The organism is Paenibacillus pasadenensis, assembly GCF_023715725.1.
GTDB lineage: Bacteria > Bacillota > Bacilli > Paenibacillales > Paenibacillaceae > Paenibacillus_O > Paenibacillus_O pasadenensis_A.
The window spans coordinates 287,900-403,242 of record NZ_JAMBOT010000003.1 but is presented as its reverse complement, the minus strand read 5'-3'; the positions used below and the strand labels follow the sequence as shown (position 1 = coordinate 403,242).

Below are 115,343 nucleotides of genomic sequence, written 5' to 3'. Positions count from 1 at the left end.
GGCAAAGTATCGGCTCTGTAGCACAAAGGCGCTGGAACCCGAAAAGTAGGATTAAGAACAAAGGATGGGTGAAGATGCGGAATACAAAAAATGCCCGGACAATTAGCGCTTTAAGGGCGGATTCTTGGTCGTTTAATTATGACGGCGGAAATTTTGACGACAACTGGGTGGTTTCGTTTGGTCCTCCGGGTTACGTCCTAAGCACGGCTGGCAAAGACGGCGCCAACGTTTATACATGGACGCGGAGCGGAAAATACTACCGGATGGTATTCAAAAAAGGCGGAAGAATACTGATCGGCTCAAACAACATGGTGCTTTTGGGCAAACCGCACCGGATCATTCGTTTATTGTCACGCTAGAATCGATGGGGTGAATAGGAATGGGCAAAGGCTCAAGCCGGGGCCATAGGCAGGCTCAAACTTGGTCAACTGAGGTGGAGTGGGGGGATTTCGACAGCGGCTGGATTTCTCCTGGAGAATACTCAAGGTTTCTGCAATTTATCGCCACCCGCAATAACGCCTCCGCTGTAGTTAAGCTGAGCAACGGTCAAAGAAAAAAGGTGTTTTTTAACAAGGGAGGCACGGTGCTGCTAGGCGTGAAAGGCATTAGCGTGTACAGCAAGCCGCATCGGACGCTATCTCTTCGTTAATATGGAAAGACTATAACTAAATACTGAGAAAAGGTGGAACAAATGGCTAAAAAAACAGCGTCTGTCCGTCAAACATCCCCTTATCCGACTTTGGCTCAAACTTGGTCCAACCGGGTGGTGCGCGGGGAATTCGACAATAATTGGAAAACGGTAGCTGGCCCGGCTGGTTTTGTAAGCTATGTAGCTAAGCTCACCGGAGCTTCGGTTCATGTGGAACTGGGCAATGGGACAGAGAAAAGAATTTTCTTTAAAAAAGGCGGAGTCGTTACGGTAGGAACGGGCGGAGTCAGTCTGTACAGCAAGCCGCATATTACAAAAACTCTTGGCCAGGGCAACGTTCCGAACCTTTAAATCAAAACAAAAAGAACCGGTCCGACAAGGACCGGTTTGAGCTTTTAAAAGAGCCTGCTAATGCTCTCTATGAAGCCTGGAGGAGCTGCAATGGCGGCATGGCTTGGAGGATTTTCTTTGCAGCTTAAGGAGCACTCTTTTCAGATGAGCTGATACCTTCAGGAGCGCTCTCGCCTTGCGGGGAGATAAGAGACCTTCCCGAAGCAGATGGGCAATTTGCCGGTCCAGCTTGCAGAGCGCGAGCTCGGCGCTTTTGTAGCGGCAGCGCTTAATTTGGCGAATGAGCTTGTTCGCTGTGCTCAACAGCGGTTCGAGGCATGGATCGCATGCCAGCAGCTTTTTGAGCTCGGCAGCGAGCTTCAGCGCTTCAGGGCAAGGGACACAGCAGTTGCACGGCTTTATGATCTCGATGATTTTTATAATTTTTATAATTTTTCCATCTCGGCCCTGAGGGCCTTCCTCGCCTTCCTGCCCGCGCGGCCCGCGCGGGCCATTTGGTCCGTCAGGCCCGTTCGCGCCGCGCGGTCCGCGCGGTCCTGCCGCACCGCTGGCACCAGCGGCGCCTGTGGCTCCGTTCACGCCAGAGGGTCCTGATATGCCTGTTGTTCCAGTTACGCCCGTTGCGCCAGCAGCGCCAGCCGGTCCCGCTGCTCCAGCCGGTCCTGAAGGACCGGTAGCGCCCGTCGGTCCAACCGGCCCGATAGCGCCGGGAATTCCCGGAGGTCCGGCTGCGCCGGTTGTGCCGTCGGGTCCGGTTGGCCCCGTGGCGCCCGTTGGCCCCGTTGGTCCCGAAGGTCCGGTCGGACCGGTGTCGCCGGTGTCTCCCGTTGTCCCGGTCGGCCCATCCGGCCCGGTCGGTCCTGAAGGTCCGGTCGGCCCCGTTGGTCCTGTTGGTCCAAGCTGAATATCGTCCAGAATTTTAGCGACAAACGCATTGGGTAATCCGTTGGAATTCGCCTGATACGGATTAACGGTAGGAAAGTCCGCAGAGAAGGTTTGGCCTGCAATATAGGCGCTTCCAAAAGGATCGGCAGCGATTGACTGGCCTATATCACTTCCAGTAGTTCCCCCCAGGTAAGTGGAGTAAATAAACGATCCGGTCGGATTAAATTTAGTAATGAATACAAGAAATTCCGGAGGCACAATTGTGGATTGAATCGGATTAAACAACGGAAAGTTGGTTGACCCTGTTGTTCCGGTAACATACGCGTTTCCGAAAGGATCGGTCGAAATACTGTTTCCTAAATCGTTAGAGCTTCCGCCGAGATAGGTGGAGTAAATAAGGCTGCTGCCGTTGCCGTTAATTTTGGCGACAAAAACGTCCTCGCCGCCGCCAAGTGTCGGCTGAACGGCATTAAATACAGGAAAATTGATCGAACTGGTCGTACCGGTTATATAAGCGTTCTGGGCCAAATCAACGGCTATGCCGTTGCCGCTATCGATGTTGCTGCCCCCCAAGTAAGTGCTGTAAATAAGCGCGCTGCCGGCAGCATTAAACTTGGTGACAAAGGCATCAAAAATGCCCCCGAATACAGGGAAAAGGGCGTTCACAATCGGAATCCCCGCCGGGGCCGATCCGGTCAAGTATGCCTGCCCTACGTTATCTACAGCGACTCCGTGCGCCGTACAGCCGGTTGGCCCGCCGAAAAAGGTGGAATAAACAGCAGAGTTTCCGGCTGCGCTTAGCTGAGTCAAATAGGAGGAAGTTCCGGCAGGAATGGTTTCCTGAAAAGCCCCGGTGGTAGTTGGGAAATCCGCAGATAGCGTAAGTCCCGTAATAAAGGCGTTGCCTGCCGAGTTAACATCGATGCCCAAGCCTGAGTCCAGATTGCTTCCGCCGAGATAAGTGGAATACAAAAGCGCGCTGCCGGTTGAATTAAATTTGGTTACAAAGGCATTCTGATTAGCCGGGGCTGTGCCAATAAACGCATTAACCGTAGGGAAATCCGTCGAACTAGTAAAGCCGGTTACATAGGCGTTGCCTGAGAGGTCCACGGCAATGGAACGGCCCTCGTTGCTGCTTGTTCCACCCAAATAGGTGGAGTAAACAAGCGTGTTTCCGGCGGGGCTGAATTTGGTGACAAAAATGTCGGAGCCTCCGACTTTGCTGGTTTGAAAGGCCCCCGGCGTGGTAGGGAAATCCGTTGCCAGCGTAGTTCCGACCACATAGGCGCTTCCGCTTGAATCCACGGTTATGCCATAGGCAATAGTGCTCGCTGTGCCGCCCAGATAAGTGGAATAGGTCAGCGTCGGATCAATGACGAGAACGGCGGAAGAATCATAGGCTTCCTTCAGCTCAAACACGACATGGTTGCCGGGCAGGACGGTATATCCGCCCTCTATTTTCTTTTTCTCCCCATGAAGCTCCTGATAAATAAAGGGCAGCTTGAGCGTCATGGAGTGTTTGCCGGCTGTAACAAGAAGATGGCCCGCTGCATCGACCCGCACCTCGTCAGAGCCTTCAAATTGCAGCTGAATCAGCTGCGGATCAGCCTCTGGAGCTACGATGAAATCGAACTCCAGCTGCTGCTCATGTTCATAAAAGAGCATATCAATTCCGGGATATAAGCCGGTATATTTTACTTGGCCGAAAGTTGAAACGTTGGTATGCCATGCGGAAGGATCGGCGCCTTTAAAATAGTTCGTTTTCCCGGTTAGGGGGGCTAAACCTTCAATAGCCGGGTTCGGCTGAGCGCCTACAAAACTCATGCGAAGACTCCAGACATCGAGTTGCCTGCCGATTGTCTTTGTTGAAGGAGAAAGGTTATCCGCGCCGCTTTCCGTCAGATTGGCAAATAGCATGGCTACATGCGCAGGGGTGAAGTAGAAGGCGGAATTGGAGCCCCTAAGAAGGAAAGAGACTTGCGAATCCAACTGTCCTGCATTTTGCTCGAATACAGGATGAGTGCCGCTCAACTGCCGTATTCGGGCGGAGGGCTGCATGAATGGCTTGGTCATTGCTGTGCCTCCTAAAAATATAGACTTCTTACTATATATTCTCCGGGCCAAGGCTGGTAAGGGCATCTGTCAAGGAGGGAATAAATTAGGCTGGCCATCGCAAACAGCTTGAGACGGCCGGATGAAACGAGCGGTCAGGCCTGCAGCCGCATCAGCTCATTCAGCAGCCGATTCATCTGATTCAGGAAGCGTTTGGCTTTTTGGGCGGACACTTCGCCGTCCTGCGCGAGCTTTTTGAAGTAATCAATCAGCTTGCAAAGACTTATAATGGCATCTTTATATTCTCGATGCTTAATCAGCCGAGCCAGCTTGCGGACGGATGGAGCCAGGAAGCACAGATACGGATCGTCCGCCAGAGCGCATTCAAGCCTGCGCGCCAGTTGAAGCGCATCAAGCTTAGGGCGTTTACGGCACGGCTTAAAAATTTTGATCGTTTCCACGATTTCAATGATTTTGCCGTCGCGTCCAGGTGGCCCATCCGGTCCCTGAGGCCCTTGCGGCCCTCTTGGTCCAGGGGCTCCGGGCCGTCCCGCAGATCCGGCCGGACCTCGGGGTCCCGGTCGTCCCCGGGTACCGGCGGCTCCCGTCGCGCCTTGGGCCCCAGCCGCACCGGCAGCCCCGATGGCGCCAGCGGGCCCGGTTAAGCCTGCAACGCCGGCAGCGCCGACAGCGCCAGCCGGTCCGGGCAATCCGATTGCTCCTGCCAGACCCGTCGCCCCCGTTGCACCGGGGTTCCCTTGCGATCCTGTCTCGCCGGTAATACCGGCCGCACCTGTCGCCCCCGTCGCCCCGGTCGGCCCGGTGTCGCCCGTCGGTCCCTGGACCCCGTCCGGTCCGGGTTCGCCGGGAGTTCCCGGCGGTCCGGTGTCTCCTGTGGCGCCGGTTGGCCCCGTCGGGCCTGTCGGCCCGGTCGGCCCAGCTAGAGTTGTGTCCGCCAGCTGTGAGACAAATCCGCTCGCAGAGCCCTGCAGATCTGCTTGAAAAGGATTCACAACAGGGAAGTCGGCAGACGTTGTTGCTCCTGCCGCATAAGCGCTTCCCGAAGGGGAGGCTGCTATCGCTTGCGCTGCATCTCCCCCGCTGCCGCCAAGGAAAGTGGAATAGATCAGACCGCCTGCTGGATTAAATTTGATGATAACGGCGTCCGACTGCCCTGACAGAGTTGTCTGCAGCGGATTAGCGAGCGGGAAATCGGGCGAAGAGCTTCCGCCTGCGGCGTAGACGTTTCCGAAATTATCCGAAGCGATGCCAAAGCCGGTATCTGCCAGTGTCCCGCCAAGATAGGTAGAGAAAACGTAGCTGGTGCCAGCTGCATTAATTTTGGTGACAAATAGATCGGAGTCTCCGCCAAGCGCCGCCTGAACCGCATTAAACGTAGGGAAATTGGGGGACGATGTCTGTCCGATAACCGATACGTTGCCGGCGAGATCAACCGTTATGCCAAAGCCCAGGTCGTCATCGCTGCCGCCGAGATAGGTGGAGAAAATTAAATTTGCTCCTGCCGTATCGAACTTAGCAATAAAGGCGTCATCGTTACCGCCGCCATAGACGGGCTGTAAAGGATTTAGCAGCGGCAGACTGCCGGTCGTAAAGCCGGTAAGATGCGCCTGGCCTGAGGAATTCACCGCTACGCCGCTGCCTGAGGTCGCGGCGATTAGAGTACTTCCGCCAAAGTAGGTGGAGTAAACGAGTGTCATTCCATCAGGACTGAATTTGGTCAAAAATGCATTAGCAATGGCGATTGCCGTCTCCTGAAAGGCGCCTGTCGTGGTAGGGAAATCGGGCGAGGTGGTCAGTCCCGTTACATAAGCGCTGCCGGCCGTGTCAACTGCAATGCCAGATCCTTGATCCTGATTGGCCCCGCCCAAATAAGTGGAATAAATTAGAACTCCATTGGTGTCAAACTTGGCTGCAAACGCATTGGCGTTGCCGGGAGCTGTTCCCTGAAAGGCATTAAGCGTTGGAAAATCGGTGGATTGAGTAATTCCTGTGACATAAGCGCTGCCTGATAAATCCACGGCAATGGCGGTGGCTTTGTCGTCAGCGCTGCCGCCCAAATACGTGGAATAGACGAGCGAGCTGCCTGACGGATCGAATTTGGTGACAAAGGCGTCGTTGACTCCGGCGAATACAGCCTGAAAGGGAAGCTGGGTCGGAAAATCCGTGGTATTTGTATATCCTGCAACGTAGGCATTACCGCTTGCGTCAAGGCTAATTCCTAATACATCACTCGTTGCGTTGGCGTCTGCCGTTATGCTGCCGCCCAGATAGGTGGAATAGACGAGGACGGGATCGATAATAAGCGGGATCGAACGGTCATATTCCTCGGTAACATCGATTTCAATTCGTGTCCCGCTGCGCTGAACATAACCGCCGCTGATCTTTTTTCGCCCTTGCTCGTGATTCTGATAAATAAAAGGCGGTTCTAGACGCAAAGGCGATTCGTTCGTCAGGACAACAAGCCCGCCATCCTCTTCGACATTAATGGAGTCGGCTCCTTCGAACTCCAGCGCAATTTCCCGGTAATCCGCATTCTCGCCAACGATAAAATCAAATTCCAGATGCTCCCCGTTTTGATAGAACACCAGGTCGATGCCGCGATAAATGCCGGAATAGCTCACTTTGCCGAAGGTTGGTATGTTGGTGAGCCATTTGGAAGAATCATTTCCGCGATGATAATGAATTACTCCTTGCTGCGGGTCAGCGCCCTCCAGGACGGCGTCATTGCGGGCTCCGGCAACATGCATGCGTAAACCCCATGCCTCCCGTTTGTCCGGCGTCGAATGTGTAAACAGACTGTTATCCCGATTTTGCCCGGCGATACGTCTGCTGAACGTCATTGCCACGTAGGAGGGGGTAAAATAAAAGGCGGAGTCAGAGGTTTTGAGCAAATAAGCAACTTGGGGATTTGTCTGCCCGATATTCCGCTCGAACACTGGCCTTGTCGTGCGGATCAGCTGTAGTGAAGCGGAGGATTCCGAACTCGAACCGGTCATGATATTCACTCCTGTTCATCAAAATTTAGTCCCTGGGATGCTGCGTTCCCGCGCGCTTTATTTGCTCTGCTGCCTCATCAGTTCATTGAGCAGTCCGATTGCCGGGTTTAAAGTCCGTTTGGCTTTACGGGCGGAAATTTCGCCGTCCTTCACAAGTTGTTTCAAATAGTCGATCAGCCTGCAGAGGTCCATAATTGCGGATTTATAGTCCCGTTGTCTGACAAGCCGAACGAGCTTGCGGGCGGAGGGGACAAGGAAGCACAAGTGCGAATCGTCCGCCAGAGCGGATTCCAGCTTGCGGGCCAGCTTCAGCGCTTCAAGCTGCGTTCCGCAGCCGTGCTTGCGGCAAGGGCGGATAATTGTGATCGTCTCCACGACCTCAATGATTTTGCCGTCATGTCCGGGAGGTCCGTCGGGCCCTTGAGGGCCGCGGGAACCGGCGGGTCCTCTCCGACCGGCCGGTCCAACCGGTCCAATGGGTCCGCGAGACCCCGCCACGCCTGGCGGTCCGGCTGCTCCATCTGGTCCGGGCGCTCCAGCTGGACCAACTGCGCCCATCATTCCGTCGGGTCCTGTTAGCCCGGCCGCTCCAGCTGCGCCTATAGGGCCGGCAGGCCCGGGCGGTCCAGTATTACCCGTCGCTCCTGTAGGGCCCGCCGTAATACCAGCCGCCCCTTGAGGCCCGGTTATGCCGATGCCGGTCGCTCCTGTTACGCCGGTCGGCCCCGTTGGCCCTGTTGCTCCGGCGGGCCCTTCCGGCCCCAAAACGCCGGAGCCGGATGTTCCTGGCGGACCCGTCACCCCCGTTGGTCCCGTCGGACCTGGAGGTCCCGACGGTCCGGTCGGTCCGACCTGGACGACATCTTCGAATTTGGACACAAATGCGCTTTGTAAGCCCGGAGCGGGCTGCGTAATTTGAAACGGATTGACCAACGGGAAGCTGGTTGAGGAGGTCAGTCCTGTTACATACGCGCTCCCGAAGGCATCTAGCGTAATCGCCGTTCCTTGATTGTTGTTGTTTCCTCCTAAATAGGTGGAATAAATAAAAGCCGGGTTTGCATTAAGCTTAGCAACAAAGGCGGCTGCGCTCCCAAGCAGAGTGTCTTGAAACGGATTTGCCAGCGGAAAGTCGGTTGAGGCCGACCAGCCCGCCACATAGACGTTGCCCAAGCTGTCAGCTGAGATTCCGTTCCCCTGATCATTGCCGCTACCGCCTAAGTAAGTGGAATAGATCAGTGCTCCGGTTGGCCCCAGCTTGCTTACAAAAGCGTCGTTAAGACCGCCGTTAGCGGCCTGAATCGGATGGAGAACAGGAAAATTAAGGGAATTTGTATAACCGGTCACATAGGCGTTTCCGCTCATATCCGTCGCCACGCCAGTTCCGTAATCGGCCTGAGTGCCCCCGATATAAGTCGAATAGATCACGCTGGTCACGGAGCCGACCGTAGCAAACTTGACGATATAGGCGTCGCTTGTACCGCCGCCGAAGGCCGGCTGATGAGGATTTACGGTGGGGAAATTGGTATTCGTTGAGCCTGCCGCATAAAATTGCCCGTAACGGTCGACTGCGATTGCGGCTCCGTTGGTGAACACGGTCCCGCTTAGATAGGTAGAGTAAAGCAGGGCGTTCCCCGCTGCGTTAAGCTTTGTTACAAAGGCTGTATTAATTCCAAAAAAAGAGCTTTGAAACGGGTCTACCAGCGGATAATCGCTGGAAAGCGTTGTTCCCGTAATATAAGTAACGCCTGTTATGTCGACCGCGATGCCATTTCCGATATCAACATCGTTTCCGCCTAGATAGGTTGAAAATAATAGGCTGCCGCCGCTAGGATCAAGCTTGCTCACAAAGGCGTTCGTGGATGGGGATGGCGTCGTTTGAAAAGCGCCGGGAGTTGTAGGAAAGTCTATGGAATCCGTATATCCGGTTACATAAGCGTTGTTGAACGCATCAACCGCGATTGCGTTGCCGGAATCAAGGTCGCTGCCTCCAAGATAGGTGGAATATAGAAGCGCGCTTCCATCCGGAGAGAACTTGGTCACAATAACGTCGGAGCCGCCTGCCAGAGTCCCCTGAATCGGACCCAGAACGGGGTAGTTCGTTGAGAAGGTGAGTCCTGTTACATAAGAGCTTCCGGCGGCGTCTACCGCAATGCCAAGTCCGGTCGTTACGTCGCTGCCTCCGAGATAGGTCGAATAGGTCAGCACCGGATCAATAATAAGCGGAAGGGAGCCGTCATAGGTTGAGACGGGCTCGAATCCAATCCGGCATGAATCCTGAAGAACATATCCGCCCTCAATCTGAACCTGCTCTCCCTGCTCATTTAACTGGTAAATAAACGGTTTCCGCAGGCAGATGGAGTGCTCGTTTACTCCGGCATGAAAGTTGCCTTCCTCATCAATTCGGATAAAATCCGTTCCTTCGAGCTCCAAGGCAATTTGCCGCCAATCCGCCCCGGGAGCAACAATGAAGTCGAATTCCAGCTGACCTTCGTGCATGTAAAACAGCATGTCAATGCCGGGATAAAGGCCGGTATACTTTATTTTCTCAAACGTCCTTATGCCGGTATGCCATTCAGTTGCGTCCCGCCCGAGAAAATAGTTTTTGACTCCATCCAAAAGGCTGCAGCCTTCAATGAATGTTTCCGGACAAGCATGGATAAAGTTCAAGCGCAAGCCCCATGCTTCCCATTGCGTCCGCGCTAAAGCGGCCGCATCGTATGCCAGCTCGCTGGCCTGCAAAGGTTTGCCGAATATCAAATCGGCGTGCGAGGGGGTAAAGTAAAAGGTTGAATCCTGGCCTCTCAGCAGATAGGCAACTTGAGAATGCGATTGCCCCTCATTAATCTCAAATGCAGGAGGGTTGGCGCCGAGTGGCTTAATCCGCGCAGGCTCTTGCATGGACGATTTGCTCATGATTACGCCTCCTGACACAAAGGGTAGGTTTGATATTGTATCGATCCCGGTAAACGCGGGTACGGGCTTTTGCCATGCCAGGACATAATTAGGCCCTGTCACACCAATTCCGTCAGCTGAAATTCCTCGGTCATAGCGACATTATCAATCTGCTGGATGCACAGGACGCCGTTGGCGTTTCCGTTCAGCATTAAATTCATATCACTGTTGACGTTTTTGATTTTCAGAAAACTGACTCTGGAATAAAAAACGGCCCATTGCTGGCTTAAGCTTCCGTTAGCTGTGAAAATGACGGCATCTGCTCCGGCTGCAAGGGAGGAGCCTGTTATATCCATATATTTGCCGCTGGCGACATGCAAAATGTTAAAGTAAAACCCGTTCGGAATCAGCTTCCAGTGTTGAGATAAAACGGCGGGGTTGAATGTTTCCTGCTCAATGTTCGTATTGTCGCTAACTCCGTTCAAAACCGTTTGCAGCGCTTTGCCCGAACCGCGGTTAACGATGGCGTAGGTTTTGGCCGGATCAATCGGAGGGTTGGTTTTGCTTAAAAGCACAGCTCCGCCAGGCAAACCGGTTACATTGGTGGCGCTGGTCGACAGCACATCGGGGACGGAGCCGTGTGAACCCATATGCTGGGTGACATTTCCTGTTACTTCAATCGTGTCGGAGTTGTAGAGGAAAATGTCGGTGGATAGGTCAATGTTATACATTCCGCCGTTGGTGCCGTTGTCGTTGCAGTGCGAGTTCACAAACAGGTTGTTTCTGATCTGTACATCTCCGCAGTTGACGATCTGAACGTTCAGCCCTTCATTGCTGTCAAACGTATTATTTTCGATAACCATATGATTGAATGCTTTCTTCTCAACTACCGAATAGGAGGAAAAGGTTAGCGCGGCGGCCTGATCCGTTGTATAAGCCGAGATATAATAACCGGCACGGGAAATATAATTTCCGCTGATGTGCAGGTTTTGCGAGCAGCCGGCCTGGGAAGTGCCGTTCCCCTCGGGCGTAATAACAATGGGGCGTATAGAGCCTGTGATCCGATTGTTTTCAATGAGGCCGTTGATTCCTTTCAGCAGCAGCCTTCCTTTGCTGTACAGCGTATTGTTGCTGTAAACAAAGCCGGTCCCGCAATAGCGGGGGTTGAACACAAGATCGCCCGCGCCAAACGGAATCGCTGCCGTGAACTGAATGAGGTAGATTAAATCTTTATTTATATCAAAGGCAGTTCCGGGCGCGGCGTGATCAATGAGAAACTGGATAGCGGGATCAATGGGAAAGCTTCCATAGGCAACATGCGTTACGCTCACAATTATGGCCGGCTCGTCAAAAAATTCGCACAGAATATCTCCGGCTGGAAGGTGGGGCGGAGTAGAGGTGCGAGCGGCAATGTAGGCGGAGGTTTCTCCGGCATTAAGGACGGTCATAGAGGTCGGCGTCTGAATGCTGAAGGAATCGTCGCCGGCATTTTTAATCGTACAATTCCGGACGGTCGGCCCCTGCTCGATGTTATTGAATTGCATGGCGTCCCAAATGCTGGATAACAGCGGGGGATGAATTGCGCCAGCCGGCTTCCAGCCCGGCACAATACGGAAATGATCCAGCAGGCTGCCGCAAGGGCCGTCCTCGATATATCCAAAGCCGCTGGAGGTGTGCAGCGTAATATTGAGCCAGGTCGTATTGGTCGAGCTGTATACCTGGATGGAATGGGGGGTGATCTGTCCTCCCGCCAACGTCACAAGGTCGCCCACATCGATGCCCGGACTTATGCCCGAAACGATAACAGTATGGGGATCGGCCGGATCAAAGGCGGCGGATGTGCCGTTATTTGCTCCCGAATTTTCTTTTGGCTTTCTCGTATAGGGGCTGAATACGGCAACCCTGCTGTTGGCTTTTACCGGATATCCTTGATCAAGCTTGACGCTAATGGTGTTGGGAAACGTGACATAGTTGACATGCGTGACGACTCCCTGCGTAAAGGGCAAAGGGTCATAATTAATCGTCAGCCCCTGAAAGGTAAAGTTGGTGCAGTTGCCTACATTCATCACTCGAGTAACAACCGTCATAATAAAGATAACGTCATCGGCAATAATCGTTAGGCCGTGGGCGCCTATAATATTTAAAGTCGCGCTGATATAGTACGTACCGGGGTCAATGACGAGCACGGGCTGTCCCGAAGTAATAGCGTCATCAATCATGGATTGAATGGACATATTATTGCGCCTCCCCCTGGAATGAATCCCTTACGTATATCGTATCTTTCTAGATGATAGCGGGTAACGGCGATTATCCGGTTGCGGAATAATTGGACGATCGCGCAGGGAACCGCCGGATTCCAGCCGGAATACAATGGGAATAGGCGAATGCCGGGGATCAGACATCATGGAAAGGCGGGGAGCTCGTTGCCGACGATCAGCCTCTGTATGATTGTGAAAAACGAGGAGGAGCTGCTTGAACAGTGCTTGAATTCCTTGCGGGGAGTTGCTGACGAAATTATTATCGCCGACACGGGCTCGACGGACCGGACGAAGGAGATCGCCCGCAGCTATACGGAGCATGTGCTTGATTTTACGTGGGTGGACGATTTTTCGGCGGCGCGCAATTACGTTTTTAGTCAAGCAAGCCAAGAGTATATTTTCTGGCTGGATGCCGATGACGTGCTTCTGGACGAGGACCGGAACAAGCTGCTGGCTCTTAAAGAGGAGCTTGATCCTTCGATTGACGGCTGTTCCATGTTCTATCATTATTCCTTTGACGATTATGGCAAAGTTAATCTCAAGTTCAGACGCAACAGGCTTGTTAAACGATCGCGCGAGTTCAAGTGGCACGGAGCCGTACATGAATATTTGGATGTGTCGGGAAACGTAATTGATACCGATATTGCCGTTACGCATAAGCGGGTTCATGAGGCGAAGGGCCGGAATTTGACTATTTATGAAAATAAACTGCGCGGCGGAGCACAGCTTTCTCCCCGCGACCAATACTATTACGCCAACGAGCTGCGCGATAACGGTGACCATGCAAGAGCCGCGCAGCAGTATGAGAGATTTCTAGAAATGGAGCAGGGCTGGGTGGCGGATAAAGTGGCGGCTTGCGACAAGCTGTCGGATTGTTATTATCGTTTGGGCGAGCATGACAAGGAACGGCAGGCGGCGCTGAGGGCGCTTGAATACGATACGCCCAGAGCGGAAATTTGCTGCCGGCTGGGGTATCATTTTTTGCTGAGGGAGAAATATTCCATCGCCGTGTTCTGGTATAAGCTTGCGGCGAGCCTGGACCAGCCCGAGGAGGATTGGGGCTTCCGCAACGAGCAGTGCTGGACGTGGCTGCCCCATGTTCAGCTGAGCGTTTGTTATTACCGGCTCGGCAAGGAGCGGCTTGCTTGGGAGCATAATGAACAGGCGCTGCGCTACCGGCCGCAGGATCAGCGGCTGCTGGGCAATAAGCTTTTTTTCGAGGCGCGCTTCAAGGAAAGAGGAGAATTTGTTTAGATTGCGTTGCCTGCAGGCGAAGCGCGGTACTGCCGTGACAAGAAGCTCCGCCCGGGGAGGGACGGAGCTTCTTGTGATGAACGGCGCTATTCGGCAAGCCTCAGCCGTTCCTGGTCGATCTGCGCTTCAGCTTCAGAAGCAGATCATGAAGAGCTCCGCTGAGACGAAGTATTTTTTTGGCTTTGGCCGGTGAGATTTGCCCGTTTTCGGCTACCTCGACGAACTGCTCGTCGAATTTATACAGCGTCTGAATTGCGCTTTTGAACTTGCATTGTTTGATTTGAGCGATTAGGCGCTTGAGTGTTCCTTCCAGGAAATCAAGACATGGGTCGGAGCTCAGCAGCTTTTTAATATCCAGGGCCAGCTTTAACGCTTCGGCAGTTTCAGGGCCTTTGCACGGCTTGCATGGTAAAACCTTAACGATACGCACAACGCGCGTCACTTTGACCATGTCGCCGTCTTCACCTCGCGGTCCGGTTGGCCCGGTTATGCCACGCGGTCCGGGGCCTCCCCTTGTGCCGGGAAACCCGGCCGGTCCAGCCTGGCCGGCGCGTCCGGCGGAGCCCATTGGGCCAGCCGGTCCGGGAGCTCCGCTTGGTCCTGACGCTCCGGTCGCGCCGATCGGTCCAACGGCTCCTACCGCGCCCATCGGCCCCATTACGCCGGTAGCGCCAGCCGGTCCAATCGCGCCGATCGGTCCGGTTGCTCCGGTCGTTCCGGCGTCTCCATCCGGCCCTGTATCGCCGGTCGGGCCATCCGCCCCAGTCGGTCCTGTCGGTCCTGTCGGCCCCGGAATCTCGGGCCCGGTCGGTCCGGTCGGCCCCGGCGGTCCATCCGAACCTGTAGGTCCCGGACCGCCGGTCTCTCCGGTTTCTCCAGTCGGCCCCGTTGGTCCGGCTGGTCCGGGAGGGCCGGTAATTTGCTCATCCAGCTTTGTCACAAACGCGCTTGGAAAAAAGGATGCCGTCGGCTGAAACGCATTTTCTACCGGAAAGTCGGTTGAAAATGTGAAGCCGGTAAGATAGGCGTGGCCTGTCGAGTCAGCGGCTATGGACTGGCCGGAATCGGCAGCGCTGCCGCCCAAAAACGTGGAGTAAACAAATGAGCCGGCACCGTTGAATTTAGCGGCAAACGCATCCGCGCCGTCGGTAGTTGCCTGAAACGGATTCGCGAGCGGGAAATTGACGGAGCTGGTAGCACCCGTCACATAGGTGTTGCCGAACGGGTCCGTTGCCACGCCGTTGCCTGTATCGGACCCGATCCCGCCCAGGTAGGTAGAGAAAATAAAGATGCCCGTAGGATTAAATTTGCAGACGTAGGCGTCGCTGCTTCCTCCATTGGCCAGCTGAGCCGGATTCACAGTCGGAAAGTCTGTGGAAAAGGTTGTTCCGGCGGCATAAAAGAAGCCGTAGACGTCCACTGCGATGCCGTTGCCGAAGTCGTCTCCGCTTCCGCCCAAATAAGTGGAAAAGATTAGGGAGTCGCCGCCAATGTCGAACTGGGTTATAAAGGCGTCGGTTGCTCCGCCGCCATAACCAGGCTGAACCGGGTTAAGTGTAGGTAAATCCGTAGATGAGGTCGTTCCCGTTATATAAGGCTGAAATGCCGTATTCACGGAAATGCTTTGGCCGACGGTCGTATTGCTGCCGCCGAAATAAGTTGAGAAGAGCAAAAAGTTTCCAAAAAAGCTCCAAAATATTTTGGTGACAAAGGCGGCGCTTGTTCCGGGAAGAGCGCCTTGAAAGGGGCCTTCCGTAGGAAAGTCGACGGAATCGGTGCTTCCTGTAACATAAATATTTCGGTTTGCGTCCGTGGCGACGCCGTAGCCGATATCTTCGCCGCTACCGCCCAAATAAGTCGAGTAGTTGAGCAGCCCTGTACTATCGAGACTTGATACAAGCGCATTCGTTCCGGCAGGCGCTACGGGAAACAAAGTAATCGTCGTGAGCGGGTAGTCCGTCGAAGTTGTGCTTCCGGTTATATAACAATTGTCAAAGCGGTCAATGGCGATGGACCGCCCGATATCGGTCAGCGTACCGCCCAGATATGTGGAATAAATTAAGGTGGTGCCTGATGCGTCGAATTTGGTAATAAAAACGTCGCTGTCGCCTGCTAAAGCGGCCTGAATTGGACTAGCCGTCGGAAAATCGGTTGCCATCGTCGCTCCCGTGACATGCGCGTTTCCGGCGGCGTCCACGGCGATGCCGAAGCCCTGCGAGCTGCCGTCCGTGCCTCCGAGGTAAGTGGAGTAAGCCAGCACGGGATCGATAATGAGCGGCAGCGACCGGTCATAGGTCTCGTGCAGCTGGAATCCGACCGTATCGGCTCCAAGAATGATGTATCCCCCGGCGATCGGAACCTTTTCCCCTTGGACTTCTTGATAAATAAACGGTTTGCGCAATTTCAGCGGATTTTTATAGGCCTTAACGATTAAGTGCCCTCCCTCATCGAGCTCAACTCCATCGGTGCTTTCGAATTGCAGCCTGATCTGATGCGGATCTGCTTGGGGCGCGACAATAAAATCGAATTCCAGCTCGTTCTGATTGCGGTAGAAGACCATGTCGATGCCGGGGTAGAGCCCGTTATAGTTGACTTTATTGTAAGTTGGAATGTTTGTACGCCATTTGGCAGGATCCTGTCCCCGATAATAGTGCTTTACGGCGTCGAAACGTTCCATTCCGCAAATGACCGGATTTTTTTCGGCTCCCGCAAAGTACATCCGCAGTCCCCATGTCTCCCACTCCATCGGTGTTTGCTTGGCAGCGGCAGCGGGATCCGTATCCTGAACCAGTTCGCTGAACATCATTGCGATATGGGAAGGGGTAAAGTACAAGGTTGAATCGTGACTTGTCAAAAGGTAAGCGACCTGCGAATCCGATTGTCCCGCATTAAGCTCAAACACGGGAAGGCTGTTCGGTATTGGCCTTAATGAGGCAGCGACCTGCCTCGATGAATCGGTCATTGCTGCGCCTCCTGTTCCTTTAAGATCTGATAGTGTATTTTCTGTGGGTATAAGCTGGTCAGGGCAAATGCCAACGGTCATGAAAAATAGGCTGGGGTGCAAGGGGGCGAGGTCTGGCTGAGGGTTACCGCCTTGAGCGCGAGCGGTGTTTCTTCGGATGCTTTTTGCAGCATTTATGCTGATTGCGTTTACCGCAGCAGCAAATCCGAATGATTTTCACAATTTTGATCGTTTTACCGGCAGGCCCTCGGAAACCTCGCGGCCCGCGCTGGCCGTTCCGGCCCGCTGGCCCGGATGCTCCAGTCGGTCCTCCCGGACCAGGCGTCCCGCTGGCTCCCGTCGCTCCGGGAATTCCGGGCAGTCCCATCGCTCCCATGGCGCCGTCGCTCCCGGTTGCTCCGGCTGGGCCAACAGCGCCGGATGCCCCAGTCGGCCCAGCCGGACCGGTTGCACCAACGGGACCGTCAGCACCAGTTACGCCTGGAGAGCCGGTTGCTCCAGTCGGCCCGGCAGGCCCGGTCGGACCCGTTGGGCCGACTGCAATATCGTCGACGATTTTGGAAACAAATGCGGCCGGAATTGCCTCTAGAGTCGACTGGTAAGGATTTTCCAACGGAAAGTTGAACGAGGTTGTTGCGCCCGTCACATAGGCATTGCCGCTGAAATCGGCCGCGATTGACTGCCCCGCATCCGGATTGGAGCCGCCTAAATAAGTGGAGTAGATAAATGACCCCGTTGCGTTAAACTTGGAAATATAAACGTCGGCTCCGTCCGTCGTTGTCTGCAGCGGATGAGCCAGCGGGAAGTTGAATGAATCGGTAACTCCCGTCACGTAGGTATTGGCAAACGGATCGGTGGCAATGCCTGTGCCAATCTCGTCGGAGCTGCCGCCTAGAAAGGTCGAAAATATAAAAGCGCTGCCCGCCGGATTGATTTTGCATATAAAGGCGTCATCCCCGCCTCCGATTGCCGGCTGAACGGCATTTGCAGTCGGGAAGTCGGCGGATGGCGTGGAGCCTGTCACATAGGCGTTACCGTAACTGTCCACCGCAATTCCGCCGCCGGCATCGTCTCCGCTTCCCCCGAGGTAGGTGGAATAAAGAAGAGCAGCTCCGCTTGCGTCAATTTTGGCCGTATAAGCATCGCTGTCTCCGCCGCCGAATAACGGCTGAATGGGGTTGGCGAGCGGAAGGCCCGCGCCTGTTGTGCCGGTAATGTACATATTGGTGAAGCCGTCTACGGCAATGCCGCCGGCTGAGGTGGAATCGGCCCCTCCGAAATAGGTGGAGTACAAAATAGAGGCCCCCATTGAAGCTAGCTTAGTTACAAATACGCTGTTGGAAGCGGGCAGAGTCGACTGGAGCGCGTTTTGCAGCGGAAAATTGTCTGAAGCCGTATTGCCCGCGATATAAGCGTTGCCGGAGCTGTCCACCGCAATCCCAACGCCCCAATCGTCCCCGTCTCCGCCGAGATAGGTGGAATAATTCAGAGCGCTACCCGTTGGATCGAGGCTGGTTACAAAAGCATTAGCATTCGGAGGAGCGGAAGGCTGTACGGCGGAAGCAGTCGGAAAATCCGTAGAATACGTAATTCCGGTTACATAAACGTTACTGAAACGGTCAACGGCAATGGAGTTGCCCTCGTCAAAACCGCTGCCTCCCAAATAAGTGGAATAGATCAAGGTATTGCCGGCAGCACTGAACTTTGTAATAAATGCATCCGTAGAGCCGCCATAATCCGGCTGAATGTTGCCGTCATTGGGAAAGTTGGTCGCCATTGTTCTTCCCGTCACATAGGCGTTACCGCTTGCGTCCACGGCAATGCCGTTGCCCTGCGTAAACGCATCAGCACCAAGATAAGTGGAATATTCCAAAACAGGATCAATCACAAGAGGCAGCGCAGCTTCATACTTGCCTCTGAGCTCGAACCCGACCATACCTGGTTCTTCTATCCGATATCCACCGTCTATTCTGTTTCTGGCTCCGTCCCTCATCTGATAAATGAATGGCGTTCGCAGCCGAATCTGATGCCCGTAAACGCTGACCGCGAGGTTACCGTCTTCATTGACGCTAATTTCGTCCGCGCCTTCAAATTCCAGCAGAATAGACTGGGGATCTCCGCCCGGAGCGAGAATGAAGTCGAACTCCAGCTGCTCGCCGGACCAGTAAAACACCAGATCAATGCCGGGGTAGAGCCCGCTGTATTTGATTTTATCGAAGGTCGGAATATTGGAGCGCCACGTTGCAGCATCCTTGCCTGCAAAATAATTTTTTGTTGCTTTCAGCCGCTCGAGCCCTTGAATAAGCGGCTGCCTCTGAGCGCCAACAAAGCGCATTCGCAGCCCCCACGTTTCCCACTGCTTTTGTGCAGGAGCTTTGGCGGTTGCGGTAGGGGGCGGTTTCTCTTGCTGTGCCGGCCGGCCAAACATCATGGCAATATGTGAAGGGGTAAAATATAGAGTTGAATCCCAGCCCCGCAGAAGATAGGCGACCTGGGCATCCGTTTGGCCCGCGTTGAGTTCAAAAACAGGTCGGCTCGCAAACCCCTGCTTTTGCGCCGGTATTTCGGTCATAGCTGCGCCTCCTGATTGGATTTGATCTGATATAGTATACTTATTGGGTGAGGGCCGGTACGGGTGTTTGCCGGGGGAGAGCCAATTTGGGCATAATGCAGTATAAAATCACAAGCAATTACGTCGAAAAGTCCATGTACGCTCTTCCCGAGACTTGTAATAATAGAAGAGAATTCTCGTGACCATTCCTATTCAACTCTTAAGCGGAGGCTTCTATGTACAAGAGGATGATCGCGTACACGTTGAAATACCGACTGAGCTACCTCATGATTGTGACCAATATATGCATTGCCATCCTCCCGATTTGTTTGCTGGGGACTATCGGCTATATTGCCTACGTGCACACGCTGAAGCAGAATGCGCTGGACAATATGGAGCAGTTCGTTCTCCAGACGAACAGCCGCTTCGATGATTACTTTAATCGCATCGATCAGCTGTCCAAAGCGGTCTTCTATAATTCAAATATTCAGCGTACAGCGCTTTCCAATAGTCTATGGGAAGAATCCCAGACGCAGTTAAAAAATCTAAGCTCGTATATGTCAATTGATCCGACCATTAAAGCGATTGGACTTATTGACAGTAAAAGCTTAACGAATGAAATGAATGTCGAGAATGTAAATAACGCTACAACGGGCCAATTGCTTAAAGAAGAGCTGGATTATCTATATTTGGAAAATAAATCAAATTCAATTAGCGTCAAAATCCAAATTTCGCCGCCTATGGAAGGAACGGATAAAAAACAGGGTCTGCTTGCGTACAGGAAAGTGAAGTCGATTTCCAAAAGATATATGCAAGAGATTTATATCGGTGTTATCCTTCTCGACACGCAGTGGATTCAACGGATTTTGCAGACAGAGACGATGGGCAGCAAGGCCAATTTGTTTATTATTAACGGCAAGGGAGATTTGATCGGCTCATCGGCCAGCCGCTTGGATTTTAAACGTGTCCAGCCGCTCATTTTGCAGCAGCAGAATGAAAGCGTAACCGACATTCGTCTGGACGGCGTCAATTACCTCTATCAATCTCTTCCGATCAAAAGCCTGGATTGGAAGTTTATCGCTCTGATCGATAAGGACCAGCTGTTGGCAAAAGCAAGTGTGATTCAATTTTCAGTAATTGGCGTTATTGCCATCATTTTATTTGTGGTCGGATTGGCAGCCGTATCATTCAACATCCGCCTTACCCATCCCATAACCCGTCTTGTTGACGCTTTTGACAGCGCGGCCAACGGCGATCTGGACGTTAAGCTTAAGTTCACTTACAAAAATGAAATTTCTGTCATTCAGGATCATTTCAACAATATGCTCAAACAGATTAAAAAGCTAACCGACAATCTGCTTCAGTCCCAGCAGCAGTTGCACCAGACGGAGATGGACAAGCAGCTTTTCCAGCTGAACGGCCTGCAAAGCCAGATCAACGCCCACTTCTTGTATAACGTCCTGCATTCCATCCGCGGAATGTCCATGTCCAACGCCAAAAAGGAAGTTGCCGAAGCGATCGATAATCTGGTCCAGTACTTCCGGTACATTACCCGCAACGATGAGTACGTTTTGTTAATGAAAGAACTAGAGCATTTGGAGCGATATATCGCCATTCAAAAGATTCGCTACGGCGATCGTTTGCAGTTTAGGGCGGATATGGACTCAACGCTGAACAGCCGGTCCATCGTGAAGCTGATTTTACAGCCTCTGGTCGAAAATTCTCTGATGCACGGCTTGGAAGAAAAGGGGGGCCGCTGGAATATCCGCATCCGGGCGCATGTTGAAGGCGATTTGTGGAAAATCAAAGTGATGGACAATGGCAACGGCATGACGGAGGAGAAGCTGGAAAGCTTGCGCGAGGAGCTGGCAGGCAGGAGAGCGCCGGCTGAAAAAGAGAGCGGTGAGATCGGTCAGGGAATCGGCTTGGCTAACATCCACAAGCGGATTCAGATTTATTACGGGGAAGCGTATGGACTTACCATTAAAAGCTGGAAAAACAAGGGCACGATCGTGACCATTACGGTCCCTCTGAGAGAGAAGGAGGATGTCAGCAATGTATAATTTACTTCTAGTAGACGACGAACCTTGGATTTTAAAAGATATGGAACAAATTATCGACTGGGAAGAAGCCGGATTCAACATCGTCGCCAAAGCAAATGACGTCAGCATAGCGGAAAGCCTGCTGCGCCGCCAGCGGATCGACGTCATCATCAGCGATATCCGTATGCCGGGCAAAACCGGCCTGGACCTGCTTGCATTCGCAAACCGGGTGTCGCCGGGAACACTCGTTGTATTTATGAGCGCCTACAGCGACTTTACGTATGCCAAACAAGCGATTGAGAAGGGCTGTTTTAACTATTTGCTGAAGCCCGTCAATACGGACGAGCTGCTGCGGACGCTGGCAAGCTGTACGCAGCGTCTTCAGGAGCGGGAACGGGAGCGGCGTTTTCAACAGGCGTATGATCAATCCGTTATGTTGTTGGAATGGATTGAGAGCGATGTGACGATTCGCCAAATCGTTGACCGCATCGCATCCACGGGGGCAACGTTCAGGCCGGGAGAGCAGTATCTATTTATGACGGTAAAGAGCCAAGAGACACTGGCAGAAAAGGATTTGCAAGATATCGACCGCCTGCTGGAATCGTACCGGATCGATTGTTTTAAATGCCGGAACAGCCCCGTCAAATCGACCTATTTGCTCAGTCTGCCTCAGCTTTCCTATAAAGAGCTGCGCAAGTTGTATCGCGAATCGAGCCGCGAGGTAGCCGCACGCAGCTGGGAAGTCGGCATCAGCGGCATCGGTTCCGCCGATCATGGCGTACATCGCTTGTACCAGCAGTCGAACCGGATGGCGGATACGTCTAGCCTAAACGGAAAAAGCGGCATTTACCGCCACCGGCCGGATGTTAATGCGGCAGTTCCGGCGCTGAAAGCGCAGATTGGCAAAGCGACGAGAGTGGAGCATCTGGAGGCGGCGGTGTACGACATTCAGAAGGGCATTCAGCGCGGGCGTATTCATTTAAGCGGCTTGGCTGAACTGTACAATCTGTTTGTTATTTCCCTGGCTGGCCTCATATCGCCCGGCACTGCCGGAGACGAGGACTTCATTACGGCTCAGGATCTGGTCATTTATTACGGCAAGCCGCAGGACCTGCTGGAAGAGATGATGCTGAGGATCGAGGAGCAGAAGAAAAAACCGGGTGAGATTAATGCCGTTCCGATTGTCGAGGAGATTACCCGCGATCTGGATCGCATGTTTGCCCACCGGATCTCGCTAAAGGAGATGGCGCAGAAATATTATATTAGCCCGAACTATTTAAGCCATCTGTTCAAGCAGGAAAAGGGCAAAAGCTTTATTAATTACCTTATACACAAAAGGCTGGAAGCGGCCGTCTCCTTGCTGGAAAAGGATATTTCCCTCTATGAGGTGGGCAAGCTCGTCGGGTATGACGACTACGCTCAGTTCAGCAAGCTGTTTAAGAAACATCTTGGCGTGTCGCCGATGGAGTACAAGCAGCGGAAAAAGGCTTAACGAAGCTCCATAGGTTAATCCGGGTTATAAATGCTCTTTGTAGAAATAAATCTTAAGGGAATGCCCGTGGAGCTATAATTGGACACAGAGGAACTTCTGCCGGAATACCCATAGTGGCAAGATATTTCAAATGATAACTGCGCCTCCGCGGGAAAACTGGGAGGAATAGGAAATTGTCTTATATTAAAGAATAAAGTTGAAGTAACGGTGTACGTAAAACGGAGAGTTAACTCAATATGCGTCTGACCTCTTGTCCCTTGAACTTGGCGCGGGATGTTAAGCGGAGTTGGGAGTGTCGGTGTGTTCTGAGACAAAGCTTTTCTTTTTATGAATCTAGTGATATCTGACATCTTATGTCGTAGAGTGACTTGGGATTGGACTTTCTGAATGAAGCATAAAAAAAGGCGATTTATCAATAGTCTATAAATGTAAAACAGCCCCCTTCCAATCCTTTGGAGGGGGCTGTTTGATTTGGGCAGACTACGAGCGCCGGTAGAAATAACGCCATTTTTCATGTTCAATCCATCCGTGTGCACATGATCCATTCCTAATGCTGAAGTGAGCCGAGGGACTTTGCCCGCTCTGTTTGTTCTGTTGTCTAATTTCACTCTATCCGTCCAAACATCGTAAAAAACCACAACTAAGCTTCCAGTCTCAGTACATATAACCCTGCTCAGGCCTGTGGCACAATAGACCTACAACGGGGAGCGCCCCCACGGATCAGACTCGGTTCGGGTCCGCATGTTGCGCACATATCAAGAGAGCAGGTGAAGCAAACGATGGATGCCAGTGTGGCTAAGGCCAATCCAGATGCAGGCAAAATCAAATCAGCCGCCCGGAGCGAGCTGCGGAAGCGGATTATGGGCTATAGGATGCTCTACGTGATGCTGCTGCCGGCTATCGTGTTCCTTATTATTTTCAGTTACATTCCGATGTACGGGGCGTCGATCGCCTTCAAGGATTTCTGGATAACAAAGGGCATTCTAGGCAGCCCGTGGGTAGGGCTGGAGCATTTTGAGAAAATATTCCGAACGGAAAAGTTCTGGCAAGTATTCCGCAATACAATCGAGATCAACCTGCTGCGGCTCGTATTCGGGTTCCCGGCGCCAATTATTCTGGCTATTTTGCTTAATGAGGTTCGGCATAAGTTTTTCAAACGTTCCATTCAAACGATCATTTATCTGCCGCACTTTATTTCCTGGGTAACGATTGCCGGTATTATTTTCTCAATCCTCTCCACGGAGGGATTGGTCAACAATATTATCGTCGCTTTTGGCGGGACTCCCATTAACTTTTTGACGAACGACGGCATGTTCCGTCCGTTGCTGATTATTTCCGGAATTTGGAAGGAAATTGGCTGGGGCACCATCATCTATATGGCAGCGCTGGCTGGCATTAACCCCGATCTGTACGAAGCCGCTACCGTGGACGGAGCGAACCGCTTCAAACAGGTCATCTATATTACATTGCCAAGCCTGCTCCCAATCATCTCTATCTTGCTCATTCTGAACTTCGGCAGCATGATGAACGGCGGTTTTGACCAAGTCTTCAACTTGTACAACACGATGGTTTACGAGAGCGGCGACGTCATCGACACCTACGTGTACCGGATCGGTTTGACGCAAGGCGAATACAGCGTGGCGACCGCAATCGGGCTTCTACTCAACGTCATCAACTTCACGCTCCTCGTGCTTGTGAACTACACATCCAAAAAGCTGAGCGGTCAAGGCATTTATTAAAGGCGGTGAACCCTAACGATGAAAACAACCAGCCTGTCCGGCAAAATTTTCGACGCAGTGAATATCGTCTTCCTGCTGCTCCTGGCCATTGTTACCCTGTACCCATTCTGGCACGTCCTAATCGGCTCGGTTCTGCCCTACGAGGAAGCCATTAAATCGAGCTTTAACCTGTTCCCTACCAAATGGTCGTTTGAAGCATACGAATACGTATTTTCCAAAAATACGATTCCAAAGGCGCTGCTTGTTTCCTTGTTCGTAACCGTGCTGGGCACGTTTTACCAGCTGTTCATTACGGCTATTACGGCCTATCCGCTTATTAAGCAGGACTTGCCGGGGCGTTCAGCCATCTTTCTGTTCATGGTATTCACCATGTTCTTCTCCGGCGGTCTCATTCCGTACTACCTGCTGATCAAAAATCTCGGTATGGTCAATCATTTGTCCGTGATGATTATCCCTGCGGCGCTTAGCATGTACAATATGATTGTACTTAAAACGTTTTTCCAGAGCATACCGCTGGAGCTGGAAGAGTCGGCCAAAATGGACGGCGCCGGTTACATGACCATCTTCTTCCGGATTATTTTGCCGCTGTCGATTCCATCTCTCGCCACAATCGGGCTGTTCATCGCTGTCGGCCAATGGAACAACTGGTATCAGCCGATGCTGTTCCTGAACGATAAGGATCAGTGGCCGCTGGCCATGGTGCTGCGGGATATTCTCATCAATAACAATACGAACACAACGGCGAGCGTAAGCGCCGTGAACGAGCAGTTCATGCTTGCGGATACAATCAAAAACGCCATCGTCATGATTTCCGTTATCCCGATTATTATCGTGTATCCGTTCATCCAAAAGCATTTCGTGAAAGGGGTGATGATCGGCTCGATCAAGAGCTGACCTTATTTCGCGAAATGATAATTCGATAATCTTGTTAGTTCAATGATCATAAGGGGAGCTGAAAAGAAATGAATAGAACAAAAAAGAAATGGATCGCTTCCATGGCCGTTGTGCCGCTGCTCGCTGGCGTAATCGCCGGCTGCTCCGGCGGCAATAACGGAGAAGGAGCGGCTAATACGCCGGCGGCGAACAACAGCGGAGGGTCGGACAAACCGGCCGCTCCGGTCGAGCTGTCCATATTCAGATGGGATTTTGAAGGAGTAGATGCACCGGATTCCGCCATCTACAAACGGCTGCAGGAGAAACTGAACATTAAGCTGAAGCCGATCGTTGCTTCCTGGAACGACTGGGAGGAGAAGCTTAACGTTATGATCGCCTCCGGAGAGATGCCGGATGTGTTCGTCTCCAATGGAATCGGCAAGCCGATTCAGTACAAGCAGTGGGTCAAGGAAGGCCTCCTTCTGAATCTTTCCGATGAAGCATCGAAATACCCGAACATCGGCAAATCGCTGGCTAACTTCGAGGTGCTTGCAAAATCGACTGAGGGCAAACATTACGGGCTTCCGATCTTCAACGAATCGGGCAGCGGCAAAAACTCCATTAACGGCCATAACATCCTGATCCGCAAGGACTGGCTGGATAAGCTGGGTCTGAAGGTGCCGACGACGATTGACGAATTCTACGCAGTAGCGAAAGCGTTTACGGAGAACGATCCGGACGGCAACGGCAAAAAGGATACGTATGGCTACACGTCCAGCTCCGGCGGCGTATGGTGGCAATATCCGATTTTTAACGCATTCGACGCGAGCACGGGCCGTTTCCAAAAGACGGCTGACGGAAAATTCGAGCCGGAAGTTATCTCGCCGGGAATGGAGCAAAGCGTAGCGTTCCTGAACAAAATGTACGGTGAGAAGCTTCTCGATCCGGACTTCATGCTGAACACGGATGAGCAAAAGGTTGAAAAGTTCATTACCGGCAAAGTCGGCATGATTGTCAACAACCTGAATGCCACGTTCTATACGGACATCACCAATAAATTCCAAAAAGCTTACGCAGACAAAGATCCGAAGTCGATCTTCACTTGGGTCGGAACGCTGAAGGGCGCAAACGGCAAGCAGCGTATGGACGGCTCCAGCAACTTCTGGCTGCAAACTTCGATCAACGCGGGCATTTCCGACGAGAAGAAGCAAAAAGCGCTTGAGCTGCTTGACTACCTGCTGTCAGAGGAAGGCCAAGACCTGATGCTGAACGGCATCGAGGGCGTACATTATAAGCTGGAAGGCGACAAAAAAGTTCCGATTATGACGCCAGAAGAGAAAGACAAGGACTTTGCGTTTAAACTGAGAACGCTGGTCTCCTGGAACACGGACTTCCTGCCTGAAAGCACGCCTAACCGCGATCAGATTCTGACTGCTGCCAAATCCACAGGCGATTACGCAGTTCCAGATCCGCTGGAGTTCCTGAATATTAGCGAGGACGCACTGGATCCTGCTATGGTCGGCGAGCTGGGCGATTACGTGAATCAACAAATCGTCGATATGATCGTCAAATCCAAAGACGTACCGGCCGACTTCGCGAAGTTTAAAGAAGAATGGCTGAAAAAAGGCGGCACGAAGCTCGTCGAAGAAACAAACAAACAAGCGGCTGCAGAAGGCCGTTAACACAACTAAAAACGACCGGGCGCCTGCGGAAGCGGAGTGCCGGTCGTTTTTCCCTTATATTTAGAATGCCGTTATGAGGATAATAAAAAAGAAGCCGGGTAACCGGCTTCTCTTCTTGGTTTGTTTTAGTTCCAGTCAATCGTTTGAAACGTATTCGTCAACGCGGATTCCCGCGCTTTGAGACATTGCAGGGCGCTCATCAGGCCGCCCTCAATCGGGCTAATCGAAGCGCTTTTGTTTTGAATCATGTCGATGTAGTTGCGGGCAAGCACTTTGTCGCCGCCAAAATGGCTTTGGTCCGACTTAATTTGGTACGTTTCCACCCGGTCCGTATGATGCATAAACACCTTGATAGTCTCGGTGTAAAAATCGAATTCCACGGTGCCTTTATAACCCAGGAAGCGCGCGCCGCGGGCCTCTGCACCTCTGCGGGCGAAAAAGTTCTGCGAGTAGGAAACATGCATGCCTGTGTCGTAGTAGACAAGAGCGCTGCCGGAATCCTCGTTGCCGGTATCCGTGCCGAATACGCATTGCATTTTTTCATCGTGCGCGGCGCTGTCAGGACAACTATGCTTCTCGTCGCACTGATGGCAATGCAGACCGGCGGGCTTGTCGCCTTTATAGATCTGCTTGGATGTCATGGCGCAGACGCTGACAGGCTGATATTGAAGCACATGATTGATATAATCGAAGTCATGCGTGGCCTTTTGCAGGAACAGTCCTCCGGTTAGCGACTCGTCGCGGTACCAGTTATGGTAGTAGACGGAGCCGTAAGGAACGTTGTTCACGGCCTGCACATGCTCGATGGTTCCGATTTTGCCGGAATCGACGATTTCTTTGACTACCTGTACGATGTCACATACGCGAAGCGGGAAAGATACGGTGACGGGAGCGTTCCACTGCTCAGCGCCTGCTTTTAACCGGAGCAGATCTTCCATGGTCGTTGCGACCGGTTTTTCCAGAAAGAGCGGAATGCGCGTCGGGAGCACCTTCAGCGCCATCTCGGTGTGAAGATAACATCTCGTGCCGATCAGTACGCCGTCCAGCTCGGCGGAAGCAAGCATCGCCTCCGGCGTATCGTAAAAAGCGGTATGCTGCAGCAGCTGCGGTTGATGTTCCTGGTACATTCGGCTCTGAGGGTCGACGATGGCCGATACCGTGCAGGTCGGTTCCAGCTTGATTATTTCCTGGATGACGTGCTGAATCCGGGATCCGTATCCAATGACGCCTAACTTCATAACCAATGCCTCCTTTTGCGGTGATGGACTTGTTTCATTATACGAAACAACCGCAGAGACTGGCTTTGTACTCGCAGACGCATTATTTGTCATTTTGGGGAAGGGAGCTGCCAAGCTGATGAATCTGGAAAGGACGCATCTGAACCTGTTTTTCGACATCCGCAGCATCATTACGATGTTTTACTTTGAGTTCGGCAAAGATTATATATTCTCCGGGGAGAAGCATGACTTCTGGGAGCTGGTCTACGTGGATAAAGGGGAAATCGAGGTCATCGCCGACAGCCGGCGCTACAGCCTGCAGCAGGGCAGCCTCATTTTTCATAAGCCCAACGAGTTTCACAGCCTGACGGCGATACGCGGCAAAGCCCCTAACGTCATCGTCATCACCTTCGACTGCCACTCTCCGATGATGGAGCGGTTCGCGGACAAATTATTTCTGCTGAATCACGAGCAGCGCAACGCTATGGCCCGAATTATCAGCGAAGGCGCCAATGCGTTTGAGTTTCCGTTCCGCTATCCGCTGACCCGGAACCCGAACCAGCCGCTCGGCAGCGAGCAGCTGGTGAAGGTGTATCTGGAAACCTTCCTGATCCTGCTGCTGCGGGGCGATTCGTCCCTGGAGCATGGACGGGCTCCGCTGCTGCTGCCAAAGGAAAAGGACGAGGACCGGCTTGTGTCTGCGATCGTTACTTTAATGGAAGAGCGGTTATCCTCGCAGCTGAGCCTCATGGAGATCAGCCAAACGCTTCATATAGCCAATACAAAGCTCAAGGAGCTGTTCAAGCGCCATACGGGCAAGACGGTCATGGAATATTACGCTCATATGAAAATGGAAAAAGCCAAGCTGCTCATCCGCGAGGACGGGCATAACTTTACAGAAATCTCGCGCCAGCTCGGATTTAGCAGCGTGCATTATTTTTCCAAGGCGTTTAAACGCTCCAGCGGCATGAACCCTTCGGAATACGCCAAATCGGTCAAGGCAAGAAGCCGGATCGAGCAAAAGGCAAGCCAAAAAGGTTGAGCGCGTTTTACGGCTCAACCTATTTTTTACATACGTACGGGGCCGCTAGGGACCGGCGTCATCCGTTTCGCCTTGCGGCGGCAGATGGCGGTATTGATTGGGAGACAGCCCGGTCCAGCGGCGGAATTGGCGGGAAAAGTGATTGACGGAGCTGAATCCAAGCTGCTCCGCTATGGCGTAAACGGTGAGATTCGAGGTGACGAGCAGCTCTTTCGCTTTGGCCCACTTCCTGCGGCTAATATATTGGCGGGGCGAGACTCCGTACACCTTCGCGAAGATTTTGGACAGCTGGCTTCGGCTCATATTCAATTCCGCTGCAATATCCGTCACGGACGGATTAACCGAAAAATCGGCTGTCAGCCGCTCCTCGATAGCATGAGCCATATCCGCTTCATAAGCGGATACTAGATGACGGGACTGATCCTCCGCCGCCGAAGGATTTTCCAGCAGCACGAGAATTTCCTGCAAAATGAGCAGCACATAAGCCTGCATGGCCAGCCGCTGATGAAGCGGCAAACTCAGCTGCACGACCTCTGGCGAAGGCATGTCCATCGGCTTGTCGGACGCCAGCTCCTGCTGCATCAGCTTCTCCAATTCAGGGAGCAGCTGCGGAAGCTGCGTACGCTCCGCATCGGCGGCCTGGATCAGGCGGAAAGGGGCTGCTCCAAGCCGGCTGCGGACGTTCAGGTCGTCCAGATCGAAGTGGATGTTGAAGAAAGCGTAATGCGTAGTCGAATGGTTGGCAATCGTGTGGCTTACGCCGGATTTCAGCACAATCCAGTCGCCTTGTTTGAGATCGACCCGCTCCCCGTTAATCTCCTGCACTGCCCCGCCCTCCATACAGCAGATCAGCTCGTAGAAGGGGTGATGATGTTTATGATACGACCATTTGGCAGGTTTAACGCCGAAATGGCAGCCGGTTATTTGCAGCGTATTCGCGATATTTTGGAAGAGAAAAATCGTATCCATAATGCTTGCCCCCGCCCGCTAACGCGTATTGGCTTGATTATACCATAGGAGAGTGGCCCAGTCGGCACAAATGGTTAACTAAAGGAGGAGTTTGTGCATTCACCGCAGGGGCTGAGAGTTCTACTATTAGGATCATCATAGATCGATTTTGGGAGGTAACCTCACCGTGAGTCAACTGTCCATTCAAGGCAAACAGCTGCTGCTTGGCGATCAACCGTTTCGGATTTTGTCCGGCGCAATCCATTACTTCCGTATTGTTCCCGAATATTGGCGCGACCGCCTGCTCAAGCTTAAGGCTTGCGGCTTTAATACAGTAGAAACCTATGTGCCGTGGAATCTCCATGAGCCGAACGAAGGTCAATACGAGTTTGAAGGCTTGGCCGATATCGAGAAATTCATCGCTCTTGCGGGTGAGCTGGGACTGTACGTTATCGTCCGTCCAAGCCCTTACATTTGCGCGGAATGGGAGTTCGGCGGCTTGCCGGCGTGGCTGCTCAAAGATCCGGGCATGAAGCTGCGCTGCTTCCACAAGCCGTTCCTGGATAAAATCGACGCTTATTACGACAATCTGATTCCTCGCCTTACGCCGTTCCTTACGACCAAGGGCGGGCCGATTATCGCGATGCAGATCGAGAACGAGTACGGCAGCTACGGCAACGATAAAAAGTACCTGAACTTCCTGAAGGAAGCTATGGTCAATCGCGGCGTGGATGTGCTGCTGTTCACCTCCGACGGTCCGGAAGACCACATGCTGCAGGGCGGCATGGTTGAAGGCGTTTGGGAAACGGTCAACTTCGGCTCCCGTTCGGCGGAAGGGTTTGCCAAGCTGCTGGAATATCAGCCGGATCAACCGCTTATGTGCATGGAGTACTGGAACGGCTGGTTCGATCACTGGGGCGAAAAGCATCATACCCGCGATGCGGCTGATGTAGCGAAGGTGCTGGACGATATGCTGGCGGCCGACGCTTCGGTTAACTTCTATATGTTCCACGGCGGCACGAACTTCGGCTTCTTCAGCGGAGCGAACTTCCCGGACAAGCTGGCGCCGACGATTACGAGCTACGACTACGATTCGCCGCTTAGCGAGAGCGGTGACCTTACGGAGAAATATTATGCCGTACGCGAAGTCATCGGCAAATACACGGAGCTTGGTCCGCTGGAGCTTCCGGAGCCTATCGCCAAGAAGAGCTTCGGCACGATCCAAATGACAGGCCAAGCGCCGCTGCTGGCATCGCTGGACGCGCTGTCCGCGCCGATTCAAAGCGTTTGCCCGGAGCCGATGGAGCAATACGGACAGAACTCCGGCTTCATCCTGTACACGACGCATCTGTCCGGCCCGCGTCCGGAAAGCCGCCTCAACCTGCAAGAGGTTCACGACCGCGCACATATCTTTATCGACGGGCAGTTTAAAGGCATTATCGAGCGCTCCGACAAAGAGCATGATATTGTATTTGAAGTTCCGCCGGGCGGCGTAGAGCTGACGATTCTGGTCGAGAACATGGGCCGCATCAACTACGGTCCGCAAATGAAGGATGCCAAGGGCATTACGGAAGGCGTGCGCTTCGGCCTGCCGTTCCTGTTCGACTGGACGGTACATCCGTTGCCGCTGGATGATCTGTCCAAGCTGAGCTTCGGCGACGTGAGCGGCAGCCAGGACAATCAGCCTTCCTTCTACAAGGGCGAATTTGAAGTGGACGAGCCGGCCGACACCTTCCTGAGCATGAAGGGCTGGACGAAGGGCGTTGCTTATATTAACGGCTTCAACCTGGGCCGTTATTGGGAGCTTGCGCCTCAGGAAACGCTGTATATTCCGGGCCCGCTGCTTCGCAAAGGCAAAAACGAAATCGTCGTATTCGAGCTTCACGGAACGGAATCCGCAAGCGTCAGCCTGCTGGACCATCCGGTACTGGATAAATAATAAGAGATCAGCCTGCGAGCCCGTGAGGATTCGCGGGCTTTTTTTGTCGAAGATAGGAATTGGAAAGGGTTGTTAATTGTCGGAATAATCAAAAATCACATAAAAAATAAAGCGCTTACCACATATCCGATGTATTGTCATTATGATATGTTCGTAAGGGGCAGACGCCTTAATCCAATTTTGAATGGAGGAATATGAAGAATGAGGAGCGCATTACAGGTACGGGTTTTTAAAATCATGACAGCATTTTTGCTGCTCCTGGCAAGCGCAATTCCTGGTATTTCGGTATTAGACACACAGAAAGCTTTCGCGGCAAACACCACCTATTATGTCAGCAACAGTACGGGCAACGACAGCAATAACGGCACAAGCCAATCTACCCCATGGAAAACGATGGCCAAGGTGAGCGGCATAACGTTCCAGCCGGGCGACCGTATTTTGCTCAAATCCGGCGACACCTGGAATGAAAAGCTGACGCTGAAGGGCTCCGGCACAAAAGCAAGTCCGATTACGATTACCTCGTACGGAACGGGGAACAAACCGCTGATTAAATCCGGCGCTCCGAACAGCGGAGTTGTGTACGGCTCCAACATCAGCCATTGGCTCATCCAAGGGCTGGCCGTTGAAATTATCCCTTCCAGCAGACTTCTGTGGCCGGACAAAGCAACCGGCATCCTGATTGAGTACAACGCGGGAACAGTGTACGAGGGACTGCAAATTGACGGGAACAATGTTTACAGCTCGTCTGCGGATTCCAATACGTATGGAATCTCGGTACAAGCCTTTTTTAACGGCGGAACATACGGAAAAGTGGGCAAGGACTTCGTCATCTCAAACAACAGCGTGAGCAAGGTAGGCTGGTATGCCATTATCACGGGCGGCTATGACACAGCTGCTAACACGGGCGTCAGCTCGCAGGAAACCTATGAGAATATGTATGTTGTCGGTAATAACGTTTCGAACATTGGCAACCAAGGCATCGTCATCGGAAATGCCAACGGTTCCGCCATTGAGCGGAACGTCGTGCGGGCTGCCGGACAAGTGGCTCCTGCAAACGGAGAGCATTACGGTCCGGGCGGATTATGGTTCGTCGCTTCGCGGGACTCGTTTATCCGGTTTAACGAAGTATCGGACATGGGTAATTCCGGAGCTCCAGGAGACGGCGCCGGAATCAATATCGACTGGTATTGCACAAACATCACCGCTCAATATAACCTTTCGTACAACAACTCCGGGAACGGCTTCACAACCATGAGCAACAACGGAGGCAAATTCCTGAATAACAAAGTTTACGGCAACAGAGGCGAGCAGCATAACGGCGACGGTCAAATTGCGCTTGGCAACTTCACAGCGCGCCGCGACTTAATGACAGGAGCAAAGAACATGGTAGTGGCTTACAACACCATTATCGTGGACGTAGCGGGCACAACCGGTGTCAACAGCACATTTGCAGACGATGGCGTAACGCCGATCGCAGGTCTTTGGACAGGCAACAGCATTTACCGGAATAACATCGTGGTAAAATCCGCTACGAATACATCCGTCTTTGACATCGGCACCAACGCCACTATTGATCAAATTTGGGAGAACAAGATTTATAGCAGCGGTTCGACGTTCACCGCCAAAAAAAATGGCACGACCTATAGCGGCCTTTGGAACTGGCAGGGCGCTACAGGCTTCGACTCCGGCTCGTTTGTCTACGCACTTGACGCTACCGCACCGGGTTCCGTTTCCGGGCTAAGCTCAACGCTTAGCGGCGGATACGTGCAATTGAGCTGGTCTGCAGCTACGGATTCGGGAAGCGGTATTGCGCATTACAACATCTATCGCGGAACAACGGCTAGCTTCACGCCTGCTTACGCGAACATGGTAGGCGAGTCGACGGGCACGTCCTTCACGGATAACGCTCGTCCAAAATCGAACACGACCTATTACTACAAAGTACAGGCCGAAGATTATAACGGCAACAACGGCGCCGCATCGGCTGCCCACACGGCAACTACAGGACTTATTCCTTAAGCGCGAGGGTTATTGAATAACCCAGTTACTCCGGCCAGCTTAAAATGAATTAACGCGAAAAAACCTGCTTGTCCCTTAAAGGGACGGCGGGTTTTTCCTGTTTCACCCATACGGAGGAAGCGCTTCCAGCGCAAGTTCAGGATAATCAAAAACCACATGACAGGATAAGCGCTTACCACATGTCGCTATGTCGAATTTGGGTGATATATTGGGGTTGTAATCATGAAATCTATCTAAACCAAGTTGAATGGAGGAAAATGATGATGCGGAACGCAATCCATCATCGGGTCGTTATGGTCATGATGGCTCTTCTGCTGATGACCATGAGCGTTGCACAAGCTGTAACAATCGCATCGGCTGATCCCGCCGATCCGGTTCTGTTTCAGGACAATTTTGACGATGCTGGCTCTGATTCCTGGACTCCCGTAAGCGGAGCATGGAATAAAGAAAGCGGCAGCGCAGGAGTTTTATTTTCAGAAGATTTTGAAAGCGGAAACGCGGACCGGTGGACGAACAATTCCGGCAATTGGTCCAGCGTTACGGATGATACGTATAAAGTCTACAAACAAACGAAAGAAGACGGGGCTTCCGAGCTGCTCGCCGGCGAGCTGTCTTGGACGGACTATTCCCTGGAGTCCGACGTTAAGCTGACCAGCGGTGCAGGCGCCATGCTGAAGTTCCGCTATCAGGACGGACAGCACTTCTACTTCCTGTACATGTCGGACAGCTACATCCGCTTGGTTAAACAGGACGGCACCAACCAGCCTTGGCTCGGCTCGTACAACGGCCCTTCCTTGGATACATCGAGATACGTAAACATTAAGGTTGACGCACAGGGCAGCAACTTTAAGGTTTACCGCGACGGGGAGCTCGTGATTAACGCATCCGACAGCGGCGCTCCGTATACATCCGGCAAAATCGGCCTTGCTACATGGGCGACAGTTGTTGCGTTCGACAACATTAAAGTGTCGGGCAGCGACTCGAATCAAGTGTACAATCAATCCGATGCAGGCGGCGGTGAAACGCATGCCGGGCTGGACGCTTGGACGAATTACTCGCTGCAAACGCTGATTAAGCCAAGCGAGATTGCAGCGGACGGAACGGTAGGCGTAACGCTGCGCCGTCAAGCGAACGGCGACGGATACCGCATGCAGTATTCGGGAAGCGGCAAGCTGCAGATTGTGAAGGTCGAAGGCGGAGTCGAAACGACGCTTGAAGAGGCTTCGTTTGCGATGAGCAGCGGCTCGTCTTATCTGCTTAAAGGCGTTTCCGCAGGCAAATTCCTGGAGCTTTATGTAAACGGATCCAAGCTTGTAACCGCACAGGATACAGCGTTTACATCCGGCCATGTCGGACTGCGCGCCTCTAACGCTAAAGCGAGCTATGACAGCCTGATCGTTTCCAAGGAAACCCCGCCGGCTATCTCGGACGGTAACACTACGTATTACGTCAGCTCCAGCACAGGCGATGACGCCAATGACGGTCTGACCGAAGCGACAGCGTGGAAAACGGTCGGCAAGATCAGCGGCATGACGTTCCTGCCGGGCGACCGCATTTTGCTTAAATCTGGAGACACCTGGAACGAAAAGCTGACACTGAAGGGCTCCGGCACGAAGGAAGCTCCGATTACGGTCACTTCTTATGGAACGGGAGCCAAGCCGAAAATCTCCGCTCATGCTCCGGGCAGCGGCGTTGTGCTTGGTATCAACCTGAACCACTGGCTCATTCAAGGCCTGGCGGTTGAGGCCGTTGCTTCCTCGACACTCGCTTGGGGCAATGTAACAAACGGCATTAAGGTCGAGTACGACAACTCCCGCGTTCACGAGGGGCTGACGATCGACGGCAATGAAGTATTCAGTTCCTCGCCGAACACGAATACAAACGGTATCGTCGTAACGGCTCATGTGCCGGGTTCGGATTACAAGGAAATCGCGAACAACATCACAATTTCCAACAATAGCGTGCATGACCTCGGCTGGTACGGCATCACGACGTCCGGCTGGGATAACGTCAAACAAGAGGAGCTTCGCTCCCAGCTGTCTTACGGCAACCTGTATGTAGTCAGCAATGAAGTGGTCAACATGGGCAACCAGGGCATCGTTGTGCAAAATGCGCATGATTCCGCAATCGAGCGCAACATCGTGCGCGCCGGCGGCCAATCCAACTCCAACGGTTACGGGCCTGGCGGACTTTGGTACATCGCTTCCCGCGACTCGGTGATCCGTTTCAACGAAGTATCCGAGATGAAGGATTCCGAGTCCGGCTACGACGGAGCGGGCATCAACGTCGACTGGTACTGCGATAACATCACCGTTGAGTACAACTACACGCATGACAACAAAGGCAATGGCTTCACCACGATGAGCAACCGCGGCGCGAAGATCAACAACAACAAAGTGAAGGGCAACAAAGGCGAGCAAGGCAACGGACGCGGCCAAATCGCGCTCGGCAGCTTTACGGGCCGTCCTGATCTGTCTACCGGTCTTCATGACGTCGAGGTGGCTGGAAATACGATTATCGTAGACGTTGCGGGCACAAACGCCATCAACAGCGCGTCCAACCCGTACGGTTTCTACTCGGGCAACAGCATCCACAGCAACAACGTGGTGCTGAAGGAAGGCGTGCCGAATACATCCGTATTCAGCATTGGCAACGAAACGAAAATTGACGAAATCAACAACAACCGCGTATTCAGCGCAGACAGCTCGTTCCGCGCCCTCCAGTACGGTACGGCTTACGAAAGCCTTGCTTCCTGGCAAGCGGCTACCGGCTTCGATCTGAATACGCAAGTATCCGGTCCCGACAACGAGCTGCCAGGCGCGGTTCAAAATGTAGCGGCAACCGAAAACGGATATGTACAGCTGACCTGGGATGCAGCATCCGACACGGGCAGCGGCATTAATCACTACAACATTTACCGCAGCACAACTCCGGACTTTACGCCTTCCTACAAAAACATGGTAGGCGAGTCGAAAACGACGTCTTTTGTCGATCGTGAGCGTCCAGAGTCCAACCAAACCTACTACTACAAAGTAGAAGCGGAAGACTTCACCGGCAACAACGGCCCGGCATCGGCAGCTTTGTCCGCTGTAACGGGAGAAATCCCTGGTGCTCCGGCTCCGGCGAAAGTAGTGGACTTCACGATTCTGCGTGAAGACGATGTGGTTCGTACGGCTGAATTCACCGTGACTCCTTACTTGGCGAACTTCGGTGCCATCGCTAAGGTTGAGCTGTATGCAAACGGCAAGCGTCTGGCCGAGCTGACTCAGCATCCTTACACCTATACGGTTAAAGGACTGGGCAAAGGCGAGCATACGCTGCAATACCGCGTCCATGAGCAGTCCGGCGCGGTTACGGAATCCAAGGCAATCAACATCATTAAACAGCATGACGCTTTGCGCAGCCTTTCCGTCTCCCAAGCCCCTGCTATTGACGGCAATCTGGGCGAGTGGACCTCGGTCGGCTTTGAAATGAACAAGGCTTCCCAAGTGAAAGAAAGCGTAGCTGGCTTTAAAGAAAGCTGGACGCCTGAAAAGCTGTCCGGTAAAGGCTACACGGGCTGGGATAACAACAACCTGTACCTGGCAGTGGAAATCACCGAGGAAGAGCATAACCTGGCGATCACGAATGCAGCCGATCTGTGGAAGGGTTCCAGCGTTCAACTGGCAATCGACCCGCAAAGAGGCAACAAACCAGGAGCTAAAGGGTATTCCGAAATTGCATTTGGTCTGTCCAATACGGGCGAAATGCTGGCGTATCGCTTTAATGCAGTCGCTGGACGTCAAACAGGCGTATTCACGGCTGGCGAGTTCCATGTAAGCCGTAATGAAGAGACGAACAAAACCATTTATGAAATCTCAATTCCTTGGAACGAGCTGCTGCCTGCGGGCATAACGGCTCAAGAAGGCTCCGAGCTGGGCATTTCCTTCCTGGCCAACTACAGCGACGGCACCCGTTCCAATCCGGGCAGCGGCGACGTGCGTAATGGCTGGATCGAGTACAACAGCGGCATTGGCTCCATTAAAGCGCCGGATCAATTTGGATACCTGCTGCTGAAAAATGCACCGTTCGCCGTACCGACTCTGAACGGTTCGGTTGAAGATGCAAAAGCGAAGCTGACCTGGTCTGCTTCCGCTGATGCTACCGGCTACAGCATGCTGTACGGTACGGAAAGCGGCGTTTACCCGAATGTGTTGAACGCGGGCAGCGATATGGAACTTGAGACGGAAGCACTGGAAGCGGGAACGTACTATTTCGTCGTGAAAGCACACAACGCTTACGGCGAGAGCGTTAAAACGCAAGAAGTTGCGTTGACGGTTGAGGAAGCTACCAGTACTCCAACGCCAACACCGACTTCCACGGTATCGCCGACACCAACATCTACAGTAACACCGACGCCAACTTCAACAGCAACTCCAACACCGGCTCCGACGGTAGCTCCAACGCTCCCACCGGCTGCAACGCCAACTCCTGATCCGTCTGTACAGAGCAGTGTGAAGGTTGAGGATGGCAAAGCGGTTGCCGAGCTGGGCTCTCAGCATCAAAAGGCAGTTCTTTCTCTGAATGGCCTTGGCAATGCCGATCTTCAAGTTAAACGCGGAGATGCAGTCATTACAATTAGCGAGGCTGCCCTTAAAGCATTGAAAGAAAAAGCGGGGAGCGGAGCATCGATTGAGGTGCGTCTGAATCCGGTCCCAGATACGGTGAAACCTCCTGTATCTAGCATATTAAAAGCTGTTGGACAAGCTTATGAAGTGAGCATTGAACTGCTTGTTGACGGCAAACGCCAAGCGGCTGATGCTGCAAAAGGCTCTGTTACCGTAACGCTGCCTTTTGATACCAAGAAGGCGGATTCCAAGCTGAGCGGCGTTTATGTCTATGACGACAAAGCTAAACGCTTGAGTTATGTCGGCGGAGACGCGGACGAGGCCAGCAAGGAAATTACAGTTGAAGCTAATAAGCCTGGCATCTATGTTGTCATTGAACTCAAAAAGAAATTTAACGATGTGCCTTACGGACATTGGGCCGAGCGCACGCTGCAAATTCTTGCCGCCAAGCACGTTGTGCAAGGAACGAGCGAGGAGCAGTTCAGCCCGAACCGTCCTACGACTCGCGCTGAATTCGCAGCTCTGCTGGTGAATATTTTGCAATTGAAACCTGCCGGGGAAGCCTCTTCCTTTGGTGATGTGCCAGCGGATGCCTGGTATGCGGACGCAGTTGCAGCAGCCGTTAAAGCGGGTATCGTATCGGGACGCAGCGAGGATCAGTTCGCTCCAGGCGCAACCATTACCCGTGCCGAAATGGCCGTCATGGCCGTCCGAGCACTGGGACTGCAAGTTCAAGAGGGAACTGAAAGCTCCTTCTCCGATGCGAACAGCATCCCTGCATGGGCTCAAGCTTATGTTGCGGCTGCATCTCAAGCATCCATTATGAAAGGTATGGGCCAAAACCAATTTGCTCCACAGCGCGAAGCAACTCGTGCAGAAGCTGCGCAGATTGTATTAAATCTGCTGGAGAGCTTAAAGGCTGGTAAGTAGGTTTGAACCAATAATGTTTTAATACCTAATCGGGCTCTAGTGAAATACTAGGGCCCTGTTTAAAGTTCTGGTTATTGCACGGTTGGTTGAGGGAATCGTTTTACACGGGCGTACCGGTAAGTCGGCTCTTTCAACATCGCTCAGGCGAACGGATTGAGAGACGGCTACCTACACCGTCACGATCAACATGTGGTGGGGCACAAACGGCACGGAGTACCGTCTCTATGAGAACGGAGTTCTGATTGAGACAAAAGCACTAACGGCGAACTCGCCGAATGCTCAGCAAGCGGTTAAATCCATTACGGGCCGTGCAAAAGGCGAGTATGAATACCGTGTGGAGCTGGTGAATGCAGCCGGTACGACGTCCAGCAATGTGCTGAAGGTGATGGTAACAAAGTAATAGGATTAAAGTAGGAAAACACCCGTTCGTAAATCTGCGACGGGTGTTTTTTTGATACCTTCACCGCAACAGAAGACATAAAAAGAGGTAAATTTGGACCTTGAACTGATAATGATTATCATTTACAATAGATGCGTTGAGTCTGCATATTTTTTCCAACCCTCTTCACGCGAATGGAGCAAGTCATTTCATAATCATTTTCCTAAAGGAGGAACATTTAATTTATGAAAGGCAATGCGATATATCTCGAAAGTCAACAGAGGAGGGAGTCTAACGCAAGAACATATCCTCGTAAAATACCTATTGCGATTACGGAAGCTAGAGGCATTCAAGTAAAAGATGCGGACGGCCGAACTTATTTTGATTGTCTGGCGGGAGCGGGAACGCTTGCCTTGGGTCATAATCATCCGGTTGTGATCGAGGCGATGAAGGATGTGCTTGCGAGCGGCCTGCCTTTACATACGCTCGATTTGACGACACCGGTGAAAGAGCAGTTTGTGGATGAGCTTTTTGATCTGTTGCCGGCCGACTTTGCCAATAACGCCAAGATTCAGTTTTGCGGTCCAACCGGAGCGGACGCTGTGGAAGCGGCAGTGAAGCTGGTCAAGACGGCCACGGGAAGAAGCGGCATGATGTCTTTCCAGGGCGGATATCACGGGATGACGAGCGGAGCGCTTAGCTTGACGGGGAATTTGGGGCCAAAACGCCACGTTGGCGGACTGATGCCCGGGACGCAATTTCTCCCGTATCCGTACGAATACCGCTGTCCGTTTGGCGTCGGAGGAGAACTAGGTCATCAGATCGGGAGCCAATACATTGAGCGCCTGCTGGACGATCCGGAGAGCGGCGTACTGACGCCGGCTGGCATGATCATGGAGCTGGTGCAAGGAGAAGGCGGTGTGATTCCGGCGCCTAACGCCTGGGCGAGAGAAATTCGCCGCATTACGAAAGAACGCGGAATACCGCTGATGATTGACGAGGTGCAGACGGGAATCGGAAGAACGGGCCGAATGTTTGCTTTCGAGCATGCGGATATCAGCCCTGACGTAATCATTATCTCTAAAGCCATCGGAGGAGGACTTCCGTTGTCGGTCGTCGTTTATCGGGATGAGCTGGATACATGGGAGCCGGGAGCCCATGCCGGAACCTTCCGCGGAAATCAGCTGGCTATGGCTGCCGGAGCTGCATCATTGCGAGTCATTCGTGAAGACAGGCTGGTTGAACATGCTGCAGCGGTTGGCGATCGATTGTGCAAGTATTTGGAGCAAACGCGTTCCGCTGTGACTTGCATCGGTCAAGTACGGGGCAGAGGGCTGATGATCGGGGTTGAGATCGTTGATTCCGAGCAGAACGCAGACCGATTGGGAAGCTATCCGGCGTACCCGGAGCTGGCTCGTGAAATCCAGCAGCAATGCCTCAAACGCGGACTCATTCTGGAGCTTGGCGGTCGCCATGGCAGCGTTGTTCGTTTCCTGCCTCCGCTTATCGTCACGGAGCAACAAATCGATCAAATCGCTGAAATTTTCCATGAATCGGTCATCGCGGCGGAACGCCACTTGCCAAGCCTTCAGGGGGTGCTCGGGTGAACCGGGAATTCGCTGCTGCATTTTTGAACACGACACCGGAAAGCCAGGAGCTCTTCCGTAACCATATGCACGCTGCAGTCGAGGTGCTAATCCGTGACTTTGCAGCCGCGGATCAGCCTTACAGCGGAGCCGCGCCTCAGGAATTAGCGGCCGCTTTTCGCAGCCGGCCCGTGTGCCCCGAGCAGGGAACCGGCATGGAGGAGCTGTTGGCCTTTGTTGGCGAAGCCGTTGTGAAACATGCCGCAGTTGTGAATCATCCTGCGTGTGTAGCCCATCTTCATTGCCCGCCTCTTCAGGCCTCGCTGCTGGCGGAAACATTGCTTGCCACACTGAATCAGTCCATGGATTCATGGGATCAGAGCATGTCGGCTACGATGCTGGAGGAAGAAGTAATCGGTTGGCTTTGCGAGCTTTTCGGTTACGAGAAAAGCGGCAGCGACGGCGTGTTCACCAGCGGAGGCACGCAATCGAACTTTATGGGCGTATTGCTCGCCCGCGATCATTACGCATACTCACAGTGGAATTGGAATGTGCAGCAGCAAGGCTTGCCGCCACAGGCAGACCGCCTGCGGGTGTTATGTTCCGAGGCTGCGCATTTTACGGTCAAGCAGTCAGCGGCTCTTCTGGGCTTGGGACAACAAGCCGTTGTCACAGTGCCGGTAGATACGCTGGGGAGAATGCGCTGCGATTTGCTGGAAAGCACGATCGAACGGCTTCGACAGGAAGGGAATCTCCCCTTTGCGCTGGTGGCAACAGCGGGAACAACGGATTTCGGGAGCATCGATCCGCTGCCTGAACTGGCGGCATTAGCCCGCGAGCACGGCATGTGGTTCCATGTGGATGCCGCCTATGGAGGCGCGTTAGCGTTGAGCGGCAAACATGCTCATTTGCTGGAAGGAATATCCTTAGCAGATTCGATTACCGTTGATTTTCATAAATTGTTCTATCAACCGATCTCTTGCGGCGCTTTTCTGCTCCGAGATTCCGTGAACTATCGTTATTTGCGACTGAATGCCGACTACTTGAACCCGCAAGAGGACGATCAGAACGGCGTGCCTAACCTTGTGGGCAAGTCCATTCAGACCACTCGCCGGTTTGACGCCTTGAAGCTGTATATGTCCCTGCAGCATTTGGGCCGCGAGCGGTTCGCCGCGATGATCGATTATACGCTGGAGCTTGCGCTCAGCGCTGCGGAGCAGATTCGGTCGCACGATACCTTGGAGCTGTTGGCGGAGCCAACCTTGAATGCTGTTGTGTTTCGGTATGTGCCAGCCACGGAGAGCGAGACGGCCTGGGCCGATGAGCTGAACCACCGCATTCGGGACCGGCTGCTGGAAAGCGGCACTGCAGTTATTGCCCGCACAAAAGCAAATGGAAAGGCGTGCTTGAAATTTACGCTGCTGAATCCGTTAACGACGAAGCAGGATACCGCAGCTATTTTGCAGCATGTGGTACAAATCGGAGCGGAATTGGAACAACACTATGGAAGCGAGCAGCATGCTCGGGAGGGAGTTTATTCATGATCCGGGACGGACTGCTGGAACAGACACGAACTTTTGAGGGAGAGGGGACGGAGTCGCATACAACAGCGGCAAGAGCTACGCTGCAAAGCTTGCTGAACGGCTTTCTGAGAGAGACGGCGCTAGGCGTTTGGCAAGAGCTTGACGGCAGGTGGCAGCTGGAGGTTCCTTTGGCCAGTCAAGGCGGCAGCATTCTCGTTGAGCTGAAATACCGCTCGCTAACCGGCAGACATTTGTTTCAGTTTCCTCTCCAGTGGAAAGGGACTGGGGCTGAAGCAAGTGCTGAAGACGAGCTTGTGCTGGCGGAGCGTCTGGTTCTTGAATTGGGCCATCAGGTTAAGGTGGAGGATTCCGCGCGTACGGCTGAGCTGCTTCAAAAGATCAAGGAAAGCTGTGCGGCTATCCAGCACATCGTTGAGGCCCGCGACGGGGACCGTGATCAGTTGTATGGCTTTGAGGGCGATTTCATAACGGCGGAGCAATCGTTGCTGTTCGGACATTTGCTGCACCCGACGCCCAAAAGCCGGGACGGCGTGCCGGAAAGCTTAAACGGCGTCTTTTCCCCGGAATTAAAAGGGCAGTTTCAATTGCATTATTTCCGTGCGCATAAGAGCATTGTGCGGGAGGATTCAGCGCTGGCCGATACATCGGCTACCGAATGGATCAAGTCGGATCTGCGCCGGGCGGATGCCAGCCTTCCCTTTACCGAAACAGATGCGTATACGCTGATTCCTCTGCATCCTTTGCAGGCTGAAGAAGTATTGGCCAAGCCAGCCGTTCAGAAGCTGATTGAAGCGGGTTTGCTGGAGAACCTGGGTCCGTTAGGCCGTTATTACTCGGCGACATCTTCGTTCCGTACGATGTATCACCAGGAGTCTCCTTTTATGCCAAAAGGGTCGGTTCCTGTGAGAATTACAAACTCGGTGCGCATAAATCTGTTCAAAGAGCTTGAACGCGGCGTTGAGGTCTCCCGTCTGCTTCGGACCAAGGTCGGCGAAGTGTCGAAGGAGTACCCGGCTTTTGCCATTGTGAATGATCCGGCCTACGTGTCGATCGCTTTGGACGGGCAAGAGGAATCGGGCTTTGAGGTTGTCCTTCGCGCGAACCCGTTCCAAGGCGAACAAGCGAAGCAGGCCTCTCTTGTCGCTTCCCTAGTTCAAGATCCGCTGCCAGGTTCCGAATCGCGGTTGAGCACGATTATCCGTCAGCTGGCGAAGCAGGAAGGACGCTCAACAGGCGAGGTTAGCCTGGACTGGTTCCGCCAATATTTGGCCATATCGCTTGCACCAATGATCTGGTTGTATGAAACGCACGGCATCGCGCTTGAGGCGCATCAGCAAAACAGCGTTGTCCAGCTGCACGAGGGATACCCGCACAAATACTATTACCGGGATAATCAAGGCTACTATTTCTGCAACTCCATGAAGGAGCACTTGAGCAAGGAGCTTCCGGGCATCGGCGAGAAAAGCCAAACCTTCTGCGAGGATGCGGTGGCCGATGAGCGCTTCCGTTATTATGTTATTTTTAATCATTTATTCGGTCTGATTAACGGCTTCGGGACGGCAGGGCTTGCCGACGAAAGAGAGCTTCTGCGCGAACTGCGCGGTGTGCTGGAGCAATTCCTGCCCATGAACAGAGAGCCTTCGATCTTCCTGAAAAGCCTGCTGACGGAAGCAAAAATTCCGTGCAAAGCGAACCTGCTCACGCGCCTTTACGATATGGACGAGCTGGTCGGTTCGCTTGAAAACCAGTCGGTTTACGTGCTTGTGGATAATCCGCTGGTAACGGAGGTGTAAGCGCGTGTCAGGTTCCACTCCGCGTAATTTAAATCTGCTGTTTGAAGAGCCTGAACGGGCAATCTATCAGGATCAAGCCATAGGGAAAACAATCTCGTTTCGTCCTGTGGAGCTGGAGCGCGATTTGCAGATGCTTCACAGCTGGCATCAGCAGCCGCATGTCGTTCCGTTCTGGCAGCTGAATATTTCGCTGGATGCTTATCGCAGCCATCTGGAGCGCTTTTTGGCCGACACCCATCATACTCTTTGCATCGGTGAACTGGATGGGGAGCCGATGAGCTATTTTGAATCCTACTGGGCGGAATCGGATGTCATCGGCCCCTATTATGAAGCCGCTCCGTACGATCAGGGCGTGCATCTGCTCATCGGCCCGCCAAGCTTTCTCGGAAGAGGCTATGCGCTTCCGCTGCTGAAAGCTCTTGCGCGCATGCAGTTCCTGCAGCCGGAGACGAAACGCATTGTTGCTGAGCCGGATATCCGGAACGCAAAAATGCATCATATCTTTGAAAAATGCGGCTTCCGCTTCCAGCATGAGGTGCAATTGCCCGATAAAAAGGCTGCGCTGATGCTTTGCGAACGAGAAGTGTTTGAAGCGATAGATAGAGAAACGAGGGAGATTCCTATTGGTTAGGCAAGCAGTTCCGAGTTTTTCGGACGAATTGGATGTGCTGGGAGTCGGGATCGGTCCGTTTAATCTGGGTCTTGCCGCGCTGCTGGAGCGCGTTCCGGAGACAAAAGCTCTCTTTCTGGAACGCAAACCGCAGTTTGATTGGCATCCCGGGATGCTCATTGAGGGGACGACCTTGCAGGTTCCTTTTTTCGCCGATTTGGTCACGATGGCCGATCCGACGCACCCGCTAAGCTATTTAAATTATTTGCATGAGCATGGCCGGTTGTATCATTTTTACTTCCTGGAGAAATTCCAAATTCCGCGCAGGGAGTATAACCACTATTGCAAATGGGCGGCCGAGCGGCTGGCTACCTGCCGGTTTGGCTATGAAGTGAGCGACATTCAATTGGAGGAGGGGCAATCAGGCTCCCGTTTTGTTGTAGAAGCGGTAGAGCAGCATACCGAACAAACGGTTCGTTATGCGGCCCGTAATCTGGTTCTGGGAGTGGGGAGCCGCCCGCATATTCCAGCACGGTTTCAAACGCTGCGCGGACCGAACGTATTTCATTCCTCCGACTATTTGTCCAATCGGGAACGCTGCTTGAGGGCTCGTTCTATCACCGTTGTGGGCTCGGGACAAAGCGCCGCTGAAGTTGCGCTGGATTTGCTGAGAGCGCAAGGGGAGAACGGCTATCGTCTCGACTGGTTTACGCGTTCTTCCGGCTTTTTCCCTATGGAATATTCGAAGCTCGGGTTGGAGCACTTTTCCCCTGATTATACCCAGTATTTCTATGGGCTTGATCCCGAGCGCAAGGACAAAATCCGGGCAGGGCAAGGCTTGCTGTATAAAGGCATCAGCGCGAACACGATAGCGGATATTTACGATACGTTGTACGAAGCGGGCATTGGCGGGAAGGAAGGGCCGGGCGTCAGGCTGCTTTCCTTAACGGAGGTGGAGCAGATTATCCCTTCCTCGGATAGAGGGGGTTATCGCTTGCACTGCCGGCAGCTGCAGCAGGAGGTTTCTTTTGAACATAGCAGCGACATCGTTATTTTGGCGACGGGCTATGAGCATGCGGAGCCTGCTTGTCTGAGCGGGCTGGAGCCGCTTATTTGCCGGGATGCCAAAGGGCGCTTCGACATCGCCGAGCAGTATTCGCTTAAGCTTCGGAATGGCGGGGAGAACCGCATTTTTATCCAAAACGGCGAGCTGCATACGCATGGCGTAGGCGCTCCTGACCTTGGCTTGGGCGCGCATCGCAACAGCGTCATTATTAAGCAGCTGGCTGGACGTGAAGTTTATCCGCTGAGGGAACGCAATGTGTTCCAGCAGTTTGGAATTAGTGAATGATGCCCGGAACGGGGATGGCACAGGCTCCCAAGCTTAGTTCAAGAACAGGCATGCAGGCTGCGCTGCTTGGCTGCATGTTTCTGGGTCTGTTTACGGAGGTTCTGCTGTCGCCTTATTACCCTCAGTTTTTCCATCAGGTGTTTGGGATTGAGGATTACAGCTATACGGGCTTTTATTTGTTCGTTTGCAGACTGACGGTTGTGCTTTGCTCCCCTCTGTGGGGATGGCTGACGCGGAAGGTGGAAGCCAAACAATTGCTGCTTGTTGGACAAGCAGGAACAGCTCTATCGACGGCTCTGTTGGCGCAGGCGGACAACGCGAACGAATTTTTGATTTTGACGGTATGTTTGCTCGTGTTCAAAAGCAGTTATATGTTGATTTATCCAATCATCATGGAACTAAGCGATAAAGGGGCCCAAGCGGGCTCCGCGGCGAAATTTCATGCCGTTCACCATACGGCGGTGCTCATAGCGGCGCTTGCAGGCGCTCATATGCTGCAGATGGAAAATCCGCTGACGCTGTTTTACGGGGCCGCAGCGGCGGATGTCATTCAGTTAATCGTGTGCGTGGTCGTGCTCTGGGGATGGAAGAGCGCTTCCCAGCCAGCAGCCGGACGCGAGCTTGGCGGGTCAAAGGGGTTAATAAGCAAGCTGCTCCAAGACAGAGCGATTTTGATGCTGGGCTTGCTGTTTTTTACGTTGACCCTTGCGAATCAAGTCGTTCGTCCTTTTTTCACGCCGTATGCGGAAAAAGACTTTGGTTTAACGACGGACACGGCTGGTTTGATCTATCTGCTGCCCCATCTGTTTGCCCTGTTATTGCTGCCTTGGCTGCGCGCCATAAGCAAGCCGGATAGATTGCATATTTCGTATATGGTTGGCGTCGTGGCAATGGCGGTCGGCTTAGTGGTGCAAGCAACGGCAGAGGGGATTACCGGATTAATCGCCGGACGGATGCTGTACGGAATGTTTCTTGCCATTACGATGGCGGTGCTGGATGTGATTCTGTTTCAAAGAGAGCAGGGAGCTTCAGCAGCCGTGGCGTTTAGCGTCATGGTGTCGTTTCAAACCGGAGCGGAGCTGTTATCGCCGTTAATTGCTTCCTTCCTGTCAATTCAGACGGGCTTGGGGTCGCCGCTGCTCGCTGCCGCTTTGCTTTGTCTTGTTAACGGTCTGCTGTTTAAGTGGTCCAATATTTATAGATCGCCGAAGGAGGCCGCCCCATGGAATGCACATGGCAGCAAGACCTCATAGCTGTTCAAGCTTTACAATCCGAGAGCTGCGTACAAGTGCGTAGAAGAATTTTTCGGCAGCTGGTGGAATCGCTTATCTATGAAGGGATTGTTACCCCGCAAACGGAGCCTGCCGGAGATAACACGAGGTTTCTTCTGGAGGGCAAGGATGCTGAAGGACGGAAAGTCGTTTACGCATGTACCGGGCAGCGCAGGTTCACCTTTGGCCGCATCCGGCTGCTGGAATCCGCTCCGCTGCTGCGACTGTCCGTCGAAGCGGAGACGGAAGCTCTGTCGCTTCGTTTATTTGTTCAGGAAGTGCTGAATGTGCCGGGAACGGCGCAAAACAAGCTGGCCACGTTCACGGAGGAGCTTGAGCATACGCTTCTTAAGGATACGATCGCTCAGTATGTGCGCATGCAGGGGGTTACTTCCTTGCATCAGCTTCGTGGTGAACAATTCGAATCCGCCGTTATGGACGGTCACCGCTATCACCCGAGCTATAAGTCGCGAATCGGTTTCGACTACGGGGATCATCTTGCTTACGGGCCCGAGTTCGCTCGGGATGTGAAGCCTTTATGGCTGGCCGTGAGTAAAGAGGCTTGTCGCACAGCTGTTTTGCCGAGCCTTACGTTGGAAGGCATGCTATGTGAGGAGCTTGGCGCCGACATGCTCCAATCTTTTCAAGACACGCTTCACAAGGAGGGGCTAGAACCGGATCGATATGCGTTTGTACCGGTGCATCCTTGGCAGTGGCGCACCGTCGTTGCTCCTGTGTACGCGGATGAGCTGCGAAGGAAACGCATCGTAATGTTAGGCCCATCGATGGATGAATATCGCCCTCAGCAGTCAATTCGTACCTTGTTCAACCGGACGTCGCCGCATAAAAGCTATGTGAAGCTTTCCATGAATCTATTAAATACGTCCAGCTCACGCCAGCTTCTGCCCCACTACACGTTAACGGCTCCGGTTATATCCGATTGGCTGCAAACGTTAGTGGATTCAGACCCTTATTTGAAAAACGAGGCCCGGCTGATTCTGCTGCGGGAAATCGCCGCTTTCACGTTCGAGCCTCCGGATCAGCAAGAAGAAGCTCGTGATCCGTTGTATGCCGCTGTCGGCTGTATTTGGCGGGAAAGCTTGCACAGCTATTTGCAGGCCGGCGAGGACAGCGTGCCTTTTTACGCGTTATGCACTTTGGAACAAGACGGCACGCCTTTTATCGATCCATGGCTGCAGGCTTACGGCATCGAAGCTTGGCTGCACCGGTTTTTAGAACGATGCGTGCTGCCCGTGCTCCATTTGGCTGCCGTGCAAGGCGTGGCGACAGAGTCGCATGCGCAGAACATGGTGATGGTGCATCGCAACGGCTGGCCCGAGCGATTGGCGCTCAAAGATTTTCACGAAGATGTGGTGTACAGCCGCGCTTTCCTGAATCGTCCTGACTTATGCCCGGACTTGACTCAGGTGCATGAGCGCTATGCGCTCAAGGAGGAACGGGCCAACTTTGAAGTGGAGGATGTGGCTCCGCTGCGCTATTTGACGCTTGGCGCGTTGTTCTTCGTGAATGTGGGAGAGCTGGCCATGCTGCTCGCTGACCGGTACGGCTTTGAAGAGACAAAGTTCTGGGAAATGACCGCCGCTTGTTTGCACCGTCATATGGAGCGAGATTCGCGCTGGAAAGAGCGTTTTGAAACCGTGGATTTGTTTGCGCCGACAACCCGTGTGGAGCAATTAACCTACAAACGGCTCGCCATGCAAACGAAAGGGCTGTCGCATGAAGTGCCTAATCCGTTGGCTGCTTTTCTTCCGCTTTTGACCCGTACAAACAGAGAGGAGCTTCGTCTGTGACCAACAAGTTGTTTGCGGTAAATCAAACGTATTACAGCCAGAGCGATCTGGACGCTCGCTGGAGGGACTGGCAGCGAGTTCCTCACATTCGGGATACGTGGAAGCCGGGCCAAAGGCTTGCCGTTTGTATCAGCAATGCCGCTGAGCTGATCCCGTTTGTGCTGTTTGCCAAAGAGCTGGGGATCTCCGTTCTTCTGCTTCATGGAGAAACGCCGATGGATACGGCGCTGGCGCTGGCTAAAGAGGCCGGCTGCACGGGTCTTGTATTTCAGTCGGTCCAGGATGGATTCTTGCCGCTCGCTTCAGACGAGACAAGCAGCTCCGCGCAGGAGGCTTCCATTTGCATGTTCAGCTCAGGAACAACGGGCAAGCCTAAACTGATCAGCAGAACCTGGACGGCAGTTGAGGAAGAAATTGCAGCTTATAATGAAGCAATCGGTTTAGAAAATGCTGTGACGCCCGTTGTGATTTCTCCGGTCAGTCATTCGTACGGCTTGATCAGCGGGGTGCTCGCAGCTATGGCCCGTCAAGCGGTGCCTCACGTGGCTGCTTATACTAATCCCAAGCTTACGTTGGCGCTTCTGCGAGATACGCCGCAGCATATCGTTTACGGCGTTCCTTTGACGCTGCATGTATTAACTTCTTTCCCATCGGATGTTCGGTTCCATCAGCTGATGAGCTCCGGCGCGCCGATGCCGCAGGGGCTGATTGAGAAGCTGGCTCCGCTGGCCGGGGACCGCTTGCTGCAGCAGTACGGCTGTTCGGAGGCCGGCTGCATTAGTGTGAACCGCGATCTGCAATACAGTGCGGATATTGGCAAGCCTTTAAGCCATATTCGAATTGTTGAAGCAGGTTCTTCCCTGGATCAGCCGCAAGAACTGACGATTGCGATCGGGAACCAGACCATTGCAACCGGTGATTTGGCCTACGTCGAGCAAGGGGAGATTCGCCTCTTGGCGAGAGCGGACGATGTCATCAATGTATCCGGGCTAAAAGTGTATCCCTTGGAGGTCGAAAATGTCGTTTCTCAACTGGCCGGCATTCAGGAATGCGTCGTTTATCGGGGACGTCACCCTGTCATGGGCGAAATCGTCTGCTGTATGATCGTCGCCGAGCCTGAAGTGAAGCCCGAGACGGTTCGGGAATGGTGCATGCACAGACTGCCGCCGTACAAAGTGCCTTCCAAAGTAGCGTGCGTGACTACGCTGCCGCGGACCTCAACGGGGAAAATCAGCCGCAAATTGCTGGAGGAGGCCGAATTAAGCTTATGATCAGGGAACAACGGATGAATAAATTGGGCTCTATCATGGAGCAGAAGCTGCAAATGACGCAGCTGCCCCGTCTGGAGGAAGCTCACAGGCTGAATGAAGATCTGCGGATTGATTCCGTCATGATGATGCAGCTTTTGGTATGGATTGAAATGGAATTCGGGCTTTTGATCCCGGAAGATGAGGTAGATCCGCGAGTGTTTCAAACGGTGGGAACGCTGCTTGATTTCATGGAACAGCTAACTCCCGTCAGCAGCGCTGGAGGTTAAGGGACTGGAAAATAGCAAGACTGCGAGATTGTTAAGGGAGGAGGCTTCGTTATGTTCGGATGGAAGGACCAGCGCATTAAGGTCCACTGTGTGATGAGCTGTATGTGCGAAGTGGTCAAAAGGCATAGCGACGTTGATTATCGCCCGTTTTATTTCAACGTGTGGGAAGAACAGTTCGGTGTGTCGGAGGCGGGCTTATCCTATTATTCAAGCAGCTTTACGCCGGCTCGGCTCATGTACTGGTTCCAGCGTATGTTTGGCGTGCGTACGGTCCAATGGCATGATCCGCAACAAGACGCGGCGGCGAATGCAGCGAAGCTGGTTGAGCTTGTGGAGCAAGCGGGGCCGGAGCGGCATGTTGTCGTGCAAATCGATATGTCGCATATGCCGGAGCGGGAAAATAAATTTAATCTGAATCCTTTCCCTCATTATGTCATGGTATCGGCTACGGAACGGGCGGATGAATGGTTTATGCTTGACGCCGACATGAAATGGGAGGGTCTGGTAAGCCGGGATCAGGTGCTCCAGGCGTTTATACAAAACGCTTATCCGGACGGATTTTATATGGATGCGTCTGCGATCAGGAAGCCGTCGCCGGACGATGTGAGAGCTTATTTTTATGACGGCTTTCATTTAGAGAAAAATGATCTCGTATACGGGCTTAGAACCCTTGTTGGACAATGTGCGGAAGATCCGGACAAGCTGTCCGCGCTTGGCGATGCTCTCAAGCATCTCTACGTCATCGTCATACGCAAGTACGGGTATGATTATGCGCTGATGTTTTTCCATGACGAGCTGGGGCTGCCGCGTGAAAATTACGAGCACTGGGCGCAGCAAATCCGCGACTTGGTCCAAGCCTTTAATACGCTTCAATTTCTGGCTGTCAAAATGTCGTTGACTGGCGGAACGAAGCAGCTTGCTTCCATTTTGGATACCTTGACGAAGGCGGAGGCCATAGAGCAGGGAATTAAGTCTGAATTAGAGCGGGAGCTTCACTTGTGGACAGCGGCCCAGTGCGCCAATGTGGAAGGGGGGACGATGTAATGTCGACTAAAGCTGGATTAAAATGCTCGCTCTGCACCATTTCGTTCCGTCATACGTTGGTTTCATTTGAACAACTAGTTGAATTTGCACATAGTAACGGTTTTGACGGACTAGAACTATGGGGGGCTCACGCCAGCCACTTGTATAAGATGCGAAAAGGTTCCGAGAAAGCTCACCTGGATTCGGCGGGATTGACGGTTTCGATGATCAGCGACTATTTGGACGTGGGAGATGGCGTGAACTTCGCCAATACCATTGCCAAATGCAAGGACTTGCTTGTGGTCGCAGACTGGCTCGGCACGAACAAAATTCGAACCTTTGCAGGCACGCGCGGCAGCAAGGACGTGGGCGCAGTTGAGTTCGAGACGATGGTTCGTCAGCTTCGCATTCTTGGCGATCTGTGCATGGATCAGGGAATCGAGCTGCTCGTAGAGACGCATCCGGGCACGCTGGCCGACCATGCAAAGGCCGCTCAAAGGCTGATGCTTGAGGTCAACCATGAAGCGGTTAAGCTGAACATGGATTTCCTGCATATTTGGGAGGCCGGGGACGATCCGCTGGACAGCTATGAGCTGCTGCTGCCCTGGGTGGAATATTTCCATCTGAAAAATGTGATTTCTCTGGCGTATTGCAGCGTGTTCCAGCCTCATCAGGTGTATGCTGCAAACGGAAGCCGTGAGGGAATGGTCGCGTTGGACCAAGGGGCGGTTCCCTATCGCGCGATCATTGACCGGATCAGCCGGAGCGGCAAGTTCGCTTCATTGGAATGGTTCGGACCCGATCCAGCACGGGTGCTGAAAGAGGAAATCAACTGGCTGCATAAGCGAATGAATCAGCTGCATTATAATTGAGTAGATTGGAATGGAGTAAAGTTGGATGATGGTGGCATGAGCAGGGATGAAATTATAAGTATAAGTACCTTAATGATTTAGCGGATCATCATAAGTAGTTTGATTTAAATAAAATCCCTCACAGGCCGCCCAACTTATCGTTGGTGGGGCAGCTGTTGAGGGATTGTTTTGTTGGTAGGTTTAAAAGGGGGGAGGTTATTGCTTTAAATTAAACGAATATGGTTATTTTTGCTCATTCCTCTGAGCGGATGGCTTGCATAAGGAAAGCCACAGAGAATTGTTACACTTCCATTGGCTTCTGACTCAACTTAAGGGTCAACTATTTGCTATTTAATATCACCCTTACGTACTCAGAGCATTCCTTGACCATCGCATATAACTTATCCAGCTCTACACATTGTTTTTCTATTAATGGATTTTCCCAATCATAGTCTTTAATTACAACCACAGCAAAATCCCTTCTATACCAGCCTACGTCTATAATAATATTTATACCATCATTATATCTGACTTGAAAAATATCTTCTTGATCTAAAAATTCCGTTCCATTAAGCCGTGAGGAGATGACTTCTGAATTCATCAGGAGTCATGTTTTTTAATGTCCACTGGTACCGACCGGAGTTGTAGTACTCCATATATTCATCCACTCGTGCCCGTAATTCGTCCAAAGAGGCACACGATTTATAGTCAAGTTCATCTTTCATATGGCTGAAGAACGTCTCCATGGAGGCGTTATCCCAACAGTTCCCTTTGCGCGACATGGACTGCTGAAAGCCCGCTTCTCGAACCAGAAGTCGAATGTTGGGGTGAGTATAATGCATCCCTTGGTCGGAGTGAAACAAGGCCTCTGGATGGACGTTGCCGTCAAGCCGTACCATCAGCTTCTCCAACGTTCGCTCCACTAAAGGCAAGGCAAGGCAAGTGAAGAGGAAAGGTAGTGGGCCAAAATCTGTTTCGTTGCTCCGTCTTTTACACAGGACAGATAGGCGAACTGCCCGTGCCCGTAATACATATAGGTAATGTCGGTAAGCAGAACCTTTTCCGGTTCCCCCTCATCAAATTGACGCTCCAGCAGATTGAGACAGATCTGGTACTCTTGGTTCGCCTTTTCCATTTTTTTGGCAGGGATTAGCTTGGCGAATTGTGGCCACAAGCTTGTATTTCCGCATGAGACGACGAGTCTTTTTGTAGTTCATGACAACGCCGTTCTCGCGCTCCAGCCTTGCCCTGCAAGGTGTCAAAGTGGTCTCGAATGAGCGTCAAGTCGCGCTCGTCAGCGTCCTCTTGCATCTGGCGTTTCTCCTCGGCACCAAGCCAGCAGTAATAGCCGCTTGCACTGACTTCCGCCAATTGGCACAGGTACCGTGTCATTCGTTTCAAGTCATGCTGACGAATCGTAACGTTAATGATCTAATAGCGTTCGGAGGGGGTTAAGGTTTCCTCTGCATCTTCTATTTTTCGAGCGCATCGAGCTTGTTTAGAACGTCATTCTCCGCTTCCAATAGCTTAATACGAGCTTCAGCTCGCTTTAATTTTTCCTCGGTAGACATTTCGCCTGCTGGGGGGGCGGCCCGTGCTCCCCTTCTCACGCCGTTCTTTGAGAAGACCGTTTTCTCCATGAGTGGTAAGGGTATGTCTCCAACGTTTAAGGCACTGCGTCGGCATATTTGTCCCCACGACGTCGATGTCAAAGCCTGCTCGGAGAAAGATCTCCATGGGGTTTTGCCCTTCCTGATATGCTTTTACGGCTGCCAATTTTAAAGGCCGGTGCATACGTAATGCTTTTATTTGTTAAGTGCTAGACATTCGGATTTTGTTCCAATTGTTTCAATTCATGTTCGTTAAATATCTTTGAATTGGCCCTCGTTTTACCCATATCCATACCTCACTCTGTTCTCATTATCTTGATTAAAACACAAATAACCCGCAAGAAGGTCACTTTTTCAAAGTGTCCATCTTGCGGGTCACAGTTCAAAAACGGTGGCAGATGTCTTTCTTGGGTTAAACTTTGCCGTTAAAGATGAAAAATGTAGATTTTTAAGCAGCCTCGAATATAAAAGGAAGGTTAATTAGAAACCAATTCATAAATGTAATCTACGACTTTATTCACTTCACTATAAATATCATTCAAATCAGGAAGTCGTTTTTCGTATACAGGGTAATCCCAGTTATGTGATTTTATTAGACGAATTATAAAAACATCTTCTTTTTTGACGCTGTAGCATCCTAAGTCAATTATATACTCTTCATTAAAGTAAGAAACCGATAACAAATCTTCAGATATATATATCGTATAGTCTTCTGTACCAATAGAATGTACAATTCTATCAAGGTAATTAAAAGAAACCAGCCCATCTCTAAGCTCCAATTTATTCAAGAGTCCACCTACTTCAAATATTTTTTAAACCGATCTTCAGAAATTGGATGACCGTGGATTTCACCCATTGAATTCATTTCCACTCTCATATAGACAGTCTCTTTTCCGTCGCTTGCACCTATAACCTTGTCAAACTTTATTACTTTAAATAAGTCCCTGTTATTAGCTTGTGTTCCATACTCCCAAGCATATCTTTCAAGGGATTCAATATCGATCCCCGGCTTATATCTAGCATTTGCCCCATTAGCTGTAGATTTAATTATAGCATTCCAACTTAAATTTTTTTGAGGAATATGCTTGGTATAAAATTTCCATTTTACTGAAGAACTGACCTCGGCTCTTACTTTGTTTCCATTCTTCAGAACTTCAACAAATAGCTTTTCTCCAACTCTAGCAACTTTACCAATTGGTATTATACCTGCATAAGCCATTGTTCTATCTAATAAAGACGAATTGGGATTTTGAAGGGTTCGTATATCATCAATAATAAGGAAATTAGCTACTTCTTCAAGTCCTTTGTCTATATTTTTCAAATCATTCCACATTATTTTTCCGAATTGTACAAAACAATCCCCGGCATCCTCCCAGCTCTTAACACCGCACATACCTAAGGGATCAATATAAATTAAAGGATTATTAGTAACATAGGTGTAAAGATTAAGACTAAGTGGGTTATTTATATTCCCCTCATATGTGTCTTCATTTATAAACCTGCCAATAGCAGGATTATAATATCGAGTCCTCAAGTAAATTAATCCGGATTCTTCATCCGTTATTTCACCCGTATACTTAAACGGGTTTGACATTTGTTCTTCTTGTGAAAGTACATTGCCCCAAATGTCATACTGGTACCTATTTAGTTCCTGACCGACAGCATCCTTAATCGAAACAACATCACCATGGCTGTTATAGTAATAATAGCCTTTGTCGTTTCCGCTTTCACGATAAAGCAGCTCATTTCCCCAAACATTACGAGCTTTAACGGCCCCGTTCCTATCCAGTTCTTCAATGACTTTTCCATTGTAGTAGATATAACGCGTGTACTCTCCATCGACCGTTTTGCTGGCCCTTAAACCGGAGGCATAATAAGTGTAGTCTCCAATCACACCATCCGTAACCGACTGCTTCAGCTGATTTTTTCCGTCATACGTGTAGTCAACTGATTTCAACAGGTCTAAATTTAAAGTGCCGGACACTTCTTCTTTACGATTACCACTTGTATCATACTGATAAGAGCGGTCGGTATCCGAGGAATTGACTTTAGATTCGGATTCAATGCGATTTAGCAGATCATAGTTAAAAATCTGCTTGTTATTGTTCTCTGTTATTTCAAATTTGTTCCCAAAATCATCGGTTTTGACTTGCTCATTCCAGATAACTTGGTTAGTAGATTTGATCTTGTGTTCTACGTTCACGATATCGCCAAACGAATTCATTTTCTCCATTTGATTGTAGCCGTTTGGATAATTAATCGTGTAATTCTGATTACGACCGTTGTTTTGATGATCGTAGGTTACAGTCCCCATTCCCGGATAATTTACGTTTTGAATACGATCCAGTTCGTCGTATTCATACTTTACTTGAGAATTATCCGGGTAAGTTAAACTGGATAGACGGAAAAGATTGTCATAGTTCAGTTTGTACTCCCGGTTTATGCTTTTAAAGCTGTTCAGATCACCCCAAGTAGTATAGGTGAAGTCAATCTGTTCGTTATCGCTGCTTTTTTCCGAAAGCAGCTGAAGTGTGGCTGGATCATACGTATACTGCTCCGACCAGGTCTGCACTCCATTAACGTCTTTGATCTCATACGACAAAGGCTGATAATGCGCATTATAATTGTAACGATGCACTTGCTTTTTACGGTCCGTATAAGAATCCAGCATGCCTACGCTTGAATACGTATATAGCTCCGTTTCTTGCGTCCCCGTTTTTCTCTGGCTTAACAGCCAGCCAAGCTCGTTATACTCTTTAGTACTCCAGATTTTATCTTCGCTTTGAGATTTTATTAACTGTCCTGATGCATTGTGTACAAAACGATGGCGCTGGCCTGCAGCATCTAAAACGGACAATTGATTTCCGAATGCATCAAAGGAAAACGATGTCGTCTGGCTCGTTCCTTCTCCCTTAACATCGTTTTTAATCACCTTACCGAACGGAGAGTAACTGAAATGCGTTTCTCGAACCTCATTATTTTCTATATCTCGTTCTTTGGTTCGTGTCACGGCTCCAATGTTATTCGAGTATGTCGTTGTTTCCTTACCGTAAGGATCCAGTACACGCACCGTGTTTTGGAGGCTAGATACGTTAGTACTAAGAACCGTTTTTTTATTGGAATACAAATAGGTCGTGGCTTCTCCAATCGAATTTGTCTCGCTTAATAAACGATTAAGAGAATCGTAACGATAAGTAGTTGCGTACTTGGCATCCCCAAAAGGAATAGAGCGGCTGACATCAACTCCGTTATTGGACTCGTTTCGTTGAGTAATCCTTTCCACGTTATCTTTCTTCAGCTTATTTTCCATTTCAAGTCCAAATGGGCTAAATCGAGTAATCGTTGTTAACCCGTTGGCATCCGTTACGCTTACCGTCCGGTTTGCATCGTCATAACTATACGTAGTAGTTCGAGGACTTGCACCAACCGGAATGATTTTCTCGGTGAGCATTCGATCCAAAGTATCATAGGTATATTCAGCTTTACTATTATCGGGACTTGTAACGTTTAATAGCCGCCCTAAAGAATCATATTCATAACGCATTGTCAGCCATGATGGCGGATCATTCTTTTTTAGCGTTACGGAGGTAGACTCCGTTATGAGTCTTCCAAACGTATCGTATTCAAATTTTTTTGCACTCGTCGACGATCCTTGTGAGAACTGTTGGCCCGAGGAGGTTGAGGAGCTCTCGACTACTTGACGATTCGAATTATAGACGGAGAACTCAGTCACAATCAAATCCGAATGCGTTTCAGCAGGGTTATCCGGATTGGGATAAAATTGAGTCTGCGTCATTTTTTTCAACATATTGCGTCGGTTAACCACAGAGTCTGATGCCGAATAGTATTCGTAATCTTCAACCAATCTATAGGCGTTATCCGATGACAAAGTCGTTTTTTTACTAATATTGCGGAATGGACCATTATACTCATAGGTCGTTTTATTATTCCGCTCGTCCGTAATTAAGATCGGTAAGCCATAGCCATCGTATTGAGTTTGGGAGAAATAAACTCTTCCCAAATTCGGACTGCCTTTTAAGACTGAAGCTACTTTGGGTTTTTCGGACGAATAGGCGTAGTAGGTTGTTTCTTGCGACTCAAACCCGTATTGCTCTTGAGCAGCACTATCCGTTTCGTTTAAGAGATTTGTATTATCAGGCCAATTGCTCCAGTTTGCTATTGCATACATCTCACGATTGGCCTTCAGATTCCGCAGTTCAAATTGAGTAAAAGAACATTGATTAAGCCCTGCTTCAGCTCCGGTAGAGCAGGTTTCAATCGTTTGTCTACCATAGCGGGTTGCCCATTTGAGCCGTTTATTATCAGCATCATCAGCATGATCTCCGCGGCTCTTGATCATTTCGTTAATGGAATAGCCGTTCTTTTTATTGTTGACAGCCTTGTAACTATCCGTAACAATTTTTGATTGTCCGTTCTCTTTATAGAGGAAGTTAACGCTAGTTACAGGATGATACGAGATGTACTGAAGATTGTACTTATCCAAAAACAACCGGGTTGTCCCACGAAGTTGTTCGCGATACCCGATGTTGGCCGCTTCGCCTGTATATGGCATTTGGCTCCAGGCATTAACGTATTGGTCATAGGAGAATTTGATTTTCAGATCATTATACAAATTCACTTCATCCAACAGGACGTAGGCAATCTCCCCGTAGGTGTCTTGTCTTCTTTTTTCTATATCAATGGTTTCAAAGAAGTTTTGAACGACTCCGTTACCCTGAGACCATAGAATAATATTGTTGTTTTTCTGACTACAATTGTTGTTTACGCAAAAAGGATGCTGCACGTCTCCTTCCCGTGTCGAATAGTAGAAGTAACCTTGGGGACCGAAATTAAAATCCGCTGCAGAAAACATATCTACATTTTTATATGTGTAAGAAGCAAGGGTCTTGCTTTTTCCGTCAGAAGTGGTTGTGACGGAGTCGAGCGTCCAGTAATTGATTGTGCTGATTGCATTTTTAAGCTGAAGAATGGTGTTGGATCTTGGAGTTACATTGTACGTAACAGTTTTAAGTAAGGAGCTGCCGTTATACGCATTAATGCTCGTAATATTACGGTGGGTACCGTCACGAAGCAGAACGATATCACGGTTATAGGAGTCCTTGATAAAAATTCCGGACGAAGTATGGAGATAGGTAATACGATCTCCATATTCATTTCGTTTTTCTTTTATCTTTCCGTTCTCGTCAAATACATAAGTTATTTTTGAATCCAGAATGATGAAAAATTCAAGCGCTCCGCCTAAAGAAGTATTTCTTTGGCGATAAGCCTCTACGTTGTTATAAGGAATTGATGAAGTTTTTTCTAGATTATATTTTCCATAGTCATTATATGGAATTATTATTCCATTGTCTGAAAACTCGTAAGAGGTGCCGTCATCGAGAGTAAAGGACACTTTATTGACAGCTGTTGGCATAAATAAATACCAAATGCTCTCGCAGCTTCCTGCAGTGGTCCCACCAAGCCAGTTGGGATTGGGACAAGTAGCCGTATTAGGAATAGGTTGGATGCTTGCGCCGTTCCAAGTGCTACTTACCTCAGGGATGTTTAATGACCAGCCTGTTGCAATAAAGTTGCTGTCTTCCGCAATAGTAGAAGGCTCTACTGCTGCACTGAAATTTCTAGAAATTTGCAAATAAAGGTTCTCATTCTCAGTAACCATCTGGGGAGTCATGGCTTTGCTATCCATAGAGTTGTACTTGCGGATTATGGATAAATCCAGACCGGGCTTTCCGCTAAGAAACAAATCATTCGAGCGTTGATTAGCGGACCGATAAAGAGGATCAACCAGTTGTTCCGTATCAACTGAGTAGTTATACTCTGTATTCTTTTCTGAAATAATGTATGAGTTTGAGGATTGAGCAGTCCTTTTTGCCTTTGAAGCTGCTTTATTTGAATTCGCCTGAGCTTCGTTTAATTGTAGGCTTTTCTCTTCAATCTGTTCTCGCATTAATTCCATAACATTTTTTACATGTTCACGATAGACTAGTTCTTCGTCATACGTATTTTGAGTGACGGATTCTGATCTAATACGGCCTTTGTTTGAAGAGCTGTTGAGGTTTGTGGAGTAAGAGTAATACATGTATGCTTCTGGCGCATACTTTTCAAGCTGCGCAATTTCGGTATTGCTTAAGTCACTTTGGTAGGCTTCAAACGATGATTTGTCCCAATTTAATACCGTTTCTTTCTGCTTATCGTTCAGAAGCTCATACCATTTCACATCATGAAAAGCTGCAATTAAGAGAGCTCTCTCGGTCAATTTATCTTTGTTTTCTTCTCTTGACTTTTTGTCCTTTAAAGATTCATCCATTACGTTTTTCTGGATTTCTTGAAGCTGTTTCATTTCTTCTGTTTCGCTTGTATCTGGTTCTGCGTTTTCTTCTGAAGCAGTACTTATTTCTTCGTTTTGAGAACTTTTTGCTTGTTCTTCGGACTTTAACTCAGGGCTTGCCATGATGGATGGCGGAATAAAAGAGGTTGCCATAATGGATATAATCAGCACAATCGCTAATAGAACTTTGTGTTTCAAGAGTTCACCTACTGTTCGCAAAATTAAAATAAGGTTATTCAACTTGCATAAAAGTTAATAAAATCATCGGTTTTCATAAACCGGAATTGCTTGTTTCCCCACCCTCTAAAACAACATTTCTCCTCTATTCGAAACATTTTCCACATCTGCACCTAGACAATATATATTACGACAATGTACTATTCAATAGAAAATTGATAAAAAATAGGTTTAGAGGTAAAATAACAATCTTATTTATCGATTTATCATGAAAATCAACACTCACCCTTTATTAAGTTATTTTTTCCCATATCTGCACAATATGAAGGAAATTATGATTTGTAATAGGAGAACAGTTTGGAAGAATTTCGGTCGATTCTAAAGCCTAATGGGGAGTGGGATTTTTGTGCGGGGGAAAGTAGCAATTGCTTTTTTAATTATTCTCATATTTTGCATTAATGGAGTCTCAGCTTCTGCGTCCAGTAACTACATTTACAGCTATGACGCGAATAACCGCCTCAAATCAATTGAGAGAGATGGAGTAGTTATTCAAACGTTTGAATATGATACGAATGGAAACATGATTAAGAGCCGGTCGGTAAATTCAAAAGCAACGACTACAATTACCTACCCTTCTGGTACTGTCGATGCACCGACAGTAATGAATAGTCCTGGGAATATAGAGTGGGAGCAGAAATCGCCTATAAACGGTGACACATTTATAAGCTATGAAATTATTGTGAAATTTAATGGGAATCCGATCTTCTCCAGCGGTACAATTACTCAAAATACTAAGAATAATAACGTCAGCATACCACTGCCGGATCAGCTTGAGTTGTCAGCTCTCGAACCCAATAAAACGTATGAAGTAAGCATTCGGGTATCCAATGACAGCGGATGGGGAGATTGGTCAAGTCCAGTTTATTTTACAGTGCCTGAAGATAGTGAGCCGAGTGAGGACAACATTTTACAAAATCCGGGCTTTGAAAATATCACTTCCGGAAAGCCTGATGCCTGGGAAACAATTGTAGATGGTAATGGTTCGATTGTTCCCGTGGCTAACCCAGTTGTTCAAGGCTCAAGCGCTATAAAAATTGATGTTATGGGATTGAACCAATGGACCAGCGGTCACTTAAAACAATCTGTCCCTGTAACGGCTGGACTTGATTACACATTGAGCGGGTATGTTCACGCACAGGCTTTGAGCAGTACCTATGCTCAACTCAGGGTGCGTTTCTTTGACAATAACAACCAGTTTATAGAAGAACACTTTGTTGGAAGAGACAGCGTTACATCTGAGTTTACGTTGCTGTCGCTTTACAATAAGGTTCCGAGTGCTGCAGCTACAGCCGATGTGTATGTCTATGTCATGGCCAGTGCAGACGGAGGCAGCGGTACTGCATATTTTGATTCCTTGTCATTCCATTACAATGATACTCAACCTGTAGTTGACGATCAGTTGCTAAACGGTGGATTCGAGAACATAACTAATGAACTTCCTAATGCTTGGAGCGCTTTTATCGATAATAACGCCGGTACAATTGCTCCGATTACAGATCCTGTAATCCAAGGCTCAAAGGCGATGAAAATCGACGTTGCAGGATTAAATTTGTGGACTAGCGGCCATTTAAAACAGTCTTTTTCTGTAGCAGCCGACCGCGACTATACTTTGAGCGGTTACGTTCATGCGGTTGCTCTTACTAATACCTATACTCAATTAAGAGTTCGTTTCTTTGACAGTAATGATCAATTTGTTGATGAGCATTACGTGAATAGGGATACAGTTACTTCGGAGTACACGTTACTTTCGTTTACCAACAAGGTCCCGGCAGCTGCTGTTAAGGCAGAAGTATATGCATATGTAATTGCTAGTGCAGATGGGGGCAGCGGCACGGCTTATTTTGACTCCCTATCATTACAATATAAAGATAGCGCTCCTGAAGGAGAAGGACAGCTGATAAATGGCGGATTTGAGAGCGTTCGTGACGGAGTGCCTCACGCCTGGACGGCATTTATTGATAATAATTCAGGCACAGTAGCTTCCATCACGAGCCCCGTATTGGAAGGGGCCAGTGCGTTGAAAATTGAGGTTACGGGTTTGGGGCTATGGAGTAGCGGACATGTAAAACAATCTATTGCCGTAACAGCGGGCCGTGATTATGAGCTGAGCGGATATGTTCATGCTGTCACGCTGACAAACACCTATACTCAACTACGGGTTCGTTTCTTTGACAGTAATAATCAGTTTATTGACGAGCATTATGTCGGAAGAGATACCGTAACAGCTGATTACACGCAGCTGTCTTTTGACAACAAAGTACCAGCGAACGCGGTTAGGGCAGACGTATATGCCTACGTTATTTCTAGCGCTGATGGTGGAAACGGCATAGCCTATTTTGATTCTTTAAACTTCCAATATAAAATTGCCCCTCCGGTAATGGATGAGCAATTGCTTAATAATGGATTTGAGAATGTGGACAACGGCTTGCCTATGGACTGGATTGGAATTGTGGATAATAATGCCGGAACTGTATCTTTTATTACCTCGCCTGTAACAGAAGGGACTAGTGCGGTGAAAATTGAAGTTGCTGAATTAGGTATATGGAGTAGCGGACATGTAAAGCAAACTATTGCCGTGATTCCAGGGAGCGAGTATACGCTTAGCGGATATGTTCATGCTGCTGCACTTACAAACACGTATACGCAGCTCCGCGTTCGTTTCTATGACAGTAATAACCAGTTTGTTGATGAGCATTATGTAGGAAGAGATACCGTTACTCCTGACTATACACAGTTATCTTTTGACAACACGGTTCCAGTCAATGCAGTTAGAGGAGACGTGTATGCCTATGTCATTGCTAATGGAGAAAGCGGTAGCGGCACAGCCTACTTCGATTCTCTGTCATTCAAATATAGAAATTAAGCATAATCTGCGATAATTTGTTAAAGGCAAGTATTCCCGCTTATCGAAATCGGGGAATGCTTGCCTTTTCTTCTACTCTCACCCAACACATTCCCTATTCCCACCAACCGCCTCCTGCTTTAATATGAATCTAACTCAAACCGCCAAGCGGAGGAGGAAAGCTCATGCTGAAAGGGTTGTTCATCAAACGAAGCAGCGTCCAGCAGAAGATGCTGCTCTCCTTCCTGGCGCTGGTCGTGCTGCCGCTCGGATTGTTCAGCTACATATCGCTGACGATATCGCGCAATACGATTGAGGAGCAGGCCGGGGCGGCCAAGCTCAACTCGCTACGCCTGATTTCTCAGAAAATGGGCATCATGGCCTCAGATTTGAATGCGATTTCAAACCTTTATTTTTCCAATGAGGAGCTGCGCTCGCTGCTGTTAAGCCCCTCGGGCGACCGAGCGTATCAGGAGCGCCTGCAGCGGCAATTCCTCACGCGCCTGATCGTTACCTACCGCTACGCCTATACGTGGCTGGAATACTATACCTCCATATTTGGCTTCAACAATGTGGAGCTGCACACGTTTTATAACGGGCCAAACATCGGGATCGAAAATTTGTGGAACGATCCCTGGTATTTAGAAGCGATCAACCAGGACGGGCAGATTATTTGGGAATCCAACGCCACGCCGCGCCTCAGGCCGACCATCGACGAGGACCACTATGTGTCCGCAATCCGTGTGCTGAAGGATTTTGAAAGCAACACGCCAGTTGGCATGCTGATGATTAACGTAGGTGAAAGCTTTCTGTACAAGCAGTATGCGGACGGAGTTGCGGAGGATGACCAGCTGATTATTTTCGATAAAAAGGGCTCGGTAATCTCGGCAACGGACAAGAGCCGCCTCGGCAGCTCTATGCTAAGCACGGATTATTACTCCTCAATTACTGGGAATGAAGGAAACTTCAACGTTAAGCTGGACGGCAAGCCGATGCTGGTCACCTATTATAAAGTCGAAAGCACTGGCTGGACGCTCGTCTCCTACACGCCGCTTGACACGCTGTTGAAGGAGGTCAATCAGTCCAAGTGGCTGACTTTAATCGTCCTGGCCTCGCTTATGCTGTTATCCTTGCTAATTTCCTACTTGATCGCCAAACGGCTGTCCGTCCCGATTCGCAGGCTGTACACAAGCATGAAACGGGTCGAAATGGGCGACTTGAGCGAGCGGACCGACATTCAAGGAAACGATGAGATCGGCGAGCTGGCATTCAAATTTAACCGAATGGTTGGGCGCATTGAGGAGCTTCACGACCGGGTCGTTATGGAGCAGGACCTGAAGCGAAAGACCGAGCTGCAAAATTTGCAGTCGCAAATTAATACGCATTTCCTGTACAACACGTTGGCTTCAATCCGCTCGATGTTAGTGACGGAGCCTGCGGCGAAGGTGGATCAGGTGATCGTATCTCTCGTAAAATTGCTGCGCAAAACGTTGTCGGACGAGAGCGAGTACATTACGGTAGCCGAAGAGCTGGACAATTTGCAGCATTACGTGACGATCCAGCTGGCGAGGCAGTATGGCAAGCTGAACGTCGATTTCAATATTCAAGACGGCATCGGCTCTTACCGCACGCTGAAGCTGCTTCTCCAGCCGATTGTGGAAAATGCTATTTTTCACGGCATTGAGCCTAAATCCGGGCCGGGCACAATTACGGTGGAGGGCTGGCAGGAGGAAGACATCATTCTGCTGCGGATTACGGATGACGGGGTGGGAATTCCGGTTCCCTTGGATTTTGAGGAAGAGATTATGCTTACGGATAGAGTGCTCACTTCTGCGGGAGGCGTCGGCCTGCGGAACGTGCAGCGGCGCATGAGGGCGCATTTTGGAGAGCGCTACGGCTTGGAGGTTGTATACACGGGCAATGAGGGGACATGCATCCTGCTCCGCTGGCCTTGTTTTATTCGAGTAGAGGAGCTGAACAAGCCATGAATATCGTAATTGTCGACGATGAAGCTCAGATCCGCCGCTGGATGGGGATTTTACTGGACCAAACAGGGCTTCCCGTGCAGCTGGTTGCGTCCTGCAGCAACGGCCAGGAAGCGCTGGAGGCCTGCCGCAAGCTAGACGTGGACGTTGTGATGACAGATATTAAAATGCCTGTGATGGACGGAATTGCCTTCATTCGAGAGCTGAAGCAGGAGCGCCCGTCGATTGTCAGCCTGATTTTAAGCTCATACAGCGAATTCCAGTATGCCTCGGAGGCGATTCGGGCCGGTGCAGCGGATTATATGCTCAAAGCGGAAGTTACGGCGCACGATTTACGGCGGGTGCTGGAAAAGCTGAAGGCTGACATTGAACGGGAACGGCTGCGGGACCGGGAAGTGCTGCATCTGAAAAGCGCCATTAACGTCAACCAGTACGCGCTGCGGTCGCTTTTTTTCAGCGAGCTGGCGCGCGGCAAAAAAATCTCCTCCGCAGAATTGGAGGAAAAGCTTCGTACGCTGCGCATTCCGCTGCGCAGCCAGCATGTGCTGGCGATGATCATCCGCAGCGACGATCCGGCGTTAAGCAAGGACAAGGTCAAAATTCAAGACCCGGAGCTGCTCCGTTCCGCAGTGATTAATATGACCGATGAGCTTTTATTAACCGAGGCGGGCGGCGGCTGTTGCTTCGTGTTTGAGCAGGATTATTTTGCGGCGCTGTTTAATTTCGAGCAGCGCGGCGAGAGGACGCTGCGGGATACGACGCTGCAATATGCGCAGAGGATTTCCTCCAGTTTGCAGGAGCTGCTCGGGCTGTCTGTTTCAATCGGGGTCAGCCTGCCCGCGCTGCATCTGAGCTCGCTTGGCCAGCAGCTGGAGGAGGCAAGGAGTGCGCTGAATCGGAAGCGGTTTTACGGCCGCAAAACGATTTCCTGGCATTCCGATGAAGCTCCCAAGCCAGGCTTCGCTCTGGACAGCTCCGTGCAGCACACGCTGGAACTGTTATCGGAGCTGCTGGATCAGAACCGATTTAACCGGGTTCTTCCGGCGCTGAAGGAAACATTGAACGAAGCGGGAACCAAGATGCTGTGGAGCGAAAAGGAATCCAAAGCTTTTGCGCTAGAAGCGGTTTTTCTATTGCAGCGAACGTTTCGGCGGCTAAGCGCCGCGACGGGCGACAGGGGCGACAACGCGGCTGCTCCGGATGGGCACAGTCCGCATGAGGAGATTTCCAGGCAGCCTACGTTCCAGCATTTGGCGGACTGGCTGCTTGCCCGCGCGGAACGCATCGTTTCGGAAGCGGAGCTGCTGCAGCATCCGTACAGCGAGACGATCCGTAAAGTATGCGACTACGTGAAGCGGCATTATGCGGACGGGGCCTCCTTGCAGCAGGCGGCGGATTATGTTCATTTGAATAAAAACTACTTGAGCGAGCTGTTTAAAAAAGAAACAGGGTCAAGCTACAACGATTATGTGACGCTGGTACGGATTGAAAAGATCAAGACGCTCCTGCTGGAAGGAAAAGCGCCCGTAGGCCAGCTCCCGGAGATGGTCGGGTACCCTGACGGCAGCTATCTGTCCAAAGTGTTCAAAAAGGTAACGGGTATGACTCCGCTGGAGTTCAAACGGAAAAAAGCTTAACGAGCTGCATGAATGTCAGGAGCGGTGTCGGTGCTGCACGGCTTAACGGGCTGTCTAAAGCCCGGTTCATCCGAATCCGGCTCGGCGCATCCTCGGCTCAATGAGTTCAATCCTCATCCTTCCCGCCCGGCGGGAGGGATGTTTTTGTTATTCAGGAGCATAAATTCGCTTTTTTCGCCGCTTGCGTGAAAACTTGACCAAAGAACCCGAATATATGACCAAAAATCGGGCGACACGTTTTTTATAATGAAAACACGGAAGACAACGACTAACGATAAGGCGGGGGATCAACATGAAAGCATGGAGGAAGCTGGCGCCAGTCGCCGCAGTTCTAAGCTTGTCGATGGCCATAACAGCTTGCGGTTCGAACTCGGGCTCCGGCACGGAAGCGAATACAAACGCTGGTAATACGGACAAGCCGGCTGAAACGGCGGGAGCGCCGGTAGAAATTTCATTTGCCAACTGGATTTCCGTCGAGGACGGAACGAAAGAAGCCTATAACCAGCTTATCGCTGAATTTGAGAAAGCGAATCCTAACATTAAGGTCAAATCAATCGGCATTCCGTTTGCGCAGTTCAAGGATCAGGTTCTGGTCAGCTCCGCAGGCGGCAACCCTCCCGATGTGACGATGTCCAACCAGAACTTTACGCCGGCGTTTGTCGGAGCGCAGGTAGCCGAGCCGATGAATAACGTGCTGGACCAAGCCATTCTTGACGATATCGTTGACGGCAGCAAAGCCGGCGTCACCTTCGACGATAAAGTCATGGCAATGCCGTGGGCGCCGCATCCAAGCGCGCTGTTCTGGAACAAAAAGCTGTTCGAGAAAGCCGGTCTCGACCCGGAGAAGCCGCCGACAACTTGGGATGAAATGATCCAGTACGCTCAGAAGATCGCTGCGCTCGGCAAAGACGAGAACGGCACGTCCATTTACGGCATCGGCGAAACGGGCGCATCGGACTCCTATACCGGCAACATGCTGCTGCGGATGACCTATTCCTACGGCGGCAAATTCACCGACGACTCAGGCGCGGTCGTGTACGACCAGGGCACTGCGCTCAAGGATTCCCTGCTCTACATGCAAAATCTGATCAATAATAAGATTTCTCCAAAAGGCGCAGCGATGGCTGATTTGCGGCCGATGTTCGCGACGGGTGCGCTTGGCATGATTATCGACGGAGACTTCGGACGCACAAACTTCCGTAATATGAGCGGCAAAGGTGCGGAGTTCGATAAGGAGTGGGGCGTCACGACGGTACCGGTAGGCAAAACGGGCCGCAGCGAGACCTTCTTCACCGAGCATCAGCTGGTCGTTACAGCAGGCGGCAAAAACAAAGAGGCTGCTAGCAAGCTCGTCGAGTTCCTTGTTTCCAAAGAAGCAATGGGAATCTACCACAAGCTGAACGGTGTTATGTCGGCTCGCAAATCGATTTCTACTCTGCCGGAGATGAACGAGGACGATTACTCCAAAGTGTTCAACGAGCAGATGAAAACCGCTTCGCCGCTTCCTTCCAAAAACCCGAAATTCGATAACGCGATGAAAACGTCCACCGACATGATCGTCATGGTGACCGAGGGCGGCAAAAGCCCGGACGAAGCGATTGCAACCGTCATGCCTAAGATCAAGGAACTCTACCAGAAGTAAAGAGCAATCAGCAGGCGGGAGCGGCAGATGCCCTTCCGCCTTGCTTGTCCCTTCCAAGAACGATACGAACTAGCATGAGGTGATTAAACTTGAATGTCAGACTAACCAGGCAGAACAAAAACATCATCTTTGCCGTTGTCCTGCTGCTGCCGTCCATCCTGCTGCTGACGCTGACCATTATCAGCCCGCTGATCAAATCGGTCATGATGAGCTTCACCGACTACTCCCTGCTCTCCCCGGAACAAAGCTGGAACAACTTCGCCAATTACGCGGAACTGCTCCGCTCTTCGGAATTCTATCATTCTCTGCGCATCACCTTAACGTATGTGGTCGCTACCGTTTTGCTTGATTTGGCGCTTGGCATGACGCTGGCGCTTGTGCTGAACCGCAAAATCCGGTTCCGCGGCTTTTTCCGCAGTATTATCATGATTCCTTGGGCAATTCCTACCATTGTTACGGCGCTTATATTCATGTGGATTTATCAAGGGGATTACGGCGTACTGAACTACGTTCTCGTCAACCTTGGTATTATCGACGACAACATCAACTGGCTGCGCACGACGGATTACGCGCTCGCCTCCATTGTCGTCGTCGCTGTTTTTCGGCAGACGCCGCTTGTGACGGTCATGCTTTTGGCGGGATTGCAGGGCATCTCGGCCAGCCTGTACGAAGCGGCCCGCATTGACGGCGCGAACGGCTGGCAGGTATTTACCCGAATTACGCTGCCGATGCTGAAGCCGGTCATTACGAGCGTGTCGCTCATCATGATCGTGAACAATTTCCAGATGTTCACCTTGTTCTTCACGCTGACAAACGGCGGCCCGGCGGGAAGCACGACCTCTCTCGCCATTCATACGTATTTTACGGCCTTTTCAACCTATGAGATGGGGAAAGCTTCTGCGATCGGCGTCATTTGGCTTGTGCTGTTGTTCGCCTTTTCAACGATTTTCACCCGCATCATGAACCGCGACGACAGATAGGAGGTTGCCGATTTGAACAACCAGGTAAAGGCGCTGTCTTATTCCGCATCGGGAGAGCAGCGCAAGCGAAAGCCGATCAGCAGCGCTCAAGTATGGAGTTATATCTTTCTAGCTGCAATCCTTGTGTTTCTTATGTTTCCGGTCTATTGGATTATCGTTACTTCCCTGCATTCTAATGCGGATCTGCTCCAGCTTCCGCCAAAATGGTTCCCGCTTAATCCCAATTTCAGCAGCTATGTTGAAATTTTGCAATCTTCCGTCTTTTTAACCTTTTATAAAAATACGCTCATTGTCGCCGCCGGAGCTACCGTACTATGTATCTTCGTTTCGATCTTTGCCGGTTACGCTCTCTCGCGTTTTAAATTCAAAGGAAGCAATTTCTTGACGCTATTGTTTCTGTCCGCGCAGATGTTCCCGACCGTTACGCTGGTCATTGGCCTTTACTCGCAATACCAGGCGCTTAACTTGCTGAATACGCCGTATGTTTTGATTCTGGCCTCCACCTCCGCGTCGCTGCCTTTCAGCATTATGCTGATGCGCACCTTCTTCAACGGCATCTCGCGCGAGCTGGAGGAGGCAGCGGAAATCGACGGGGCGTCCCGCTTCAAAACACTATTCGCCGTCATTGTACCGCTGTCCAAACCGGGCATTATGGCCATTGCGATCTACACGTTCCTGATTGCCTGGGACGACTTCCTGTTTGGACTCACGCTCGTTAGCGATATCAGCCAAAGAACGCTTAGCCCGGGCCTGTCGCTCACATACCTTGGAGAATACTCCGCCAACTGGTCCGGCGCAACAGCAGCTGCGGCCTCAGCCACAATTCCGCTGCTTATCGTATTCATGTTCCTTCAACGGTACATGGTAGAAGGATTAACAGCGGGCGGCGTAAAAGAATAGTTCAAAACCTATTTCATTAGGAGGGATTCCATTGCAGCAAAATCGTCCAAACGTTATTGTCTTTTTTACCGATCAGCAGCGCTGGGACACATCCGGGTTGCACGGCAACCCGCTCCGTCTTATGCCGAACTTTGACCGAATGGCGACAAAAGGAACGCATCTGACACATTCCTTTACGTGCCAGCCGGTATGCGGGCCGGCGCGCTCCTGCTTGCAAACCGGGCAGTACGCAACGACGACGGGCTGTTTTGTAAACGGAATTCCGCTACAGGAGAATTCCCGTACGCTGGCTCATTATTTCAACGACGCAGGATATCATACCGGCTACATTGGCAAATGGCATCTGGCTAAGCAGGAGCCGGTGCCTGCCGAGAAACGGGGCGGTTATCAGGAATGGCTGGCCGCCGATGTGCTGGAGTTCTGTTCAGACGCCTACCAAACGACGCTGTTTGATAATGACGGCAATGCCGTTAAGCTTCCGGGTTATCGGGTGGATGCTCTGACTGACGCAGCCATTCGTTACATTGATCGTCAAAAGGACAATCCGTTCTTCCTGTTCGTCTCCTATCTGGAGCCGCATCACCAGAATCACCGCGACGACTACCCGGCGCCGGACGGTTACGCCGAACGGTATACGAGCCCTTGGCTGCCGCCTGATCTGGCCGCGCTTGGCGGCTCGACGCATCAGCATATTTCCGGTTATTACGGTATGGTGAAGCGGCTTGACGAGGCGCTGGGCCGGATGCTGGATGCGCTCAAATCGCTGAATCTGGACGACAACACGATTGTGTTGTTCACGTCGGATCACGGAAATCATTTTAAAACCCGTAACGGTGAATACAAACGCTCCGTTCATGACGCTTCCATTCGAGTGCCGAGCGCCATTACCGGACCCGGCTTTATGGGCGGCCGGCAGCTTCAGGAGCTGATAAGCCTGATCGATCTGCCTCCAACTTTGCTGGATGCCGCTGCAATTCCTGTGCCGGAGCATATGCAAGGCCAATCTATTATGCCGCTCCTGCAAGGTAAGGACATGATCTGGCCGGAGGAAGTATTTGTCCAGATTAGCGAATCCGAGGTTGCCCGCGCCGTGCGGACGAAGAGATGGAAATACGGCGTAAACGCCCCGGACAAAAACGCCTTCCATGATGCAGGCTCCGACCAATACGTCGAGGCGTATTTGTACGATTTACAAGCGGATCCGTACGAGCTGAACAATCTGATTGGCTCGGCTGCCCATCGGGAAGTGGCGGACATCATGAGAGCTCGGCTGTTGAGCCGTATGGTGGAAGCGGGCGAGACGCCGCTGCCTACGATTGTTCCAGCCGATTCGGTGAACTTCGGCCAGCGCACGGTAAGCACGGAAGAAGCGCGCAGTTAATCAAGCTACACCCCTGTTCTGAGCGGAACAGGGGTGTTTTCATGTTGAACAAAAGAACAATAAAACCGAATATTTCAACAATACTAGAAACGCTTCGTACGTTATATTAGTTTAGAAAGGGCTTACCAAATTTCCCTTTGGATGGAGGCGGCTTTGCGTTCGGGTATCAACAAACAAACCTAAGGAGGAAATGAAAATTGATTCAGCAACTGCGTAAAATGACGGCAATTTTATTAACAGCGGTGATGTCTGCTGCTCTGTGGACGGGACTGAATGCCCCGCCGGCAGCAGCGGCAAACACGGCGTACAACGTTGATTGCTCCGCAGTCTCAAACGGAGACGGCTCAGCAGCCAGCCCGTTCAACAGCTTGGCGTCCATAAACGCCGTGACGCTTGGAGCGGGAGATTCGGTGTTGTTCAAAAAAGGAACCACTTGCCTGGGCACCTTTGCGCCTCAAGGATCGGGAACGGCAGCAGCTCCAATCCAGATCGGCTCCTACGGTACGGCAGCAGCAATGCCAATCATTAATGCAAACGGACAAGAGGATGCGGTCCGGCTGAAAAACATGCAATACGTAGAGCTGCGCAATCTGGAGCTGACAGCGCCAGGCGACAATACGGCGGCGCGCCGCGGCGTCCATGTGCTTGGCCAGGATGCGGGCGATCTGTACGGTATTGTCATTCAGAATATGTACATCCACGATGTACGCGGATATATGCCTGCGACCGTCCCTGTATGGCAAACGGGAGTTGGCAAATTCGCCAACGCCTCAGGAGGCATTATCGTCCAGTCGCTCGGCTCGGCGGTGCCTACTGCATTTCATAACGTGCAAATTTTGGACAACCGGATTTCCGGCGTCGACCGTCAGGGTATATACACTTGGTCGAATTTCTGCCAGCGGGCGGAAACGGCCTCGTTCTGGAACGGCGTCTGCACGGCGGCTTGGAAGCCGATTACGGATGTTGTTATTCGCGGCAATCAGCTAAACGATATTGGCGGAGACGGCATCGCCCCGATGACGAGCTCAAACGTGCTGGTGGAATCCAATAAGCTGACCGGCTTCAACAGGCGCGCGGGCTCGCCGAACGCAGGCATGTGGACCGCCAACTCCGAGTATGTAACCTTTCAGTTGAACGAGACCTCCGGCGGAAAAACGACTCTCGACGGGATGGCATATGATGTCGATCATTCCACGAACTACGTGACGTTCCAGTACAATTTGAGTTACAACAACGAGGGCGGCTTTTTCTTGATTTGCCCCTATGCGGGCAATAGCGGGAAGTCGCAAAATTACATCATCCGGTACAATATCTCCATTAACGATGGAGAGCGGCTGTTTAAGGACTGGACCGGCGAATCGGTCAACGGGCAAATTTACAACAACACGATGTATGTCGGTCCGGGAATTAACGCAACCGTTTACGCTGAGGACAACAACAGCAAACACGACATTTTGTTCGCTAACAACGTTGTCGTTAAAGAAGGCAGCGGCACGGTAAACTGGTCTTATAACGATCCGTTTTTTATCAACGATAACAACGTTCTGTACAATGTGCCAGTACCGGCTGGCGCGACGGATATCGTTACGGCCAATCCGCTGCTCCATCAGCCCGGCAGCTTGACGGCATCCGGCTACAAGCTTAACGAGGGCTCTCCGGCGCTTGGCGCGGGCCGTCTTATTGCAGGCAACGGCGGGCGGGACTACTTTGGCAACCCGGTATCTGCGAGCGCGTCGCCTAACATTGGAGCCTATGAAGGGGCGGGTGTCCCTGCTGCGTCAGCGACTGAGGCGGTATATTCGTCTTATTTTAAACTGGATGACAGGACAGGCGTACAAGCGGTCGATTCAGGAGCGGCAGGCGCTCACGGCAGTCTGATTGGCAATCCGGTCTGGCAGGATGAGGGTGCCGTCAACGGATCGCTTAAGCTTGACGGCAGCGGCGACTATGTCAGTCTGCCCAGTTCAGCTACGCCTAGCTCAGCCGACTTTGCCGTTACCGGCTGGGTGAAGCTGGATCAGGCGGCGGGCACAAATCAATATATTGTCCAGCAGGAAGGACCGAACGGCAGATCCTGGTTGTACCGGTCAACGGCGACCGGCCGGCTGTCGACTTACTTGGGCGGCGTTGAGCTGACGTCCACGGGAACGATTCCGCTTGGCCAATGGACGCATGTTGCACTCGCGAAAAGCGGCGGTGAGGTCAGTCTGTACATCAATGGCCAGTTGGACGTGACTGCGGTCCGCTCCGTCAGTTTAACGGCAGACAAGTTCCGTCTTGGAGCGCATAAAGCTCCAAGCGGCAGTCTTGCGGACTGGAACGGCAGCCTGGACGAATTCCGTTTCTATTCCATGGCTCTAACCGGCAGCGATATTCAAGACATTTACACCGCGTCCAAGCTGCCGAGAGCATCGTATAAGCTGAACGAGAGCGCTGGCGCAACGGCAGCAGACGCTTCCGGCAACAGCTTTACGGGCACACTGGCCGGCAATCCCGTCTGGGAGCCGTCCGGAGGCAAACAAGCCGGGGCGCTCAAGCTTGACGGCAACGGCGATTACGTCACTCTGCCGAATGTGCTGAATCCGGCGGCATCGGATTTTACGGTATCGGCTTGGGTCAGACTGGACGTTTCCGCAGGAACGAATCAGAATTTGATTGCGCAAGAAGGAGCGACGGGAAGGGCTTGGCTTTTTCGGGATGCAGCGACGGGACGGTTGAATAGTTATCTTGGAGGCGCAACGCTGAGCTCAGCGAGTGTCATTCCGGTAGGGCAATGGGTGCATGTCGCGCTTGCCAAGACCGATAATACAATCAGCCTGTACATGAACGGCGTGCTGGAAAGCTCGGCTCTGCGCACCGTTGAATCGGCTGCGGGCGGCCTGCGCATCGGCGCACATAAAAACCCCGACGCAACCAATGTCAATTGGCAGGGAAGTGTCGACAACGTACGTTTCTACAACCAAGCGCTTAGCGAACGGCAGATTAAGGATGTATTCAGGCAGGGATAGCTGGATGCAGGTTTGAGGCGAGGAGGCGTCAGTCAGGTCATCTTATGGCCTGGGGGCGGCTCCTTTTTTTCATGCTGAGGCAGGACTTGAGGAGTTAGCTCGGACGAGTCATGTGAACGAATGGACACCCCTTTATAGTAGGGATGGGCAGTAAGGCAATAAATGAACGAGAGGTGATAACGTTGCAGGCTTGGAAAGTAGGCATTCTCTTATTTGATGACGTAGAGGTTCTGGAATTTGCGGGGCCGTTTGAAGTGTTCTCCGTCACAGCGTTTAACCGCGGACAACGGGATGTTTTTCAGCCGTTTGATGTGTCCACAATTGCTGCAGCAAGCGGCAAGCTTGTAACGGCTAACAACGGTCTCAAGGTCATCACGGACTATGACCTGGCGGATGCCCCTTTGTTTGATCTGCTCGTAATCCCCGGCGGCAGGGGCACGAGGCGGGAAATGAACAACCCGGAGGTGCTGGATTGGATTCGGCGTCAGGATAAAACGGCTCAATGGATGGCATCCATCTGTACAGGAGCGCTGCTGCTCGCCAAGTGCGGCCTGCTGGACGGCAAGCGCGCCACGACTCATTGGGCGAGCCTAGAGTACTTGAGACAAAACTTTCCGCAGATTGCCGTTATTGAAAACGTGAAGTTTGTAGATGAGGGGCATATTGTTACATCCGCTGGCGTCTCCGCTGGCCTTCATATGGCGTTCCATATGGTTCAGCGTCTGCTTGGGACGGAGACAGCCCAAGATACGGCGCGTATGATGGAGTTCGATATTCAGTTTGAAGAGCAGATGGAGTGAAACAATCTCGTACGCGAAGCAGGAGCCTTTTCACGGCATTTTCAGCCGGAAAAGACTCCTTTTTGTCGTTTTCCAGCATTGATTTTGATCGTCTGAGCAGGGAATATTCTATACGCTTTCCGTGTATTTGACGGAAGATTCATGCACAGGGCTCACACACATGAGCAACGCTGTTCTTTTCACACTTTGCAGCAAAGTTTTTAGCTTGCGCCAAGGTTCATTTAAGCTTCTTTAAAGGTTGGCCGCCTATACTACGTACATGGAGAGCGGAGAAGCAACTTGAATGCGGGCAATAAAAACCGATAAAGAAAGAGGTAACCAACGATGAAAAACAGTTATTCGGCAAAAATGGCGGGACTTGTTCTATTTGCAGCTATCGTCGCGGCAGATGCCAGAAGTTTAGCCGTCGCCGGCACAATCCCGGGCGCGAACGGGGACCGTGACAACGCAGCGCCAAAAGCCGCTGTGACAGCGGCTCATCAGGATACGAAGCTGTAAGTGCTAACGTTATCGTTTCAAAAAATATCGAGGGTGAAACAGTCCGTACAGGCGGATGTTTCATCCTTTTTGCCGTGTATGTCATGTATAAATGATTAATTTTGGTTTAGTTTTAGTTGTTTTGCGAAATGTTCAAATCCAGCTAATTCCATTACACTGAAAGCGTTTTCTGATTTTGATGAGATGGAGCAGATACAAAGGAAAGGTCGTGTGAAAAGCCTTACTTCAAAATCAAAAGATGATTTTAAAACAAGGGAGAAGTGATTTATGAGGACACACACGCAAGCGCTGCACGTACCTAAAAAAGTGATGACAGCCATTTTGTCCGCGCTGTTGATTGTTTCAACGTTCCTGTTTGCACAGCCAGCTCATGCTGCATCCTCGCAAATTGTAAACAATCTGGAGAAAGCGGCGACGGACGGATTACCGGTCTGGGCACAAGGCGGCTGGATGATGAAAGAAGGAAATACGTTTTATTGGTATGGCTTGGACATATCCCAACCTTCAAAGCTGCCGGACGGATCCGATAATCCAAACTGGAAAAAGAAAGTTAGCGCCTACACATCGACAGATCTCGTTACCTGGACGCCTTATAGGGAAATCGTCGATTTTCAATCGATCGATACTTACCGTGCAGCAAACCCGGGCACTACGATTCCCGCATTTAACAAAAATCAATGGTTTGGCAGACCGGTCGTACAGTTCAACAGCGTGCTCGACAAGTATGTGATGTACATGGAGTGGGGCTACGGCGGCGGCGGAGGAAACCGCAATACCATTTCCATCTGGTACAGTGACACCCCAACCGGCACGTTTACGTACCAAAAGAACATTCCTAAGCCGAACGGCTACGCCATGGGCGACCTGGGCTCGATTTTCACGGACACTGACGGCAGCACATACATTTCCTACACGATCGATTTAAAAGTTAGAGCGGACGGAACGCCTGACTACAATTCCGGGATTCAGATCAGCAAGCTGGAAACAAGTCTGAATGCAACCAGCACCTATGAGATCAATATTGCATCCTCAATCATATTGTCATCGGTGGCTCCTTACAAAGAAGCAACTACTCTGTTCAAAGTAGGCTCCAAGTATTATATGATGGCTTCCCAGACTAACTATTATGAATCAAGCCCAACTTATTATTACACGGCGAATAGCATAAACGGCCCTTGGAGCTCCGCTGCATTTGCCGGGACAACCTCCTGGAATGGAGCTTCCTATGCGGGGACGAGCCCTAGCGGGTCTAATTCTTTTGATACGCAAATTGACCAAATCCTCCCAATTCAAGGCACAGGAAGCAACATCGTTTATCTGTATATTGGGGACCGTTGGAACAATATGAAAAACAAAGCTGGAACGGGACCTGCAAGTACCGGACAAGGCCGTAATCCGTTCTTCCCTCTGACTTTTAATGCCGATGGCAAGCCTGTAATTAACGGGTATGAGAAATGGAGCATTAACCTGTCCGCCGGAACATGGACTCCGCCCGCTCCTATTGATATTCAGTTTAATTATTCGATTGTGAACGGCAATTCGAGCAAGGCGCTTGGCATTGTCAGCAATCTGACTACGGATAACGCGCTGCTTGAGCAACGGCAGTATGCGGGAGCAGCGAGCCAATCCTGGAAACTGATCGATGCCGGGTCCGGCTATTACAAAATCCAAAATATCAACAGCGGCAAGTTTATGGCCATCAAAGATGCCTCAACCGCGGATGGCGGACAGGTTATCCAGTGGAGCGATAGCGGGTCCAATAACCAGCAATGGCAGCTTGTCAACGCGGGCGGCGGCTTCTTTAACATCAAAAACCGCAACAGCGGCAAATTGCTGGGCATGAGCGGAGGCTCGACCGCCGATGGCACTCCAGTTATCCAGTGGGCGGATACAGGCTCGGCCAACCAAAAATGGCGCTTTGATAAACTCTAAAATCAGCCTTTTCACTTGAACTAATAACAGGAAGGGACCGTTCGTCTAAGGCGGCGGTCCATTTTTGTATGCCAAAAGCGATAAAAATATTGAATTTGGTTTATTTTTCGTTGTTTTGCGAAGTGTTCAAGGGATAAATGGATGAATTATAATGAAAACGCTTACCAATTAGGTCTAGGGGAGTAGTTCCAACAGAAAGGTAGTGTCGATTTTTAGCGCAGCAAGATGAGTATACAATAAGGGAGAAGTGATTTATGATGACACACTTGCAAGCGCTTCACTTTCCGAGAAAAGTGATGGCAGCCATTTTGTCCGCACTTTTGATTGTCTCAACATTCCTATTTGCACAGCCAGCTCATGCTGCCTCCTCGCAAATTATAAACAATGTGGAGAAAACGGCGACGGACGGTCTGCCGGTCTGGGCTCAGGGCGGCTGGATGGTGAAAGAAGGAAATACGTTTTATTTATATGGCTTGGACGCTTCCCAACCATCGAAGCTGCCGGATGGCTCCGATAATCCAAACTGGAAAAAGAAAATTAGCGTCTACACATCGACGGATCTCGTTACGTGGACGCCTTATAGGGAAATCGTCGATTTTGAGTCCATCGATACTTACCGTGCAGCAAACCCGGGCACTACAATTCCCGCATTTAGCAAAAATCAATGGTTTGGCAGACCGGTCGTGCAGTATAACAGCGTGATCGACAAGTATGTGATGTACATGGAGTGGGGCTACGGCGGCGGAAACCGCAATACGATTTCCATCTGGTACAGCGATACCCCAACCGGCACGTTTACGTACCAAAAGAACATCATTAAGCCGAACGGGTACGCAATGGGCGACATGGGCTCTGTTTTCACCGACACGGACGGCAGCACGTACCTGTCCTACACGATTGATTACAAAGTGAGGGCAGATGGAACGCCCGACTACAATTCCGGTATTCAGATCAGCAAGCTGGAAACAAGTCTGAATGCAAGCAACAACTATGAGATCAACATTGCGTCGTCGATCATTTTGTCATCGGTGGCTCCTTACAAAGAAGCGACGACACTGTTCAAAGTAGGCTCCAAGTATTATATGATGGCTTCTCAGACCAACGGATATGAGTCAAGCCAAACTTATTATTACACAGCGGATAGCATGAACGGCCCTTGGAGCTCGGCTGCATATGCCGGAGCAACCATTTGGAACGGAGCTTCGTATGCAGGGACGAGCCCTACCGGGTCTAATTCTTTTGATACGCAGATTGACCAAATCCTTCCGATTCAAGGCACAGGAAACAACATCGTTTATCTGTTCATTGGCGACCGCTGGAACAATATGAAAAATAAAGCCGGAACGGGACCTGCAAGCACCGGCCCAGGCCGCAATGCCTTTTATCCACTGACGTTTAATGCCGACGGCAAGCCTGTTATTAACGGATTTGAAAAGTGGAACATTGATCTGACCGCCGGTACCTGGAGTCAGTCTCCTCCTGATCTGCAGTTCAATTATTCGATTGTGAACAGCAATTCGGGCAAGGCGCTTGGCATTGTCAGCAATCAGACTACGGATAACGCGGCTCTCGAGCAGCGGCCGTATACCGGAGCTGCGAGCCAATCCTGGCAACTGGTCAATGCTGGTTCCGGTTATTACAAAATCAAAAATAGTAACAGCGGTAAGTTCATGGCCATCAAAGACGCCTCAACAGCGGATGGCGGACAGGTTATCCAATGGAGCGAGAGCGGGTCCAATAACCAGCAATGGCAGCTTGTCGACGCGGGCGGCGGATTCTTTAACATCAAAAACCGCAACAGCGGCAAATTGCTGGGCATGAACGCAGGCTCAACGGCAGACGGCGCTTCCGTTATCCAGTGGGCAGATTCAGGATCGGCGAACCAAAAATGGCAATTCGAAGCGATTCCTGCAATCGATTTGACCCAAACGTATTCCATTACGAACCAGAACAGCAGCAAAGCTCTGGGCACAGTAGGCCATGCTGCGGCAGATGGCACCAACATCGAGCAGCGTACGTTTTCAAGTGCGGCAAGCCAATCCTGGCAGTTCGAGTTTGTAAATGGGTATTATAAAATTAAAAACGTAAACAGCGGCAAGTATATGGATATCGCCAGTTCTTCTACTGCTGATGGAGCAAAAAATGTCATTAACCCGGCGAGCAGCGCAAACAGCCAGCTGTGGAAGCTGGTTTACGCAGGCAACGGTTATTACAAGCTTAAAAATGTAAACAGCGGTAAAATGCTCGGCCTCAGTGGCGGCAGCACGGCTGACGGCGCACTCAATACGCAGTGGCCGGAATCAGGTTCGGCAAACCAGAACTGGAGCTTTACCGTTCTTAATCCTTAATCTTCTATCATTAAAAGATGACTCTGAATTCGTCAGAGTCATCTTTTTTTAATAGCCAAAGCTAAAAATAATCGTAAAAACGATAATATTTTATTGATTTAGTTTAGTTTTCGTTGATTTGTGAAGTTTAAAAAAACAACAAGATGGATTAAAATGAAAACGCTTCACCAGTTGGCGAGGCGGAGCAGATTGAAAAGAAAGGTCGTGTTGATGCTTTTAACGGGCAGCCATCTGAAGATTTTACTACAAAGGAGAAGTGATCATTGATGACACAGACGCAAGTTTTGCCATTTCCTAAAAAGACAGTGGCAGCACTCCTGTCCACACTGTTGATCCTTTCGACGTTCCTGTTTGCTCAGCCAGCTCATGCTGCTTCCTCGCAAATTGTGAACAATGTGGAAAAGACTGCGACGGACGGTCAACCGGTTTGGGCACAAGGCGGCTGGATGATGAAGGAAGGGAATACGTTCTATTGGTATGGCTTGGACATATCCCAACCTTCAAAGCTGCCGGACGGATCCGATAATCCAAACTGGAAAAAGAAAGTTAGCGCCTACACATCGACCGATCTCGTGACGTGGACGGCGCACCGGGAAGTGGTCAACTTTCAATCCATCGATACTTACCGTGCAGCGAACCCGGGCACTACGGTTCCCGCATTTGATCGAAATCAATGGTTTGGCAGACCGGTTGTGCAGTTTAACAGCGTGATCGACAAGTATGTCATGTACATGGAATGGGGCTACGGCGGCGGTAACCGCAATACGATTTCAATCTGGTACAGCGATACCCCAACCGGTACGTTTACGTACCAAAAGAACATCATTAAGCCGAACGGTTACGCAATGGGCGATCTCGGTTCGATTTTCACCGATACTGACGGCAGCACGTACCTTTCCTACACGATTGATTTAAAAGTGAAATCGGATGGAACGCCTGACTACAATTCCGGCATTCAGATCAGCAAGCTGGAAACAAAGCTGAATGCAAGCAATAAGTATGAAATCAACATTGCATCCTCGACCGTATTGTCATCGGTTGGGCCTTATAAAGAAGCGACGACACTGTTCAAAGTGGGCTCCAAGTATTACATGATGGCTTCCCAGACCAACGGATATGAGTCCAGTCCATCTCACTATTACACGGCGAATAGCATAACAGGGACTTGGAGTGCGGCTCAGGTCGCAGCAACCAGCCCTAGCAGTTCAAATTCCTTCGATACGCAGATTGATCAAATTCTGCCAATTCAAGGAACATCAGGCACAGTGTATATGTACATTGGCGACCGTTGGAATAATATGAAGAACAAGGCTGGAACGGGTCCTGCCAGCACTCAAGCTGGCCGCAACCCTTTTTATCCTCTGACTTTTAACAGCCAAGGCCAGCCTGTTATTAACGGTTATGCTAATTGGTACATCGACATAGCTGCTGGAACATGGAGCCCGACTGCTTAATTGACTCAATCGCTCCGTCACCAACGCTCGGGCATATGAAGCTAAAAGAGAAAGGGACCGTCCCCGGGGCGGTCCCTTTCCGTATGCGGATGCATTACATCAGGTCGGATACAAAACGGATTAGATGGAAAAAGATCGGGGACGTGTACGTGAGACTGTCGATCTGGCTCAAATAACTTCTGCCTGCGGCAACCGGCCTCCCGTCATCCCTCGTCAGCAGATCGCGCTTCAGCGCGGAGACGGTAAGCCCGCCGAAAAACCCGCAGACGCTAATAATCATGCCGGACAGCAGCCCGAGCCGCGGACTAAACGGGGTTAAGTAGCTGCAGATTACGCTGGAGGTTAAGGCCGTGAACACAAATGCGATGGCGAAGCCTTCCCAGGTCAGATAGGGATTGGCTGTCGGGACGACCCTGCGTTTGCCCACGTAAAGCGATGCCAGGTAGTGGACGGCGTCATTGAGCTGAGTGAGCACGACCAGGTAAAGGACAAGCCCCGGGCCGAATTCCGGCGAATTAAAGGGGAAGTAAGCCAAATGGCTGAGCCCGAACACCATTAGCATCAGCCCCCACTGGACCGAGCTGACGTTGCGGACAAATCCCGAAGTTCCTTTGCTTAGCAGGCGCGGCAGGGGCAGAAATAGAAATACATAGATCGGGAGAAAAACGATAAACATGCCGTACCAGTCGGTATATATCCAGTAATATTGAATGGGAATGGATAAATATGCCCACAGATGAAGCCTTCGGTCGGCCTTGCGCGTCTTGATCATGGCGAAGTATTCACGCAGCGCAAAAAAGGTCAGCACAACAAGCGAGAGCAGCGACACGAGCGGACTGAAAAGCGTTGCGCAGCATAAAATAACAAACATGCCCCACCATGTATGGATACGCGTAGCCATGGTCGAATAGTTTTTATCCGGCTGCAGCCGGCTGAGAATAAAATAGATCAGATGAACGGCGAGCAGAGCCGCAAATACAAGCTCCAGCGCCACGATTGAATTTTGCACCAGCATCACCAACTTGTTCGGGATCGGACGTTTCATTTCAATGATATGGTATGATGGGAAAAGTTGTCCAATAGGAGTGGAGGATGGATAGGGCATGACAGCGGAGCCGTCCGTTTATATTGTTTTGACCGATACCGGCACGCTGTTTACGCAGCTGATCCAGCAGTATACGCGGGCGCCGTACAATCACGCCTCAATTGCCTTCGACCGGGAGCTGACCGAGCTGTACAGCTTTGGCCGCAAAAACCCCCGAAACCCGCTGAGCGGAGGTTTTGTTCGGGAGGATCTGAACAGCGGCACGTTCAGCAGGTACCCGGAGACGGTATGCGTGATCTATGAGCTGCAAGTCACCGAACGGGAAGTCCAGAAGATGAGGCGTGTCCTCAAGTTTTTTATTCGCCGGAAAGAAAAGTATATGTACAACTTGCTCGGACTAATCGGCGTTGCGCTGAAAGAGCCGGTGGAGTTCTCGAATTCTTATTTCTGCTCTCAATTTGTTGCCGCCGTGCTCCATTATTCGGGCGTCCGTTTGTGGGACAAACCGCCTGCGCTTGTCACCCCGGAGGATTTCCGCCGGCACGAGCGGCTGAAAATTGTCTATGCAGGCAAGCTCAAGGACTATTCGCCGAAGCCTATCTAGCAAAGGGAAAAGGCATGTTAAGTAAGCCGGGTTAATCTCATACGGATAGGCATGCAAAAAGCGGACGATTCAATCGTCCGCTTTTTTGTCGCGACGCCATTAAGGCAAAATATTGCCTGCTGCGGTGAAGACGCCGTACCATTCTTCGCGGGTCAGACGGATGTCTGCCGCTTTGACGCAATCATGAAGCCGCTGCACGTTCGTTGTGCCGGTGACGGGCTGCATGTTCGCCGGATGCCGGAGCAGCCAGGCCATCGCAATGGTCGTGGAGCTTACGTCGTATTTTCCGGCCAGCTTGTCGAGCTCGGCGTTAAGCTCAGGGAACTTCTCGTTCCCCAGGAATACGCCTTCAAAAAAGCCGTACTGGAACGGCGACCACGGCTGGATTGTGATGTCATTTAGCCTGCAGAAGTCGAGCACGCTGCCGTCGCGGTTAACGGCGGCTTCATTTTGCATATTGACGTTGAAGCCTTGGGAAATGGTCGTGCTGTTCGTAATGCTAAGCTGCAGCTGATTGGCGACGAGCGGCTGTTTCACCGCTTTGCGGAGCAGCTGAATCTGCATCGGGTTCTGGTTGGACACGCCAAAGTGGCGCACCTTGCCGGAGCGCTCCAGCAGGTCGAACGCCTCCGCTACTTCTTCCGGCTCTACGAGCGTATCCGGGCGGTGCAGCAGCAGCACATCCAGATAATCGGTCCGCAGCCGCTTTAGAATTCCGTCCACGGAATTCAGAATATGCTCCTTGGAGAAGTCGAAAAGGCCAGGACGAATGCCGCATTTGGATTGCAGAATCATCTTTTCGCGAATGCTGGAATTCATGCCGACCGCATCCGCAAAAATTTCCTCGCATTTGCCGCCGCCGTAAATATCCGCATGATCAAAAAAGTTAGCTCCCAGCTCCATAGCCGTCCGCACAAAACGTTGCGCTTCGGATTTGTCCAGCGAGTCGATGCGCATGCATCCAACCGCAACGGCGGGCACTTCCAGCGAGCTGCTGCCCAGCTTAAATGTTCTCATATACACTCTCCTTCACGGGGGTATCGGTTTGCCGTAAACACTCTGCTGTTTATTGTGGCATACAAACAGGAGAGGTTCAAGGAAGGGGAAGGGAATAAAGCCGCACGGCTTTATTGTGCTGCCTCTGGCACGACGACCCGAACCTGTCCGGGCAAAATGCGGAGTGAAGCCGGAAGATCGGGACCTGGCTCGCCGTCGATGTTCGTACGAACCGTTTCGGAAGATTCAATGAGCAGGTTCCGGGTTGTGAAGTAGACGACATCCTTATGCTCCTTCAAGCTGCCGAACCAGAGCGACCAACCTGCGGTCAGCGTGCCAAGCACGCCTAGATCCTTGAAAATAAACCCGTGAATGAGGCCGTCATCCACCTCGGCTTCTGGAGCGAGCTTTTCAAAGCCGCCAACCGAATTGGTCAGCGCCGCGACGAAGAGCGGACATTCGCCTTCCCATTCTCCGCTGTCGAACTTAATGCGCAAGGGCGAGGACTGTCCGTTCACAAGCTCTTTGAGTCCTTCTTTGATGTAAGCCAGCGTTCCAAGACGCGATTTCTCCTCCGGCGTCACCCCGGCCAGCGCTTCCGCCATGGAGCCGACGGCAACAACGTTGGAAAATAAACGGTCGTTCAGCAATCCGATATCGACGGCCCGCGTATGCTCGGAAGCAAGCGCCGCGATTGCGGCTTCCGGCTCCAGCGGTATGCCCAGCGCGCGGGCAAAATCGTTCACGGTGCCCAGCGGCACAACTCCAAGCTTTGGCCGGCGGTTATGGCGCATCAGCCCGTTGATCGTTTCGTTCAGCGTGCCGTCGCCGCCCATGCAGACAATCAGCTCGCAGCCCTGCTTGCAGGCGGACTCGCTGAACCGGGCGGCATCCAGCTCGCCCTCCGTCTCATGAATTTCTACCGCGTACCCTTTGTCCAGCAGCGCTAGCTCGGCCGTCCGCGCATAGTCGAGCGCTTTTTCCTTCCCGGAGGAAGGATTAAGGATGATAAAAGCTTTTTGCGGAGCGGGGTCCGCTCCCTTCACGGGAACAAGCGGCGTTCCAACATAAGGCTGAACGTCATTGCTAAGGATCTCCAACGTGAATCACTCTCCGTTCGGATTAGCCCGAGAGCACTATATGGGCGTATACCTTTCGCTTACCACGAAGAGCGTCTCCGTTAAACGGGATGAGAAAGGATTAATAATATGGAAATTAATTCCGATAAAGGTTGGGAATGCAGGAGCGGATAGGCATGACAAGGGAGCGTTTTATGAAAGCAAAATGGTCGATTATTTTGGCGGCAAGCTTGCTGGCGGGGGCTGGGGCTCCTGCGGAGGCAGGGGCGAAAGGAAGCGCGATACAGGCGGAAAGCGGTAATCAGTTGAAAAGGATTCAAACGCCGGGACGGGAAATTTCAAGCTCAATTATTCATAAATGGAGCAAGCTCGGATTCGATTCTCCGCCTCCAGAGCTGAGGGGGCATTGGTCGGAGGAGCTGTTTCAGTGGGCTATAGCTGTTGGAATCGTTACAAACCTGACGGGTGCTGATTACAGGCCGGACGAGTCAATTACAGAATCGGAGTTTCTAGTTTTTTTCTATCGGTCGGTGAATGTAGGGACGATGCTTGAAGGCGACATGGTTTATAACCTGGCCCGGGCATACTCTCATCCTGTAAAGGGAGTGTCCCATCTAGCGGCAAGAAATTATCCGATTACTCGTTTTCAAGCTGCGGAGTTTGTGGCAGGCGCCCAAGGTGTAAATTTCAAGAAGGACGCCGCAGTCCAATACTTGTTGTCCCACGGTCTTACAGGTAATAGGCTGGGCCGGACGCTTATCGAATTTAATGGTGAAGAAAAGCTGACCCGTGCAGAAACGCTGCATTGGATTCGCCAATTATTGCTGAATGGACGAAGCATTATGGTTGACATGCCGAAAGAATTGAGCGATACCTCACAGATCCCCCCAATTCCGGCTGAAGGAGAGCCATTACCTGATTTTAAATATGAGCCAATCTCTAGAAATGATCTATCATTGGTAATAAGTGACGGAAACCGTTTGCCGATAGGCTCGTCCCGTTCCGAAATCGAAAAACGCATTGGCAAACCGCTTCATAATAGGAAAGATTTATTTGGACTATTTTCTTACGCGGACGGCTTGAAAATTGGTTACGATCATAGAGGCCAAATGACGGATTGGGTGATTGGCGTTTCGCCATCCGATGCTCCCCAAAATGCGACGACTACGAAGGGCATTGCGTTGAATTCGACGCTTCAGGACGTACTAATGAAATACGGGAGCGGCGGCTACTCTATAGATGGAATGGTGCAGTATTTCTTTGAAATTAAAAGAGACCGATTATCCCGCTTACCAAATTTCATAGAAGCCGATAATCCTGCTCAAACTTATGAACTTATGATTAACATGGATAAAAGCAGCGCTAAGGTGAGTATGATTGCAGTCATTTCGTACCGCTCATTCTGGCCAGAAAATGAGTTTTAAAACAATTGTTCCGGCCCCGGCCCTCCGGTTGGCCGGACTTTTGCTTTTATATTGACACCTCCCCACCCTCAAGTTATAGTTAAACAAGCTGAAACTGATAATCATTATCACATCTATTGGGGGATCAGAAAGATGAAAAAATGGCTTACACCGCTGGCGCTCACGTTGACGCTTATCCTTAGCGCATGTGGCGGCGGCAGCACCGCGAACAATGCCAGCAACACTTCCAACGAACCTGCGGCGAGCACGGCTCCAAGCGCCTCGCCTTCTGCATCGCCGGCTGCGTCCGGCACGATTACGTACGAGTCGGAGTCCGGTCCGGTAGAAGTGCCTGCGAACCCGCAGCGCATCGTAGCGCTGACGAACGCTCCGAACGTGCTTTCCATGAACGCAACGATTGTCGGCGTTGACCAATGGACAGCTAAAAATCCGCTGTTCACCGAGAAGCTGAGCGGCGTGGAGCAAGTGTCCGAGGATGACTTGGAAAAAATCATCGAGCTTGAGCCGGATCTCATTATCGCTGGCACGGAGATGAAAAACCTGAAAAAGCTGGGCGAAATTGCGCCTACGGTAGCCTTTACGTGGGGCAAGCTGGACTACCTCGCGCAGCAGGTTGCCATCGGCAAGCTGCTTAACAAAGAGGCGGAAGCCCAAGCATGGGTCGATGATTTCCAGAAACGCGCGGAAGAAGCAGGCACTCAGATCAAAGCCAAAATCGGCGAAGATGCAACCGTATCCGTACTTGAGTACGACGCGAAGAGCTTCTACGTGTTCGGGAACAACTGGGCGCGCGGCACCGAGGTGCTTTACCAGGCAATGGGCTTAAAAATGCCTGAAAAAGTGACCAAAGATGCGCTTGGACCCGGTTATTATACCCTCTCCAACGAGGCGGTTGCTGATTATGCAGGCGACTACGTCGTTCTGAGCCAGACGAAAGGCGTAGTGAACCCTATTTTTGAAACGGAGACTTGGAAAAACATCCCTGCCGTCAAAAATGAGCGTATCATTACGATCGACACCGAAGCTTCCAGCTACAGCGATCCAATCACGTTGGACCATCTGCTGAAAGTGTTTACGGATGGATTCTTGGCAATGAAGTAAGCGGCGTAAAGCCGAAATACGAAGAGCGTCCTGATGGCTGCATGTTAACAGCCGGAAGGGCGTTCTTTTTTCATAACGCTGCGGCTTGAGAGGCACAGTATATTTAAAGTCGGCCTTGCGTTATGATAGGAAGGAATATTCGCGGAATTGCCAGAAGGCGCAACCGACGTTTGTACCGTGAAAATAGATCATTCGACGCGATAGGAGACCCAATGAAATTTTCTGAGTTAAATTTGATGCCTGCCATATTAAAAGCTCTCGAGAAAGAGCAGTATACAACGCCAACGCCGATTCAGGCCCAAGCAATTCCGGCTGCGCTGGAAGGCCGCGACGTGTTAGGCTGCGCCCAGACGGGAACCGGCAAAACGGCGGCATTTTCCATTCCGATTATCCAACGGCTTAGCCAACCGGCAGCTGGAGCCGGAAAAGCAGCCGCAGCGGCGGCTAAACCTGCGGGCAAACGCCGCATCCGCTCGCTCATTTTGACCCCGACCCGTGAGCTGGCCATTCAGATTGAAGACAACATTCGCGCTTACAGCCAGTTCACCGATATTCGCTGCATCTCCATTGTCGGCGGCGTTTCACAGCGCGGGCAGGAGGTGCAGCTCGCGCGCGGTACCGATATTCTCATCGCCACGCCGGGAAGGCTGATCGATCTGATCAACCAGAAACATGTCGATTTGCAGCATGTGGAGATTCTGGTGCTGGACGAGGCCGACCGCATGCTCGACATGGGCTTCATCAACGATGTCAAAAAAATTATGGCCCGCATGCCGGAGCGGAAACAGACGCTGTTTTTCTCCGCCACAATGCCGCCGGAAATTAACCGTCTTGTCGAGTCGCTGCTGCGCGATCCGGTCAAGGTTGAAATTACGCCGGTGTCGTCCACGGTGGACCGGATTGACCAATCGGTTTATTTTGTGGATAAAGGCAATAAGCCGCAGCTGCTCATTCATCTGTTGCAGGATGCCTCGATTGATTCGGTTCTTGTGTTCACGCGTACCAAACATGGCGCGGACCGCGTTGTGCGCGTGCTGGGCAAGGCCAAAATTACGGCGCAGGCCATTCACGGCAACAAATCGCAGAACGCCCGTCAGCTGGCGCTGAACAACTTCAAAAGCGGCGCTACCCGCGTGCTGGTTGCGACGGACATTGCGGCGCGCGGCATCGATATTGAGGAGCTGTCGCATGTCATCCAGTTCAACCTGCCGAACATTCCGGAAACGTATGTGCACCGGATCGGCCGCACAGGGCGGGCTGGGAAAAGCGGAACAGCGATTTCGTTCTGTGAGACGGAGGAGATTCCGTACCTGAAGGACATTGAAAAGGTAACGAAAAAGAAAGTGCCTGTCGTTCGGGAGCATCCGTACCCGATGACGGGAGAACCGGCTGAAGCGCCGGCTTCGCAAAGCGGCGGGTCTGCCTCGGGCGCGGCGCGCAAGTCCGCGCCTGGCGGGCGCCAAGGCGCGAAGCCGGCCGCAAGCGGTGAGTTTGGCGGGCGGAGCGGCGGCTCCGGCCGCGGATGGAGCGACGGCGCGAGCCGGAATGGCAGCGGAAACCGGCAGACGGGATGGGGCGATGGAGCTGGCGGCGGAAAAGCTGGGGCATCCGGCGGCCGTTCCGAGGCAAAACGCGGAGCGGCAGGCGCTGGCCGGAGCGGCTCCTCGCGCGGCGCTGCAAGCCAGGGTGCGCAGACTGCTGCGCCGCAGCGCCAGCAGGGCGGCGGCACGGGCGGCAGCCGCAAAGGCCCGCGCGGCGGAGCCGAGCGCGGCAGCAGACCGCAAGGCAGCTTTCCCCGCTAACGGCCCCGGGTTGGAATGTTGGCATGAACCGTCGGATAATCCGGAATTTTTTCGGTCCGTTTGCGCCGATCAGGCCATGTAAGGACGTATGACGCCCTTAATTCGTTTCAAAGCGCACCTGTTCGCACGAACCGCATCTTTCAAGCCGCTGCTTCACATAGTTCTCAAAAACCGTGTGATTTCAATCACACGGTTTTTTGCTGTGCGCAAGATACACTGAAGTCATCCCAAACAACCATTATCCGAATCAGGAAAGCGAGGCATCCTCATGCTAAATCCCGATACGATCGCCATTATTAAATCCACCGTTCCGGTGTTGAAAGTTCATGGAACGGCAATAACCCGCCGCTTTTACGAGCGTCTGTTCACCGCTCATCCCGAACTGCTTAACCTGTTCAACCATGCGAATCAGAAGCAGGGCCGCCAGCAGGAGGCGCTTGCCAACACCGTTTATGCCGCTGCATTGCATATCGATAAGCTGGAAGCCATTTTGCCTGTTGTCCGCCAAATTGCGCACAAACACCGCAGTCTCGGCGTAACGGCAGATCAATATGCCGTTGTAGGCGAGAATCTGTTGGCTGCGATCTCGGAGGTGCTCGGCGATGCTGCCACGGAGCCGATTTTACAGGCTTGGGGCGACGCGTATGGCGTTATAGCAAACGTTTTTATCGAGGTGGAAAAGGATCTGTACCGCCAAGCGGAGGAAGCGAAGGGCGGCTGGGCCGGTTACCGCGAGTTCAAGGTGCAGCGCAAGGTCAAAGAGTCGGAGCAGGTTTTCTCCTTTTATCTCGTGCCGCTTGACGGCGGCGAGCTGCCGGCTTTTTTGCCGGGGCAATATATCAGCGCTAAAATGGCGATTCCCGGCCATGAAAATACCCACATCCGCCAATACAGCCTGTCAGACGCTCCGGGCAAGCCCTATTACCGGATCAGCGTGAAGCGGGAAGACGCTATTCCGCAGGTTAAACCTGCCGGCACCATTTCTTCCTACCTGCACAGCAGCGTAGAGGAGGGAGATGTGCTGAAGCTATCGGCGCCAGCCGGGGACTTTACGTTAAATGTAGAGGATAAACGCCCGGTAGTGCTGCTCAGCAATGGCATTGGCGTGACCCCGATGCTCAGCATGCTGGAGACGCTCGCAGTCCGGAATCAGGGGCGTAAAGTGACCTTTATTCACGCTAACCGCTGCAGCGCCGATCAGGCCCAGTATGCGAGAGTGCAGGAGCTGCTGGGAAGCTGTCTCGACCTTTCCGTGCGCTGGAGCTACATGGAGCCCGAAGCTGGATTGGACGCGGTGAACTCCGTGTTGCAAAGCCAAATCAAACCGGGCTTCATTAATGCGGAGTGGCTGAAAGAGTTTGTCCCTGCTGAGGGGGCTTCCTATTACTTCTGCGGCTCTGTGCCGTTCATGCGGGAGGTTTACAACGGACTCTTGGCATGCGGGGTGCCGGTAGAGGATTTGCATTATGAGTTTTTCGGTCCAGCGACGGATATTACAGGTCTGCCGGAGCAAGCGGCAGCTCCCGTTTCTTAAGCAGCCGATTGACTGTTTCACGGCGCAGTCCGATCAGCTGCCCGATTTCTTCCTGAGTGAGCAGCTCTCCCATTTGATGCACGCCGAGGTGCATAGAGAGCCAGGCTTCCAGCTTTTTGATCCGGTTTAAAGGATCAAGGTCGGTGAGCTGGTCCATTCTCTGCTGCATCATGCGCAGCTTGTCCTGCAGCAGCAGGGCGATTGACCGGCACTTCTGGGCATTATCCTCCAGATCGCGGTACCAGTCCGGCGCGGCGATCGGGTTCAGCTCGCTCGGCACCAGAGCAATCGCCGTTCCGTAATACGGATGCGGGCTGAGCAAGGAATGATGGGGGATTATTTCCCCCGGCACGATGAGGTTGACCAGAATCTGGCTGCCGTCAGGATGGGAGCGGACGATTTTCAGCATTCCGCTATGCAGCTCAAACAGCTGGCCCTGCTCTCCTTGGCGGAACAGCACTTCGCCGCGATGCAAACGCATGACTGTCGGCTCCTTTCGTTCCTCTGCTAGAATTGGTTTTGCCGGTTGCCCATGGGCAACCGGTTTTTTTAAGGTTCCCCGGCAGCCGTATAGGCCATAAAGGCGGCAATGCCTTGGCACTGCAGCATCAGCTGCTCGTCCAGCTTTTGCAAAGCGAGCCGGAATGAACGTTCCACCTTGGCAAAGCTGCGGTTGTCCAAATCATGCAGGAGCTGCTTCATATGATCGATAAAATAAACCGTCTTGCGCAGGCTGCTGATGACGATAATGCTTCTAAGCTCCGCCTGTGTGTACAGGCGATAGCCGTTATCCTCGTTGCGTTTTGACTGGAACAAGCCCTCCTGCTCCCAAAACCGGATAGCGGACGGGTTGACGCCGGCCAGCTCCGCAACCTCCCCGATCGTCATGCTGTCCTTGATTGTAACATTCCCGAAAAGAGAAAAGTCGGACTTTCGAATCATCATCAGCATCTCTTCGACACGCCGTTTTTCCTCTTGCATGTTGAATTGCTCCCGGTTAAACAGCCAGAGCGCCTCCACGGTCCGTCCCGCCTTTTGAAGCTGCATTGCTTCATACACAACCGGAACGCCGTACCCCTTTAACAGCTTGCGAATAGCGGTGAAGGCGAGAAAGTGAGGCCCGGTATAGAGTCTTCGCCGGCTGTCCGTCCGAGGCACATCCGGGATTAATCCCAGCTCTTCATATCTTCGTAAGGTCGTTGTGCTGACGCCAAGCTGCTCGGCTAGCCTCTTTGGGGTAAATCCAGTCTCTTGCATCTCCGCCTCCTCCGCTTTTCAAAAGATTAAATTCAAACCTTCAACTGCATCAACAATATTAAAACGTGTAAAGACTTAACTTTCAAGCGATGTGGAGCAACAATCCGAAAGATTGCATGAATGTTGTACGCTTATCGTACGAAGTAAAAGAGGAGTGATAGGGATGCAAAAACGGGTTCTGCTTGGCGACGGATCGGAAATTGAGGTCAGCTTAACGGGTGCATCAGGCGGAAAGGTCATCCTGCTTCCGGGTGTAAAAGCTCCGGTATACGGCGAAGAAGCCGAAGTCTTGAAGCAGTGGGGCGTCGATCCTGAGGCAGGCCTGCGTTTGGTAGAAGGCTTGGAATGTGAAGCTGGCGTACTTTCTTTTGACTATGAAGGGCATATATTCCATCATCCGAAGCCGGAAGGGCTTACCCCGGACATCCTGGCCGACGACTTCCTGACCATTGCCGATGCGATGCATGTAAAAAGCTTCAGCTATTACGGTTATTCCTGGCTCGCGCTTGCCGGGCTGCAGCTGGCGATCCGAACGGACCGTTTGGAAAGTCTCGTCATGGGAGGTTTTCCGCCTTACGGCGGCCCTTATAAAGAAATGCTCGCCGTAACGGAGCATACTTATTTGCAATCCAAAGCTCAAGCAGAGGGGTCAAGTTCTCAAGCTGAGGAATATTGGCCGGAGGGGCCGGAGGAAACCGACTGGAGCTCCGTTTCGGTGACGATGGATCCGGCGGTTGCGTTTCAGTTTGCAACGATGTACCGCAGCCTGGCCGAGTTTGACGACCGCAGCATACAGCATAAGCTGCTTCCACTGCCGAGGTTTGTTTTTGCTGGCGAGCGGGATACGATCGAGTACGGAGAAAGCTTTGGCGGAGTGACGGTAGATATCATCGGGAGGTTGAGCAAGCATAAACGGCGGCTGGAGGAGCTGGGATGGAAGGTGGAGATTTTGTCCGGCAACGGCATGGATCATACAAACGCGATGCAGCCTCCAGCCGTGCTGCCGCTGCTGACGGCGTGGATGAACATGCTGGCGCTTGATGACGGAGGGCGTTAGGGAGTCGGGTGCCGAATGATCCTGCGCTGCCTATCTTCTTTTGGGACGGCCGTAATTCTTCTGAAGCAGAGTCATTCGTAAGAAACCAGGCGAATCGGGCTATGCTATACTAAAGGCGAATTAGACCGATTTGCAGCGATTAGGGGGAAATCAACGTTATGAATGGTACGAAGCTGGCTTGGAAGCGTAATATTACGCTTTTTCTAAGCGGCCAGACGCTCTCATTATTCGGCTCGGCCTTGGTGCAATATGCCATCATGTGGCATATTACGCTGAGCACGCAGTCGGGCGTAATGATGACGATTTCGATTCTTTGCGGCTTTGTGCCGACCTTTTTTCTATCGCCCTTTGCCGGGGTATGGGCCGACCGCTACAACCGCAAGCTTCTTATTATTCTTTCTGACAGCTTGATCGCGGTAACGACGCTAATTATGGCGCTGCTGTTTATGGCGGGCTACCAAGAGCTGTGGATGCTGTTTCTTATGTCGGCGATTCGCGCTCTCGGGACTGGCGTGCAGACGCCTGCGGTCGGAGCGTTTATTCCGCAGATTGTGCCGGAGGATCAGCTGACGCGGGTGAACGGCGTTAACGGTACGATCCAGGCGCTTATTATGTTTGCGGCTCCTGTCGCCAGTGCGGCTTTGATTACTTACGCTCCGCTGCATGCCATCTTTTTTATTGACGTTGTGACCGCTGCCGCCGCGGTTCTGACGCTGCTGCTGTTCCTCAAGGTTGAGGCGCATGCAAGCTCGGCGCAGACGCAGGAAACCGGGTACTTAGACAACCTGAAGGACGGCATCCGGTACATTCGCGCCCACACTTTTTTAAAGCCGCTGTTTATTTATATGGCGCTGTTCATGATTTTCATCGCGCCAGCGGCGTTCCTCAGTCCGCTTCAGGTAACGAGAAGCTTCGGGCCCGATGTGTGGAGGCTGACGGCAATTGAGCTCACCTTTTCCGTAGGCATGATGATTGGCGGCATTCTCATCGCCTCCTGGCAGGGTTTTCCGAACAAGGTGCATACGATGGGGCTCGGCTTTGCGTTAAGCGGAGTCGTTACGGCCCTCATGGGTATCGTTCCTAATTTCTGGGTCTACGCCGCATTGATGGGAATCGTCGGCGTGTCGATGCCATTATTCAATACGCCAGCGACCGTACTGCTCCAGCAGAAGGTCGATCCGGCGTTCCACGGCAGAGTATTCGGCATTATGGGCATGATCTCCAGCTCCATGATGCCGCTTGGCATGCTGCTGTTCGGTCCGCTGGCGGACCGGATCGACATCGAATGGCTAATGCTCGGAAGCGGAATTTTGATCTTTATCATCGGGCTGTTATTCTCGCGCAACCGGGGGCTGCTTGAGGCTGGCAAGCCGCAAGACAACGTGACGTCCGGGGCGGCGGAGCCGGGTCAGGCTTAATCGTTGATCTCAACTCAAATTCAAGGGGGAGTACAATGAACGTGCAAACCTGTTTTTGGTTCGACACTCAAGCCGAGGAAGCGGTAGATTTTTATAGGACACTCATTCCGGGAGCAAAAGTTCTGCATGTGAGCCGTTATGGCGAAGGCGGCCCCGCTCCTGCAGGCACGGTCAAGCTCATTCAGTTCGAGCTTGGCGGACAGACCTATCAGGCGCTTAACGGCGGGCCGCATTATCAGCTGACTCCGGCTGCCTCTATATCAGTGTCCTGCGATAGCCAGGAGCAGGTCGACGAGCTTTGGGCCCGCTTAACGGAAGGCGGCGAGGAGAGCCGCTGCGGCTGGCTGACGGACCGCTTCGGTCTTTCCTGGCAGATCATCCCGCCTGGTCTGGAGCGTTTATTGGATGCCGAGGATAGGATTAAGGCGGGCCGGGCGGTTGCAGCACTGCTGACAATGCGCAAGCTGGACATTCATGAGCTGCAACGGGCATTTGACGGTATATAATAATGGGGCGGTTCTAACAACCGCTCCATATTTTTTTTGCGTTTACTGATAATAATAATCATTATTGGTTAATATATAAGCAGAAAGGCAGCCGCTGGCACGGCCGCCTCCCGGTAAATCACACTTTAGGTTCGAATGTTTTGCAGTCGGTTTCTTCGGAATTGCTTGCTTTGTTGCTGCGGCTCACCACATAAATGGAAGATGCATTGCATTTATTGCCGGCAGCCCAATGTTTGCACGAATTAACCTCGCAAAGAACGTCTTTTGCCATGAGTCTCACCTCCTTGGCTTTAGCATGGTCGAATGCGATATCTTTTTATACCTCAAATCGGCCGCTTCGAATCTATTTGTCCGGTTTGGAGCCGATTCTGCAATGGGTGCATAGGCTAACCTAGACTTGAACCCAGAGTGGAGGCCGTCGAAAAGCATGGAAAAATACGCAAAGCTGCTGCAATCTCCTTCCTTAATGCTGAGTGCGGATTCAAACAAAACCGTCACATATGAGCGCGATCCGCAAAATTACATTACTCAGCTGTTCGGAGAGCAGCTGCCGCCGGTTAAAACCGGATTTTTTAATGTGCGCATGAGCAAGGACGTCATTGTACAACCGCATTGGCATACCAATGCAACGGAGCTTGTTATTGTACTGAGCGGAGAAGTAGTGACGACCGTATTTAATCCCTTTTCTCAAAAGCTGATGACCTACCGGATCGGCCCCGGAGAAGTGTCGATGTTTCCCGAGGGCTGGTTTCACTGGATCGTCTCTACATGCGACCATACTCATTTTTTGACCGTGTTTGATGTCCCAACGCCGGATATCGTGCTCGGCTCCGACTTTTTACGGTTTACGCCGAAAGAAATCATGGAGCTGGCCTATTGTGCGGATGGGGACGCGTACGCCAAAGCGGTTGCCCCGATTCAGCAGTCGGTCATATTTGGTCCGCCTCCCGGCTGTGAAACGGCCGCGCCTGTCTACCAAGCAGCACCGGTTTACGCTGCCGGATACAGCGCTATTCCTCAACCGGCGCAGGCGCCAGCCAATTGGGGCGGCGGCGGTATGCAGCAAGGGTACATGTACCAGCAGCCGACTGCTGGTACAGGGGCTTGGAGCCCTGCCTATGCTTACAGTGGATTTGCTCCGGCAAGCGCGGCTTATACGAGTCCGTCTTGCCCCGGCTGCGGCGGTACGGCAGCTAACCGTTGGGGACCTTCAGCCTCTTATCCGGTTTACTCCTATAGCGGTCAATAGTGTAGTGAGCTTCAGAGGGAGAAAAAGCATACACGTTAAAGCCAGCCAACCAGCTGGCTTTTTTCCATTATTTCCTGCATATCGCCAGTCATGGACGGATAGGAGCCGCACGAGCGGGAAAGCTAACGCAGTTGTGTTACCGATCAAGGAGGTTTTAACGTGAAAGCTGGAAAAAGGCGGGTGCTGCTTGCCGTCGTATCGGCATTAGCCCTGTCCGGGGCCGCATCAGCAGCAGGCGCCGAAGCGGGCATAAACGTACTGGAGCAGCCGGGCCAAATCAAGCCTATGCGTTCGGAAGCAGGAAAGGATTCCGCAAAAGCAGCCAATCTGGTGAGCCAAGCGCTGCTCCGTCCAATCGCTCTTTCCGCCGAGGCCAGATGCCCGGACAAACCGGCTGCAGCGGAGGAAGAAGCGCCTCGCGTCGTCTGCCTGGCGCTTGCATTTGAAGCGGAGCTGACGCCGGATCAGCGGGAGCGGCTGCGTTTTCCGTTTACCGCCAAAAACGCGGTGAGCTGGAGCAATCGCCCGGTGGACGAGGTCCCCCGCAACGGCTTGCCGCTCGGCGAGCTGAGTGAAGGCGGGCTGGAGGCATTCAAAGCGCTAACGCGCGAAGCTTTTGGCCCGGAAGGCTATAATGCGATGCGCGGCATTATGCTCGCGGACGATGCCGAGTCAACCTTGGTTGGGAACAGTCCGCGATGGAGCTCAAAGCTGTACTATATTGAATTTCTCGGAGATCCTAGCAGCCGCGAGCCTTGGATGCTGCAGCTGAGCGGCCATCATCTGGCGTTCAACCACACGTTTCAGACGAGAGAAATCGGAGCGACGCCGATGTTTCTTGGCATTGATCCCCGCAAGTTTGTGGCGGGAGGACGCGAATGGGCTGTGATGGAGCCGAGGCTGGATGCGATGTACACCATGCTGCGTTCCTTGCCGCCGGATGAATTGGCTGCGGCAAAGCTGGCGGACAGCTACGCCGACGTGCTGCTTGGGCCGGGCAAGGACGGACATTTTCCGGAAGCGGAGGGAATTCCGTATTCCCATCTTGGCGAACAGCAGAAGCAGCGGGTAAGGGCAGCCGTATCGGCATGGGTTCGCACGGCAGAGCCTGCGGAAGCGGAAGCGCTGCTGGCGGCGTATTTTGATCCGGAGGCGCTTAAACGCACTTATATCGCCTGGTCCGGGTCGACCGATGAGAACGTGCCGGGCTCCTATGTGCGCATCGACGGACCGCGCCTTTGGCTGGAGACGATCACGCTGAAGCCGGAGTCCATTCCTGGCCAAGGCCATGTTCATTCCATCTGGCGGGACCGCAAAGCGGATTACGGGGGCTGTTTTTTTTAATCCATGAAGAAATCAGGACCTTCCCGGCAGCAGGCTGGAGAGGTCCTGATTTTTTTGAACAAAGCTTAACGCGTGCCATCCCACTCCATGTAGAACTGCTCCAAATACTGCTCCATATAAGCGTGGCGCTGCTCTGCGATCCGCTTGGCGGAGGGGGTGTTGATCCGATCCTTCAGCTTAAGCAGCTTTTCATAAAAGTGATTGATTGCGGTGCCGCCCCGCTTCCGATACTCGTCCGGGGTCATTTGCTCTCGCGGCGGCAGCGCGGGATCGTGCATCGGGCGTCCGGTATGGCCGGAATAGACAAAAGCCCGCGCAATGGATATGGCGCCTATGGCGTCCAGCCGGTCGGCATCCTGCACGACTTTTCCTTCCAGAGTTGCCATAGGGGAATTGCTTCCGCCGTTATAGGACATGGTTGCGATGATCTCCAGCACATGGGAGCGCTGCTCCCGGCTTACAGGCTGGCCGTCCAGCCAGGCGGATACCTTGAGCATGCCGGCTTCCTTAGACTCATTCAGCTTTTCATCGGCGACATCGTGAAGCAGTGCAGCCAGCACGCATAGCGGTGCGTCGGCTTCTTCCTCTCGCGCCAGCCGCTCGGACATGGCGGCGACTCGGTGCACATGCCACCAGTCATGCCCGCTTGTATCCGCCCCCAGCTCGGCTTTGGCATACGCTTCGGCGGCTTGCAGAACAGCTTTTTGAATCGGTTGCTCATGAATCTCCTTCATAAATGCACAGCCTTTCTGGTTGAGAGCTCAGTGATGTCCGCATGTTTGAGCAGTTTATATGGACTTGTTTATCTTTTTATTTTAACAGCCGGCAGCAGATTGCGTCCTCCATGAAGTAGAGCACAATGTTGTTTCTATCTCAATCCTTTGTTTCAAAAGCCGCCGTTACGCGGTACTCATGGAGAAGAACCTAACTCTCCGAAGAAAGAGGCTGCCCTCATGAGCCGATTTAAACTTATCCGCAACCTGGCGTCAAGGCGCATTCTCGTTCTGATTGCGATTCTGCTTCTGTATGGCTCCGTATTGATTTACAATACGCACAAACCTCTTCCAAAAGGGGTTTCCTATGCGGGCTCCATTCATCATATCCCGGAATCCGGTCTGGAGCTGCTGAACGATCTGACCTATCCGGACGCGGCGGGCCGTGTCAGCGACCAGCGGCTGTTTGCGCGTATGCTGCAGGCCATTCGGGAAGCGGAGCGTTTTATCGTGCTGGACATGTTTCTGTATAACGGTTTTTACGATAAGGAACAGAGCTTCCCGGCGTTAAGCCGGAGCTTGACCGAGGCATTGATCACCCGAAAAAAAGAGCGCCCCGATCTGGCTGTTACCGTTATTACCGACGACGTGAATACGTCGTACGGCTCGCATCCCAACCCGGAGCTGGAGCTGTTAAAACAAGCGGGAATCCCCGTCTCCATTACGGATGTTGATCCGCTGCGGGATTCCAATCCGCTGTACACCGCTGCGTGGCGCTTGACCGCCCGCTGGTTTGGCCAGGAGGGCCGGGGCTGGCTGCCGAATAAAATGGCGTCCGAAGCGCCTGACATGACGGTTCGCTCCTATCTCAAGCTGCTCAACGCAAAGGCCAATCACCGAAAGGTGCTGATTACGGAAACGACGCTTGTTGTAACTAGCGCCAATGCCCATGACGCAAGCTTCCATAACTCCAACAGCGGATATGCGGTCAGCGGTTCGCCGGGACTTATTCGGGATGCGCTGCGCACGGAGCAGGCTGCGCTGGCGATGTCAGGTCAAGGCTCGACGATCAAGCTGCCCGTGCATTGGCCTGCTCCATTGGAGGAGGGCGGGGAAAGCGGTGCGGGAGCTGATGCTGCCGAAGCGCAGGTTGGCGTTCAAGTGCTCACGGAGGGGAAAATCCGCGAATTTATTTTGCGCGATTTGGGCGCTGCGGGGGCAGGCGACCGGATTTGGCTGGGCATGTTTTATCTTGCCGATCGGGCGGTCATGCGCGAGCTGCTTGCCGCCTCAGGCCGAGGGGCGAGAGTCCGGCTTATTTTGGACCCCAACGAGGCGGCGTTCGGCAACTCTAAAATCGGGGTGCCCAATCGGCCTGTAGCGGCGGAGCTGCTGAAAAAATCCGAGGGTAAAATCAGCGTTCGCTGGTACAATACGGGCGAGGAGCAGTACCATGCCAAGATTATGCTGATCGCTGGCGGGAATGGAGCGGTCATACATAACGGCTCGGCTAATTTTACCGTCCGTAATCTGGACGATCTTAACCTGGAGACGAATCTTCGTATTGAAGCTCCTGCGGGCAGCAGGACCGAGCTGGAGGCGGAGTCGTACTTTGAACGGCTGTGGAGCAACGACGGAGCTCAGTATACGCTGGATTACACTGCGTATGAGGAAAAAACAGAGCCGCTTAAACGAATTTTGTATCAGCTGCAGGATTGGTTCGGTCTAACTACCTTTTAGAATTGTGGGGACGAAAAGGATAACTTGTGATAATATTATGGGCAGAATATTGTCATATTTATGGAAAATAGAGGGATAGGGCTGATTACATGGCGTTGCTGGTAGCAGGGGGAAAAAGCTTTGATGTGGACGCGCTTTTGTTCGATAAAGACGGAACTCTGCTAGAGTTCAGCTATACATGGGGTGTCTGGACCCGGCATATGCAGGAGAAGTTCACCAGCATTTTGGAAGCAAAAGGAATCACGCCGCTGGGGCGGGACGAGCTCGGCAAGGAATGGGGAATTACATTTGCGCCGGACGGATCGCCAACCGCGTATGATCGCGGCGGACCGCTGGCGGCGGGTACGCTGGCTGAGCTGATGTCTCTGCTCACAGCCACCGGCTACCGCCGCGGGCTAAGCTGGAGCGAGTCTCGCGTCGCGGCGCAGGAGTGTTTGCGGTATACGGAGGAGCGGATGCATGAAGAGCGCCCCGCAATGGCGCTGCCCGGCGTGCCGGAGCTGCTTGCCGCCTGCAGGGAAATCGGCATCCCGGCTGCCGTTGTGACGGCGGACGAAACGACATATGCGGTTCAGCACTTGAGCTGGCTTGGCCTGGACGGCTACTTTGCCGAGATTATCGGCACCGATCAGGTGGATCACGGCAAGCCGTTCCCGGACATGGTGGAGCTGGCTTGCAGCCGCTTAGGCATTGATCCGTCCCGCGCTGCTGTCATCGGCGATACCAACGGTGATATGCGAATGGCGCGCTCCGCTGGTGCTGCGGCAGCCGTAGGGCTTGCCGAAGGCGCGTCAACCCGCGAGCTGCCGGATGCGGACACGATTGTGCCTTCCTGCGCACAGATTGAATTAAAAGCCTAACAAAAACATGAGGCAGCCCTTGGGCTGCCTCATGTTTTTGTATGGAAGGGATAAACAGGTTGTTCATATATTTACCAAAATTTTCATACTCAAGCGCAGTAAAACTGTGATAATCTGAAGTTGGTTAGATGATCGAACTTTTTACCTTATAGGAGGAGATGAACGATGAATCAACCTCTGGACCCGTCGCTTCAGGAGACGATGGCCTCTGTTAGTTCCGCGCTGCATGATCGGATGAGGCAGCGGCTGAACCTGCGGCAGCTGGGCGGACTGCCTGCTGCGGACGGGCGGACGGTAAAGGCGGACAAGCTGTTCCGCTCGGGCGAACTCGCGGATCTGAACGCGGAAGAGCTGCAGCTGCTGGAGTCGCTCGGACTGGCTTTTATATGCGACTTCCGTACCGAGGACAAGGGGCGGGAAGTGCCGACGCCGGCAGTCCTCGGCGTAGCCTACCTGCAGCTGCCGGTTGCCGGAGCTAATTTTGGTCCAAAAGATATTCCGCGTCTGATTCAAGCGCTTGGGGCTGGCGAAAATGTCGTGGACCCTCTGCCTGCCGTTTACCGGCAGTTTGTGACCGATGAGAGCACGCGCAGCGTTTATACGCAATTGATGCGGACGCTCATTGAGGCCGAGGGCCGCCCGGCGTTCTGGCACTGCACCGCCGGCAAGGACCGGACCGGATTTGCGGCTGCGGTTATTTTGCTTGCGCTAGGGGCCGATGAAGAGACGATTATTGCCGATTATATGTTGACAGCGGAATATCGGCTTGAAGCCTCGGAACGGATTCTCGGCCAGGTGAGCGCCGTGCTTACCGATGAGCGGGTGCTCGGCTTCGTGCGCGGCGTCCTTGGAGTGCGCCCGGAGTATATTGTAGGGGCGCTGGACGAAATGCGCCGGGTTTACGGCTCAACGGAGGCGTACGTGGAGCAGGGGCTCGGCGTCAGCCGTCAGGATCGGGAGCAGCTGAGGCTCTGGTACTTGGAATAGCAGCAAAGAGGGTCCGCCCGGAAAGCCATTTGAGTGGCTTTCCGGGCGGACCCTTGTTCATTATTCGCTGTGTTAATTAAAGAGACATGCGGTAGATGTTCAGCACATCTTCCCGGGTCAGCTTGCGGAAGTTGCCGATCGTTTGGCGGATAACGGCTTTTTCGGCCATTTCCTCCAGACGGCTGTCGTCGATGTTGTAGTCGGACAGCTTCGACGGAGCGCCGATCGAGTTCCAGAACTCGCGCAGGCGGCGGATGCCTTCCTCGGCAGCCTCGCGGTCGCTGCGGCCTTCGGGGTTGACGCCGAACACCTGGACGGCGAACTGCTTGAACCGGCCGACATTGTCATCCAGCACGTAGGTCATCCAGTTCGGGAACAGAATCGCCAGGCCTCCGCCATGCGGAATATCATAAACGGCGGAGATGGCATGCTCCATATCGTGGTTGGCCCAGTCGCCAAGCGTACCCATACCGAGCACGCCGTTCAGCGCCATTGTGCCAGCGTACAAGATGGTGCCGCGATGCTCCAGATTGCCGAGGTCTTCCACAAGCTTAGGCGCCGTGTCGATAACGGCGCGCATAACCGATTCACAGAAGCCGTCCTGCACCGGAGTGAGCGCGTCGTGATGGAAGTATTGTTCGAATACGTGAGCCATCATGTCCACCATGCCGTAAACGGTATGATCCTTCGGAGCGGTCGCCGTGTACTTTGGATCAAGAATAGAGAAACGCGGGAAGGAATACGGGCAGCCCCAGCCGCGTTTATCAAGCGTATCTTCGTTTGTGATAACCGAGCCCGCGTTCATTTCGCTGCCGGTAGCGGCCAGCGTCAATACGGTGCCAATGGGCAGAGCATCTGTAGCGGCTGCCTTTTGGGTAACGATATCCCAGAAGTCGCCCTCAAAACGCGCGGCAACCGCAATCGCCTTGGCGCAGTCAAGCGTGCTCCCGCCGCCGGCCGCGAGCACCCAGTCGATGCCGTTGTCGCGGCACAGCTGCGCGCCGCGATTAACGGTGGACAGGCGCGGGTTCGGCTCAACGCCGGCCAGCTCGGTGACGGTGCAGCCGGCCTCGGCGAGCAGGCTCAGCGTTTCGTCGTACAGGCCGCTGCGTTTAATGCTGCCGCCTCCGTACACAAGCAGCACCTTTTTGCCGAGCTTGTCCGCTTCGGCCTTCAGCTGCTGCAGCTGTCCCGCGCCAAAATAAAGTTTTGTGGGGTTATAAAATACGAATGGTCTCATAAAATCTCCTTTCAGTCCGGCTGCTTTCATGCAGCCTGACCCTAACCTTACTCTATTCTTTTTACCCCTGTGAACCGGTCAGAATCGTTTCGATGCGGTCGATGACTTCCTGCGACAGCTTGACGCCGGAAGCTTTGGCGTTCTCGATGATTTGCTCCGGACGGCTTGCGCCGACAAGCGCGCTGGCGACATTTGGCTGGCGCAAAATCCATGCAAGCGCCAGTTGGCCAACGGTGAGATCCAGCTCGGATGCGACGGTGGACAGCTCACGCACTTTTGCGATCTTGTCCTCGGTAATGCCAGCTTTGAACCAATCGATTTTGGAGGCGCGGCTGCCTTCCGGGATGTTATCCACAGACGTATATTTTCCGGTCAGCAGACCTTGCGCCAATGGTGAAAAGACAACTTGTCCAACGCCGCTGCGCTCGCTGTAAGGAATGATTTCTGGCTCGATGTAGCGGTTGAACATATTGTACTGCGGCTGGTTGACTACGATTCGGTCCAGCAAATAACGGTCGGCAATGGCATGGGCCTCCGCAATTTGCGATGCCGTCCATTCACTGACGCCGACATAAAGCACCTTGCCTGCACGGACAAAATCGTCCAGCGTGCGCAGCGTTTCGTACAGCGGCGTCTCCGGATCGTGGCGGTGGCAGTACATAATGTCCACGTAATCAACGTCAAGCCGCTTCAGGCTGGCGTGAAACTGATCGGTCAGATGTTTGCGGGACAAGCCCCGGTCGTTCGGCAGGTCGCCCATCGGCCAGAACGCCTTGGTTGCCAGCACGTAGGAATGGCGCGGAAAAGCTTTAATGGTTTCCCCAAGAAGAGTTTCCGCTGCACCTTGCTCGTATACATTGGCTGTATCAAAAAAGTTAACGCCCAAATCATAGGCTGTATGGATCGCCTTCACGGCGTTCTCGCGTTCTACATAACCGCCGTAAGTCAGCCAGCTTCCCAGGCTGATGTCGCTTACCTTCACTCCGCTGTTTCCAAGTCTGCGATAGTTCATGTTCATTGAGTATCCCTCCAGATGGATTTGGAATGTCCGAACCGTCCCCTATTGTACGCATGTTTCTATCTGTGTGGAAGTAGTGAAATAAATCTCACTTTATTATACGAAGTTTATCTACTATACTTTAGGTTACTAGCTTTAGAAAAGGAGAGTTTGTGTTGGCAGCTAACAATTACGTCCCTAAAAATCCGGTTTGCATCGACTGCAATATTGAAAAAACATTGGATGTCATTGGCGGTAAATGGGCCTTTCTCGTCCTGCGCGAGCTGTTCGACGGAACGCGCCGTTTCGGCGAGCTGCAGCGGCTCATACCGGCTGTCAGCCCGCGGGCGCTGACGAGCACGCTCCGCCATATGGAGGAAAAAGGCGTGCTGGAGCGCAAAGTTTTTCCCACTGTGCCGGTTACGGTGGAATACACGCTGACGCCAAAGGGCGAGGATCTGCATCAAATTATTAGGGAAATGAAGCTGTGGGCGGCCAAATGGACGTAGCGGGCGGCACGGTAAATAGCCGGATTCCGGTGCGAGCGCAGCTCGGCGGATTCCGGCAGGTTTAACGCTGCAGAACGGTTTACGCCCGTCGTCCGGGCGACCTTAGTCCAGTACGCTTGCGGCGCAGAAAGGCGCTGCCGTACTCGCCGTGGGAATGGAATCGGGCATGCTCGATCTGCACGGTGGAATGGGAGATGCCAAAGTTTTTTTGCAGCGTGTCGTTAATGGCAAGAATGATGCAGTGAGGCTGGATGCGTTCGTCGGCAAACACATGGGCGGTCAAAGAATAATGGCCGGTCGATACCGCCCATAGATGCATCTCGTGCACATCCTCCACACCTTCCACCTTGCGGATGGAGCGCCGGATTTCTTCAAGGTCGAAGCCGCTTGGCACGGATTCCATCAGCACGAGATAGGCTTCCCGCGTAATGCGTGCGCCCCCGGTGAAAATAATGCCGGCGATAACAAGGCTGATCAGCGGGTCAAACCAGACGAGGCCGGTCATCAGAATAAGCAGCGCGGAGATGATAACGCCAATAGAGCTGATGAGATCGCCGATAAAATGCCAGAGGGCGCTGCGGATGTTGAGATTATCCTCTTCCTTCATGCTGCGGCTGAGCACGAGCGTAAGAACGATGTTGACGACCAGCCCGATGGAGGCGATCAGCAGCATCAGGCCAAAATCGATCGGTTCGGGATGCAGGAAGCGGCGGATGCCTTCAAGCAGGATGCCGACCGATATGGCGGCCAGCGCCAGCCCGTTGAGGAATGAAGCGATGATTTCAAAGCGCAAATAACCGAATGTATAACGAGAGTCAGGCTCGCGGGAAGCCATATAAATGGCGGTCATGCTTAGGCCGAGCGCGATGACGTCGGAGATCATATGGGCGGAATCGGAGAGCAGCGCGAGCGAGTTGGAAAGCAAACCTCCGACGATTTCGACGATGGTGAAAAAGAGCGTAAGCAGCAGCGTGATCCAGAGCGTTTTTTTGGATCGGGATTGCTTTTTGACATGCTGAAGATGATGATAGTCATACATGTTGGCCCCGACCTTTCCCGGCATACGCCGCTGCGGGAGAGCGCGGCTTGAGCCGATTGGCTTATTTAGATTCATTATAATATTAATCCAATTCTTATATGGTGACAATTATTATATTTGACAATGATTGTCAGTCTCAAAGCGGAGCGAGCCGCTGCGGTCTGACGGGAAAAGAGGAGTATCACAATGAACAAATCATCCCTGTACGGATTTACTCAAGCCGAGCTGGAGGCTTGGCTCGGGGAGCGGGGACACCGGAAATTCCATGCGATGCAGGTGTGGGAAAGCTTATACCGGAAGCGGGTTCGCGATTTTTCGGGTATGGAAGAGGCGGGCGTCAAGCAGGAGGTCGTTCTTCTGCTGGAGGACAGCTACGCCATCGGCACGCTGGAGGAGCACACTCGCCAGGAATCGGTAGACGGCACGGTCAAGTTTTTGTTCCGGCTGCAGGACGGCAATCTCATTGAAACCGTGCTGATGAAGCATAAGTTCGGTCTAAGCGTCTGCGTGACGACTCAGGTGGGCTGCAACATTGGCTGCAGCTTTTGCGCCAGCGGGCTGCTGGCCAAAAGCCGCGATCTGACGGCGGGCGAAATCGCCGAGCAGATTATGCGCGTGCAGCTGTTTCTGGACGAAGCGGGCGAAGGCAAACGTGTCAGCCACATCGTCGTCATGGGTATTGGCGAGCCGTTCGACAACTATACCCATCTGATGAACTTCCTGAGCATCGTGCAGCATGCCAAGGGACTGGCGATCGGTCCTCGCCATATTACGGTGTCAACGAGCGGGCTCACGGCCAAAATCCGCGAGTTTGCGGACAGCGGCGCACAGGTTAATTTGGCGGTATCGCTGCATGCGCCGAACAATGAGCTGCGCACGCGCATTATGAAAATCAATAAAGCATTGCCGATCGAAAAGCTGCTGGAGAGCATCGATTATTACCTGGAGCGCACCCGCCGCCGCATTACGCTGGAATACATCCTGCTTGCGGATGTGAACGACCGGCGCAGCGAAGCGCAGGAGCTGGCGGAGCTTGTGCGATCCCGGCCGCAGCTGCTCAAGCTGGCCAACGTCAATCTGATTCCGTACAATCCGGTTGATGAGCATAGCCAGTACAAGCGCAGCTCGCAGGAGGCGATTGTGGGCTTTTACGATACGCTGAAGAAAAACGGCGTCAGCGTCAGCGTCCGTCTTGAGCATGGCGCAGACATCGACGCAGCCTGCGGCCAGCTGCGCAGCAAGCAGCTGCGCGGCGGCGAGGGCAGGGAGCCCGCTGCAGCGGGCGTGTAGAAGAAATATTTGTATAGATAAGTGCCAGTTGAATCAAACAAGCGCAACGTGTTATGGACCCCGCCGCAAGGCGGGGTTATTTGCGTTTTAAGCCAGCGGTATGCCGCGATATTGCGGTTAAATAAAATTGCAAAGTTCGCTTTACATTTAATGCAAAGCAAACTATACTAAAAATGTAAAGTATACTTTGCAAGGGCGTGATGACTTGAAAACGCGGATTGCGGAATTGCGCAAGCAGCATAAGCTTTCTCAGGAGGAATTGGGACTCGCCGTCGGCGTTACCAGGCAGACGATTACCTCGCTTGAGGTTGGGAAGTACACCGCGTCTTTGGTGCTCGCCTACAAGATTGCCAAATATTTTGAGCTGACGATCGAAGAGGTATTCGATTTCAGCGATATGGAGGAATTGGAATGAATGCGTATAAGGAAAAGTTAAGGACGCGCATAAACCTGATCTCATTCGCTGCAGCGGCCGCTGCGCTCGTTTATGTAGTTTTGACGATTTATCGTGAGCAGCTGCCCGTTCTCCCCAGCTTTATCAAAGGGTTTCATATCGGCGCATTTATTGGATTTGAACTATTCGCGGTGTGGTATTTGGTGAGATGCATGAAAGCCCGAAAAAACGAGGCGGAAATGAAAAAGATGTTTATCGAGGAGAACGATGAACGAACGGGACTCATTATCCGAAATGCAAGCACGCTTGGGATTAGCGTTGTTCTGATCGGGCTTGCTGTAGCTGCAATTATCTCAGGCTTCTTTAGCGCCACGGTATTCTTTTCGTTAATGGGAAGTCTGTTATTTGTTTTGATTGTGTTCTATGCGCTGTGGGTCTACTATGCCAGCAAGCTGTGATCCGGCACGCTGTACCTGTCGCTAATGGTGCTGAAGCGGGAACGCGGCAAAGGAATCGGAGCCGGACTGTCCCGCATTACTCGTGATTGGGCGCTGCAAAATGGCGCCGACACCATTATGTCCGAGGTATGGGATGACGACGAGCGCTCGCTCGCTTTTGTCCGCCGGTTCGGCTTTGAAACGGAGCGCCGCTCGTGGCAGTCCGTGCTTGATCTGGCTTCCGGCGAGGAATCGGCCTCCGCTGCGGACGCAGCCGTAATTGAGCGGCTGGAGGACGAGGGGATTCGTTTTGTATCCCTTGCCGATCTGTCTCCCGCCGAGGATGCGCTTCGGCAGCTGCATGCGCTTGAAACGGGCACTTATGTCGATATACCGGGGTTTACCGGAGATACAATGCCTTATGGCGACTGGCTCAAATGGGGCCTGCAGGTGGAAGGATACGCTCCGGAAAGGGTTATTGTCGCGTTGAATGACGATCAGCCGATAGGCATTTGCAACGTCATCCGCAATGATGAAACCGGCGGCATGTATCACCAGTATACATGCGTGGCCAAGGAGTACCGCGGGCGAGGCATTGCCCTTGCGCTCAAACTGCTCGCAATCCGGCTTGCTCTGAGAGAAGGAGCCGGTTATCTACGCACGGATAACGATTCGATGAATGCGGGAATGCTGGCGGTGAATCGGCGACTCGGCTACAAGGCGCTGCGCGGACGGTACCGGGTTGTTGCGAAGCTATAGAAGGGTTTCATCCGGTCTTTTATGAAAAGACGAATAGAGCCTGCCCCGCATTTGGCGGAGCAGGCTCTGCTGCTGTTAACAAGTTTATTTGACGGAGACGGCCATCGTCAGCGCATCAATTGGCACCCGGGACGTTTCCAGCTCATAAACGGTATTTCCATTCTGCCAGTAGATTCCGACCTCGACCTTTTTACCGCCGGGACGGTAATCGATGCTGATTTTGCCGTTTTCTTTCGGTACAGGCAGACTGTTCTTCTCTAAAAAGGCAACGATTTTGCGGGCAATGGCCGCATTGTCCAGCTTGTCCTCCGAGGTGGAGCGGATTTGCAAGGTCCAGCGGCCTTCCTTCCAGCTCAGATACTGCGAGCCGGCAGCGCCCTCAGGGTAACCTTTGATGCCGTGTCCCAGATCGACGATTTGCTCCTTCGGCCATTGGCTGAAGTCGACCGGCGCGAACAGCTCTTTATCGCGCTCTGCGTCCTTGCCGCGTGCCGTAAAGGTAGCGGCGACCGGAATTTTACCGTCCGGCTTGAGCGAGGAGTCGTCTACCGGAAGCTGTTTGGAAGCTCCGTAAAACACAACCTCGTAGCCTTTTGCACTATTCTGCTCAATCGAGGCCGCCAGCTTCTGGCCTTTATCCAACGGAATCGTTCTTGGCAGAACGGCTCCTGATTTTTTCAGCCGCTTCAATACCTGCTGTTGAATGCTCACCGAGGACAATGAATCGGAAACAGGGCCCGGTTTGATCGATTCGTTTGCGGCCGGCGACGGAGAAACCGTAGGCAGCGACGTTACGGAAGGTGAGGGCGCAGAGGTATAGGTCGGGTGCGTTGATGACAGCGGCTGTTCGCCCGGATTGCTTGCATTGGCGGAGCAGCCGCCAAGCAGTGCGGCTCCGATTAGGAGTACGGACCAGGTGCGTTTCGTTTGAATCATGATGAATTCCTCCTTCGGAAAAATGCTTTATAACTAAAGTATACCCATCAAGACGGATTGAAAATCGGAAAGGTTGCAGAAAGCAGCACGTCTTAAGCATGCGGGGTATGGATTGTGTTACACTAGAGGGCATAAGTAATCGATAGGAGCGAATGTAATGGCGAATGAAGAAATTATTTTGACGCCCGAAGGGCTGGCCAAGCTGGAGGCCGAGCTCGAAGAGCTGAAGGGGCCGAAGCGCCGCGAGCTGGCGCAGCGGATCAAAACCGCAATCAGCTACGGCGATTTGAAAGAAAATAGCGAGTATCATTCTGCCAAGGAAGATCAGGCGTTTATGGAAACGCGGATTTTACAAATCCAGGCTATGCTGAAAAAAGCCCGTGTGGCGGACAGCTCGGACACCTCCAAAGTAACGGTGGGCTCGATTGTGTCTTTGCTGGATCAGGAATTTGACGAAAAGCTGGACTACCGCATTGTCTCTCCGGCAGAAGCGGACGTGATGGAAAACCGCATTTCCTACGAAAGCCCGCTCGGCAAAACGCTGATCGGCAAGCAGGTCGGGGATGTTGTGGAAGTTGATGCGCCAATCGGCAAAATTAAATACAAGGTGCTGGCAATCAGAAGCCTGTAACGGATGAAAATCAAAAAAGCGAGGTACGCATGAGCCGGATGGCTCGTACGCATCTCGCTTTTTTATTCTAGTGTTTAAAGCGGACTACTCGAAAAAGGACTTTAGCCTCTCGGCAATCGCTTCATTGGATGCCGGGGACAGCTCGACATGCTGCGGCAGCTCGAACAGACCGGAAATTTGCGGCGGGAACGACTGCTTGATGCCGACGAGCTGAATCGATTCGTCGAACTTCGCCGGATGGGCCGTCGACAGAGCGACAATCGCATCGCTGCCCTCGGCGAGCTTGTCTGCTGCGGCTACGCCGCATGCCGTATGAGGGTCAAGCAAATAGCCGGTTTCCCGCTCGTACTTGGCGATCGTGTCCAAACACTCCTGATTCAGCACCGCATGAGCCGAAAAGTCCGCCTGGACGGAAGTCAGCTTATCCTGCGGAATGGTGATAGAGCCCTGCTGTTTGAACTGATCCATTAGGCTGGTAACCGCTGCGGAATCTTCGCCGTACAGGTAGAACAAGTAACGCTCGAAGTTGCTCGCCACCTGAATGTCCATCGAAGGGCTGTAGGTGCCGCGGAACTCTCCCGGCTGGTATACGCCCTCGCTGACAAAACGGGCCAAGATGTTGTTTTCGTTCGTAGCCAAAATGAGGCGGTCTACGGGCAGTCCCATACGCTTCGCCAGGTACCCGGCAAAAATATCGCCAAAGTTCCCCGTCGGAACGCTGAAGCTTACCGGAGCGGCTTGACCGCGGCGGGCGAGCTGCAGGTAGGCGTAGAAGTAGTACACCGTCTGCGCCAGAATACGGGCGATATTAATGGAGTTGATGGCGCGCAAATGATAGCGGTGCTTGAACTCGACATCTGCGAACAGCTCCTTGATGATGCGCTGTCCATCGTCGAAGGTGCCGTCGATCGCCAGGTTGAGCACGTTGGCGTCGTTTACCGTCGTCATCTGCAGCTCCTGCACTTTGCTGACCTTGCCGTGCGGATGCAAAATGCAGATGCGGATGCCTTCCTTGCCGCGCACGCCTTCAATGGCGGAGGCGCCGGTATCTCCGGAAGTCGCGCCGAGAATGTGAATCGTCGAACCCGTTTTGCGGGCTACGTAGCTGTACAGATTGCCGAGGAATTGCAGCGCAACATCCTTGAAGGCAAAAGTCGGGCCGTGGAACAGCTCTAGCACTTCCAATCCGCCGCGCAGTCTGCGGACCGGGGTGACGTCTGCATCACGGAAGGTGGAGTAGCTATCGTCCACGAGCTGGCGCAGCTCGTCGCGAGGAATCTCCTCGCCGATGTACAGGGTGAAAAGTTCCAGGGCAAGCTCCTGATAGCTGAGCTCCTGCCACTGCTTCAAGGTATCAGCGGATACCTGAGGAATGCGGGCGGGTACAAGCAGGCCGCCGTCATCCGCCAGTCCCATCAGGATAGCGTCGATGAAGCCGACTCCGGACACCTTGCCTCGCGTGCTGATGTACTCCATATCGATCCCCTAATCTGAGTGAATTTTTCGTTATTGTAACAGAAATCGGCCCCTTTACCCACCCCTGCAGGCTAAAATTAAGCATAGATTCATGGAAGCCGGGGCTTCTTTTCCATGGCGCGGGAGAGCAATCGGGTTAGGGAAATATTGAAAAGCAACGCTGGAAGGGAGCGAACCGCGATGGAATGGAAAGCTGCGGAGCCGGAATTGTTCCGGCTGCCGACATTGGAGCTGGCGCAGGCGCTGATTGGCATGGCGCTGGTGAAGGAGACGCAGGAGGGGACGGCCGCCGGCTGGATTGTAGAAACCGAAGCCTACTGCGGGCCGGAGGACCGCGCGGCGCATAGCTTTGGTGGACGGCGCACCGCCCGCACCGAGGTCATGTTTGGAGAGCCGGGACATGCCTATGCGCATGTCATGCATACGCATTGCCTGCTCAACATCGTCAGCGCGGATGCCGGTTGTCCTCAAGGGGTTCTGATCCGGGCGCTGGAGCCCTGTGCAGGCATCGAGCTGATGGAGAAGCGCCGGGCCGGAGCCAAAAAGCTTACGGAGCTCGCCAGCGGGCCAGGCAAGCTGTCCCGGGCGCTCGGCATTTCGATGGAGGATTACGGCCGGCCTCTGTGGATGCCGCCCTTGTATGTAGCAGCAGGGAGAGAACCGGGCGAGATTGCCGCAGGTCCGCGTATCGGAATCGAGAACAGCGGTGAAGCGCGCGACTACCCTTGGCGGTTCTGGGAGCGGGGCAATCCGCATGTTTCGGGCCGAAAAAGCTGGAACCGGTAAAACCTGGTTTAAGGCGGCTTTTGTTCAGCATTCATGCTCGGCTTTTGCTGGCTCTGCTTTTAAATTCCTTCATCAGGTGGTAGGTAACCAGCTTCCATAGCTGATTCTCTTTTTGCAGTCCTAGAACCAGGGAGTGTGAAGTTGCTTCTATGCTGACCGTGATATGCACCGAAACCTTATTTTCTTCGGCTGTATTTTCATCGACTTTAATTGAATCAAAGTACCGGTAATGGACGGCTGTCTCCGAATCATGATTCAGAACATACTCAAAATAGTCCTTACGGAAGGTTTCTTTGTCCGGAAGATATCCGCCGTTATACGTAATTTCATAGATTAAATCCGGGTCGCCAATGGAGATAAAATAAAGATAAACGAGCACCATGTCCTCAGGCGAAAAATTGGAAAAGGAACTCGGACTTCTCTCCGTTGTAAAGAGAGTGACAGCTTCCTGTTTCTCTACAGGCAGCTGTTTTAAATAGGAGAACGGCTGTGGGGAAGCCTCGTTATTCCGTTCATTATTCTCAGCCTTCTCATTGTAGGCCTCTATAGTTTGTTCCTTCTGGACGAGTTTTTTACTGGGCTTGGGACTCGCAGCTGTATTCAAGCCGTCGTTGCTGCATGCAGACAACAGGGACATAATGGCGAGCATGGATAAAATTACTCCTGATTTTTTCAAATGGACTCCTTTACAGACGGCATATTGTATGAGGGGTATATTTTCCATAATGTTCCTCTTATTCGCTAATGGTTATTAAGATTCCTTGCTCTATAAGCCGTTATGTAGTGAGAAAAAAGCCCGGCCACGGCAGTTTTCTGCCGTAGTCGGGCTCTTGTCATTTCAACTGCCTACCCAGCTGTTCCGCATGCTGCAGCATCTTCTTCAACCGTTCCGGACTGGCACCTCGAATGCTTCCCAACCGGGTTGTCGCGACCGGCTTGATGCCAGAAAACTCCAATACCCCTTTTTTCATCGCAAAAATACCGGAATTCCTGAGTAACACTTTATAATACCATGCTGGAGAATCCATCGTAGCGATGATGCGGGCACTGCGTCCGCCAAGCAGCTTTTTCGGAATGGAACTACCTTCTTCATATTTAAACGCAAATCCGGGCAGCAGCACACGGTCCAGAAATCCTTTCAGAACAGCGGGCATCATCGCCCACCAAACCGGGTAAATCCAGACGGTATGCTCTGCTTCCCGCAAGGCGTTCTGGGCCAGCAGCAAATCCTTCTCCAGCTCTGTGCGTTTACGGTAGCCGTACCGGAGGCTGGGATCGAACTGCAGCGCAGCCAGATCCAGCACGGTGACCTGAGCGCCGGAGCTTTCAGCTCCTTTAACGTAAGCGGCGGCTAATGCGTGACAAAAGCTTTC

At 52.1% G+C, this 115,343-nt stretch carries 84 protein-coding genes and 1 pseudogene (2 of these 85 running past the window's edge); 59 read left to right on the top strand and 26 right to left on the bottom strand.

Going from position 1 to position 115,343, the window contains the following annotated elements:
* The 4 genes in view from M3223_RS10875 to M3223_RS10860 are tightly spaced (at most 53 nt apart) and all read left to right on the top strand, a layout consistent with a single transcriptional unit that may run on beyond the window.
* Positions 1–21: the 3' portion of a hypothetical protein gene (locus M3223_RS10875; protein ID WP_251561315.1), read on the top strand. Its footprint begins 249 nt before the window's first position; the window shows 21 of its 270 coding nt (coding positions 250–270); its start codon lies beyond the left edge, outside the window; the stop codon is at positions 19–21.
* Between the two features lie 53 nt (positions 22–74).
* Positions 75–359, top strand: a complete 285-nt coding sequence (locus M3223_RS10870; RefSeq protein WP_251561314.1) for a hypothetical protein — start codon at positions 75–77, stop codon at positions 357–359.
* Between the two features lie 20 nt (positions 360–379).
* Positions 380–649, top strand: coding sequence for a hypothetical protein (locus M3223_RS10865; protein ID WP_251561313.1), 270 nt, complete (start codon positions 380–382; stop codon positions 647–649).
* A gap of 42 nt (positions 650–691) precedes the next feature.
* Positions 692–1,000 carry a hypothetical protein gene (locus M3223_RS10860; protein ID WP_251561312.1) on the top strand — a complete coding sequence of 103 codons (309 nt, stop codon included), beginning with the start codon at positions 692–694 and terminating at the stop codon, positions 998–1,000.
* A 57-nt stretch (positions 1,001–1,057) separates the two neighbouring features.
* On the opposite strand, the gene M3223_RS24275 is transcribed toward M3223_RS10860, so the two are convergent.
* The 4 genes from M3223_RS24275 to M3223_RS10830 all read right to left on the bottom strand — a co-directional run bounded on the left by M3223_RS24275 (position 1,058) and on the right by M3223_RS10830 (position 12,080).
* The gene (locus M3223_RS24275; RefSeq protein WP_285891221.1) at positions 1,058–3,958 is read right to left on the bottom strand and encodes an SBBP repeat-containing protein; all 2,901 of its coding nucleotides are present in this window, start codon (positions 3,956–3,958) and stop codon (positions 1,058–1,060) included.
* A gap of 134 nt (positions 3,959–4,092) precedes the next feature.
* The gene (locus tag M3223_RS10845; RefSeq protein WP_251561311.1) at positions 4,093–6,954 is read right to left on the bottom strand and encodes an SBBP repeat-containing protein; all 2,862 of its coding nucleotides are present in this window, start codon (positions 6,952–6,954) and stop codon (positions 4,093–4,095) included.
* 57 nt (positions 6,955–7,011) lie between these two features.
* Entirely contained in the window at positions 7,012–9,867 is a 2,856-nt protein-coding gene (locus M3223_RS24270; RefSeq protein WP_285891220.1) for an SBBP repeat-containing protein, read from the bottom strand.
* 98 nt (positions 9,868–9,965) lie between these two features.
* A complete protein-coding gene (locus tag M3223_RS10830) occupies positions 9,966–12,080 on the bottom strand; it encodes an RICIN domain-containing protein (protein WP_251561310.1) in 2,115 nt (704 codons plus the stop codon).
* 189 nt (positions 12,081–12,269) lie between these two features.
* Between M3223_RS10830 and M3223_RS10825 the strand changes: the two genes are divergently transcribed.
* Positions 12,270–13,358: a glycosyltransferase gene (locus M3223_RS10825; protein ID WP_251561309.1), complete on the top strand. Its 1,089-nt coding sequence runs from the start codon at positions 12,270–12,272 to the stop codon at positions 13,356–13,358.
* 100 nt (positions 13,359–13,458) lie between these two features.
* On the opposite strand, the gene M3223_RS24265 is transcribed toward M3223_RS10825, so the two are convergent.
* Positions 13,459–16,320, bottom strand: a complete 2,862-nt coding sequence (locus tag M3223_RS24265; protein WP_285891219.1) for an SBBP repeat-containing protein — start codon at positions 16,318–16,320, stop codon at positions 13,459–13,461.
* A gap of 124 nt (positions 16,321–16,444) precedes the next feature.
* Complete coding sequence (locus M3223_RS24260) at positions 16,445–18,892, bottom strand: SBBP repeat-containing protein (RefSeq protein ID WP_285891218.1); 2,448 nt, start codon at positions 18,890–18,892, stop codon at positions 16,445–16,447.
* Between the two features lie 215 nt (positions 18,893–19,107).
* Between M3223_RS24260 and M3223_RS10800 the strand changes: the two genes are divergently transcribed.
* From M3223_RS10800 to M3223_RS10780, 5 genes are all read left to right on the top strand, one after another.
* Positions 19,108–20,934 carry a cache domain-containing sensor histidine kinase gene (locus M3223_RS10800; protein WP_251561308.1) on the top strand — a complete coding sequence of 609 codons (1,827 nt, stop codon included), beginning with the start codon at positions 19,108–19,110 and terminating at the stop codon, positions 20,932–20,934.
* The gene (locus M3223_RS10795) at positions 20,927–22,405 is read left to right on the top strand and encodes a response regulator transcription factor (RefSeq protein ID WP_251561307.1); all 1,479 of its coding nucleotides are present in this window, start codon (positions 20,927–20,929) and stop codon (positions 22,403–22,405) included. Before M3223_RS10800 ends, M3223_RS10795 begins: the two co-directional genes overlap by 8 nt.
* Before the next feature lie 779 nt (positions 22,406–23,184).
* Positions 23,185–24,144 carry an ABC transporter permease gene (locus M3223_RS10790; protein ID WP_251561306.1) on the top strand — a complete coding sequence of 320 codons (960 nt, stop codon included), beginning with the start codon at positions 23,185–23,187 and terminating at the stop codon, positions 24,142–24,144.
* Between the two features lie 18 nt (positions 24,145–24,162).
* Positions 24,163–25,038 carry a carbohydrate ABC transporter permease gene (locus M3223_RS10785; RefSeq protein ID WP_251561305.1) on the top strand — a complete coding sequence of 292 codons (876 nt, stop codon included), beginning with the start codon at positions 24,163–24,165 and terminating at the stop codon, positions 25,036–25,038.
* A gap of 68 nt (positions 25,039–25,106) precedes the next feature.
* A complete protein-coding gene (locus M3223_RS10780; protein WP_251561304.1) occupies positions 25,107–26,699 on the top strand; it encodes an extracellular solute-binding protein in 1,593 nt (530 codons plus the stop codon).
* A gap of 125 nt (positions 26,700–26,824) precedes the next feature.
* Here the strand turns inward: M3223_RS10780 and M3223_RS10775 are convergent, their stop codons facing one another.
* Positions 26,825–27,937 carry a Gfo/Idh/MocA family protein gene (locus M3223_RS10775; RefSeq protein WP_251561303.1) on the bottom strand — a complete coding sequence of 371 codons (1,113 nt, stop codon included), beginning with the start codon at positions 27,935–27,937 and terminating at the stop codon, positions 26,825–26,827.
* 118 nt (positions 27,938–28,055) lie between these two features.
* Between M3223_RS10775 and M3223_RS10770 the strand changes: the two genes are divergently transcribed.
* Positions 28,056–28,958: an AraC family transcriptional regulator gene (locus M3223_RS10770; RefSeq protein WP_251561302.1), complete on the top strand. Its 903-nt coding sequence runs from the start codon at positions 28,056–28,058 to the stop codon at positions 28,956–28,958.
* A gap of 45 nt (positions 28,959–29,003) precedes the next feature.
* Here M3223_RS10770 and M3223_RS10765 read toward each other — a convergent pair whose 3' ends face one another.
* Entirely contained in the window at positions 29,004–29,927 is a 924-nt protein-coding gene (locus M3223_RS10765) for an AraC family transcriptional regulator (RefSeq protein ID WP_251561301.1), read from the bottom strand.
* Positions 29,928–30,093: 166 nt separating this feature from the next.
* Between M3223_RS10765 and M3223_RS10760 the strand changes: the two genes are divergently transcribed.
* The 15 genes and pseudogenes from M3223_RS10760 to M3223_RS10690 all read left to right on the top strand — a co-directional run bounded on the left by M3223_RS10760 (position 30,094) and on the right by M3223_RS10690 (position 53,178).
* Positions 30,094–31,845 (top strand): glycoside hydrolase family 35 protein, encoded by a 1,752-nt coding sequence (locus M3223_RS10760; RefSeq protein WP_251561300.1) that lies wholly within the window; start codon positions 30,094–30,096, stop codon positions 31,843–31,845.
* Between the two features lie 201 nt (positions 31,846–32,046).
* Positions 32,047–33,864: a right-handed parallel beta-helix repeat-containing protein gene (locus M3223_RS10755; protein ID WP_251561299.1), complete on the top strand. Its 1,818-nt coding sequence runs from the start codon at positions 32,047–32,049 to the stop codon at positions 33,862–33,864.
* Between the two features lie 260 nt (positions 33,865–34,124).
* The gene (locus M3223_RS10750; RefSeq protein WP_251561298.1) at positions 34,125–39,401 is read left to right on the top strand and encodes an S-layer homology domain-containing protein; all 5,277 of its coding nucleotides are present in this window, start codon (positions 34,125–34,127) and stop codon (positions 39,399–39,401) included.
* Between the two features lie 172 nt (positions 39,402–39,573).
* A pseudogene (locus M3223_RS10745) lies at positions 39,574–39,801 on the top strand (chitinase N-terminal domain-containing protein); the annotation flags it as partial.
* A gap of 224 nt (positions 39,802–40,025) precedes the next feature.
* Positions 40,026–41,387 carry an aspartate aminotransferase family protein gene (locus M3223_RS10740; RefSeq protein ID WP_251561296.1) on the top strand — a complete coding sequence of 454 codons (1,362 nt, stop codon included), beginning with the start codon at positions 40,026–40,028 and terminating at the stop codon, positions 41,385–41,387.
* On the top strand, positions 41,384–42,910 hold the full coding sequence (locus M3223_RS10735; RefSeq protein WP_251561295.1) for a pyridoxal phosphate-dependent decarboxylase family protein: 1,527 nt from the start codon (positions 41,384–41,386) through the stop codon (positions 42,908–42,910). The genes M3223_RS10740 and M3223_RS10735 overlap by 4 nt, the downstream gene beginning before the upstream one ends.
* The gene (locus M3223_RS10730) at positions 42,907–44,703 is read left to right on the top strand and encodes an IucA/IucC family protein (protein ID WP_251561294.1); all 1,797 of its coding nucleotides are present in this window, start codon (positions 42,907–42,909) and stop codon (positions 44,701–44,703) included. The genes M3223_RS10735 and M3223_RS10730 overlap by 4 nt, the downstream gene beginning before the upstream one ends.
* A gap of 79 nt (positions 44,704–44,782) precedes the next feature.
* Entirely contained in the window at positions 44,783–45,334 is a 552-nt protein-coding gene (locus M3223_RS10725) for a GNAT family N-acetyltransferase (RefSeq protein ID WP_353057688.1), read from the top strand.
* Positions 45,327–46,664: a lysine N(6)-hydroxylase/L-ornithine N(5)-oxygenase family protein gene (locus tag M3223_RS10720; protein ID WP_251561293.1), complete on the top strand. Its 1,338-nt coding sequence runs from the start codon at positions 45,327–45,329 to the stop codon at positions 46,662–46,664. Before M3223_RS10725 ends, M3223_RS10720 begins: the two co-directional genes overlap by 8 nt.
* Positions 46,661–47,917, top strand: a complete 1,257-nt coding sequence (locus M3223_RS10715; RefSeq protein WP_251561292.1) for an MFS transporter — start codon at positions 46,661–46,663, stop codon at positions 47,915–47,917. The genes M3223_RS10720 and M3223_RS10715 overlap by 4 nt, the downstream gene beginning before the upstream one ends.
* Positions 47,887–49,746 (top strand): IucA/IucC family protein, encoded by a 1,860-nt coding sequence (locus M3223_RS10710; RefSeq protein WP_251561291.1) that lies wholly within the window; start codon positions 47,887–47,889, stop codon positions 49,744–49,746. Before M3223_RS10715 ends, M3223_RS10710 begins: the two co-directional genes overlap by 31 nt.
* Complete coding sequence (locus M3223_RS10705; RefSeq protein WP_251561290.1) at positions 49,743–51,017, top strand: AMP-binding protein; 1,275 nt, start codon at positions 49,743–49,745, stop codon at positions 51,015–51,017. Before M3223_RS10710 ends, M3223_RS10705 begins: the two co-directional genes overlap by 4 nt.
* Positions 51,014–51,283, top strand: coding sequence for a petrobactin biosynthesis protein AsbD (asbD, locus tag M3223_RS10700; RefSeq protein WP_251561289.1), 270 nt, complete (start codon positions 51,014–51,016; stop codon positions 51,281–51,283). The genes M3223_RS10705 and asbD overlap by 4 nt, the downstream gene beginning before the upstream one ends.
* A gap of 51 nt (positions 51,284–51,334) precedes the next feature.
* On the top strand, positions 51,335–52,327 hold the full coding sequence (locus M3223_RS10695; RefSeq protein ID WP_251561288.1) for a DUF6005 family protein: 993 nt from the start codon (positions 51,335–51,337) through the stop codon (positions 52,325–52,327).
* A complete protein-coding gene (locus tag M3223_RS10690) occupies positions 52,327–53,178 on the top strand; it encodes a sugar phosphate isomerase/epimerase family protein (protein ID WP_251561287.1) in 852 nt (283 codons plus the stop codon). Before M3223_RS10695 ends, M3223_RS10690 begins: the two co-directional genes overlap by 1 nt.
* 548 nt (positions 53,179–53,726) lie before the next feature.
* On the opposite strand, the gene M3223_RS10685 is transcribed toward M3223_RS10690, so the two are convergent.
* The 4 genes from M3223_RS10685 to M3223_RS10670 all read right to left on the bottom strand — a co-directional run bounded on the left by M3223_RS10685 (position 53,727) and on the right by M3223_RS10670 (position 61,314).
* On the bottom strand, positions 53,727–54,068 hold the full coding sequence (locus M3223_RS10685) for an IS3 family transposase (protein ID WP_251561286.1): 342 nt from the start codon (positions 54,066–54,068) through the stop codon (positions 53,727–53,729).
* An 11-nt stretch (positions 54,069–54,079) separates the two neighbouring features.
* The gene (locus tag M3223_RS10680) at positions 54,080–54,331 is read right to left on the bottom strand and encodes a hypothetical protein (protein WP_251561285.1); all 252 of its coding nucleotides are present in this window, start codon (positions 54,329–54,331) and stop codon (positions 54,080–54,082) included.
* 912 nt (positions 54,332–55,243) lie between these two features.
* Entirely contained in the window at positions 55,244–55,555 is a 312-nt protein-coding gene (locus M3223_RS10675) for a hypothetical protein (protein ID WP_251561284.1), read from the bottom strand.
* A gap of 8 nt (positions 55,556–55,563) precedes the next feature.
* Positions 55,564–61,314 (bottom strand): RHS repeat-associated core domain-containing protein, encoded by a 5,751-nt coding sequence (locus M3223_RS10670; RefSeq protein WP_251561283.1) that lies wholly within the window; start codon positions 61,312–61,314, stop codon positions 55,564–55,566.
* Between the two features lie 385 nt (positions 61,315–61,699).
* Between M3223_RS10670 and M3223_RS24475 the strand changes: the two genes are divergently transcribed.
* The 13 genes from M3223_RS24475 (at position 61,700) to M3223_RS10605 (ending at position 82,760) form a co-directional block, all read left to right on the top strand.
* The gene (locus M3223_RS24475; RefSeq protein WP_251561282.1) at positions 61,700–64,216 is read left to right on the top strand and encodes a carbohydrate binding domain-containing protein; all 2,517 of its coding nucleotides are present in this window, start codon (positions 61,700–61,702) and stop codon (positions 64,214–64,216) included.
* A gap of 164 nt (positions 64,217–64,380) precedes the next feature.
* A complete protein-coding gene (locus tag M3223_RS10660) occupies positions 64,381–66,183 on the top strand; it encodes a cache domain-containing sensor histidine kinase (protein WP_251561281.1) in 1,803 nt (600 codons plus the stop codon).
* On the top strand, positions 66,180–67,817 hold the full coding sequence (locus tag M3223_RS10655) for a response regulator (protein ID WP_251561280.1): 1,638 nt from the start codon (positions 66,180–66,182) through the stop codon (positions 67,815–67,817). Before M3223_RS10660 ends, M3223_RS10655 begins: the two co-directional genes overlap by 4 nt.
* 292 nt (positions 67,818–68,109) lie before the next feature.
* Positions 68,110–69,459, top strand: coding sequence for an ABC transporter substrate-binding protein (locus M3223_RS10650; RefSeq protein ID WP_251561279.1), 1,350 nt, complete (start codon positions 68,110–68,112; stop codon positions 69,457–69,459).
* A gap of 89 nt (positions 69,460–69,548) precedes the next feature.
* Positions 69,549–70,439, top strand: coding sequence for a carbohydrate ABC transporter permease (locus M3223_RS10645; RefSeq protein ID WP_251561278.1), 891 nt, complete (start codon positions 69,549–69,551; stop codon positions 70,437–70,439).
* Positions 70,440–70,451: 12 nt separating this feature from the next.
* Entirely contained in the window at positions 70,452–71,339 is an 888-nt protein-coding gene (locus tag M3223_RS10640; RefSeq protein WP_251561277.1) for a carbohydrate ABC transporter permease, read from the top strand.
* 31 nt (positions 71,340–71,370) lie between these two features.
* Positions 71,371–72,720: a sulfatase-like hydrolase/transferase gene (locus M3223_RS10635; RefSeq protein ID WP_251561276.1), complete on the top strand. Its 1,350-nt coding sequence runs from the start codon at positions 71,371–71,373 to the stop codon at positions 72,718–72,720.
* Positions 72,721–72,917: 197 nt separating this feature from the next.
* Positions 72,918–75,728 carry a LamG domain-containing protein gene (locus tag M3223_RS10630; RefSeq protein ID WP_251561275.1) on the top strand — a complete coding sequence of 937 codons (2,811 nt, stop codon included), beginning with the start codon at positions 72,918–72,920 and terminating at the stop codon, positions 75,726–75,728.
* Between the two features lie 143 nt (positions 75,729–75,871).
* Positions 75,872–76,528: a DJ-1/PfpI family protein gene (locus M3223_RS10625; RefSeq protein WP_251561274.1), complete on the top strand. Its 657-nt coding sequence runs from the start codon at positions 75,872–75,874 to the stop codon at positions 76,526–76,528.
* Between the two features lie 324 nt (positions 76,529–76,852).
* Positions 76,853–77,026 carry a hypothetical protein gene (locus M3223_RS10620; protein WP_251561273.1) on the top strand — a complete coding sequence of 58 codons (174 nt, stop codon included), beginning with the start codon at positions 76,853–76,855 and terminating at the stop codon, positions 77,024–77,026.
* Between the two features lie 267 nt (positions 77,027–77,293).
* A complete protein-coding gene (locus tag M3223_RS10615) occupies positions 77,294–78,958 on the top strand; it encodes an RICIN domain-containing protein (RefSeq protein ID WP_251561272.1) in 1,665 nt (554 codons plus the stop codon).
* Positions 78,959–79,212: 254 nt separating this feature from the next.
* Entirely contained in the window at positions 79,213–81,306 is a 2,094-nt protein-coding gene (locus tag M3223_RS10610) for an RICIN domain-containing protein (RefSeq protein WP_251561271.1), read from the top strand.
* Positions 81,307–81,572: 266 nt separating this feature from the next.
* On the top strand, positions 81,573–82,760 hold the full coding sequence (locus M3223_RS10605) for a family 43 glycosylhydrolase (protein ID WP_251561422.1): 1,188 nt from the start codon (positions 81,573–81,575) through the stop codon (positions 82,758–82,760).
* A gap of 94 nt (positions 82,761–82,854) precedes the next feature.
* Here the strand turns inward: M3223_RS10605 and M3223_RS10600 are convergent, their stop codons facing one another.
* Entirely contained in the window at positions 82,855–83,769 is a 915-nt protein-coding gene (locus M3223_RS10600) for a phosphatidate cytidylyltransferase (protein WP_251561421.1), read from the bottom strand.
* 94 nt (positions 83,770–83,863) lie between these two features.
* Between M3223_RS10600 and M3223_RS10595 the strand changes: the two genes are divergently transcribed.
* Positions 83,864–84,409 (top strand): hypothetical protein, encoded by a 546-nt coding sequence (locus tag M3223_RS10595; protein WP_251561270.1) that lies wholly within the window; start codon positions 83,864–83,866, stop codon positions 84,407–84,409.
* 99 nt (positions 84,410–84,508) lie between these two features.
* Here M3223_RS10595 and M3223_RS10590 read toward each other — a convergent pair whose 3' ends face one another.
* Together M3223_RS10590 and M3223_RS10585 are read right to left on the bottom strand one after the other, a co-directional pair.
* The gene (locus tag M3223_RS10590) at positions 84,509–85,426 is read right to left on the bottom strand and encodes an aldo/keto reductase (protein WP_251561269.1); all 918 of its coding nucleotides are present in this window, start codon (positions 85,424–85,426) and stop codon (positions 84,509–84,511) included.
* Positions 85,427–85,536: 110 nt separating this feature from the next.
* On the bottom strand, positions 85,537–86,505 hold the full coding sequence (locus M3223_RS10585; protein WP_285891216.1) for a diacylglycerol/lipid kinase family protein: 969 nt from the start codon (positions 86,503–86,505) through the stop codon (positions 85,537–85,539).
* Between the two features lie 155 nt (positions 86,506–86,660).
* Here M3223_RS10585 and M3223_RS10580 point away from each other — a divergent pair, with 155 nt between their 5' ends.
* The 4 genes from M3223_RS10580 to hmpA all read left to right on the top strand — a co-directional run bounded on the left by M3223_RS10580 (position 86,661) and on the right by hmpA (position 92,345).
* Positions 86,661–87,908, top strand: coding sequence for a hypothetical protein (locus tag M3223_RS10580; protein WP_251561268.1), 1,248 nt, complete (start codon positions 86,661–86,663; stop codon positions 87,906–87,908).
* A gap of 132 nt (positions 87,909–88,040) precedes the next feature.
* Positions 88,041–89,009: an iron-hydroxamate ABC transporter substrate-binding protein gene (locus tag M3223_RS10575; protein WP_251561267.1), complete on the top strand. Its 969-nt coding sequence runs from the start codon at positions 88,041–88,043 to the stop codon at positions 89,007–89,009.
* 212 nt (positions 89,010–89,221) lie between these two features.
* Positions 89,222–90,811: a DEAD/DEAH box helicase gene (locus M3223_RS10570; protein WP_251561266.1), complete on the top strand. Its 1,590-nt coding sequence runs from the start codon at positions 89,222–89,224 to the stop codon at positions 90,809–90,811.
* A 268-nt stretch (positions 90,812–91,079) separates the two neighbouring features.
* Positions 91,080–92,345, top strand: coding sequence for an NO-inducible flavohemoprotein (gene hmpA, locus M3223_RS10565; RefSeq protein WP_251561265.1), 1,266 nt, complete (start codon positions 91,080–91,082; stop codon positions 92,343–92,345).
* On the opposite strand, the gene M3223_RS10560 is transcribed toward hmpA, so the two are convergent.
* Positions 92,305–92,826 (bottom strand): Crp/Fnr family transcriptional regulator, encoded by a 522-nt coding sequence (locus M3223_RS10560; protein WP_251561264.1) that lies wholly within the window; start codon positions 92,824–92,826, stop codon positions 92,305–92,307. The genes hmpA and M3223_RS10560 overlap by 41 nt on opposite strands.
* 68 nt (positions 92,827–92,894) lie before the next feature.
* Positions 92,895–93,602: a MerR family DNA-binding transcriptional regulator gene (locus tag M3223_RS10555; protein ID WP_251561263.1), complete on the bottom strand. Its 708-nt coding sequence runs from the start codon at positions 93,600–93,602 to the stop codon at positions 92,895–92,897.
* Positions 93,603–93,765: 163 nt separating this feature from the next.
* Between M3223_RS10555 and M3223_RS10550 the strand changes: the two genes are divergently transcribed.
* From M3223_RS10550 to M3223_RS10540, 3 genes are all read left to right on the top strand, one after another.
* A complete protein-coding gene (locus M3223_RS10550) occupies positions 93,766–94,659 on the top strand; it encodes an alpha/beta fold hydrolase (protein WP_251561262.1) in 894 nt (297 codons plus the stop codon).
* 158 nt (positions 94,660–94,817) lie between these two features.
* Positions 94,818–96,077 (top strand): MFS transporter, encoded by a 1,260-nt coding sequence (locus M3223_RS10545; RefSeq protein ID WP_251561261.1) that lies wholly within the window; start codon positions 94,818–94,820, stop codon positions 96,075–96,077.
* Between the two features lie 35 nt (positions 96,078–96,112).
* Positions 96,113–96,583: a VOC family protein gene (locus M3223_RS10540; RefSeq protein ID WP_251561260.1), complete on the top strand. Its 471-nt coding sequence runs from the start codon at positions 96,113–96,115 to the stop codon at positions 96,581–96,583.
* A gap of 118 nt (positions 96,584–96,701) precedes the next feature.
* Here M3223_RS10540 and M3223_RS10535 read toward each other — a convergent pair whose 3' ends face one another.
* On the bottom strand, positions 96,702–96,854 hold the full coding sequence (locus M3223_RS10535; RefSeq protein ID WP_251561259.1) for a DUF1540 domain-containing protein: 153 nt from the start codon (positions 96,852–96,854) through the stop codon (positions 96,702–96,704).
* Positions 96,855–97,010: 156 nt separating this feature from the next.
* On the opposite strand from M3223_RS10535, the gene M3223_RS10530 reads away from it, so the two are divergent.
* Positions 97,011–97,832, top strand: coding sequence for a cupin domain-containing protein (locus M3223_RS10530; RefSeq protein WP_251561258.1), 822 nt, complete (start codon positions 97,011–97,013; stop codon positions 97,830–97,832).
* 159 nt (positions 97,833–97,991) lie between these two features.
* Positions 97,992–99,176, top strand: coding sequence for a DUF3500 domain-containing protein (locus tag M3223_RS10525; protein WP_251561257.1), 1,185 nt, complete (start codon positions 97,992–97,994; stop codon positions 99,174–99,176).
* Between the two features lie 65 nt (positions 99,177–99,241).
* On the opposite strand, the gene M3223_RS10520 is transcribed toward M3223_RS10525, so the two are convergent.
* Positions 99,242–99,910, bottom strand: a complete 669-nt coding sequence (locus M3223_RS10520) for an HD domain-containing protein (RefSeq protein ID WP_251561256.1) — start codon at positions 99,908–99,910, stop codon at positions 99,242–99,244.
* A gap of 219 nt (positions 99,911–100,129) precedes the next feature.
* On the opposite strand from M3223_RS10520, the gene M3223_RS10515 reads away from it, so the two are divergent.
* The 3 genes from M3223_RS10515 to M3223_RS10505 all read left to right on the top strand — a co-directional run bounded on the left by M3223_RS10515 (position 100,130) and on the right by M3223_RS10505 (position 103,476).
* Positions 100,130–101,629: a phospholipase D family protein gene (locus tag M3223_RS10515; RefSeq protein ID WP_251561255.1), complete on the top strand. Its 1,500-nt coding sequence runs from the start codon at positions 100,130–100,132 to the stop codon at positions 101,627–101,629.
* An 89-nt stretch (positions 101,630–101,718) separates the two neighbouring features.
* Positions 101,719–102,489, top strand: coding sequence for an HAD family hydrolase (locus M3223_RS10510; protein WP_251561254.1), 771 nt, complete (start codon positions 101,719–101,721; stop codon positions 102,487–102,489).
* 165 nt (positions 102,490–102,654) lie between these two features.
* A complete protein-coding gene (locus M3223_RS10505; RefSeq protein WP_251561253.1) occupies positions 102,655–103,476 on the top strand; it encodes a tyrosine-protein phosphatase in 822 nt (273 codons plus the stop codon).
* A 76-nt stretch (positions 103,477–103,552) separates the two neighbouring features.
* Here M3223_RS10505 and M3223_RS10500 read toward each other — a convergent pair whose 3' ends face one another.
* Together M3223_RS10500 and M3223_RS10495 are read right to left on the bottom strand one after the other, a co-directional pair.
* Positions 103,553–104,716 (bottom strand): iron-containing alcohol dehydrogenase, encoded by a 1,164-nt coding sequence (locus M3223_RS10500; protein ID WP_251561252.1) that lies wholly within the window; start codon positions 104,714–104,716, stop codon positions 103,553–103,555.
* A gap of 61 nt (positions 104,717–104,777) precedes the next feature.
* Positions 104,778–105,728: an aldo/keto reductase family protein gene (locus M3223_RS10495; RefSeq protein WP_251561419.1), complete on the bottom strand. Its 951-nt coding sequence runs from the start codon at positions 105,726–105,728 to the stop codon at positions 104,778–104,780.
* Between the two features lie 158 nt (positions 105,729–105,886).
* Between M3223_RS10495 and M3223_RS10490 the strand changes: the two genes are divergently transcribed.
* The gene (locus M3223_RS10490; RefSeq protein WP_251561251.1) at positions 105,887–106,222 is read left to right on the top strand and encodes a winged helix-turn-helix transcriptional regulator; all 336 of its coding nucleotides are present in this window, start codon (positions 105,887–105,889) and stop codon (positions 106,220–106,222) included.
* 79 nt (positions 106,223–106,301) lie between these two features.
* Here the strand turns inward: M3223_RS10490 and M3223_RS10485 are convergent, their stop codons facing one another.
* Complete coding sequence (locus M3223_RS10485; protein WP_251561418.1) at positions 106,302–107,261, bottom strand: cation diffusion facilitator family transporter; 960 nt, start codon at positions 107,259–107,261, stop codon at positions 106,302–106,304.
* Positions 107,262–107,447: 186 nt separating this feature from the next.
* On the opposite strand from M3223_RS10485, the gene rlmN reads away from it, so the two are divergent.
* From rlmN to M3223_RS10465, 4 genes are all read left to right on the top strand, one after another.
* On the top strand, positions 107,448–108,551 hold the full coding sequence (gene rlmN / locus M3223_RS10480) for a 23S rRNA (adenine(2503)-C(2))-methyltransferase RlmN (protein WP_251561250.1): 1,104 nt from the start codon (positions 107,448–107,450) through the stop codon (positions 108,549–108,551).
* Between the two features lie 205 nt (positions 108,552–108,756).
* Positions 108,757–108,966: a helix-turn-helix transcriptional regulator gene (locus tag M3223_RS10475; protein WP_251561249.1), complete on the top strand. Its 210-nt coding sequence runs from the start codon at positions 108,757–108,759 to the stop codon at positions 108,964–108,966.
* On the top strand, positions 108,963–109,403 hold the full coding sequence (locus M3223_RS10470) for a hypothetical protein (RefSeq protein WP_251561248.1): 441 nt from the start codon (positions 108,963–108,965) through the stop codon (positions 109,401–109,403). The genes M3223_RS10475 and M3223_RS10470 overlap by 4 nt, the downstream gene beginning before the upstream one ends.
* Before the next feature lie 24 nt (positions 109,404–109,427).
* Entirely contained in the window at positions 109,428–110,141 is a 714-nt protein-coding gene (locus M3223_RS10465; RefSeq protein ID WP_251561247.1) for a GNAT family N-acetyltransferase, read from the top strand.
* 84 nt (positions 110,142–110,225) lie between these two features.
* Here M3223_RS10465 and M3223_RS10460 read toward each other — a convergent pair whose 3' ends face one another.
* Positions 110,226–111,077: a hypothetical protein gene (locus tag M3223_RS10460; RefSeq protein WP_251561246.1), complete on the bottom strand. Its 852-nt coding sequence runs from the start codon at positions 111,075–111,077 to the stop codon at positions 110,226–110,228.
* 157 nt (positions 111,078–111,234) lie between these two features.
* Here M3223_RS10460 and greA point away from each other — a divergent pair, with 157 nt between their 5' ends.
* Positions 111,235–111,708 carry a transcription elongation factor GreA gene (gene greA, locus M3223_RS10455; protein WP_251561245.1) on the top strand — a complete coding sequence of 158 codons (474 nt, stop codon included), beginning with the start codon at positions 111,235–111,237 and terminating at the stop codon, positions 111,706–111,708.
* A gap of 84 nt (positions 111,709–111,792) precedes the next feature.
* Here greA and thrC read toward each other — a convergent pair whose 3' ends face one another.
* Positions 111,793–113,184 carry a threonine synthase gene (gene thrC / locus M3223_RS10450; RefSeq protein WP_251561244.1) on the bottom strand — a complete coding sequence of 464 codons (1,392 nt, stop codon included), beginning with the start codon at positions 113,182–113,184 and terminating at the stop codon, positions 111,793–111,795.
* 180 nt (positions 113,185–113,364) lie between these two features.
* On the opposite strand from thrC, the gene M3223_RS10445 reads away from it, so the two are divergent.
* On the top strand, positions 113,365–113,970 hold the full coding sequence (locus tag M3223_RS10445) for a DNA-3-methyladenine glycosylase (protein ID WP_251561243.1): 606 nt from the start codon (positions 113,365–113,367) through the stop codon (positions 113,968–113,970).
* Positions 113,971–114,001: 31 nt separating this feature from the next.
* On the opposite strand, the gene M3223_RS10440 is transcribed toward M3223_RS10445, so the two are convergent.
* Both M3223_RS10440 and M3223_RS10435 read right to left on the bottom strand, forming a co-directional pair.
* Entirely contained in the window at positions 114,002–114,619 is a 618-nt protein-coding gene (locus M3223_RS10440) for a hypothetical protein (protein WP_251561242.1), read from the bottom strand.
* Between the two features lie 184 nt (positions 114,620–114,803).
* Positions 114,804–115,343: the 3' portion of an NAD(P)H-dependent oxidoreductase gene (locus tag M3223_RS10435; RefSeq protein WP_251561241.1), read on the bottom strand. The gene runs 42 nt beyond the window's last position; the window shows 540 of its 582 coding nt (coding positions 43–582); its start codon lies off the right edge, out of view — the gene reads right to left on this strand; it ends in the stop codon at positions 114,804–114,806.

Excerpts from the sequence above, each read along its gene's own strand:
- M3223_RS10580 (WP_251561268.1), top strand. The coding sequence starts at position 86,661 with ATGACAAGGGAGCGTTTTATGAAAGCAAAATGGTCGATTATTTTGGCG.
- M3223_RS10470 (WP_251561248.1), top strand. The coding sequence starts at position 108,963 with ATGAATGCGTATAAGGAAAAGTTAAGGACGCGCATAAACCTGATCTCA.
- M3223_RS10775 (WP_251561303.1), bottom strand. The coding sequence starts at position 27,937 with ATGAAGTTAGGCGTCATTGGATACGGATCCCGGATTCAGCACGTCATC.
- M3223_RS10740 (WP_251561296.1), top strand. The coding sequence starts at position 40,026 with ATGAAAGGCAATGCGATATATCTCGAAAGTCAACAGAGGAGGGAGTCT.
- M3223_RS10575 (WP_251561267.1), top strand. The coding sequence starts at position 88,041 with ATGAAAAAATGGCTTACACCGCTGGCGCTCACGTTGACGCTTATCCTT.
- M3223_RS10750 (WP_251561298.1), top strand. The coding sequence starts at position 34,125 with ATGATGCGGAACGCAATCCATCATCGGGTCGTTATGGTCATGATGGCT.
- M3223_RS10830 (WP_251561310.1), bottom strand. The coding sequence starts at position 12,080 with ATGTCCATTCAATCCATGATTGATGACGCTATTACTTCGGGACAGCCC.
- M3223_RS10555 (WP_251561263.1), bottom strand. The coding sequence starts at position 93,602 with ATGCAAGAGACTGGATTTACCCCAAAGAGGCTAGCCGAGCAGCTTGGC.
- M3223_RS10615 (WP_251561272.1), top strand. The coding sequence starts at position 77,294 with ATGAGGACACACACGCAAGCGCTGCACGTACCTAAAAAAGTGATGACA.
- M3223_RS10540 (WP_251561260.1), top strand. The coding sequence starts at position 96,113 with ATGAACGTGCAAACCTGTTTTTGGTTCGACACTCAAGCCGAGGAAGCG.
- M3223_RS10870 (WP_251561314.1), top strand. The coding sequence starts at position 75 with ATGCGGAATACAAAAAATGCCCGGACAATTAGCGCTTTAAGGGCGGAT.
- M3223_RS10780 (WP_251561304.1), top strand. The coding sequence starts at position 25,107 with ATGAATAGAACAAAAAAGAAATGGATCGCTTCCATGGCCGTTGTGCCG.
- M3223_RS10860 (WP_251561312.1), top strand. The coding sequence starts at position 692 with ATGGCTAAAAAAACAGCGTCTGTCCGTCAAACATCCCCTTATCCGACT.
- M3223_RS10660 (WP_251561281.1), top strand. The coding sequence starts at position 64,381 with ATGCTGAAAGGGTTGTTCATCAAACGAAGCAGCGTCCAGCAGAAGATG.
- M3223_RS10610 (WP_251561271.1), top strand. The coding sequence starts at position 79,213 with ATGATGACACACTTGCAAGCGCTTCACTTTCCGAGAAAAGTGATGGCA.
- M3223_RS10795 (WP_251561307.1), top strand. The coding sequence starts at position 20,927 with ATGTATAATTTACTTCTAGTAGACGACGAACCTTGGATTTTAAAAGAT.
- M3223_RS10605 (WP_251561422.1), top strand. The coding sequence starts at position 81,573 with ATGACACAGACGCAAGTTTTGCCATTTCCTAAAAAGACAGTGGCAGCA.
- M3223_RS10485 (WP_251561418.1), bottom strand. The coding sequence starts at position 107,261 with ATGTATGACTATCATCATCTTCAGCATGTCAAAAAGCAATCCCGATCC.
- M3223_RS24270 (WP_285891220.1), bottom strand. The coding sequence starts at position 9,867 with ATGAGCAAATCGTCCATGCAAGAGCCTGCGCGGATTAAGCCACTCGGC.
- M3223_RS24275 (WP_285891221.1), bottom strand. The coding sequence starts at position 3,958 with ATGACCAAGCCATTCATGCAGCCCTCCGCCCGAATACGGCAGTTGAGC.
- M3223_RS10765 (WP_251561301.1), bottom strand. The coding sequence starts at position 29,927 with ATGGATACGATTTTTCTCTTCCAAAATATCGCGAATACGCTGCAAATA.
- M3223_RS10730 (WP_251561294.1), top strand. The coding sequence starts at position 42,907 with ATGATCCGGGACGGACTGCTGGAACAGACACGAACTTTTGAGGGAGAG.
- thrC (WP_251561244.1), bottom strand. The coding sequence starts at position 113,184 with ATGGAGTACATCAGCACGCGAGGCAAGGTGTCCGGAGTCGGCTTCATC.
- M3223_RS10770 (WP_251561302.1), top strand. The coding sequence starts at position 28,056 with ATGAATCTGGAAAGGACGCATCTGAACCTGTTTTTCGACATCCGCAGC.
- M3223_RS10715 (WP_251561292.1), top strand. The coding sequence starts at position 46,661 with ATGATGCCCGGAACGGGGATGGCACAGGCTCCCAAGCTTAGTTCAAGA.
- M3223_RS10440 (WP_251561242.1), bottom strand. The coding sequence starts at position 114,619 with ATGCTCGCCATTATGTCCCTGTTGTCTGCATGCAGCAACGACGGCTTG.
- M3223_RS10510 (WP_251561254.1), top strand. The coding sequence starts at position 101,719 with ATGGCGTTGCTGGTAGCAGGGGGAAAAAGCTTTGATGTGGACGCGCTT.
- M3223_RS10790 (WP_251561306.1), top strand. The coding sequence starts at position 23,185 with ATGGATGCCAGTGTGGCTAAGGCCAATCCAGATGCAGGCAAAATCAAA.
- M3223_RS10445 (WP_251561243.1), top strand. The coding sequence starts at position 113,365 with ATGGAATGGAAAGCTGCGGAGCCGGAATTGTTCCGGCTGCCGACATTG.
- M3223_RS10465 (WP_251561247.1), top strand. The coding sequence starts at position 109,428 with ATGGTGCTGAAGCGGGAACGCGGCAAAGGAATCGGAGCCGGACTGTCC.
- M3223_RS10545 (WP_251561261.1), top strand. The coding sequence starts at position 94,818 with ATGAATGGTACGAAGCTGGCTTGGAAGCGTAATATTACGCTTTTTCTA.
- M3223_RS10535 (WP_251561259.1), bottom strand. The coding sequence starts at position 96,854 with ATGGCAAAAGACGTTCTTTGCGAGGTTAATTCGTGCAAACATTGGGCT.
- M3223_RS10550 (WP_251561262.1), top strand. The coding sequence starts at position 93,766 with ATGCAAAAACGGGTTCTGCTTGGCGACGGATCGGAAATTGAGGTCAGC.
- hmpA (WP_251561265.1), top strand. The coding sequence starts at position 91,080 with ATGCTAAATCCCGATACGATCGCCATTATTAAATCCACCGTTCCGGTG.
- M3223_RS10620 (WP_251561273.1), top strand. The coding sequence starts at position 76,853 with ATGAAAAACAGTTATTCGGCAAAAATGGCGGGACTTGTTCTATTTGCA.
- M3223_RS10625 (WP_251561274.1), top strand. The coding sequence starts at position 75,872 with ATGGGCAGTAAGGCAATAAATGAACGAGAGGTGATAACGTTGCAGGCT.
- M3223_RS10655 (WP_251561280.1), top strand. The coding sequence starts at position 66,180 with ATGAATATCGTAATTGTCGACGATGAAGCTCAGATCCGCCGCTGGATG.
- M3223_RS10695 (WP_251561288.1), top strand. The coding sequence starts at position 51,335 with ATGTTCGGATGGAAGGACCAGCGCATTAAGGTCCACTGTGTGATGAGC.
- M3223_RS10515 (WP_251561255.1), top strand. The coding sequence starts at position 100,130 with ATGAGCCGATTTAAACTTATCCGCAACCTGGCGTCAAGGCGCATTCTC.
- M3223_RS10865 (WP_251561313.1), top strand. The coding sequence starts at position 380 with ATGGGCAAAGGCTCAAGCCGGGGCCATAGGCAGGCTCAAACTTGGTCA.
- M3223_RS10650 (WP_251561279.1), top strand. The coding sequence starts at position 68,110 with ATGAAAGCATGGAGGAAGCTGGCGCCAGTCGCCGCAGTTCTAAGCTTG.
- M3223_RS10520 (WP_251561256.1), bottom strand. The coding sequence starts at position 99,910 with ATGAAGGAGATTCATGAGCAACCGATTCAAAAAGCTGTTCTGCAAGCC.
- M3223_RS10800 (WP_251561308.1), top strand. The coding sequence starts at position 19,108 with ATGTACAAGAGGATGATCGCGTACACGTTGAAATACCGACTGAGCTAC.
- M3223_RS24260 (WP_285891218.1), bottom strand. The coding sequence starts at position 18,892 with ATGACCGAAATACCGGCGCAAAAGCAGGGGTTTGCGAGCCGACCTGTT.
- M3223_RS10505 (WP_251561253.1), top strand. The coding sequence starts at position 102,655 with ATGAATCAACCTCTGGACCCGTCGCTTCAGGAGACGATGGCCTCTGTT.
- M3223_RS10710 (WP_251561291.1), top strand. The coding sequence starts at position 47,887 with ATGGAATGCACATGGCAGCAAGACCTCATAGCTGTTCAAGCTTTACAA.
- M3223_RS10570 (WP_251561266.1), top strand. The coding sequence starts at position 89,222 with ATGAAATTTTCTGAGTTAAATTTGATGCCTGCCATATTAAAAGCTCTC.
- M3223_RS10595 (WP_251561270.1), top strand. The coding sequence starts at position 83,864 with ATGACAGCGGAGCCGTCCGTTTATATTGTTTTGACCGATACCGGCACG.
- asbD (WP_251561289.1), top strand. The coding sequence starts at position 51,014 with ATGATCAGGGAACAACGGATGAATAAATTGGGCTCTATCATGGAGCAG.
- M3223_RS24265 (WP_285891219.1), bottom strand. The coding sequence starts at position 16,320 with ATGACCGATTCATCGAGGCAGGTCGCTGCCTCATTAAGGCCAATACCG.
- rlmN (WP_251561250.1), top strand. The coding sequence starts at position 107,448 with ATGAACAAATCATCCCTGTACGGATTTACTCAAGCCGAGCTGGAGGCT.
- M3223_RS10785 (WP_251561305.1), top strand. The coding sequence starts at position 24,163 with ATGAAAACAACCAGCCTGTCCGGCAAAATTTTCGACGCAGTGAATATC.
- M3223_RS10755 (WP_251561299.1), top strand. The coding sequence starts at position 32,047 with ATGAGGAGCGCATTACAGGTACGGGTTTTTAAAATCATGACAGCATTT.
- M3223_RS10590 (WP_251561269.1), bottom strand. The coding sequence starts at position 85,426 with ATGAGAACATTTAAGCTGGGCAGCAGCTCGCTGGAAGTGCCCGCCGTT.
- M3223_RS10690 (WP_251561287.1), top strand. The coding sequence starts at position 52,327 with ATGTCGACTAAAGCTGGATTAAAATGCTCGCTCTGCACCATTTCGTTC.
- M3223_RS10500 (WP_251561252.1), bottom strand. The coding sequence starts at position 104,716 with ATGAGACCATTCGTATTTTATAACCCCACAAAACTTTATTTTGGCGCG.
- M3223_RS10560 (WP_251561264.1), bottom strand. The coding sequence starts at position 92,826 with ATGCGTTTGCATCGCGGCGAAGTGCTGTTCCGCCAAGGAGAGCAGGGC.
- M3223_RS10530 (WP_251561258.1), top strand. The coding sequence starts at position 97,011 with ATGGAAAAATACGCAAAGCTGCTGCAATCTCCTTCCTTAATGCTGAGT.
- M3223_RS10495 (WP_251561419.1), bottom strand. The coding sequence starts at position 105,728 with ATGAACTATCGCAGACTTGGAAACAGCGGAGTGAAGGTAAGCGACATC.
- greA (WP_251561245.1), top strand. The coding sequence starts at position 111,235 with ATGGCGAATGAAGAAATTATTTTGACGCCCGAAGGGCTGGCCAAGCTG.
- M3223_RS10460 (WP_251561246.1), bottom strand. The coding sequence starts at position 111,077 with ATGATTCAAACGAAACGCACCTGGTCCGTACTCCTAATCGGAGCCGCA.
- M3223_RS10845 (WP_251561311.1), bottom strand. The coding sequence starts at position 6,954 with ATGACCGGTTCGAGTTCGGAATCCTCCGCTTCACTACAGCTGATCCGC.